This window comes from Nonlabens ulvanivorans, from assembly GCF_000732625.1.
Taxonomy (GTDB): domain Bacteria; phylum Bacteroidota; class Bacteroidia; order Flavobacteriales; family Flavobacteriaceae; genus Nonlabens; species Nonlabens ulvanivorans.
This window is the reverse complement of sequence record NZ_JPJI01000032.1, coordinates 634,386-749,728: the sequence shown is the minus strand read 5'-3', so window position 1 is coordinate 749,728 and position 115,343 is coordinate 634,386. Positions and strand designations below refer to the sequence as shown.

The 115,343-nt window shown below is 35.7% G+C and carries 109 protein-coding genes and 1 pseudogene (2 of these 110 cut by a window edge); 32 read left to right on the top strand and 78 right to left on the bottom strand.

Annotated features, from left to right (window positions below; genetic code table 11):
* From IL45_RS10545 to IL45_RS10535, 3 genes are all read left to right on the top strand, one after another.
* Positions 1 to 1,497 carry the 3' end of a DNA repair ATPase gene (locus tag IL45_RS10545; RefSeq protein WP_036583641.1) on the top strand. 3,378 nt of this gene lie to the left of the window's left edge, so the window shows 1,497 of its 4,875 coding nt (coding positions 3,379-4,875); its start codon lies beyond the left edge, outside the window; it ends in the stop codon at positions 1,495 to 1,497.
* A 208-nt stretch (positions 1,498 to 1,705) separates the two neighbouring features.
* Entirely contained in the window at positions 1,706 to 2,650 is a 945-nt protein-coding gene (locus IL45_RS10540) for a serine hydrolase (RefSeq protein WP_036583638.1), read from the top strand.
* A complete protein-coding gene (locus IL45_RS10535) occupies positions 2,622 to 5,426 on the top strand; it encodes an NTP/NDP exchange transporter (RefSeq protein ID WP_146128642.1) in 2,805 nt (934 codons plus the stop codon). Before IL45_RS10540 ends, IL45_RS10535 begins: the two co-directional genes overlap by 29 nt.
* Here IL45_RS10535 and IL45_RS10530 read toward each other — a convergent pair whose 3' ends face one another.
* The 10 genes from IL45_RS10530 to IL45_RS10485 all read right to left on the bottom strand — a co-directional run bounded on the left by IL45_RS10530 (position 5,427) and on the right by IL45_RS10485 (position 15,120).
* Complete coding sequence (locus tag IL45_RS10530; protein ID WP_036583634.1) at positions 5,427 to 6,725, bottom strand: serine hydrolase; 1,299 nt, start codon at positions 6,723 to 6,725, stop codon at positions 5,427 to 5,429. It abuts the gene before it with no gap.
* Positions 6,725 to 9,637, bottom strand: coding sequence for a PEP/pyruvate-binding domain-containing protein (locus tag IL45_RS10525; RefSeq protein WP_036583632.1), 2,913 nt, complete (start codon positions 9,635 to 9,637; stop codon positions 6,725 to 6,727). The genes IL45_RS10530 and IL45_RS10525 overlap by 1 nt, the downstream gene beginning before the upstream one ends.
* A gap of 81 nt (positions 9,638 to 9,718) precedes the next feature.
* The gene (locus tag IL45_RS10520) at positions 9,719 to 10,324 is read right to left on the bottom strand and encodes a thioredoxin family protein (protein ID WP_036583629.1); all 606 of its coding nucleotides are present in this window, start codon (positions 10,322 to 10,324) and stop codon (positions 9,719 to 9,721) included.
* A gap of 69 nt (positions 10,325 to 10,393) precedes the next feature.
* Entirely contained in the window at positions 10,394 to 10,792 is a 399-nt protein-coding gene (arfB, locus tag IL45_RS10515) for an alternative ribosome rescue aminoacyl-tRNA hydrolase ArfB (protein WP_036583627.1), read from the bottom strand.
* Entirely contained in the window at positions 10,793 to 12,346 is a 1,554-nt protein-coding gene (locus IL45_RS10510; protein ID WP_036583625.1) for a DUF4301 family protein, read from the bottom strand.
* A complete protein-coding gene (locus tag IL45_RS10505) occupies positions 12,343 to 12,900 on the bottom strand; it encodes an AAA family ATPase (protein ID WP_036583623.1) in 558 nt (185 codons plus the stop codon). Before IL45_RS10505 ends, IL45_RS10510 begins: the two co-directional genes overlap by 4 nt.
* Positions 12,855 to 13,493, bottom strand: coding sequence for a nicotinamide riboside transporter PnuC (pnuC, locus tag IL45_RS10500; RefSeq protein ID WP_036583620.1), 639 nt, complete (start codon positions 13,491 to 13,493; stop codon positions 12,855 to 12,857). Before pnuC ends, IL45_RS10505 begins: the two co-directional genes overlap by 46 nt.
* Entirely contained in the window at positions 13,494 to 13,754 is a 261-nt protein-coding gene (locus tag IL45_RS10495) for a hypothetical protein (protein ID WP_036583616.1), read from the bottom strand.
* Positions 13,755 to 13,763: 9 nt separating this feature from the next.
* A complete protein-coding gene (locus IL45_RS10490; RefSeq protein WP_235183341.1) occupies positions 13,764 to 14,450 on the bottom strand; it encodes a geranylgeranylglyceryl/heptaprenylglyceryl phosphate synthase in 687 nt (228 codons plus the stop codon).
* Between the two features lie 34 nt (positions 14,451 to 14,484).
* Complete coding sequence (locus tag IL45_RS10485) at positions 14,485 to 15,120, bottom strand: 4'-phosphopantetheinyl transferase family protein (RefSeq protein ID WP_036583612.1); 636 nt, start codon at positions 15,118 to 15,120, stop codon at positions 14,485 to 14,487.
* 114 nt (positions 15,121 to 15,234) lie between these two features.
* On the opposite strand from IL45_RS10485, the gene ahcY reads away from it, so the two are divergent.
* The 3 genes from ahcY to IL45_RS10470 all read left to right on the top strand — a co-directional run bounded on the left by ahcY (position 15,235) and on the right by IL45_RS10470 (position 17,365).
* Entirely contained in the window at positions 15,235 to 16,551 is a 1,317-nt protein-coding gene (gene ahcY / locus IL45_RS10480) for an adenosylhomocysteinase (RefSeq protein ID WP_036583610.1), read from the top strand.
* 109 nt (positions 16,552 to 16,660) lie between these two features.
* Complete coding sequence (locus tag IL45_RS10475; RefSeq protein WP_036583607.1) at positions 16,661 to 16,876, top strand: hypothetical protein; 216 nt, start codon at positions 16,661 to 16,663, stop codon at positions 16,874 to 16,876.
* 123 nt (positions 16,877 to 16,999) lie between these two features.
* Positions 17,000 to 17,365 carry a hypothetical protein gene (locus IL45_RS10470; RefSeq protein WP_036583605.1) on the top strand — a complete coding sequence of 122 codons (366 nt, stop codon included), beginning with the start codon at positions 17,000 to 17,002 and terminating at the stop codon, positions 17,363 to 17,365.
* A gap of 90 nt (positions 17,366 to 17,455) precedes the next feature.
* Here the strand turns inward: IL45_RS10470 and rpmA are convergent, their stop codons facing one another.
* The 3 genes from rpmA to IL45_RS10455 all read right to left on the bottom strand — a co-directional run bounded on the left by rpmA (position 17,456) and on the right by IL45_RS10455 (position 19,025).
* Positions 17,456 to 17,716, bottom strand: coding sequence for a 50S ribosomal protein L27 (gene rpmA, locus IL45_RS10465; protein WP_036583603.1), 261 nt, complete (start codon positions 17,714 to 17,716; stop codon positions 17,456 to 17,458).
* A gap of 48 nt (positions 17,717 to 17,764) precedes the next feature.
* Positions 17,765 to 18,430 carry a 50S ribosomal protein L21 gene (gene rplU / locus IL45_RS10460; protein ID WP_036583600.1) on the bottom strand — a complete coding sequence of 222 codons (666 nt, stop codon included), beginning with the start codon at positions 18,428 to 18,430 and terminating at the stop codon, positions 17,765 to 17,767.
* A 112-nt stretch (positions 18,431 to 18,542) separates the two neighbouring features.
* A complete protein-coding gene (locus tag IL45_RS10455; RefSeq protein WP_036583597.1) occupies positions 18,543 to 19,025 on the bottom strand; it encodes a DUF4199 family protein in 483 nt (160 codons plus the stop codon).
* A gap of 179 nt (positions 19,026 to 19,204) precedes the next feature.
* Between IL45_RS10455 and IL45_RS10450 the strand changes: the two genes are divergently transcribed.
* Both IL45_RS10450 and IL45_RS10445 read left to right on the top strand, forming a co-directional pair.
* Complete coding sequence (locus IL45_RS10450; protein ID WP_036583595.1) at positions 19,205 to 20,926, top strand: insulinase family protein; 1,722 nt, start codon at positions 19,205 to 19,207, stop codon at positions 20,924 to 20,926.
* Positions 20,874 to 22,997, top strand: a complete 2,124-nt coding sequence (locus IL45_RS10445; RefSeq protein WP_235183340.1) for an insulinase family protein — start codon at positions 20,874 to 20,876, stop codon at positions 22,995 to 22,997. Before IL45_RS10450 ends, IL45_RS10445 begins: the two co-directional genes overlap by 53 nt.
* 67 nt (positions 22,998 to 23,064) lie before the next feature.
* Here IL45_RS10445 and IL45_RS10440 read toward each other — a convergent pair whose 3' ends face one another.
* The 5 genes from IL45_RS10440 to mutY all read right to left on the bottom strand — a co-directional run bounded on the left by IL45_RS10440 (position 23,065) and on the right by mutY (position 27,510).
* A complete protein-coding gene (locus IL45_RS10440) occupies positions 23,065 to 23,976 on the bottom strand; it encodes a DMT family transporter (RefSeq protein ID WP_036583593.1) in 912 nt (303 codons plus the stop codon).
* Between the two features lie 85 nt (positions 23,977 to 24,061).
* Positions 24,062 to 24,628: a gliding motility lipoprotein GldD gene (gldD, locus tag IL45_RS10435; RefSeq protein WP_036583589.1), complete on the bottom strand. Its 567-nt coding sequence runs from the start codon at positions 24,626 to 24,628 to the stop codon at positions 24,062 to 24,064.
* Positions 24,613 to 25,917: a gliding motility-associated protein GldE gene (locus IL45_RS10430; RefSeq protein ID WP_036583586.1), complete on the bottom strand. Its 1,305-nt coding sequence runs from the start codon at positions 25,915 to 25,917 to the stop codon at positions 24,613 to 24,615. The genes gldD and IL45_RS10430 overlap by 16 nt, the downstream gene beginning before the upstream one ends.
* Before the next feature lie 9 nt (positions 25,918 to 25,926).
* Positions 25,927 to 26,418 (bottom strand): single-stranded DNA-binding protein, encoded by a 492-nt coding sequence (locus tag IL45_RS10425; RefSeq protein ID WP_036583584.1) that lies wholly within the window; start codon positions 26,416 to 26,418, stop codon positions 25,927 to 25,929.
* Positions 26,419 to 26,463: 45 nt separating this feature from the next.
* On the bottom strand, positions 26,464 to 27,510 hold the full coding sequence (mutY, locus tag IL45_RS10420) for an A/G-specific adenine glycosylase (protein ID WP_036583582.1): 1,047 nt from the start codon (positions 27,508 to 27,510) through the stop codon (positions 26,464 to 26,466).
* 131 nt (positions 27,511 to 27,641) lie between these two features.
* Here mutY and IL45_RS10415 point away from each other — a divergent pair, with 131 nt between their 5' ends.
* The 3 genes from IL45_RS10415 to IL45_RS10405 all read left to right on the top strand — a co-directional run bounded on the left by IL45_RS10415 (position 27,642) and on the right by IL45_RS10405 (position 30,407).
* Positions 27,642 to 27,932 (top strand): HU family DNA-binding protein, encoded by a 291-nt coding sequence (locus IL45_RS10415; protein WP_036583580.1) that lies wholly within the window; start codon positions 27,642 to 27,644, stop codon positions 27,930 to 27,932.
* 367 nt (positions 27,933 to 28,299) lie between these two features.
* Positions 28,300 to 29,838, top strand: coding sequence for an Rne/Rng family ribonuclease (locus IL45_RS10410; protein ID WP_036583578.1), 1,539 nt, complete (start codon positions 28,300 to 28,302; stop codon positions 29,836 to 29,838).
* Between the two features lie 95 nt (positions 29,839 to 29,933).
* Positions 29,934 to 30,407 carry a regulatory protein RecX gene (locus tag IL45_RS10405; protein WP_036583576.1) on the top strand — a complete coding sequence of 158 codons (474 nt, stop codon included), beginning with the start codon at positions 29,934 to 29,936 and terminating at the stop codon, positions 30,405 to 30,407.
* Here IL45_RS10405 and IL45_RS10400 read toward each other — a convergent pair.
* From IL45_RS10400 to IL45_RS10370, 7 genes are all read right to left on the bottom strand, one after another.
* Positions 30,397 to 31,272, bottom strand: coding sequence for a cupin-like domain-containing protein (locus IL45_RS10400; RefSeq protein ID WP_036583573.1), 876 nt, complete (start codon positions 31,270 to 31,272; stop codon positions 30,397 to 30,399). The two genes, IL45_RS10405 and IL45_RS10400, sit on opposite strands and share 11 nt — an antisense overlap.
* Positions 31,273 to 31,336: 64 nt before the next feature.
* Positions 31,337 to 32,425 (bottom strand): biotin synthase BioB, encoded by a 1,089-nt coding sequence (bioB, locus tag IL45_RS10395; RefSeq protein WP_036583571.1) that lies wholly within the window; start codon positions 32,423 to 32,425, stop codon positions 31,337 to 31,339.
* A 65-nt stretch (positions 32,426 to 32,490) separates the two neighbouring features.
* Entirely contained in the window at positions 32,491 to 33,621 is a 1,131-nt protein-coding gene (locus IL45_RS10390) for a beta-ketoacyl synthase N-terminal-like domain-containing protein (RefSeq protein WP_051788712.1), read from the bottom strand.
* A 57-nt stretch (positions 33,622 to 33,678) separates the two neighbouring features.
* Positions 33,679 to 34,977, bottom strand: coding sequence for an adenosylmethionine--8-amino-7-oxononanoate transaminase (gene bioA, locus IL45_RS10385; RefSeq protein ID WP_036583568.1), 1,299 nt, complete (start codon positions 34,975 to 34,977; stop codon positions 33,679 to 33,681).
* Positions 34,974 to 35,594: a dethiobiotin synthase gene (bioD, locus tag IL45_RS10380; RefSeq protein WP_036583566.1), complete on the bottom strand. Its 621-nt coding sequence runs from the start codon at positions 35,592 to 35,594 to the stop codon at positions 34,974 to 34,976. Before bioD ends, bioA begins: the two co-directional genes overlap by 4 nt.
* Positions 35,587 to 36,000 (bottom strand): hypothetical protein, encoded by a 414-nt coding sequence (locus tag IL45_RS10375; RefSeq protein ID WP_036583564.1) that lies wholly within the window; start codon positions 35,998 to 36,000, stop codon positions 35,587 to 35,589. The genes bioD and IL45_RS10375 overlap by 8 nt, the downstream gene beginning before the upstream one ends.
* On the bottom strand, positions 35,997 to 37,121 hold the full coding sequence (locus tag IL45_RS10370) for an aminotransferase class I/II-fold pyridoxal phosphate-dependent enzyme (protein WP_036583562.1): 1,125 nt from the start codon (positions 37,119 to 37,121) through the stop codon (positions 35,997 to 35,999). Before IL45_RS10370 ends, IL45_RS10375 begins: the two co-directional genes overlap by 4 nt.
* Positions 37,122 to 37,335: 214 nt before the next feature.
* Between IL45_RS10370 and IL45_RS10365 the strand changes: the two genes are divergently transcribed.
* Positions 37,336 to 37,761: an ankyrin repeat domain-containing protein gene (locus IL45_RS10365; RefSeq protein WP_036583560.1), complete on the top strand. Its 426-nt coding sequence runs from the start codon at positions 37,336 to 37,338 to the stop codon at positions 37,759 to 37,761.
* Between the two features lie 86 nt (positions 37,762 to 37,847).
* Here the strand turns inward: IL45_RS10365 and IL45_RS10360 are convergent, their stop codons facing one another.
* From IL45_RS10360 to IL45_RS10340, 5 genes are all read right to left on the bottom strand, one after another.
* Positions 37,848 to 38,123, bottom strand: a complete 276-nt coding sequence (locus IL45_RS10360) for a F0F1 ATP synthase subunit epsilon (protein ID WP_036583558.1) — start codon at positions 38,121 to 38,123, stop codon at positions 37,848 to 37,850.
* 72 nt (positions 38,124 to 38,195) lie between these two features.
* Positions 38,196 to 39,707, bottom strand: coding sequence for a F0F1 ATP synthase subunit beta (gene atpD, locus IL45_RS10355; protein WP_036583555.1), 1,512 nt, complete (start codon positions 39,705 to 39,707; stop codon positions 38,196 to 38,198).
* A gap of 230 nt (positions 39,708 to 39,937) precedes the next feature.
* Entirely contained in the window at positions 39,938 to 41,785 is a 1,848-nt protein-coding gene (gene glmS, locus IL45_RS10350) for a glutamine--fructose-6-phosphate transaminase (isomerizing) (protein WP_036583553.1), read from the bottom strand.
* A 10-nt stretch (positions 41,786 to 41,795) separates the two neighbouring features.
* The gene (locus tag IL45_RS10345) at positions 41,796 to 43,397 is read right to left on the bottom strand and encodes a DUF4270 domain-containing protein (RefSeq protein ID WP_036583551.1); all 1,602 of its coding nucleotides are present in this window, start codon (positions 43,395 to 43,397) and stop codon (positions 41,796 to 41,798) included.
* On the bottom strand, positions 43,375 to 44,202 hold the full coding sequence (locus IL45_RS10340) for a glycogen/starch synthase (RefSeq protein ID WP_036583549.1): 828 nt from the start codon (positions 44,200 to 44,202) through the stop codon (positions 43,375 to 43,377). The genes IL45_RS10345 and IL45_RS10340 overlap by 23 nt, the downstream gene beginning before the upstream one ends.
* Positions 44,203 to 44,310: 108 nt before the next feature.
* Here IL45_RS10340 and panC point away from each other — a divergent pair, with 108 nt between their 5' ends.
* The 7 genes from panC to IL45_RS14825 are packed head-to-tail and all read left to right on the top strand — an operon-like array spanning position 44,311 to position 50,776.
* On the top strand, positions 44,311 to 45,162 hold the full coding sequence (panC, locus tag IL45_RS10335; RefSeq protein ID WP_036583546.1) for a pantoate--beta-alanine ligase: 852 nt from the start codon (positions 44,311 to 44,313) through the stop codon (positions 45,160 to 45,162).
* A gap of 39 nt (positions 45,163 to 45,201) precedes the next feature.
* Positions 45,202 to 45,552 (top strand): aspartate 1-decarboxylase, encoded by a 351-nt coding sequence (gene panD, locus IL45_RS10330; protein ID WP_036583545.1) that lies wholly within the window; start codon positions 45,202 to 45,204, stop codon positions 45,550 to 45,552.
* 6 nt (positions 45,553 to 45,558) lie between these two features.
* Complete coding sequence (locus IL45_RS10325; protein ID WP_036583543.1) at positions 45,559 to 46,542, top strand: lysylphosphatidylglycerol synthase transmembrane domain-containing protein; 984 nt, start codon at positions 45,559 to 45,561, stop codon at positions 46,540 to 46,542.
* A 31-nt stretch (positions 46,543 to 46,573) separates the two neighbouring features.
* Positions 46,574 to 47,740: an alpha/beta hydrolase gene (locus IL45_RS10320; RefSeq protein ID WP_036583541.1), complete on the top strand. Its 1,167-nt coding sequence runs from the start codon at positions 46,574 to 46,576 to the stop codon at positions 47,738 to 47,740.
* The gene (radA, locus tag IL45_RS10315; protein ID WP_036583539.1) at positions 47,741 to 49,108 is read left to right on the top strand and encodes a DNA repair protein RadA; all 1,368 of its coding nucleotides are present in this window, start codon (positions 47,741 to 47,743) and stop codon (positions 49,106 to 49,108) included. It begins immediately after the preceding gene.
* A gap of 14 nt (positions 49,109 to 49,122) precedes the next feature.
* Positions 49,123 to 49,656 (top strand): TlpA family protein disulfide reductase, encoded by a 534-nt coding sequence (locus IL45_RS10310; RefSeq protein WP_036583537.1) that lies wholly within the window; start codon positions 49,123 to 49,125, stop codon positions 49,654 to 49,656.
* Between the two features lies 1 nt (position 49,657).
* The gene (locus tag IL45_RS14825; protein WP_051788711.1) at positions 49,658 to 50,776 is read left to right on the top strand and encodes a M23 family metallopeptidase; all 1,119 of its coding nucleotides are present in this window, start codon (positions 49,658 to 49,660) and stop codon (positions 50,774 to 50,776) included.
* Here IL45_RS14825 and IL45_RS10300 read toward each other — a convergent pair whose 3' ends face one another.
* Positions 50,777 to 52,234 (bottom strand): hypothetical protein, encoded by a 1,458-nt coding sequence (locus IL45_RS10300; RefSeq protein WP_036583535.1) that lies wholly within the window; start codon positions 52,232 to 52,234, stop codon positions 50,777 to 50,779.
* A 150-nt stretch (positions 52,235 to 52,384) separates the two neighbouring features.
* Between IL45_RS10300 and yiaA the strand changes: the two genes are divergently transcribed.
* A complete protein-coding gene (yiaA, locus tag IL45_RS10295) occupies positions 52,385 to 52,846 on the top strand; it encodes an inner membrane protein YiaA (protein WP_036583533.1) in 462 nt (153 codons plus the stop codon).
* 400 nt (positions 52,847 to 53,246) lie between these two features.
* On the opposite strand, the gene IL45_RS10285 is transcribed toward yiaA, so the two are convergent.
* The 3 genes from IL45_RS10285 to IL45_RS10275 form a co-directional block, all read right to left on the bottom strand.
* The gene (locus tag IL45_RS10285; RefSeq protein ID WP_036583528.1) at positions 53,247 to 53,693 is read right to left on the bottom strand and encodes a hypothetical protein; all 447 of its coding nucleotides are present in this window, start codon (positions 53,691 to 53,693) and stop codon (positions 53,247 to 53,249) included.
* A 64-nt stretch (positions 53,694 to 53,757) separates the two neighbouring features.
* Positions 53,758 to 54,519 (bottom strand): exodeoxyribonuclease III, encoded by a 762-nt coding sequence (locus tag IL45_RS10280; protein ID WP_036583526.1) that lies wholly within the window; start codon positions 54,517 to 54,519, stop codon positions 53,758 to 53,760.
* An 85-nt stretch (positions 54,520 to 54,604) separates the two neighbouring features.
* The gene (locus tag IL45_RS10275; protein ID WP_036583523.1) at positions 54,605 to 55,684 is read right to left on the bottom strand and encodes an isoaspartyl peptidase/L-asparaginase family protein; all 1,080 of its coding nucleotides are present in this window, start codon (positions 55,682 to 55,684) and stop codon (positions 54,605 to 54,607) included.
* A 131-nt stretch (positions 55,685 to 55,815) separates the two neighbouring features.
* Between IL45_RS10275 and IL45_RS10270 the strand changes: the two genes are divergently transcribed.
* Positions 55,816 to 56,349 (top strand): 3-hydroxyanthranilate 3,4-dioxygenase, encoded by a 534-nt coding sequence (locus tag IL45_RS10270; protein WP_036583520.1) that lies wholly within the window; start codon positions 55,816 to 55,818, stop codon positions 56,347 to 56,349.
* Between the two features lie 79 nt (positions 56,350 to 56,428).
* On the opposite strand, the gene IL45_RS10265 is transcribed toward IL45_RS10270, so the two are convergent.
* The 4 genes from IL45_RS10265 to pheS form a co-directional block, all read right to left on the bottom strand.
* Positions 56,429 to 57,010 carry a fasciclin domain-containing protein gene (locus tag IL45_RS10265; protein WP_036583518.1) on the bottom strand — a complete coding sequence of 194 codons (582 nt, stop codon included), beginning with the start codon at positions 57,008 to 57,010 and terminating at the stop codon, positions 56,429 to 56,431.
* Between the two features lie 179 nt (positions 57,011 to 57,189).
* Positions 57,190 to 57,588, bottom strand: coding sequence for a hypothetical protein (locus IL45_RS10260; RefSeq protein WP_036583515.1), 399 nt, complete (start codon positions 57,586 to 57,588; stop codon positions 57,190 to 57,192).
* 2 nt (positions 57,589 to 57,590) lie between these two features.
* The gene (locus tag IL45_RS10255; RefSeq protein ID WP_235183339.1) at positions 57,591 to 57,986 is read right to left on the bottom strand and encodes a GTPase; all 396 of its coding nucleotides are present in this window, start codon (positions 57,984 to 57,986) and stop codon (positions 57,591 to 57,593) included.
* A 24-nt stretch (positions 57,987 to 58,010) separates the two neighbouring features.
* A complete protein-coding gene (gene pheS, locus IL45_RS10250) occupies positions 58,011 to 59,030 on the bottom strand; it encodes a phenylalanine--tRNA ligase subunit alpha (RefSeq protein WP_036583511.1) in 1,020 nt (339 codons plus the stop codon).
* Between the two features lie 221 nt (positions 59,031 to 59,251).
* On the opposite strand from pheS, the gene IL45_RS10245 reads away from it, so the two are divergent.
* From IL45_RS10245 to IL45_RS15385, 4 genes and pseudogenes are all read left to right on the top strand, one after another.
* Positions 59,252 to 60,235: an HU domain-containing protein gene (locus IL45_RS10245; protein ID WP_036583509.1), complete on the top strand. Its 984-nt coding sequence runs from the start codon at positions 59,252 to 59,254 to the stop codon at positions 60,233 to 60,235.
* 151 nt (positions 60,236 to 60,386) lie between these two features.
* A complete protein-coding gene (locus IL45_RS10240) occupies positions 60,387 to 60,950 on the top strand; it encodes a GNAT family N-acetyltransferase (RefSeq protein WP_036583507.1) in 564 nt (187 codons plus the stop codon).
* The gene (locus IL45_RS14820) at positions 60,950 to 61,246 is read left to right on the top strand and encodes a GNAT family N-acetyltransferase (RefSeq protein ID WP_146128641.1); all 297 of its coding nucleotides are present in this window, start codon (positions 60,950 to 60,952) and stop codon (positions 61,244 to 61,246) included. The genes IL45_RS10240 and IL45_RS14820 overlap by 1 nt, the downstream gene beginning before the upstream one ends.
* A gap of 8 nt (positions 61,247 to 61,254) precedes the next feature.
* Positions 61,255 to 61,359 (top strand): annotated as a pseudogene (locus tag IL45_RS15385) (hypothetical protein); the annotation flags it as partial.
* Between the two features lie 281 nt (positions 61,360 to 61,640).
* Here the strand turns inward: IL45_RS15385 and IL45_RS10230 are convergent.
* Together IL45_RS10230 and IL45_RS10225 are read right to left on the bottom strand one after the other, a co-directional pair.
* Positions 61,641 to 63,188 carry a hypothetical protein gene (locus IL45_RS10230; RefSeq protein WP_036583505.1) on the bottom strand — a complete coding sequence of 516 codons (1,548 nt, stop codon included), beginning with the start codon at positions 63,186 to 63,188 and terminating at the stop codon, positions 61,641 to 61,643.
* Between the two features lies 1 nt (position 63,189).
* On the bottom strand, positions 63,190 to 63,666 hold the full coding sequence (locus tag IL45_RS10225; RefSeq protein WP_146128640.1) for a hypothetical protein: 477 nt from the start codon (positions 63,664 to 63,666) through the stop codon (positions 63,190 to 63,192).
* A 108-nt stretch (positions 63,667 to 63,774) separates the two neighbouring features.
* On the opposite strand from IL45_RS10225, the gene IL45_RS10220 reads away from it, so the two are divergent.
* Positions 63,775 to 64,284: an acyl-CoA thioesterase gene (locus tag IL45_RS10220; RefSeq protein WP_036585250.1), complete on the top strand. Its 510-nt coding sequence runs from the start codon at positions 63,775 to 63,777 to the stop codon at positions 64,282 to 64,284.
* Positions 64,285 to 64,296: 12 nt separating this feature from the next.
* Here the strand turns inward: IL45_RS10220 and IL45_RS10215 are convergent, their stop codons facing one another.
* The 24 genes from IL45_RS10215 to IL45_RS10100 all read right to left on the bottom strand — a co-directional run bounded on the left by IL45_RS10215 (position 64,297) and on the right by IL45_RS10100 (position 86,173).
* Positions 64,297 to 65,502 (bottom strand): murein hydrolase activator EnvC family protein, encoded by a 1,206-nt coding sequence (locus IL45_RS10215; RefSeq protein WP_036583500.1) that lies wholly within the window; start codon positions 65,500 to 65,502, stop codon positions 64,297 to 64,299.
* Positions 65,502 to 66,257 (bottom strand): DUF4292 domain-containing protein, encoded by a 756-nt coding sequence (locus tag IL45_RS10210; RefSeq protein ID WP_036583498.1) that lies wholly within the window; start codon positions 66,255 to 66,257, stop codon positions 65,502 to 65,504. The genes IL45_RS10215 and IL45_RS10210 overlap by 1 nt, the downstream gene beginning before the upstream one ends.
* Positions 66,258 to 67,637: a tetratricopeptide repeat protein gene (locus IL45_RS10205; protein ID WP_036583495.1), complete on the bottom strand. Its 1,380-nt coding sequence runs from the start codon at positions 67,635 to 67,637 to the stop codon at positions 66,258 to 66,260.
* 19 nt (positions 67,638 to 67,656) lie between these two features.
* Positions 67,657 to 68,673 (bottom strand): sugar phosphate nucleotidyltransferase, encoded by a 1,017-nt coding sequence (locus IL45_RS10200; RefSeq protein ID WP_036583493.1) that lies wholly within the window; start codon positions 68,671 to 68,673, stop codon positions 67,657 to 67,659.
* A 331-nt stretch (positions 68,674 to 69,004) separates the two neighbouring features.
* Entirely contained in the window at positions 69,005 to 69,439 is a 435-nt protein-coding gene (gene dut, locus IL45_RS10195; protein ID WP_036583491.1) for a dUTP diphosphatase, read from the bottom strand.
* Positions 69,439 to 70,893: a lipopolysaccharide biosynthesis protein gene (locus tag IL45_RS10190; RefSeq protein ID WP_036583488.1), complete on the bottom strand. Its 1,455-nt coding sequence runs from the start codon at positions 70,891 to 70,893 to the stop codon at positions 69,439 to 69,441. The genes dut and IL45_RS10190 overlap by 1 nt, the downstream gene beginning before the upstream one ends.
* A gap of 105 nt (positions 70,894 to 70,998) precedes the next feature.
* A complete protein-coding gene (locus IL45_RS10185; RefSeq protein ID WP_036583486.1) occupies positions 70,999 to 71,829 on the bottom strand; it encodes a hypothetical protein in 831 nt (276 codons plus the stop codon).
* A gap of 91 nt (positions 71,830 to 71,920) precedes the next feature.
* Positions 71,921 to 72,415 (bottom strand): hypothetical protein, encoded by a 495-nt coding sequence (locus IL45_RS10180; protein WP_036583484.1) that lies wholly within the window; start codon positions 72,413 to 72,415, stop codon positions 71,921 to 71,923.
* A gap of 60 nt (positions 72,416 to 72,475) precedes the next feature.
* The gene (locus tag IL45_RS10175) at positions 72,476 to 73,024 is read right to left on the bottom strand and encodes a hypothetical protein (RefSeq protein ID WP_036583481.1); all 549 of its coding nucleotides are present in this window, start codon (positions 73,022 to 73,024) and stop codon (positions 72,476 to 72,478) included.
* The gene (locus IL45_RS10170) at positions 73,017 to 73,508 is read right to left on the bottom strand and encodes an RNA polymerase sigma factor (RefSeq protein ID WP_036583479.1); all 492 of its coding nucleotides are present in this window, start codon (positions 73,506 to 73,508) and stop codon (positions 73,017 to 73,019) included. Before IL45_RS10170 ends, IL45_RS10175 begins: the two co-directional genes overlap by 8 nt.
* Complete coding sequence (locus tag IL45_RS10165) at positions 73,508 to 74,353, bottom strand: alpha/beta fold hydrolase (protein ID WP_036583476.1); 846 nt, start codon at positions 74,351 to 74,353, stop codon at positions 73,508 to 73,510. Before IL45_RS10165 ends, IL45_RS10170 begins: the two co-directional genes overlap by 1 nt.
* A gap of 164 nt (positions 74,354 to 74,517) precedes the next feature.
* Positions 74,518 to 75,393 (bottom strand): ATP synthase F1 subunit gamma, encoded by an 876-nt coding sequence (gene atpG / locus IL45_RS10160; RefSeq protein WP_036583475.1) that lies wholly within the window; start codon positions 75,391 to 75,393, stop codon positions 74,518 to 74,520.
* A gap of 71 nt (positions 75,394 to 75,464) precedes the next feature.
* On the bottom strand, positions 75,465 to 77,039 hold the full coding sequence (gene atpA / locus IL45_RS10155) for a F0F1 ATP synthase subunit alpha (protein WP_036583473.1): 1,575 nt from the start codon (positions 77,037 to 77,039) through the stop codon (positions 75,465 to 75,467).
* A 93-nt stretch (positions 77,040 to 77,132) separates the two neighbouring features.
* Positions 77,133 to 77,669 (bottom strand): ATP synthase F1 subunit delta, encoded by a 537-nt coding sequence (gene atpH, locus IL45_RS10150; protein ID WP_036583471.1) that lies wholly within the window; start codon positions 77,667 to 77,669, stop codon positions 77,133 to 77,135.
* A 4-nt stretch (positions 77,670 to 77,673) separates the two neighbouring features.
* Positions 77,674 to 78,171, bottom strand: a complete 498-nt coding sequence (locus tag IL45_RS10145) for a F0F1 ATP synthase subunit B (RefSeq protein WP_036583470.1) — start codon at positions 78,169 to 78,171, stop codon at positions 77,674 to 77,676.
* A gap of 87 nt (positions 78,172 to 78,258) precedes the next feature.
* Entirely contained in the window at positions 78,259 to 78,459 is a 201-nt protein-coding gene (atpE, locus tag IL45_RS10140; RefSeq protein WP_036583467.1) for an ATP synthase F0 subunit C, read from the bottom strand.
* Between the two features lie 32 nt (positions 78,460 to 78,491).
* The gene (atpB, locus tag IL45_RS10135; protein WP_081866588.1) at positions 78,492 to 79,682 is read right to left on the bottom strand and encodes a F0F1 ATP synthase subunit A; all 1,191 of its coding nucleotides are present in this window, start codon (positions 79,680 to 79,682) and stop codon (positions 78,492 to 78,494) included.
* A gap of 124 nt (positions 79,683 to 79,806) precedes the next feature.
* On the bottom strand, positions 79,807 to 80,169 hold the full coding sequence (locus tag IL45_RS10130) for a hypothetical protein (RefSeq protein WP_036583462.1): 363 nt from the start codon (positions 80,167 to 80,169) through the stop codon (positions 79,807 to 79,809).
* 31 nt (positions 80,170 to 80,200) lie between these two features.
* Entirely contained in the window at positions 80,201 to 80,608 is a 408-nt protein-coding gene (locus IL45_RS10125) for a bactofilin family protein (RefSeq protein WP_036583460.1), read from the bottom strand.
* 11 nt (positions 80,609 to 80,619) lie between these two features.
* Complete coding sequence (gene porW, locus IL45_RS10120) at positions 80,620 to 83,235, bottom strand: type IX secretion system periplasmic lipoprotein PorW/SprE (RefSeq protein WP_036583458.1); 2,616 nt, start codon at positions 83,233 to 83,235, stop codon at positions 80,620 to 80,622.
* A gap of 137 nt (positions 83,236 to 83,372) precedes the next feature.
* On the bottom strand, positions 83,373 to 83,609 hold the full coding sequence (locus IL45_RS10115) for a hypothetical protein (RefSeq protein WP_036583455.1): 237 nt from the start codon (positions 83,607 to 83,609) through the stop codon (positions 83,373 to 83,375).
* Positions 83,610 to 83,634: 25 nt separating this feature from the next.
* Positions 83,635 to 83,856: a hypothetical protein gene (locus tag IL45_RS10110; RefSeq protein ID WP_146128639.1), complete on the bottom strand. Its 222-nt coding sequence runs from the start codon at positions 83,854 to 83,856 to the stop codon at positions 83,635 to 83,637.
* An 11-nt stretch (positions 83,857 to 83,867) separates the two neighbouring features.
* Positions 83,868 to 84,614, bottom strand: a complete 747-nt coding sequence (locus tag IL45_RS10105; RefSeq protein WP_036583450.1) for an ABC transporter ATP-binding protein — start codon at positions 84,612 to 84,614, stop codon at positions 83,868 to 83,870.
* Positions 84,615 to 84,688: 74 nt separating this feature from the next.
* Entirely contained in the window at positions 84,689 to 86,173 is a 1,485-nt protein-coding gene (locus IL45_RS10100) for a DUF5687 family protein (RefSeq protein ID WP_036583448.1), read from the bottom strand.
* 93 nt (positions 86,174 to 86,266) lie between these two features.
* Between IL45_RS10100 and IL45_RS10095 the strand changes: the two genes are divergently transcribed.
* Positions 86,267 to 87,310 (top strand): ferredoxin--NADP reductase, encoded by a 1,044-nt coding sequence (locus tag IL45_RS10095; protein WP_036583445.1) that lies wholly within the window; start codon positions 86,267 to 86,269, stop codon positions 87,308 to 87,310.
* Between the two features lie 67 nt (positions 87,311 to 87,377).
* On the opposite strand, the gene IL45_RS10090 is transcribed toward IL45_RS10095, so the two are convergent.
* From IL45_RS10090 to IL45_RS10080, 3 genes are all read right to left on the bottom strand, one after another.
* Positions 87,378 to 88,031 (bottom strand): CoA transferase subunit B, encoded by a 654-nt coding sequence (locus IL45_RS10090; RefSeq protein ID WP_036583442.1) that lies wholly within the window; start codon positions 88,029 to 88,031, stop codon positions 87,378 to 87,380.
* Between the two features lie 103 nt (positions 88,032 to 88,134).
* Positions 88,135 to 88,458 (bottom strand): four helix bundle protein, encoded by a 324-nt coding sequence (locus IL45_RS10085; RefSeq protein WP_106200839.1) that lies wholly within the window; start codon positions 88,456 to 88,458, stop codon positions 88,135 to 88,137.
* 48 nt (positions 88,459 to 88,506) lie between these two features.
* The gene (locus tag IL45_RS10080; RefSeq protein ID WP_036585246.1) at positions 88,507 to 89,208 is read right to left on the bottom strand and encodes a CoA transferase subunit A; all 702 of its coding nucleotides are present in this window, start codon (positions 89,206 to 89,208) and stop codon (positions 88,507 to 88,509) included.
* Positions 89,209 to 89,330: 122 nt separating this feature from the next.
* Here IL45_RS10080 and IL45_RS10075 point away from each other — a divergent pair, with 122 nt between their 5' ends.
* A complete protein-coding gene (locus tag IL45_RS10075) occupies positions 89,331 to 89,978 on the top strand; it encodes a peptidoglycan DD-metalloendopeptidase family protein (protein ID WP_036583438.1) in 648 nt (215 codons plus the stop codon).
* 322 nt (positions 89,979 to 90,300) lie between these two features.
* Positions 90,301 to 91,395 (top strand): DNA-processing protein DprA, encoded by a 1,095-nt coding sequence (dprA, locus tag IL45_RS10070; RefSeq protein WP_036583435.1) that lies wholly within the window; start codon positions 90,301 to 90,303, stop codon positions 91,393 to 91,395.
* A 3-nt stretch (positions 91,396 to 91,398) separates the two neighbouring features.
* On the opposite strand, the gene IL45_RS15270 is transcribed toward dprA, so the two are convergent.
* The 4 genes from IL45_RS15270 to trpS form a co-directional block, all read right to left on the bottom strand.
* Complete coding sequence (locus IL45_RS15270; protein ID WP_036583433.1) at positions 91,399 to 92,001, bottom strand: hypothetical protein; 603 nt, start codon at positions 91,999 to 92,001, stop codon at positions 91,399 to 91,401.
* 147 nt (positions 92,002 to 92,148) lie between these two features.
* Positions 92,149 to 92,664 (bottom strand): hypothetical protein, encoded by a 516-nt coding sequence (locus IL45_RS10060; RefSeq protein ID WP_036583431.1) that lies wholly within the window; start codon positions 92,662 to 92,664, stop codon positions 92,149 to 92,151.
* A 9-nt stretch (positions 92,665 to 92,673) separates the two neighbouring features.
* Entirely contained in the window at positions 92,674 to 94,437 is a 1,764-nt protein-coding gene (locus tag IL45_RS10055; RefSeq protein ID WP_081866587.1) for a M23 family metallopeptidase, read from the bottom strand.
* 284 nt (positions 94,438 to 94,721) lie between these two features.
* Positions 94,722 to 95,690 carry a tryptophan--tRNA ligase gene (gene trpS, locus IL45_RS10050; protein ID WP_036583425.1) on the bottom strand — a complete coding sequence of 323 codons (969 nt, stop codon included), beginning with the start codon at positions 95,688 to 95,690 and terminating at the stop codon, positions 94,722 to 94,724.
* 307 nt (positions 95,691 to 95,997) lie between these two features.
* Here trpS and IL45_RS10045 point away from each other — a divergent pair, with 307 nt between their 5' ends.
* Positions 95,998 to 96,717 carry a lysophospholipid acyltransferase family protein gene (locus IL45_RS10045; protein WP_235183363.1) on the top strand — a complete coding sequence of 240 codons (720 nt, stop codon included), beginning with the start codon at positions 95,998 to 96,000 and terminating at the stop codon, positions 96,715 to 96,717.
* Positions 96,718 to 96,844: 127 nt separating this feature from the next.
* Here IL45_RS10045 and IL45_RS10040 read toward each other — a convergent pair whose 3' ends face one another.
* The 5 genes from IL45_RS10040 to IL45_RS10020 all read right to left on the bottom strand — a co-directional run bounded on the left by IL45_RS10040 (position 96,845) and on the right by IL45_RS10020 (position 105,732).
* Positions 96,845 to 98,464: an outer membrane beta-barrel protein gene (locus tag IL45_RS10040; RefSeq protein WP_036583420.1), complete on the bottom strand. Its 1,620-nt coding sequence runs from the start codon at positions 98,462 to 98,464 to the stop codon at positions 96,845 to 96,847.
* A gap of 5 nt (positions 98,465 to 98,469) precedes the next feature.
* Complete coding sequence (locus tag IL45_RS10035; RefSeq protein ID WP_036583418.1) at positions 98,470 to 99,015, bottom strand: RNA polymerase sigma factor; 546 nt, start codon at positions 99,013 to 99,015, stop codon at positions 98,470 to 98,472.
* A gap of 14 nt (positions 99,016 to 99,029) precedes the next feature.
* The gene (locus IL45_RS10030; protein ID WP_146128637.1) at positions 99,030 to 99,449 is read right to left on the bottom strand and encodes a hypothetical protein; all 420 of its coding nucleotides are present in this window, start codon (positions 99,447 to 99,449) and stop codon (positions 99,030 to 99,032) included.
* Between the two features lie 129 nt (positions 99,450 to 99,578).
* Positions 99,579 to 100,601, bottom strand: coding sequence for a recombinase RecA (gene recA, locus IL45_RS10025; protein ID WP_036583413.1), 1,023 nt, complete (start codon positions 100,599 to 100,601; stop codon positions 99,579 to 99,581).
* A gap of 157 nt (positions 100,602 to 100,758) precedes the next feature.
* Positions 100,759 to 105,732 (bottom strand): fibronectin type III domain-containing protein, encoded by a 4,974-nt coding sequence (locus IL45_RS10020; protein ID WP_160165401.1) that lies wholly within the window; start codon positions 105,730 to 105,732, stop codon positions 100,759 to 100,761.
* Between the two features lie 200 nt (positions 105,733 to 105,932).
* On the opposite strand from IL45_RS10020, the gene trhO reads away from it, so the two are divergent.
* On the top strand, positions 105,933 to 106,964 hold the full coding sequence (trhO, locus tag IL45_RS10015) for an oxygen-dependent tRNA uridine(34) hydroxylase TrhO (protein ID WP_036583405.1): 1,032 nt from the start codon (positions 105,933 to 105,935) through the stop codon (positions 106,962 to 106,964).
* A gap of 89 nt (positions 106,965 to 107,053) precedes the next feature.
* On the opposite strand, the gene IL45_RS10010 is transcribed toward trhO, so the two are convergent.
* Both IL45_RS10010 and rsmI read right to left on the bottom strand, forming a co-directional pair.
* Complete coding sequence (locus IL45_RS10010; RefSeq protein ID WP_081866586.1) at positions 107,054 to 112,183, bottom strand: T9SS-dependent choice-of-anchor J family protein; 5,130 nt, start codon at positions 112,181 to 112,183, stop codon at positions 107,054 to 107,056.
* A gap of 134 nt (positions 112,184 to 112,317) precedes the next feature.
* Complete coding sequence (gene rsmI, locus IL45_RS10005) at positions 112,318 to 112,983, bottom strand: 16S rRNA (cytidine(1402)-2'-O)-methyltransferase (protein ID WP_036583401.1); 666 nt, start codon at positions 112,981 to 112,983, stop codon at positions 112,318 to 112,320.
* 183 nt (positions 112,984 to 113,166) lie between these two features.
* On the opposite strand from rsmI, the gene IL45_RS10000 reads away from it, so the two are divergent.
* Positions 113,167 to 115,343 carry the 5' portion of a T9SS C-terminal target domain-containing protein gene (locus IL45_RS10000; RefSeq protein WP_036583398.1) on the top strand. 1,171 nt of this gene lie beyond the right edge of the window, so only the first 2,177 of its 3,348 coding nucleotides appear in the window; the start codon lies at positions 113,167 to 113,169; its stop codon lies off the right edge, out of view.

Sequence of the window (115,343 nt, the reverse complement as noted above, 5' to 3'; positions counted from 1 at the left end):
TCTTTACTGACATATATAAACGAATGTGTGGCAAACATACTTTATGGAGAGCTGACAGCTAATAAAACAGTTGCCATCTCACCTAGTGAAAACATCAATGGATTAAAAGGATCGCACCAGACGATTGAAGAAGGTGTGTTTGTGTTTAATTATCATGAGTTTGTACATACACTAGAGCACTTTACAACGATAAAAGTACCTGCTTATGAAACCTTTAGAAAAGCAAAGCAAGAGGTAACTGAAGAGTTAAAAGAGTCCTTGCGATTAGAAGAATTTAAACCACGTGTATTGAGTTCTTTTGTCCGTAACAAGTTGATCGATCAAGTATATTTCCCACTAATAGGTGATAATCTTGCCAAACAATTAGGTACGGTAGGTGATACAAAACGTACCGATCGCATGGGATTATTGCTACTCATATCACCACCAGGTTATGGTAAAACAACCTTGATGGAATATGTAGCAAACCGATTAGGCTTGATATTTATGAAAATAAATGGTCCAGCGATAGGTCATGAGATTACATCAGTAGATCCTGAAGCAGCAACTAATGCAGCAACGAGAGAAGAACTTAAAAAGCTGAATCTTGCTTTTGAAATGGGTGATAATGTGATGTTATATCTAGATGATATCCAGCACTGTAATCCTGAGTTTTTACAGAAGTTCATCAGCCTGTCTGATGGAACTCGTAAAATTGAAGGAGTTTATAATGGAAAGCCTAAAACCTACGATCTACGTAGTAAGAAATTTTGCGTGATTATGGCTGGTAATCCATATACGGAAAGTGGAGATAAATTCCAGATTCCAGATATGCTTGCAAACCGTGCTGATATTTATAATCTAGGTGATATTATAGGTGATACGGCTCATTTATTTGAGCTGAGTCTGGTAGAAAATGCACTAACTAGTAATCCCGTATTGCAACAGTTAAGTAACAAGCATTTTGACGATGTGTATGCGCTTATAGATCGTGTTCAAAACGGAGCAAGTGATAACGAGCTTAAAGGAAACCACAGTAATCAAGAAATAGCCGATTATGTTGCTGTACTTGAAAAGGTATTGAAAATACGTGATACCGTTCTTAAAGTGAATCAGACTTACATCGCAAGCGCAGGAATGGAAGACACATACCGTACGGAACCTAGTTTTAAACTACAAGGTTCTTACCGTGATATGAATAAACTGGTCGCTAAGGTTGTTCCTATCATGGATGATAAAGAGTTGCAAACGCTATTATTATCACATTATGAAAGTGAATCACAAACCTTAACTAGTGCTGCTGAAGCTAACTTATTAAAATATAAAGAACTCGTCAATACCATCACTCCAGAAGAGCAACAACGATGGGAAGACATAAAAGAGATTTTTGCTAAGAACAACAAGTTGAACGGACTTGGTGGGCAAAATCAGATGTCTCAAGTCTTGAGTCAAATGATGGATTTTACCGAGAATCTAGAAGGCATTAAAGAGGTGTTGAGGAAAGGATTGTCTAAGTAAAAACAAAAGTTAACCTTCAAAAAAACAGTCTTTTGAAATTCGTTTTCAGCTATAATAATTGACTTAGCGCACTAAAATCTTGATGCAATATTAACAGTAAGTGAAAAACTGTTAAAGTACTGGTTTTAAATTGTTAAAGACAATAAAATATGTAGTTTCGGCGTTGTATTTGTTCATATTATATTGAACTTAAAAAATTAAAATTTATATGTTATTAAAAGTGTCTGCTTTATTATTAGTGATGTTTACTAGTCTAGTTCACGCCACTGACAAACCTTTATTGCTGCTGGAAAATGCAAATCAAGAGGTTAGTGCTTATCAAGACGCTACATTACAATTAAGTTTACAAGAACAATTATACTCAAACAAGCGATGGCAAAGTTTAATTAAAAACAAAAGGCTGTCTGTAAGTCTTGTTGATTTATCAAACGATGGTGTTCGATATGCTAGTGTTAATGGTGATAATATGATGTATGCTGCTAGCATGCCTAAAATTGCTGTTTTATATACTGCTATGGATGCTATTGAGAAAGGTGATTTAGAATATACTGATGAAGTAAAGACAGATATGTGGTTGATGATTTCAAAATCTAATAATGCTGCTTCTACTAGAATGATTGATCGTGTAGGTTTTCAACGTATAGAAGATGTGATGTGCAATCCAGCAAATCCTTTTTATGATCAATATAGTAATGGTGGCCTATGGGTAGGTAAAAGATATGCCGCACAAGGAAGACGTCATCCTGAACCTATTAAAGGCTTAAGCCATGCTGCTACAACGGAAGCTGTCGCAAAACTATATTATCAATTAGCTACTGGCCAGCTAATTAACAATGAACGTAGTAGTGAAATGCTACAATATCTAAAAGACCCAAGTTTACATCACAAGTTTGTAAATACGCTAGATCAAATTGCTCCTGAAGCAGATGTCTATAGAAAAAGTGGCTCTTGGAAAAACTGGCACTGCGATAGTGTAATCGTATGGGATGATGAGCGCAAGAAGCATTATATTCTTGTTGCTATGGTAGAGTCGCCAGATGGAGAAAAAATTATTAGAAGTTTAGTACGACCTGCAGAAGCTGCATTAAACAAAACACCTATCTTGCTTCAAGACATCCAATCAGGTGAAACCATTAAACCAGCTCATATCTAATCTATTTGATATTAAGAAAAAGGAACTCTCCATAGCCTTATGGATGCAGTTATATCTTTTTCTTATTATAGGTGCATTGCTAGTAGTTAAACCTACTATCAATGCACTTTTTTTATCTACAGCTGGTGCAGATTCTCTTTCGATAGCGTTTATACTAACAGCTATCATTGCAGTAGTGATCTCTTTTTCATATCACAAACTATTAGAGCGATTTAATCTTAGATATATTATTAAATCTACGCTGTGGATATTTTCGGCTGCATTCTTTATTATCGGACTGCTCGTGATGTTTGAAGTAACCAACCTTTTTTTAGTTTATGCTTTTTACCTATTTGTAGGAATATATGCCTTATTGGTTACTTCTCAATTTTGGGTTTTGGCAAACGTTATTTTTAATATTAGAGAAGCTAAAAGGTTATTTGGATTTATAGGAGCTGGCGGAATTGCTGGTGGAATTGCTGGTGGATATGTTACTTCCATCCTAGTACCATTTACAGGTAATGGCGCTTTAATCATCTTAGCAAGTTTAATGATTGCTTGCTGCCCATATATCTATCAAAGAATTAAATCCCATAGTTATAAGGGTAAAATGAAATTAGAATTCAAAAAAAGAGAAAGTGTTTCTAAAGAACCTTCTATTAAATTAATATTTAATTCTAGACATTTAACTCATCTAGCAGGTGTCATAGGTATAGGTGTCTTAGTTGCAAAACTTGTAGACTATGAATTTAGCTATCTCGCCAGCCAGCAGATAGCAGACCCGATGGAACTCGCGTCCTTTTTTGGGTTTTGGTTTAGTACTTTTAATATAATCTCTTTGATTTTACAATTATTGATTACAAAGCGATTATTAGAAAACTTTAATATTGAGACCAATTTATTTTTTCTGCCAGCTGCGGTAATTACTTGTGCTCTATTACTTTTTGTAATGCCAGAATTATGGCTTGTAATTATCTTAAAAGGCTTTGATGGTAGCCTTAAACAGTCCTTACATAAAAGTGCATTAGAACTTCTTGCGATACCTATACCTAGTGACATAAAAAATAAAACAAAAACCTTTATAGATGTGGTTGTGGACAGTGTTGCTACCGGACTAGCTGGATTAGTTATAATTTTTGTTGTAAAAGGACTGAATCTTCCCAATCACATTATTACCGCATCGATTGCAATTCTTTCTATTTTCTGGATTTATTTAATTTTTAAAGTTAAAGACAGCTATCTAAGTATCTTTAAACAAAGTATTGTAAAAAGAGAAAAGTTAAGAAAAGAAAAAAATAATGTTGGAACTCTTATCGGTAATATGAAAATCATTTTTGAAAATGGTGGAACTGAGGATATATTATTGATGCTGCAAAAACTACCAGAAATAAGTCATTCCAGTTTAAGAGATCCAGTTCTGCAACTTCTTAATCATGAAAATAATAAGGTCGTTACAGCGGTAATTAATAATTTAGATTATGTAATCAATGAACCAGTCGCACAGGTACAAGATTTTATATATACAGATGACAGTGAATTGATTAATGCAGCAATGAATTATTTATTGAGCCACGAGCATATTTCTTATCAATTCTATGAAAATTATCTAGATGACGAAGATGATATGATAGCAACAGCTGCACTGCTAGCTCTAGCTGCGATTTCTCAAGAAAACCCTTTACTAGCCGAAAAGTATAATCTGAAGTTACGTATAGAACTATTCTCTAGTGAAATAGGTGACCAGAACATGCAAATAGCAGAACTTGCTCGACTTATAGAAACATTGGGATATGCTGCTACGACTAACTACTATTCAATAATTGACAACTATTTGAATCACAATAATAAAACTTTAAGAATTGCAGCGATTAAAGCTACTGGTCATACTAAGGATGTTTATTTCTTAAACACTCTTCTTGAAGGACTCATAGACGATGAATTAAAAAAATCGATTATTTCTTCCATTCAAAAAATGGGTAATAAATCTTTAAAAATCATAAGTCAGATTTATTCTAGAAAAAAAACAGAGAATGATTTCAGAAAAAAATTGCTTCATGTATTATACCATATAAAAACTAAAAAATCACACCGTTTAATTATTCAACTAACCCATCGAAGCGACATTTCTGTTAAGAAAAGAGCTTTTGAACTATTATTTAAATCTAGGATAGATGGAGGAAAATCGATTTTAAAAAAGAAGGAATTGATAAGATTTATAGATAAAGAGTCTGCTAAGTATAAAGAATTAGTAAGATTATATTGGTCATTAAAAATAAGCCAGCGCTCTGATAAAAGAACTAATGGTGTTATCTCTTTACTTGAAAAGAATACAATAGAGCAACTTATCACTAATGTTGATCAGTGCATTTCTGATCAACTAGAAATCATTTTTAACCTGTTATCACAACGTTATAATCCAGAGGATGTCTATGTAGCCTATAAGGGAATGATAAGTAAAGAAACTGTTTCAAGGCTTCATTCTATGGAATATCTTAATGGTATATTGAGTAGGGACTTAAAAAATATGCTCTTTCCACTATTTGAATTAGAATCACATACCTTATCCAGCGAAACTTTTGAATTTCAAGAACGAATACAACTATATGATCGCAGTAAAATGCTAGAAAAACTTCTTCTTATTCAAGAAAAAAAAGTGCATTCATTGAGTATTAAATTACTCGACTTGCAAGGTGAGCATTTAATCACCAGTATATTATCACATCTACCTACATCAAAAGCTTTAGAAATCAAAAATATTTTACTTTCTAAGGATAATGGTAAAACTAAAACTGCTTAATCAAATATCATCTGAATTATCAGTAGTTACTGCTTGTGAATCATGGTTAGTATTATTGATAGATCTGATAGTTTTATCTATAGCACTAGCTAAATACATATGATCACCAGCAGAGTTTTTACTAAGTATATTACTCATTAAACAGACCATATAATTAGTCCCATCTTCATGTTCTACAGTTATAATACTATTCATGTAATTATACCTGTTGCCCATGTATTTACCGCAAGGTGTGGACTTAGATTGATCACAACTATATAAACTACCTGATTTAAAGTATACGGCTGCAGTATCTAGTTGTGGACTGTAGGCGTATCTTATTCTTCGATCGGTCATATAGAGTAGTTTTTTTATTTCTAGACTACTCACCTCATCAATAACACAACCTTGTTCTAATTGTACCATAAATTTCATGAGACCTTTAGGTGTACCTATACTACCACCTTTACTACCTACATATTGATCAGGCCCATTAGTAAAAAAGCTACCTAATCGCCATTCATCATGGGTAATACCTATATTTCTTAATGGTTGATTTACTAAGTTAATAGCGATATCGGTTAATTCAGATTTATCAGCATTATTAAAATAGGCATCTGCCTCTTCTTGAGTTAAACCGAAATATGCGTCTCCAAAAACATGCATCAATAAAGCCTCACGCCAGACGATACTTGCTGCACCATTATTACTAACGCTCAACATATGATCTAACCATTCATAAAGACTAAACTGATCATTAAATACTACAGTACGTTTTACTAGCTTATCATATTCGAGATTTACTACTGGTATAGTATGGTGATCATAGAGACCCCAATTACCAGATTTCACTACTTTATTTTTTAATAATCGTTGCCTCACAGACCAATCCTCAGGACATAAATTGCGTAATTCATTAAAAAAAGCAGTCGCTACAGCTATTTTACCTACACTACCTGGTTGAAAACCTGAATTCTCATTAAGCTGTGCATACTTGGGGTTATTAAGATTACTGATATCCATAACCGCAATACCGTAACCTGAACTATTAGGAAATAGTTTGCGCATTTTAGATTGAAAATCTTTATCTACAACCATTAAAGAATCTACTGATTTTGTGTCCTCACAAAGCCATAAATTCACTTCATCACTTTTTTTAAAAGAGCCAGGTTTTAAATACCGTTCTACCAGAGTACTGTCTATAGTTTTCTCTAATCGTTTAAGACGTTTAATCCCTGTAGATTGATAACCATCAATAGGATAAAACATCGCTAAAACTAATACTGCAGACACTGAAATACTATACCTAAGAATATCCATTATAATGCGATTTGTTTATTAATAAGTAACTCAGTATTATAGTCTGTTTTCTGATCCAATTTCAATAAATAAGAGTTAGTTATAGCATTACTATTCTCCACAAATGGACGTATTTGAAATAGGTATAATTTATTATCCTTAAAGCCTAACTCAATATCCCATGCCCCATTATAGGACCCATCTTTAGAACTAGGCATGGTTTGATGTGCCTTTAAGGCAAACTGCCGTATTTCCTTAAGATTATCTTCAGTAATAATAGGATTATTAAAGTTGACAAATTCCATTTTAGAACCACCTTGAACAGGTAATTTACGCTGCAAGCGTTCTCTTGCCGGTGCAACTAGTTGACTATTTCCTTGTCCATCGACTATAAAAGTTTCTGCACTTTGCCCATCTACCGCTCCACCGGCGCCACGACTCATTGCAATCGTGATACCATCAGCATTTTGATGAACAAAATCTTTAGTAATCAACACACCACTATAATCCACATCTACTGTTGGGATTATTAAAATAGATGGATATACATTTTCTGGATTTTCTAGATATGCCTGTCGCCATTTAAAACTACGGTCTGTATAAGGACTAGCCCACACATCTCTTATTCCTTTTAATATTTTTTCTTCGCTCACCACATTAAAAACGGTCAGGTTTAAACCTGCACCGGTAAATTCCTCGAGATCCTCCATGTTTGTATCACTCCTTAAAAAAACTGGAACTTTACCCATATCGTCCCCTAGAATTCCTTTGAAATCCTTTTTTAACTCTTTTATAAATTCTGCTTTAATAGGCATTCTAGCTATGGCTTCCCTCAGAATCGCAAGTTGATCCAATTGATACTTTTCTACATCTGCTGTAGAGGACCCACTATCTTTTAATTGTCTCGCTTTCGCGAAAGCGGACTCCAGAAAATCCCAATAACTACCATCTGTTTCAGGCATATTTTGAGACATGTGATTTCTAAAAACTCCAAAAGGAATTATAACACCATTTACAACATGATCAGGAAATAACTGCTTCAATTGACCAAGATTAGCAGCTTTAGGACCACATAAAACTCCACTGTCTGCGCTATTAACACTAGCCATATCTACGGGCTCAACGATGTCTAGCTTCAATTTTTCTTCAGAGATGCGGATGGTTTTCTTCTCTTTCTGTTGATTCTTATTGAATAATGATTGCTCTTCGTTATCCATCTCGTTTGCAGGTTTTATAACCACTGCACCACGATCACTTACGGCATAAAACACCTGTTTACCATTATAATCCTTAAGGTCTGAAAGATTATCTGCACTGATGGCACTATTAGGAATTCCCAAGTTGCGCGCTAGTAATTGAACGTGAGAAACTAGATTACCTTCTGATACTGTAGCGATACCAGCGACTGGTTTTAAATCGCTAGGTGGATGGTCAAACACATATATTTTTTTAGGGTCTACAGTCATTCCTTCTGCATTACCTGTTACGACTACTAATTCTCCTTGAGTATATCCTGGATTAAGACCTCTTACAGTACTAATATTACTCAGTACTGGAATGTAAGTTGAACTACCTAACTGTCTTGAGATTAAACCAGAAAACTCACCTATTGAGGAACCTAGAGGTAATAGTAATGAACTGCGTATACGGTCATCATAAAATCCATAAGATAATGGTTCAAAACCGGTATATTCCTCTACAACATCTCCATAAATACTGTTGACCATACCTGTTCCCCAAGCGACCTGATTGCGAGCTACGTTTATGAAATCCATCAACCGGTTTGCTGTCATAGTTGCATCAGTACTTAACAGTAACTGATCCTCAACGGCATCCCATTCCCATTTCTCTACATAACCAGAGCTAGCCAATGCCTCGCTGAGCGCATGTACTTTATCTATATGTTCTCTTATTGTTGCAGGATTCCATTGTGATGACTTCTGAAATATCAATTCTTCTAGTCGTAAACTAAGTTCTAATGCACTGGTACGTCTGGTTCCTCTTCTATCTTCTTGAATATTATAGCGTATATCGCACATCAATCCTGATGCTGCTGTTATGATTATAGAAGGATCTGTCTCTTGGGCATAGGTCATAGAGAACCAATCTGTTTGCATTTTAATATAACTGTCATTATCCCAATCAGAAACCATTTGTGCAAGTTCACTAATGCTTACTGGTTCAAAAAACTCTTTCATGTCAGTTATAAGTTTTTGGAAATCAGCCAGCGTTTGCTCATTCAAGTCAGATTTATTAGCATCATACCACTCTTGAACCTGTTGGATATCTCTAGACTCTGGATTACCATGTATTTTAATCCTGATATCCATAAATTTAGGATACTTGTCTGCTATTACTTTACTAGTGCTTCTGATCTCTTGAGCTAGATTAGTATCTCCATCATGTGGTATATCTCTTAGGCTTTCTCTAATTAAAAAAAAGTCTTGATCTAAAATCTGGTTACTAGAGAGAATAGTATAGTAAAACTTGCGTCCCCATTCTTCCTCGTCTTCGATTTGCCTGGCACCACGATAAAATTTTGATTTTTCTTGAATCCATCCATTATCTACGCTTTCTAAATAACGCTGTAATTGATATTGCTTTATTCTACTGTGGTTGAAAGGAGCATCCCAAAAGTCCCATACATCGTTTGAGGCTAGTATTTCACCTAAATAAAGGTGTCTAGTTTTGGCTAGGTTTATGATATCTGATTTATAACTAGCATGTTGAATTCCACCACCTATGGCATCAGGACATGGATCTTTTGCATCTCTAATTGTTCCGTCTTCGCAAAACCAATTAATCTCTTTATAGGGACCACGATCTAAATCCTTATAAGTATCTATGAGGCTCGTTATTTTTTCATCATCATATTGTTGACCCCATAAAAAAACTGGAAATAACAGTAATAAATAAAAGTATTTAATAAACATGTAGCTGGTTTTACTCAAAGGTAAACAGCTAAGTTGTTAAAATAATGAGAATTTAGATAGGTTTATAATAAAAAGGCAGGACTACAACACTTCTCTTAACATGTTTATCAAGTCGTTCTCAGTATCCTTTCCTTTGTCTTTATTATACCAGTTTTGAAGTTCCTGTTTAAACTCAGGAGAAAGTGCCCCTTTTGCAGCTTTTTCATCTGCAACAAGTTGAGTCGCTTTAGTAGGTCTAGGACCCCAGGTTGTCACCGGTAGGCCAGTATTTTTATCTACAAGAATAAGTTTTGCAATAGCACGACCACCATTTGTTAAAAACTGATCCATTAATAACGGGTTTTCGTCACGCAATACCACCTTAAAATCCACACAAGCAGTTTGCGCTACCTTATTCATCATGGGCATAGTTTGGGCTGCATCACCACACCAGCTTTCGGTGATAATTAAAAAGTAAACATCTTTATCAAAAGAATTTAGAAACTCTTGATTTTCTGGTAAGATTTTTAAAGTCTTATCCAACCGTTTCATACGCTGGTTGTTGAGCTTAGTATACTCTGCGAGCGCTTCAGTTACCTCACTACCACTATTGGTTCCATTAACTGTATGCGCCTCTACAAAGGCTCTATACTGCTCATAAGATATAGACTTATCTGCGGCATCTTTTATTATCTGTTGTAATTCCATAATACAAATGTAAGTCAGCTTACAAGGTCTATAAAATGACAAATGTCACTGGTTATGTGAAATTATTCCCTAATATTTAAAGCGTCTACTTTCTTTCTTTTCACTATGCTTTTTCTTATCGTTTAAACGCTTACGCTTTACGGATTTAGGTGTGGTTCTTTTCTTTCTTAGTTTTTGCACTACTAAAGCTCCATTAAGCAACCCGATAAAACGTTTAAAAACTAATTCTTTGTTACTAGATTGACTTCTAGAATCTTGACAACTCAATTGCAATATACCATCCTTTGTCAATCGGTTTTGTAATTTTAATAAAACACGCTCATGTTCTACATCTGTAAATGCAATGCTTTTACCAGCATCCCATTCTAGCAAGACTTTAGTCGCAACCTTATTAGCGTGTTGCCCACCAGGTCCACTGCTCGCCACAGCTTTGTAATTTACTTCTCTATGTAGCTGACCTAGATCCATCTAATTTTGGTGTGCCGGTTTCAATAAGTCATTAACTGTTTTCACGGGATTGAAAGTAATTAAAGGAACTTCAACAAAAACACTGTTCCAATACGCCATTCCTCCATTCCATAAACCAGGAAGTTCTTGTGCTTTAATATCCATACCTAATCTAGATTTATGTGTTATAAAGCCAGTCTGCTCATCACAAAAATCTAACAGATTAAATTTCTCTCCTTTATAATCACGTACGGCACATACTAAATCTACTGGATTAAAGTGCGTACTTTTATTTACTATGGCTACTTGCTGCGTATTGCTTTTGTCTATTTGTGCACCTTCTATAATCTCTATAGAAAGTTCGCCTTTCTGATTATACACCCAAAAAGGCCCACCACCAGGCTCACCTTCATTTTTTACCATCCCACAAACCCTTAATGGTCGATTAAGACGATTAAATAAATATTCAAGCTGAAACTCTCTAGCATATTTTTTATAATCTGGTGGTAATACAGCACTTAATTGTATCATTAAAAACTCTTCTATCTCAGCTTTAAGAATTTCATCGACTTTATTCTCATCGATAAGTCTTAAATATTTAAAACATTGCTCTTGTAAGGTTAATAAAAGACCAGCTAGTGATTTCTTATAATCGCCTACCTCTTGCTCCAGCGATGACACAGTAACATTATCTATATTCTTTATAAAAATAATGTCAGCATCAAGTTCATTGAGATTCATTAATAAAGCTCCATGCCCAGACGGCCTGAAGAAAAGATCACCAGTTTCAGTAACTATAGGTTGATTATTATAATCTACAGCTATGGTATCTGTAGAGGACTTTTGATGCGAAAACTCAATTTCAAATTCTGTACCTGTTTTAGATTCTACTATTTTTTCAATCCGGTCAAATTCGGCGTTGAAATGATCTTTAAAGTCCTCGGCAATTGTAAAGTGCAGTCTTGCCTGTTTATTTGTTGATGCATAGATACTAGCTTCAAACAAATGCTCTTCAAATGCAGTTGTGTTGTGGTCCTTGTATCTGTGAAATGGTACGAGACCTTTAGGCATGTTCCCATAATTAAGGCCATTTATTTCTAGCATTTGTTTCACAAACAAAATTTTCTTCTCTCGATCTGCTTTTGCATGCCACTCATTATAGGTTGTTCTTAATGAAGCCATTACCTCATCATAAAACGGGAATTTTTCTATAGCAATAAAAAATGTGAATAATTCTTGTGCTCTATTTTTATTAATGAAAGAATTGATAGAATCCTCACACGGATCAAAATCCTTTAAAAACTCGTGTAAAAACTTAAACATTCTAGTTGCTGCACCACTAGCTGGAACAAATTTGAGAATTTGTAAATGATCAAGCCTTTCTTCATACAAACGTTGATATCGAGAGTGATCTGAATTATGAAGTTTTAATATACCATCTGACACCACTGCTGGTCGATCTAACTTTACAACGGGAAATCCTATCTTAAAACGCTCAATTTGCTTTAAGATCGTATCTGTAGTGATATTTTTACTTTCCAGTTGCGCTAGTTGTTGTTTAGTAAACTTGATCATTTAGACTCATTTTCTATCGCCTTTATTGCATTTTCAAATCTTTGAGAATCTAACCCATCCACGATTTTATAAGGCTTATTAAACTTATTGAGTGCCGCTAGAAACAACTCAAACATTTCTTCTCGACGTTCTGGCCGGTCTCGCAAATCATCTGGAGTCCATGGAACGTCTACTTGTAATAGTAAATATAACTCATATGATGATTCTTCCACAGCATTTATAAGTTCTTGCGGCGCCTGATTGAAATATGCCATGCAATACACATAGGTTTCTAACACATCTGTATCACAAAAAAGATAATCCTGAGCTTTATTTACTGCTTTGTTTTCTAGATTTCTTTGACCTATTGCAATAGGTAAGATATCGTCATAACTACAAACTTCTCCAGTATGGTTAAATTTATCCTGCAGATATTCTCTAGCAAATTCTTCTATTAAGACAGTATTGTAATGTTGAGCTAGCTTTCGCGAAAGCGTACTCTTACCAGTGCTTTCTGGTCCATATAAAACTATTCTTTTCCCAGAATAGGCTGCTTGTTGAGGTATTTTTTCCATTCTAAATAACCGTAGTAAGCAATAATAGCGAGAAATAAATAAAGTAGTGCACTGAAACTGTATCCTTTATAAAAATATAACGGTACTGAAATAACGTTACCTACCATTAAAACTAGCCAATGTTCTAGTTTACGACGTGCCATCAACCACATACCAGCAAAAAATATCCCAGTGGTCAACATATCGATGTAGGATACTATACTTTCTAAACGATTCGTTACAAAATATAACACATAAACACCTACAGCAGTAGACAGTAATAATAGAAAGCTATGAATCCATTCTTTATCACTAGTAATAGTTATAGGTGTTTCATGAGTCGCATCTACCTTGCGTGTCCAAATGTACCAGCCATAAACACTCATGATAAAATAGTAAGCATTGATAAGCATATCGCCTAATAAATTCCATTGAAGCAATAAATAGACAAAAATTAAAGTGCTTAAAATACCAAAGGGAAACACCCATATTTTATTCTTAAAAGAGTAAATCACACTGATAATAGAAGCTATTATGGCAACTACCTCTAACAATATATGAGAAACTTTATAGTCCCTATACTGACCAAAAAGGAATTCTATAACCTCGCTCATCTAAAAAAATGGTTCATAATCACTACGATCTGTCTTTACTACTTTCATATAGAATAAAACAGCTTTAGTTTGTTCCATACTTTTCGACATTTCTCGAGTTAAAAACTGCATTAATGGCACAAAATCCCCATAAATTTGAGTCGCCAGCGGATTTTCTAATACCGTAAATTCAGACTCGCGTAGGGTTTTTATGAAATCAATGATGTGCTGTTCATAATCGTCTTGTAATGGCGACATAGTTAATTCAATAGATGCTTTCATGATTAGTTTTTAATTCCAATTAATTTTTTGCTCAATTGCTGTACCGATAACGAGCATATCAGCGCCAGCTAGATAGCTAGATTTTAATTGTTGTAAAGATCGCAAGCCACCGCCAACTATTAAAGGAATCTCCAGCTGATTTTTTACAGATTTTATGATTTCTGGATTTACTGGTGTAATAGCACCACTACCAGCTTCTAAATAAATTAATTGATTACCCATTAACTGGCCAGCAAATGCTGTATGAATTATAGAATCAGCATCATGTTGAGATAATGGCAGAGTTTGAGAAACGCGTTGTACTGCACTTTCATGACCGCCATCGATTAACAAATATCCTGTGGGCACGATTTCCAACTGACTTCTTAATAATTGGGCAGCAGCCTGCCGTTGTTGTCTTATTAAATAATCAGGATTGTCTCCAGAAATTAAATTGAGAAACAACAAGCCATCAGCATTTTCGGTGAGTTGGTGATGTGAACCAGGAAAGATAACAATCGGTATCTTTATAATTTCCTTTGCGGCGAGTATCCATTTATCGAGATCTACATTTATCATCGTGCTACCACCTACAAAAAGTACAAAGTACTCTACACTTAACTCTGTCTGTATTAGAATTCTGAGATTATTAATGTGATCAAAAGTCTCTATTAAATCTTCAATCCTTGTTTTTTCTGGATCTAACAAGAATGCCATAGTACGCTGGCTTTCCTTTATCGTTCTTAAAACATTATGCATTATGAGCAGGAAGTATATATGCCATCATAAAGTTTTCTAATCGTTGGAAATATACATCATACTTAAAATTATCTCCGTTATAGACTATTCTAGATATCGTGTGGTTTAAATCCATTTCAAAGGGCTCTACATAACAATGCGCTTTAAAACCAAGACCTTTTGTCCCATAAAGTTTATACATTGATTCTTTTGCACCCCAAATTACCGTTAATGGTTCTATAGCGTCCTCTAATTCTGTAACAAACTCTTCCTCATAGCCTATAAACTTTGGAGCGATACGCTTAATTTTATCTCGTAACTTCTCAATATCTATCCCTACAAGTTCATTACTTATGATAATTGCCGTGAATTCATAACTATGCGTGATGGATATATTCATACCGTCATCTAGGTGTGGTTTACCATCTACATTGTAATACAGATTTTGATCTGTGTAACCAGCTTCTCTCAAAAGATGTCTTATACTCAAGAAGCCACGCCTGTGCAACTCAGAACTCATAGTAAATAATCTATTAATAGAGTTCTCAGAGAGTTCCAGTCCAGTACGCAACCACGCCTCAGACTCAGTTATCTTCCAGACATATACGGTAGTATTTTCTCTATTTGTTAGGGTTTTGTAAAGAGGCACGAGAATCGATTAGTTTTTTGTAAATTTGCAGCCGCAATTTAAGCAAATAACAGCTTTTAATTTGTTGATTTTTAAACATATCAACGACATAAAGCTAACATATTAAAATTCATTATGAGTACAAACACAATTCCATACGTTCCATACAAAGTAAAAGATATCACTCTTGCTGAGTACGGAAGATTAGAAATAGAGCTTGCAGAAGCTGAAATGCCAGGTCTTATGGCATTACGTGAAGAATATAAAGAATCACAACCACTTAAAGGATCACGTATCGCTGGATGTTTACACATGACTATACAGACTGCTGTACTAATTGAGACTCTAGTTGCATTAGGCGCAGACGTAACATGGTCATCATGTAACATATTCTCAACTCAAGATCATGCTGCTGCTGCAATTGCTGCTGCTGGTATACCAGTATATGCTTGGAAAGGAATGAGTGAAGAAGAATTCAACTGGTGTATTGAACAAACGCTATTCTTTGGTGAAGATAGAAAGCCACTAAACATGATACTAGATGATGGTGGCGATTTAACTAATATGGTATTTGATGAATTCCCAGAACTAGCAGCTGGAATTAATGGTTTATCTGAGGAAACAACCACTGGAGTTCATAGACTATATGAGCGTATGAAGAATGGTACTCTGGTTATGCCTGCTATCAATGTAAATGACTCTGTAACAAAGTCTAAGTTTGATAATAAATACGGTTGTCGCGAGAGTGCTGTAGACGCTGTACGACGTGCAACTGATACGATGCTTGCTGGAAAGCGCGTTGTAGTTTGTGGATATGGTGATGTAGGTAAAGGTACCGCAGCTTCTTTCCGTGGTGCAGGATCTATTGTAACAGTAACTGAAATCGATCCTATTTGTGCATTACAAGCCGTAATGGATGGTTTTGAAGTAAAACAATTAGAGAATGTAGTAGGAAACGCAGATATCGTTATCACAACTACAGGAAATAAAGATATTATACGCGGTGAGCATTTCAAAAGCATGCGTGATAAAGTAATCGTTTGTAACATCGGTCACTTTGATAATGAAATAGACGTTGCTTTCTTAAATGAGAACTACGGTAGTTCTAAGGTAGAAATCAAACCACAAGTTGATAAGTATACGATTGATGGTAAAGATATCATCTTACTAGCTGAAGGTCGTTTGGTAAACTTAGGTTGTGCAACAGGTCACCCTAGTTTTGTAATGAGCAACTCTTTTACAAATCAGACTCTTGCTCAAATCGAATTATGGACTAACGCAGATGCATATAAAAATGAAGTTTATATGTTACCTAAACATCTTGATGAAAAAGTAGCAGCATTACATCTATCAAGAATGGGCGCAGAGCTTACAGTTCTTAAGAAAGATCAGGCAGATTATATAGGAGTAGAGGTTGAAGGACCTTTCAAGCCAGAATATTACAGATATTAATATTTAACCTTTTGCTTGGGTATTAAGTTTTATTTTTTAACTTAACACTTTTTGCAAATGGCGCGGATATTGTAACTACGCTTTTGCGAAAGCGTATTAATAACAATTTATGAAGATTATCGAAGAAGCATTAGCTTTTGAAACTGAAACAATGAGTAATATGTCAACCAGCGATAGAGTCCACGCATCAAGAAGAGCAAAGGATCTAATCTTAGGTTTAAATGATATTTACAAGGAAAACAAAGACGAAGAGATCATGGATCTTATGAAACGTCTCACTGCCAAAAAGCAGAAGATTGAGAAAAGATTGAAAGGTAGACCATAAGGCCTATTAGACAATAAAATAGCAGCCAGTAAAGTATACTCCTTAAAGAGTGTGTTTTTACTGGCTGTTTTCATTAAATACTTTACCATTAATCATATCGTTTATATTTAAACTCTTTTACTTATGAAAAACTTAAGTATCTATTTATCAATATTGCTTATACCAATAGTTATAACTTCATGTTCAACAGATTTTCCGCGTCAGGAGATTGTAACGGCAAATCTGTCGGGCTTTATAGAAGGTGGTAATGCTGGCGGAATATATGGAGATGCTGGACTTAAAATCACTAAAGACTCCATACAAATGACAGACTGGCCTGTATCTAGATTAACCACGAGCCTTAATGCTTTATTAGACACTACTTTGATAGACAAAACTAGTCTTACTGATTTTTACACCATACAAATTGAAAATAAAGGATTACTAAAACAACGTGAATTTATCGACTCATTAGTTGTTGTTTTAAATAAACAAGACTTAATAAAATAGGCGAAGCAACGGTTTTTAAAAACTTATTGAACATAAAAATCCCAAGTCACTTTAAGCAACTTGGGATTTTTTAATGTAAAAAAATAGTTTTTAAGCTTCTGCCTGAACGATAGAAACGTAAGATCTATTATTTCTTTTTTTAGTAAACTTCACTAATCCGTCTACTTTTGCATGTAATGTAAAGTCCTTACCAGCATATACGTTTTCACCTGGATGGTGCTCCATACCGCGCTGACGAATAAGAATGTTACCAGCAATTGCTGCTTGTCCTCCAAAAATCTTAACACCTAAGCGTTTTGAATGAGATTCTCTTCCGTTTTTCGAACTACCTACTCCTTTTTTGTGAGCCATGGTTATAAATTTTAAGGATATTTATAAAAATATCGTGTTCTACTTTAATTAGCTTGGCATAACTCCGCCGTTAGCTTCGTCTTGCCATTTTTTTAATTCATCCCACTTACCATCTGCAGCCATTTGAGCTTGCATAGGCCATGAGTCTGTGATATGATTACCACGTACATCTGCTATGATTTCAGAAATCTTTGCAGCGTCAGTTTTTGCAAGTTCTGCAAAGGTTGTTATACCTGCCTCATTAAGAGTGCTTGCAATCTTAGGTCCAATACCTTCAACTTTCTTAAGATCATCTGCTTTAGAAGTTGCCTTCTTTGCTGCCTTAGGAGCCGCTTCTTTTGCAGGAGCTGCTTTCTTTGCAGGTGCTTTCTTTTCTGCTTTTGGAGCAGATTTCTTACCACCTGTAGCAGAAATGCTAGAGATCTGAATTTCAGTTAATGATTGACGGTGTCCGTTTTTCTTACGGTATCCTTTTCTACGTTTTTTCTTAAAAACGATTACTTTGTCACCTTTAAGGTGTCCCAGAACTTTTGCTTCAGCAAATGCTCCTTCTATAGCTGGGGCGCCGAGAGTGATGTCGTTGTCATTGCCTAAAAGAAGAACTTTATCGATGGAAACTGTTGCTCCTTCGTCTTCTTGTAAACGATGTACAAACAACTTCTGATCTTTCTCGATCTTGAATTGTTGCCCTGCTATCTCTACGATTGCGTACATAATTGTAATTTAACTTTGTTAAAAAATGGACGCAAATATACTGCTATTCTGGTAATTAGCAAACTTTTTTAAAATTCGCTTTCGCGAAAGCGTAAATCTCACCAGTATTTAACTAAGAATTCTGATTTAGAGGCTTTTGAGAATTCCTCATTCCTCTTGTATTCCACGATTGCTTAAAAATAGGTATAATAAGTAAAGAACTCACAATAGCGGTAGAGACGCCTGATAAAAAGATAAATAGTAACAATCCCACTTCATCAGTTCCTGAAGCTAAAGGTATTGAAGCGCTCATCTCTTGAACTAAATCTGGATTAATCTCAAAAAGATAAATCGCCATAAAAACTGTGAATACAACAGAAATTAAAAAACCACTAGCTAGACCAGATAAAAAACCATCCATGTATTTAAAATCATTTGGCTGGGACTTAAAAACGCTCCTTATTATAAAATACAAACCTATCGCCATGATGGGCGCGTTAAGGAAACTTAAATAGACCTTATCTGCAACACCTATAGAGGCGATGAGTAAGAAATATGCAATTAAAAGAAAGATAATACTGAGGGATATTTTGAGTGTGTTTTTTGAAAATAACATGTTATTAAATTTTGATTGATTTTAAATTACGGCTACTCCATAGATATCTCAGCCTATTTGACCTTTCTTTAACTCATAAATAGGTAGTTAACGGCTAATTTTGAGAATTCTATAAGAAACCTGTAACGTTTCATATAGAAAAAACACTAACTAAAAGTAACAATCGTAAAAATCACAAAATGAAAAAAATTGTTTTAAGTCTTGCAGCAGCTTTTATGGCTGTGTCGGGATTTGCACAAGAAGTGGAGTACGTTGAGTATGATCTACCTAACGGATTGCATGTAATCTTGCATCAAGAAAATAGTGCGCCAGTTGTAACAACTGGAGTTATGTATCAAGTAGGTGCAAAAGACGAGGACCCAGGTAGAACAGGATTTGCTCACTTTTTTGAACACCTTTTATTTGAAGGAACAGAGAACATTGAGCGTGGGAAATGGTTTGACATTGTAAGCGCAAATGGTGGAAGCAATAATGCTAACACAACTCAAGATCGTACTTACTACTACGAAACGTTCCCTTCTAACAATTTAGAAATGGGTCTATGGATGGAAAGCGAGCGTATGTTGCATCCTAAAATTGAGCAAATAGGTGTAGATACTCAAAATGAAGTCGTGAAAGAAGAGAAGCGCCAGCGTATTGATAATGCACCATATGGAGCAATTCTTTATAGAACTGGTATTGATAAGCACTTATTTAAAACACACCCATATGGACAAAGTGTTATAGGATCTATGGAGGATCTAAATGCTGCAAAGCTTTCTGAATTTCAAGATTTTAATGATAAATACTATAACCCTAATAATGCTACTCTTGTAGTTGCTGGTGATATCAATATCGATCAAACTAAGAAAATGATTGAGGACTATTTTGGTCCTATTCCTAATAAAGCACCAAGAAATGTCCGTAAGACAATCGTTGAGGCACCTATAACTGAAACTCGTTATGCAACTGAGTATGATGCTAACATTCAGATTCCGGTAAAAATCTTCTCTTACATTACTCCTAAATCTATAGATCGTGATGCATATGTACTTGATTACATCTCTTCTGTTTTAACTGGTGGAGCGAGCTCAAGAATGCAAAAAAGAATGGTTGAAGAAGAGCAAATAGCTTTACAAGTATTAGCATTTGCACAGTCTAACCAAGATTATGGTACTTATACAATGGGAGCTCTTTCTAAAGGTGATGTTTCTTTAGACCAACTTGCAAAAGTGATGGATGAAGAAATCGTAAAACTTCAGACAGAATTAATCTCTGAAAGAGAATATCAAAAACTTCAAAATCAATTCGAAACTAGATTTGTAAGCTCAAACTCCAGAGTAGAAGGAATTGCAGCTTCACTTGCCACTTACAATATGTTAAAAGGCGATACTGGTTTAATCAATAAAGAATTAGACATCTATAGAAGCATCACACGTGAAGACATTAAGAGAGTTGCAAATAAATATTTGAAACCTAATCAAAGACTAGAGTTAGATTATCTAGCTGGTAGCGCACCGACAGAAGAAGAAATGGCTGCCGCAACAGATGAGGTAAAGGTTGTAGACAATAAACTACAAATCAACAAAATCTATTTTGACAACGATAAAGCAGCAATTACTGAAAGTGCTGCAAAAGAGCTAGATCGCATCGTTAATATGATGATGAAGAATTCTACCATGGAAATTCTTGCAGAAACTTACACTGACACAAGAGGTAGCGATAGTTACAACAAAACCTTATCTCAAAAACGTGCAGATGCAGTTAAAGGATACTTAATCTCAAAAGGTGTTACTGCTAATAGAGTAAAAGCTGTAGGACGTGGAGAAGAAAACCCAGTAGTAGATTGTGAAAGCAAAACATGTTCTGATGAAGAATATAAGCAGTCTAGAAGAACTGAATTTACCATTACTAAAAAATAATATAACAATGAAAAAGCAATTTATATTTTTAATGGTATTACTCCTTACAGGAGCAGGTGCCATTGCACAAATAGACCGATCTCAAATGCCTACTTCTGGCCCAACACCAGAAATAAACCTAGGTAAGCCATATACATTTGAACTTAAAAACGGTTTAAAAGTACTTGTAGTAACTGACAAGAAGCTACCTACTTTCAGTATGAGTTTAGACCTAAATAATCCACCAGTGTTTGAAGGTGATAAGGCTGGTGTACAGTCCTTAACCGGAGCTATCATGGGAAAAGGATCTACTGAAACTGCTAAAGAGAAATTTAACGAGCAAGTAGATTTCTTAGGCGCAAGAATTAGTGTGGGAACTGGTGGTGGTTTTGCCGCTAGTTTATCTAAGTATAAGAACGACGTTTTTGGACTTTTTGCAGAGGCTGCTTTTAAACCTAATTTTACTCAAGAAGAATTAGATTTTGAAAAATCTCAATTATTAGAAGGATTAAAATCTGGTGAGAACAGCGCTGCTGCTATAGCCGGTAAGGTACGTAGCGCATTAGTTTATGGAAAAGATCACCCAGCAGGTGAATTTGCAACCGAAGAAACAGTAAACAACGTAACACTTGATGATGTTAAGAATTTCTATGCCGCTTACTTCAAACCTTCAAACGGGTACTTAATAATCACAGGAGATATTGAGAAAAAAGAAGCAAAAAAGCTGGTTAAGAAATACTTTGGTAAATGGAAAAAAGGAATGGCTCCAGAAGCTACATTACCTACTTTAAGCGACGTAGATCAAACTCAAATTAACTTAGTTGACGTACCTAACGCGGTTCAAACAGAACTGGCAATTTACAGCCTTTCAGATTTGAAGATGAGTGATCCAGATTACTATGCGGCTTTAGTAACAAACTATGTTTTCGGTGGTTCTTTTGGCTCTTATTTAAATATGAACTTGCGTGAAAAGAATGGATACACTTATGGAGCACGCTCAAATATAGGTACTGGTAGAAATTACAAAGGTACTTTTACTGCAAGTGCAAAAATCCGTAATGAAGTAACTGATAGCGCCATTGTAGAAACTTTTAAAGAGTTAAATAGAATACGTACTGAGTTTGTAGAAGATGAGATGCTAGCAACTGCCAAGGCTAAATTCTTAGGAAACTTTATTATGTCTTCAGAAGATAAATCTGTAGTTGCAGATCGCTCTATAAGAATTCAGAAAAATGAACTAGACAATGACTTCTACAAGAATTTTATTGCTAATATCAATAAAGTAACTAAAGAAGACATAAAACGTGTTGCAAACAGATTTTTGAGCCCAGATAACATACGTATAGTTGTTGTAGGTAAAGCTGGAGATATTCTTGAACCGCTTGAAAAAATGACTCTTAACGGGCAACCAGTACCTATCAAATTCTATGATAAAAATGCAAATGAAACTGAGCGTCCTTCTACTATTGAAATCCCAGCAGGTCTAACAGCTCAAACAGTATTAGATAACTATATCAAAGCTATAGGTGGTAAAGATGCTGTAATGAAAATTAATGACATCTCTCAATTCTCTGCTTTTACATCTCCTATGGGAGAAGTAATCATGGATACTAAAAGCCAAAAAGGTGATAACTGGGTAATGGTTATGAAAATGGGTGGACGTGAATTAAACAAGCAGGTTTATAAAGATGGAAAAGGTACTATAAGTGGTATGGGACAAACTCAAGAACTTTCTGGAGATATGCTAGAGGTCGTGAAGACGGAAGCAATGTTTTTCCCAGAATTGTACCATGCAGATATGGCCACATTAGATGGTGCAGAAAGACTAGGTGATCACAACGTTTTTGTTATCAAATGGAATGATCTTAAAAAATCTTTTTATGACACAGAAACTGGACTTCTAGTAGGAACTGAAACGACTAGTATGACACCGCAAGGTGAGGCAAAAGTTGTAACTCAATTCTCTGACTTTAAAGAATATGCAGGTGTAAAATTCCCTACATCAATGGTTATTCCTATGATGGGACGTGAACTTACATTTGAATTAAAAGACCTTAAAGTAAATCCAGGATTGAAAGATTCAGATTTCTAGAAAGAGTATTGTTATTACGCTTTCGCGAAAGCGTATAAAACATAAATTTTATTATAAAAACCAGTAACTAATTAGTTGCTGGTTTTTTTTTATCTCTTGTTACCAGTACAACAGCAAATATGATGACCATAGTGGCTAGCACTTGCCAGATACTAAAGGTCTCTCCATCCATCATTCCCCATGTTAAACCTACAACAGGCATAAGGTATGTGACAGAACTCGCAAATACAGGAGAAGTGATCTGAACAAGTTTGTTGAACATAATTTTTGCAGCAACAGTACCAAAAATACACAGTACAATTATGTAGCCTAGACTTTTAAGTACTGGCTCACTAGTAAACTCTAGAGAACCGCCATCTGCACTAAAAAATACGATTATCGCTAGAGGCAGTATAAAGATAAAATTCCCTGTTGCAATAGCGAGCGGCTTTATGTTTTGTAAATATCTTTTAATAATATTCACATTACTTGCATAACAAGTACATGCTATAAAGACTAGCCCAGCAAAAAGATAGTTCTGTTCTGGATTATTTTTCATTCCTGAGAAGACAAGAGCAATCGCACCAGCAAGCCCGATGATAACGCCTAATAATTGGGTGCGAGAAAAAGCAATACCAAATATAACCGCACCCATAATTAAAGTAATTAACGGTACTGTAGAATTGAGAATCGCACTTATAGCACTATCTATTTCTGTCTGTGCATATGCAAAAAGAAACGCTGGAAAAAAAGTACCTAAAAGTCCTGAGATAAAAAGCCATTTCCAATCCTTGCGATCTGTAGCTGCAAATGATTTCCAACCTATAGCTATTAAAATACATCCAGATATAATAGTTCTTCCAGCACCTAGTTGCAATGGTTGTAGTACTAGATTACCGGTTCCGTCATCTCCTAATGCTTTTTTAATAAGTATAAATGAGGTTCCCCATATTAAACTAAGAATGATGAGGTAAACGTACTTGAGCTTAGAATTATCCATGTGATTGCTGAAAGCTCAAAGGTCATTCTTTTTAAGAAACTAAATCAAAGTTATTTCTTAAATGGAATACAATTATGTGTTTATACTATTTCCAATCCATGGACTCCATCATCTTACGCATATCAAGTTTGATATAATCAACGGCTGGATAAATAGAATCATAATTAGGTGTACGGTCAAAATAAAGAGATGCTGTTATAAAGTTTTGAACACTGTCTGTTAAGTAGAATTGAACGTTTGAAGCAGCATTGCCTTCAATGGCATACATCATTCCGTAAACAGATTTATCTGGATTAAGATAAATTTTATCGTCTATAACATCTGCCATACGATTATGGGAGAATGATAGCTTCTGACCATCTATTAATAACTCTCTAATATTATCCTTAACTGGCGCATAGTCCATATATACCGTAGCATCCATAAAAGGATATTCTATTTTCATAGCACAATCGCCTTTAGAAAGTACTCTTGCAAAAGAATTCACCTCAAAAGTAAAAGGGCAATTAGCCTTATCAAGTCTTTGATATTCAGGTGATGGATACTGTAGAGCTAGCTTTGCTTCTGGCTTGGGCTGGAGCGCATCATTACCACAACTAGCAAGAGCAATAATTGTAATTAATATAAAAAGGAATTTTAAGGCTTGGTACATTTGACTTGTTTAATGCGTTTCTTATCCATGGACTCTACTACAAACGTAAACCCTTCAAAGGTTATTTTATCTAATTTGCGAGGAAAGTATCCCGTTTGCTCTAATAAAAATCCAGCAACGGTTTCTGATTCTCCTTTTGAATTATCAAATAGCTCTTGTTGTGACTCTTCTAATTCTGTGATGCGATAAAAATCTTTTAAAGGTGTTTTGCCCTCAAAAACAAAATTCTTATCATCTAATTTTGAATACACTAGGTTCTCATCATCAAACTCATCACTAATATCACCTACAATCTCCTCAATAATATCTTCAAGTGAGATTAAACCACTGGTACCTCCATATTCATCTACTACAATAGCAAGATGCTTTTTTTGCTCTTGAAATTCTTGAAGTAAGTCATCAAGTTTTTTATTCTCTGGCACAAAGTAAACCTCGCGCAAAAGTTTAGTCCATTCAAAATTTTTACGGTCTATGTAAGGTAGTAAGTCTTTTACATAAAGCACACCTGTAATCTGATCTATACTTTCTTTAAAAACAGGTATTCTAGAATAACCATTAGATATAACCTCTGTAATAATATCTTTAAACGGCAGGCTTTCATCGAGCGCAAAAACATCTGTTCTATTGCGCATCACCGTTTTAGTGTCTGTATTACCAAAACTTACAATACCTTGAAGCAATTGCTGCTCTTCATCAGTAGTATCATGATGATCTGTTAGCTCTAATGCCTGTGATAATTGAGATACTGTAATACTTGATTTTTTATTTCCTAATCGTTCATGGATTTGAATGGTCACATAACGCATGGGTAGACTTAAAAAGCTGAATAACTTATCTAGTATATTAAGCGGTATAGCCATAAAATTTGCAAACTGCATAGCATTACGGTTTGCATAAACCTTAGGTAAAATCTCACCAAACAACAATATCAAAAACGTTGCGATAACAACCTCTAGAACAAATCTTAACCACTCTGTATCTATAGAGTCTAACCAACTATCTGCTAGTATACTAAAAATAAGAACTGTCGTAATATTGATTGCATTGTTTGCGATCAGTATGGTTGCAAGCAATTTTTTAGGTCTAGCAAGAAGTTTTGCTACTAATTCACGTCTAGGGAAATCTACATGTTCATCTTCTAAATCTATAGTTTCTAACGAGAATAAAGCAACCTCTGCACCACTGACCATGGCGCTTAAGATTAATAATATTATAAAGACTAAAAAATAAACCAGCTCACTAGAGCCAGAAAGTATTGCAAACAATAAATGCGATGAGTCGGGATCCACTATTTGTAATTAAAATGGTAAATCATCATCGTCATCGCTAGATGCAGGAGCTGGCGCACTTTGATAACTCTGGTTAGCTTGCTGTTGTGGTTGTGCTGGGCGACTAACCTGTTGTGGTTGAACTGGTCTTTGTGATTGTTGTTGAGTAGGTGCTGCGTTCTCACCTTTAGGAGTTAAAAACGTGAATTCTTGAACTTGTATTTCAGTCGTGTAACGTTGTTGTCCATCCTCGCCAGTCCACTGTCTGTTTTTAATGCGACCTTCAATATAGACCTTATCTCCTTTTTTGAGGTATTTTTCACAAACTTCGGCAGCTTTGTTACGTACTACGCAATTGTGCCACTCTGTGTTAGAAACACGCTCACCTGTATTTCTATTAACATACTCTTCATTAGTTGCCAGCGGGAAACGACCTATACAGTTACCACCTTCAAAATACTTCATTTTCACTTCATCACCGGTGTGTCCTATAAGAATCACTTTGTTTACTGTTCCTGCCATTTTATACTTTTTTGATTAATATCAAGCGTGTAAAGATAATTAATCTTAAAGATAAGAATTCCAGAACGAACTCATAAAACGATGCATTAAAATATGTAGTGGTTTTTGAAATGCTTGTTGAATAGTAATCCCATTTTCAATTTCTTGATCTATTTCAACAATCCAGAAATAAGCATGAATCTTGCGATGCGATAGCTTGTGGATAATGGGATCTTGATTATATACGCTTTCGCGAAAGCGGAATCCTGACCACCATTCCTGTTGTTGTAGTTTATCTCTAAATTCTACTGATAATAGAGCTCCATCGCTTTCTATAAAGGGAAACTCAAACAAACCTGCCCAGATACCGGATTGCGGACGCTCTTGAAGCATCGTATTATCCTGAGGTGTTTGTAGTACTATATAATGGTGATGTAAATTTTTTACTTTTGCCTTTTTAATTTTTACAGGCAATTCATCAATACGATTATCACTTAAAGCGATACAATCATCGCTAAATGGACAAGTAGCACAGTCAGGATTTCTAGGCAAACATTGTAATGCACCAAATTCCATAATTGCCTGATTATATACATCTGGCTGATTATGATCTATCAACTGAGACGCTAATTTTTTAAACTCTTTTATACCAGCACTCTCATTAATAGGAGTACTTATACCATATATTCTAGATAAGACCCTATACACATTACCATCTACCACTGGGACGACCTCTTTATATGCAAAACTTGCAATAGCTGCTGCTGTATAATCGCCCACACCTTTTAATTTCAATAGCTCTTTATAAGAATCTGGGAACAAACCACCCATATCAACTACCTGTTGAGCTGCCATATGTAAATTCCTAGCCCGAGAATAATAGCCCAATCCTTGCCATAATTTGAGTACATTTTCTTGTGGAGCAGCGGCTAATTGATAAACCGTAGGATAGGTATTAACAAAATTCTCGTAATATGGTAAGCCTTGATTTACACGAGTTTGCTGTAATATAACCTCACTAAGCCAGATGCGATAAGGGTCTTGAGTAGCGCGCCATGGTAAGTCTCTTTTATGTATTTCATACCATTTTATAAGTAGTTGGTGAAAACTCATTGCATATTTATTTAAGAGAGCGCAAGATATATCTTCTTAAATTTTAATCAATTAGAGAATTGTATTTGTATTATTACCGTATATTTGCGCCCTGTTTAACAAACCCTATTAATTAATTATTCAATTTAAACATGACTAAAGCAGATATCGTATCTAAAATTTCAGATAAGTTGGGAATGGAAAAGACTGATGTACAGGCAGCTGTAGAATCTTTCATGAATGAAGTAAAAGGTTCCTTAGAATCTGGAGAGAATGTATATCTACGTGGTTTCGGAAGCTTTATCGTTAAGACAAGAGCTGAGAAAACTGGACGTAATATTTCCAAGAATACAACGATTAAAATACCAGCTCACAATATACCAGCATTTAAACCTGCTAAAGTATTTGTAGAAGGTGTGAAAACAAGAGTAAAAGTTAAGTAAAAATATAAGAGATATGCCAAGCGGTAAAAAAAGAAAAAGACATAAGGTAGCAACCCACAAACGTAAAAAGCGTCGTCGCGCTAACCGTCACAAGAAGAAAAAGTAGTATTTCACTACTTTTTCTTTTTATATCAAAGTCTGGTACAGTTGTCACCTTTTAAATTGCACACTTTAAGAAAAGTCGTGTTGGTACCTTGTACTATATGAGGAACCACTTTACCTTTTGATATAAACACAACCTTAAGTTCATTGACATAGAGTTATAGGGATATAACTCGTATCGTTATAGGTATGATATCTATAACATTATTTAAAGTATAACTTTTTCTATAATCCTTACGTGATTATAGAACTAACAATTGGAATCATGGATAAAGAAATTATTATCCGTTCCGGTTCTACTAAGGTCGACTATGCACTTACTAAAAATGGTAGGTTAGTCGAGCTACACCAAGATGAAGATGAAAATAAATTTGCGGTAAGCGATATATTTATTGCCAAATCTCGCAAGGTCTTATCTGGTCTTAATGCCTCATTTGTAAATGTAGGTTATGAAAAAGATGGTTTTTTACACTATCATGATCTAGGACCACAATACCTTACCCAATTTAAATTCACGAAGCAAATTCTGAGCGGTAGACGCAAGAATTATGCATTAAAAGATATTAAACTAGAAAAGGAATTAGAAAAATCAGGCAGCATTACAGATGTAGTTGCACCTAACCAACCTATTCTAGTACAAGTAGTTAAAGAACCTATCTCCACAAAAGGACCTAGATTAAGCGCAGAGCTTTCTATCCCTGGTAGATATGTAGTTCTCGTTCCTTTCTCAGATCGTATTTCTATTTCTCAAAAAATAGAAGATCGTGAAGAAAAGAGCCGACTTAAAAGACTTGTTAAAAGTATTAAGCCTGCAGGCTTCGGCGTTATAGTACGTACCGTTGCAAAAGGTAAACTAGTAGCAGAACTGGATCAGGACTTACAGAACCTTATCACAAAATGGGAAAATATGTGTGCTAAATTGCACAAAGCAAATTTCCCTTCTAAAGTAATGACTGAAGTCAGTCGTACTAATTCAATTATGAGAGATGTTTTTAATGACACCTACACGTCTATTGTTGTAGACGATGAAGAAGTATGTTCTGAAATCAAAGATTACCTTAAAACTATCGCTCCTCACAAGGAGTCCATCGTTAAATATCACAATCCTCGCACACCTGTTTTTGAAAAATATGGTATTGAGAGACAAATAAAAACGTCATTTGGCCGTACGGTTTCAATGAGCAAAGGTGCTTACCTTATCATTGAACATACTGAGGCTATGCACGTTATTGATGTTAACTCTGGAAATAGATCTAACAAAGCAAATAGTCAAGAAGACACTGCTCTAGAAACTAATCTTATCGCCGCTAGTGAAATAGCGCGACAATTAAGATTAAGAGACATGGGTGGTATTATAGTTGTTGACTTTATAGACATGCGCCAGGCAGAAAATAGAAAAAAACTCTATGAACACATGCGAGATGAAATGTCTGAAGATCGTGCTAAACACAAAATACTTCCTCCTAGTAAATTTGGATTAATTCAAATCACTAGACAACGTGTAAGGCAAGAAATGAATATCAAGACTCGTGAAGAGAATCCTGATGGCAATGGAAATGAAATTCAAGCTCCCATTCTTGTTATCGATAAGATAAAAGAAGAGTTAGAAAAACATTTAAAAAATGGACACAAAAAAGTGACGCTTAATGCGCATCCTTTTGTTGCGGCATTTATAACTAAAGGCTATCCTTCCATACGTTCTAAATGGTTTATGAATCACAAAAAATGGATTAAAGTATCGCCTAGAGATGCTTACACTTATCTAGAATACAATTTCACAGATAAGGATGGTAAAGTACTCTAAACCTTTTAAAAACGCCTATAGACGCAAGTTTATAGGCGTTTTTTTTATATAACACAGCTACTTAGATACTATTTACATAATACTATCTTTGCAATATGCAACAAGAAACTTTTACCGTTGAACAAGCCACTCGTGCTATAGAACGCTATTGTGTCTATCAAGAACGCTGTCATAAAGAGGTAGAAGATAAATTGCGTAAGATGGGAATGATTCAACTCGCGATAGATGAAATCATACCACATCTGATACAGCATAATTTTTTAAACGAAACTCGTTTCTCTCAAAGCTATGCGAGAGGAAAATTTCGCTATAAACATTGGGGACGTAATAGAATTATACGCGAACTCAAATTGCGCAAAATAGGAGAACGTAATATCAAAATTGCTTTACAAGAAATTACTCCTGAAGAATATGAGGTTTCATTTGATACGCTTTCGCGAAAGCGTTATGAACAACTACATAGTGAAAAAGATAAATATCGCAAACGTAAGAAACTAGCCGACTATCTTTTATACAGAGGTTGGGAAGGAGATTTAGTGTATGATAAGGTAAAAGAGCTTATTTCTTAATATTTAGCTTTTTATGAGTACGTGTTACAGCTTGCTCATTTTTATAATCAATCCAGTCTTGTCCTTTTTTACGACGCATGTAGTTATCATAATACCTCATGAATCCTAAATTATATAATGCCTTCCCTAGATTTTTTAACTTGCGTGGATAGCTGCGCAAACTTATAGAAAAACCTGGCGTTAGATAATGCATAAAATGCCAGTAACCTTCTGGCATATAGAGCATTTCACCATGATTTAATTCACATACATAACCTTGTGCTTGTTTTAAAGCAGGCCACTTTTCAAAATCTGGATCAGTAAAATTTATATCTTCTCGTGCTATTAATGAGTGTGGCACTCGATAAAGAAACTTACTCTGATCTGGTGGAAAAATGATACAGCGCTTTTTACCATGAAAGTGAAAATGCAATATGTTAGTAAAATCAATATCATAGTGCATAAAGACTCTTGAATCTGTACCACCAAAGAACATCATAGGCAAGCCTTTAATTAACCTCATGCCTAGTTTTGGGAACTTAAAATCACCTTGAAGAATAGGAACCTCACTTAATATATTATACAAGAAAATCCTGAAGTTAGTAGGCTTGCTTTTAAGCAGGTCCACATAATCTGCCATTTTCATTTCTGCATGAGCCTGATTAAAACCTTCATCATGCTTTACTGGTCTGTCATCATACAGCGGCACTGTTTTATCTCCTGCAACTTCCTTGATATATTCTAGATTCCATTTTTGATAAGCTGGCCAGTCTTCTGTTAGTTTTTCTATGACAACAGGACGCTGAGGTTTGAGATGATTTTTAACAAAATCTTCTTTACTCATTGTCCTAACTCGAGGTATGTCTTTCAAATTCAATTGCTGCATAGAAGATATAACGTAAAATTAATCTATCCAGTTTATGGAAATAGCACTTAAAATACTGGCAGAACTAGCTTTTTGCTGCTTTTGCAGCGAGTTTTGCCTCTTCATTACGCTCTATTTTATGATCTGGGCGCGTCCATTTAGGCTTTTCACCTAATGCTTTATATTCAGAATATTGAGCTTCCACTGTTTCTGGTTGTGCTTTTTTCACAAAAGGTTTCATAGGTTCTAAACCTAGAAGCTTAAACATTTCCATATCCTCATTTACATCAGGATTAGGCGTCGTTAATAATTTATCACCAGCAAATATGGAGTTAGCACCTGCAAAGAAACACATTGCCTGTCCTTCTCTAGTCATTTGTGTACGTCCAGCGCTTAAACGAACCTGCGTTTGCGGCATTACAATACGAGTAGTAGCTACCATGCGTACCATATCCCATATAGAAACTGGTTGTTGTTCTTCTAGCGGCGTTCCTTCTACAGCGACTAATGCATTGATAGGAGTACTTTCTGGTTGCGGACTTAAGCTTGCTAATGCCACTAACATTCCTGCACGATCTTCAGCACTTTCTCCCATCCCTATAATTCCACCACTACAAACCGTTACGTTAGTTTTACGCACGTTATCGATAGTATCTAGACGATCTTGATAACCTCGTGTAGAGATCACTTCTTTATAATACTCTTCACTACTATCTAAGTTGTGATTATATGCATATAATCCAGCCTCAGCAAGTCTGTGAGCTTGATTTTCTGTAATCATTCCTAGTGTACAACAAACTTCCATGTCTAGTTTGTTAATTGTACGCACCATTTCCAATACTTGGTCAAATTCTGGTCCATCCTTTACATTTCTCCATGCTGCTCCCATACATACACGAGAACTACCACTAGATTTAGCGCGTAAAGCTTGTGCTTTTACCTGTTGAACAGACATCAAGTCATTTCCTTCTACATCAGTATGATAGCGAGCTGCTTGTGGGCAATAACCACAATCTTCAGGACATCCACCCGTTTTTATAGATAATAATGTAGAGACCTGTACCTGGTTAGGGTTATGTGATTCTCTATGAATTGTTGCCGCCTCATATAAAAGGTGCATTAATGGCTTGTTATATATTTCTAAAACTTCTTCTTTAGTCCAGTCGTGTCTCATAATCGTTCTATATACAGCGTAAAAATAGAAAAGTCAATCTTACTTACCTACCCAACGCCTTTTATTTATATATGTTTTTCTAACAATAGGCTCACCGCATTACCGCCAAAACCTGTTGCATTAATCAATATTTTTTGTGGATTCACCTCTTTGCCTCTAGGATTTGTAAAGGTAGATTCTAAGTAAGGAATAGTAAATAAGGTTGATTTATCAAACATTTCAAGCGCCATAGCTATACTTAACGCACTACTAGCACCTAGTGAATGACCTAACTGCCATTTATTATTACACAATGTTGGATAGTCATCTCCAAAAACCTCTTGTATTGCAGCAAACTCAGCCATATCACCCTTTATGGTACCTGGTGAGTGCGTGACAATTGCATCAACTTCTTCTAGAGCTATATCACCCATCGCTCGTTTCATGGACTCTTGTAAACACAGACCATTCATAGAAACTGATGTTGCACTACTCAATTTTTCAATAGCTGCTCCGTAACCTATTATTTTTGCCTGTGTATTTTCAGTAACTTTTCTAGAAAGCAAATAACAAGCAGCAGCTTCTCCCAATACCATAGTATTACCAGTCTTGTCTAAATCTAATGCTTTACAAGGATAAGCACTTTCTTGAGTGGCATAAATACGTAACGCTTTCATTTGCGCTATGGTAAACGGCGTTAAAGGAGCTTCTGATCCACCTACTATAAATTGATCTACCATATCACTTTCTATCCATGCGATAGCATTAAGTACTGCATGTGATGCCGTAGCACAGGTTATAGAATGTGAAAACGCAGTAGCGTCCACTCCTAGGTCTTGTGCTATCCATGTAGATATATTTCCTAATGTGGTTAATGGAGAGGATTGTGTTGTTGCTATTCCGCTTTCGCGAAAGCGTGTATAACTTTCTTCCCAGACACGAGTAGCACCGCGAGAAGAACCTATATTGATTCCTATCTTACCTACAGGAACTTTAAATTCTCTAGCGGCTAAAATGGCCAATAAAACAGATCGATCTAATTGACTATACCATTTAGATTCTGCCTGAAGTTCTTTTATTCTAACATCATGTAAATCGCTAATAGGCGCAACAAGATCATTACCGGAAACTAAAATAGCAGAAGAATCACTACTAAAACCTGCGGAAGATAATGGTGATACCACACCAGATCCGTTAATATAAATTGGGTTTTTCAATCTTATTTTATTCTATTGCAAAAATGCCCATACTTAAGTTTAAAACCGAGTAAAAGGCTATAAAAATTGGGCTTTTTTTGAAGTCATTTCATCCAGGAATACCAGTAGGGCTTTATAAAGTAACTCTAACTCTTGCGGTGATGTTGTAAATGGAGGCACAATGTAAATGGTCTTCCCTAATGGCCTCAAGAAAATTCCATGATTCATAAACCATTGAAAAATCTCATTACGTTTACTTCCATAACGTTCCATTTCTATAGCAAGATCAATTGCTAAAATGACACCACATGAACGTACTGAATCAACTGCGTTATGTGATTGATAAACCTTAATATGTTTTTTATGAGATTGAGTGATTAATTGAATGTTCTCTTGAATAGCATCAGATGTTAAGAGGTCGATAGCGGCGGCGGCAACAGCACATCCCAGAGGATTCCCTGAATAAGTATGCCCATGAAAAAAACCACGCGCTAGCTCATCATCATAAAAGGCATCATAAACCTTTTTTGTACAAGTGGTAATAGCCATAGGCATAATACCGCCAGTTAGTGCTTTAGAAAGGCACATCATGTCTGGCTTGTTAAGCATCGCTTCACTTGCAAAATTGTAGCCTGTTTTACCAAAACCAGTCATCACTTCATCTGCAATTGTTAAAACTCCTTTTTCTTGGAAACATTTTAAGACTTGACAAAGATGTTCTGGCTGGTGCATTTGCATGGCAGCAGCACCTTGTACTAATGGTTCATATATAAAAGAGGCTACTTGATTTTGAGTTGTCAGTTCATCAATTAGGTAGAGAACTTCGCTTAAATTTTCCTCTGTAGGGACTGGTATGCGTTTAACATCTATAAAAAAATCTTCAAATGGTCCATTATAAACAGATAAGCCACTGGCGCTCATAGCTCCAAAAGTATCGCCGTGAAAGCCATTTTCTAAGGCTATTACTACATTACGTTTTTCTCCACGGTTGAAATGATATTGAAAAGCCATCTTTAGAGCAATCTCTACACTAGTAGAACCATTCTCTGAAAAGAATAATTTCTGTTGATTATCCGGTAAGATACCGATCAGTTTCTTAGATAACTGCGCAGCAGGTTCGTGAGTCATTCCTGCAAATACAACATGATGTAATTCATCAACTTGTTTTTTAATTGCTTGAGTTAGCACTGGATTAGTATGACCATAGCTACAAGTATACCAACTTGAAATCGCATCAAAATAGGTCTTACCAGCCATATCAAACAGATAGTTCCCTTGCGCCTTTTTTATCGCAAGAGGACTATTTGCAGTTTTGTGCTGTGTTAATGGATGCCATATATGCTGGGCATCTAGTTTTTGAAGCTCTTCTAATGTCATAATGCTAATAGCTTTTCTCTCATCGTACTGGCAACTGCTGCAACACTATCATTATTTAATGAGTCTATATAAGATAAATGAGCAATAGTAGGAACACCAGTCATTTTTTCAATAATCTCTATAGTTCCTGATAACTCAACCTGATTATAAATTATACCAGCACACGATAGACCACGAGACCTTAAAACTTCAATACTCAATAAGGTATGATTGATACTACCTAAATAACCAGAACTAACTAGAATTACCTTATCCGATGGCTGAATTAAATCTATAATCGTGTGTTTATCATTTAAAGGAACTAACAGTCCGCCAGCGCCTTCAATGACCATATTGTTTTCCGTTTGCGGTCTTTTAATCTCTTCTAATTCTATCGTAATACCATCAATAGCAGCAGCTTCATGCGGACTCATAGGTGTTTCTAAAAAATACCGCTCTTTATGAAACACAGTATCATTATTTGAGATCAATCGCTGCACTTCCATACGGTCCGAATGCTCTATTCCACCGCTTTGTATAGGTTTCCAATAGTCTGCCTCTAACGCTTGAGTAATTGCAGCCGCCACCAGCGTTTTACCTACATCTGTACTTATTCCTGTTATAAAATAACTATTCATTAAGATCAAATTTATGGGAGCAGTTCATACATTTATAATGCTTATCGCTTGAGAAAGGAAAAATGCTTAAGAGCACTGCTTTTAATCGTTCTGCAAAGGTAGTTGCTGTCATCACATCACCTTGTTCTCTTACGGCTCTTTTTTTACATTTAGGACATATTACCAGATGAGTAATACGTTGTGTAATTTCAGGGTTTGATTTTTCAATAAGCCCTATAGCTTTAATATAATCTTCTTTGTATACATCCATTTTTACACCACCTATCGCATTAGTGGCAAACGGATCTGTAGCAATGGTAAACTCATCTCTTAAAAAAACTGAGATATTTTCGCTTTCTAGTTTAGATTTAATGACTGCAGCCTCTGCAGGATAAGCAAATACAGCTATTGTTCTAAATTTGCTCATTTCTTTTTCAGAGATTTTGCAATGGTTTCAAGGACATATTCACAGTCATCAATAGTGTTATAACTATGTAGACATAACCTTAATCGCTCTTGACCTTCTGGTACAGTAGGTGATAAAATGGCTCTTACATCATATCCTTTGTGTTGCAATTGACCAGCCACTTTTCTTACATTCTTGTTACCTGGTATAATACAAACTTGTATGGCGGTCTCGCTTTCGCGAAAGCGTAATCGCAATCCACTTTGCACCACTAGTTTATTGAACTGCTGTATTAAAATTTGTAATTTTTTTATATGTACATGCTGATTCTCGAGATGCTCATAACCAGCATTAATAGTTAAAAGAGCATGTGGCGGTAATGCTGTGGTATAAATGAATGTGCGACAAAAATTAATCAAGTATTGTACTAAATCACTACTACCTAATATGGAAGCACCATGACAACCTAACGCCTTACCATATGTCACAACCCTAGCAAAAACTTGATCTTCTAATCCTAAATACTGTACGAGACCTTCACCATTATGACCTATAACACCTAAAGCGTGTGCCTCATCAACAATAAGATAAGCATTATTCATTTTTTTAGTAAGCTGAGTTAATTCTTCTAGTGGTGCTTGATCACCATCCATTGAAAAAACAGATTCAGTGATCACATAAACCTCTAGTTGTTCACCTTTTCCGAATTTATCTAGTAATATTTTTAAGTGATCAATATCATTATGTCGAAATTTAAGGGAACGTGCCATCGAAAGTTGAATACCATCCCTAATACTGGCATGTACTAACTCATCATATAAAATTAAATCGCCACGCTGCGCAACACTACTTATTAAACCTAGATTTGCGTCATAACCAGAGTTAAAAATGAGTGCATTTTCTGATTTATGAAAATGAGCGATACGATTTTCTAATGTATCAAATGCTTTACTATGTCCAGATAACAATCTAGAACCGGTGGCGCCATGTAGTAAGGTAGACTCCTCAACCATAGGGATTTTTGAAAAACCCAGGTAATCATTAGATGCAAAATCTATAAGATTGTTGTGCGATTTAAGTCTGCGCATATTTCCTGAGAAGTGTCGCATGCCTAGTTTGCGTATGAGTTTATCTGGTAGCATGTGGCAAAAGTAAGGAGTAATCTGTTATCGAATCATAGTTATTATGGAATATGAACCATAGACAGTCCATCTTTTTACTAGACATTACTTAACTGCACTAGTCTAGCTATTCAATGCTATACATTTGAACCTATTGATAATCTTGAGTACAGAGCTAATTGATTTTGTGTCCTTTAAAAAAATCTTATATTAGCATCACATTAATAACAACACGATGAAAAAAGCAATATTTATAGTGGCATTATGTTTAGGAACTCTAGCAAGTGCACAAACATTGAGCATGGATCTTACCAAAGCTCTTAAGAACGACGACACCACAGCCATTAATAGCTTAGTTACAGACAGTAACAAGGATACTTGTTATGAGGTTGGTAAATCCACTTCTTCACTTGCTCAACTAGCCATTCAAATGGACAGTGCAGATGTTTTACAGTTTTTAATTACTCAAAAGAATATCGATATTAACAATACATGTAATAATATGACGCCCTTAATGACCGCTGTTCAAATGGGACGTCCACACTTAGTGTCTATGTTATTAGACGCTGGAGCTGATAAGTCTTTAAAATTAGACGGAAAAACTGCAATGGATTATGCAACTGGAAATAATGCAGCAGCTATACAAAAGCTTTTGAAATAAAAGAGTTTAGTACTTACTGGTGTTAAACTAAAAAAGCCTCGATTCATAAGAATCGAGGCTTTTTTAATATCTTATAAAGTAAAGTATTAGTCAGCTAATACGATTGCTTTATTATCTTTCATTTCTATAACTCCACCAGTGATGTGAAAATTAGTAGTTCCATCTTCTTTGGTAAATAAAGACGCAACCGTCTCTTCTAGTTCTACTTTACCAAAAATCTTTACAGCTCCTTTTACTAATAATGAAACAACAGGTGCGTGATTATCCAGCATTTGGAATTGTCCACTTATACCAGGAACCGATACAGATTCAACAGTACCGCTAAAAAGAGTTTGCTCTGGTGTTACTATTTCTAAAATCATCTTTGTTTACTTTTCAATTACAATAAAACAGTCGCGATAATCCTTTAATTACCGCGACTGCCATTGTTTGATTTATGATACCTCAGCAAGCATTTTTTCTCCTGCCTCAATTGCTTCTTCAATAGTACCTTTAAGGTTAAATGCACTTTCTGGTAAGTGATCTAACTCACCGTCCATAATCATATTAAATCCTTTGATAGTATCTTTAATGTCAACTAACACACCTTTAAGACCAGTAAATTGCTCTGCTACGTGGAATGGCTGAGATAAGAAACGTTGTACACGACGTGCACGGCTTACTGCAAGTTTATCTTCTTCAGATAACTCTTCCATACCTAAGATAGCAATGATATCTTGAAGTTCTTTATAACGCTGTAATAATTCTTTTACGTTTTGTGCGCACTCATAGTGCTCTTTTCCTAAGATGTCTGCAGTAAGAATACGAGATGTAGAGTCTAGTGGATCTACCGCTGGGTAAATACCTAATTCTGCAATTTTACGTGATAATACTGTAGTCGCATCAAGGTGAGCAAATGTTGTTGCTGGTGCTGGATCCGTAAGGTCATCTGCAGGTACGTATACCGCTTGTACAGATGTAATAGATCCTTTCTTTGTTGAAGTAATACGTTCTTGCATCGCTCCCATCTCAGTAGCTAGTGTAGGCTGATATCCTACCGCAGATGGCATACGACCTAGAAGTGCAGATACCTCAGAACCTGCTTGAGTAAAACGGAAAATGTTATCAACGAAGAAAAGTACGTCTTTCCCTTGTCCATCTCCAGCTCCATCACGGAAATACTCAGCAATAGTAAGTCCAGAAAGTGCAACACGTGCACGTGCTCCTGGCGGCTCATTCATCTGACCAAAAACGAATGTCGCTTTTGAATCTTTCATGATTTCCTTATCTACCTTTTGTAAATCCCATCCACCTTCTTCCATAGAGTGCATGAATGCATCTCCATATTTTATAATTCCAGATTCTAACATCTCACGTAGAAGGTCATTCCCTTCACGTGTACGCTCACCAACTCCAGCAAATACTGAAAGTCCACCGTGACCTTTTGCAATGTTATTAATCAATTCTTGAATCAATACTGTTTTACCTACTCCAGCTCCACCGAACAGTCCAATTTTACCACCTTTTGCATAAGGTTCAATAAGATCGATTACTTTAATACCAGTAAAAAGTACTTCTGTAGATGTTGAAAGATCCTCAAATGCTGGCGCTGATCTGTGGATAGATAAACCATCATCTCCTGTTTTAGGAAGGTTACCTAAACCATCAATCGCATCACCGATAACATTAAAAAGACGACCATAAACGTCATCTCCAATAGGCATTTTAATAGGGTTCCCTGTAGATTTAACAGCGGTTCCACGTGAAAGACCATCTGTTGAATCCATAGAAATGGTTCTTACAGTATTCTCACCGATATGAGACTGCACTTCTAAAACTAGAAGGTTACCATTAAGTTCTACTTCAAGAGAATCATAAATTTTAGGAAGTGCCCCTTGTGCACTGTCAAATGTTACGTCAACCACCGGACCGATGATTTGTGAAACGCTACCTGTAATTTGAGACATTATATAATGTTTTTAAACTTAAAAAGATACGGCTTCAAAAAGCCTTTTTTCAGTGGCGCAAAGATACTGCTTTCCTAATTATATAGACATCAGAATTTTCAATTTTTTTATAAGCTCAAAAATCTATTGGATTACAACTAGGATTGTTGAATCACGCTTACGCGAAAGCGTAATAAAAAACCACCTAATCTCTTAGGTGGTTTCTACTTATATCTTTGGTCATCTACCTACTATTCTACCGTAACAGATTTCGCTAGATTACGTGGTTGATCCACGTTTTTATCTAACATTACTGCTATATGATAAGATAATAATTGTAATGGTATAGTGGTTAATAAAGGTGTCATAAACTCTATAGTATCAGGCACCTCTATTACGTGATCTGCAAGATCACGCACATCAACATCTCCTTCTGTAACGATACCTATTATCTTACCGCTACGAGATTTAATTTCCTGAATATTACTGACCACCTTTTCATAATGCCCTTTACGGGTCGCGATTACAACAACTGGCATTTGCTCATCAATCAAAGCAATAGGCCCATGTTTCATCTCTGCAGCTGGATAACCTTCTGCATGAATATAACTGATCTCTTTAAGCTTAAGAGCTCCTTCTAGCGCAACTGGAAAGTTAAATCCACGTCCTAAGTATAAACAATTAGGTGCATCTTTATATATCGCAGCTATTTTCTCGATATGATCGTTAGAACCGAGAGCTTTTTCTACTTTTTCAGGAATTGTATCTAATTCTTGTAGATATCTATGGAAGTCACTAGTCGAAATCTTACCTTTTTTCTTTGCTAACTGTAATGCGATAAGTGTTAGGACCGTAATTTGAGTTGTAAAAGCCTTAGTAGAAGCAACACCTATTTCTGGTCCTGCATGAGTATAAGCTCCTGCATGCGCCTCACGAGAGATGGAACTACCTACCACATTACAAACTCCAAAAACGAAAGCTCCTTTATCTTTAGCCATCTTTATAGCAGCCATTGTATCTGCTGTTTCTCCACTTTGAGAAATAGCAATTAATATATCATCCTTATCAATAACAGGATTCCTATACCTAAACTCTGACGCGTATTCTACTTCTACAGGTATTCTTGCAAGATCTTCAAAGATATATTCTGCCACAAGACCTGCGTGCCATGATGTACCACAAGCTACAATCAATATACGCCTAGCATTTAAAAACTTATCTATATGATCATCAATACCAGCCATCTTAATTAGGCCTTGATCTACTAACATTCTACCTCTGAAGGTATCTCTAATAGCCTGAGGTTGCTCATAAATTTCTTTAAGCATAAAGTGATCGTAACCACCTTTTTCAATCTGCTCAAGATTCATTTGTAATTCCTGTATGTACGGATCTACTAATGAGTCATCATGTATTTTACGGATTTTCATATCCTTGTGAGTACGCACAACAGCCATCTCACCGTCTTCTAAATAAATAGCTTCTTTAGTAAACTCAATAAAAGGAGACGCGTCACTAGCTATGAAGAATTCGTTTTCACCGACTCCTATTGCAAGAGGAGACCCTAAGCGAGCTACTACAATCTCATTAGGCTTATTACGATCAAACACGGCAATTGCATAAGCTCCTATAGTCTGATTTAAAGCTATTTGAACCGCCTTACCTAATTTTACTTTTTCTTTAGTCTTTACATCCTCTATTAGATTTACTAATACCTCTGTATCTGTATCTGATTGAAAAGTAAATCCTCTATTCATCAACTCTGTCTTAAGAGGTTGATAGTTTTCAATTATACCATTGTGTATAATTACAAGGTCACCACTATTAGAAAAATGAGGATGAGAATTAACATCATTAGGCACACCATGTGTAGCCCATCGTGTATGACCTATTGCGATAGTACCATTAGTACTAACCTCTGATTCTAACTTTGCCTCTAGATCAGCAACTTTACCTTTGGTTTTTGAAAACTTAAGATCTGTACCATCATAAATAGCAATCCCAGCACTATCATAACCTCTATATTCAAGTCTTTTAAGACCATTTAAAACAATAGGATAAGCGTCACGATGTCCTATGTAACCTACGATTCCACACATAATTTTCTATTTAATTGATTGTTTCTGAATAGTAAATCTCTAATTTAAGACGCTTATCAGCATCATTTGAAAGATTACCATGCAAAACTGTTCCCTCATGAGATATAGCAGATCCAGTCAGGATTTCTTCTACTACATTAGGATTTTTTACTTGAGCACCAGAAATTGAACTAACATTTTGTGTCACAGCTAGACCAAGACGAACATTCTCTATATCACCACTAATAATACTATTAATGTGTTCTGTCAATCTTATCTTATATTGAATACCTTGAGAAGTATCGTCATCTTCATCAACTCTTTCTAAAACACCTAAATGATTAGTCCTTAAGGATGAATTATCAAGAACATAATCTATAAGCACAGTTTTGTCATCATAATTATAAAGTATAATACGCTCCGGTTCAGTACTACCAGCAACAACCTCTGACTGATCTACATAGAATGTAAGTGAGGCATCATTAATAATCCAATCATCAGCTATTACCTGAGTTAAAGCATCTGCTTCTCCATTCATATCTACATCAGGCCCAAATAAATCAATTAAAACTACTGAACCTTCACCACCTTTTAGATATAATCTCTCTTCACCACTAACGTTATCATTTGCTGATTGTATTGACGAAACGATTGCTGGATCTAACTCGTTGTTTATAAAACCTACTTTATTACCATCAAAATTTAATTCAACGATACTTTCAATTTCTATGGTCGTTGTAGTAGGGTCGTTATCTATATCACTATCATCATCAAATTCTGATCTTATATACAGTTTGATATCAGCATCGTTTAGGTTAAAATGAACCATATGACCATTACCGGTAAATCCAGATAATTTAAAATACAATCCTCTAAAGTAATTTTGAAAATCACTAGCGCTCTGAAGAGCTGGTTGACCTTCCTGATCTATTATTAAAGACCTCCAGTATGCTGAACTAGCTGGTGTTAGATCAATACGCTCCCTTAACCTTGGAGCAGACCTACTGCTAACAACGTCATCTAATGCTAACTCTATTGATTCTTCTTCATTCGGAAAAAAATTGTCATCAGAATAAATCAGAGGTCCTAAATTAGACTCTATGGTAGGCTTAAGATCCGAATAATACACCGCAGGATTGGTAACGTCATCTACATCAAAACTATTTAAGAAATATTTATTTTCATAAATTTCCAATCCATTTTCCATCGTACCATATAATGAATCAATACTATAAGTAGTTACCTCACCTACAACAGTTTCTATTGTAGAATAATATGGTATTTGAAGCACAACACTATCTAATACAATATTATCACCAAAATCTGGATCGGTAAAAGCTAAATTAACCTGACTAACAAAGTCGTAACTAGTTCTTCCATAAACTGGGTCATTATAGACTCCAAAAGGAAAAGATCCAAAATTATTAGTCTGTACAGGGCCTAATAACTCATTAAATGCAACTACATCAAATTCTTGTTTTTTGATTCGATCATTTAACTGATCTGCTCCTAGTATGTCACTCCCGATTGTATTTAACTCGTTATCACACGCAGCTAATCCTAAAATTAAACCTGCAACAATTGAAACGTTCATAGCAACACGTTTCATTTTACTCATCATTTTCTTTTTCATTTAAAATATCGTTAAGATAGAATCCTTCATAAGCATCTGCAAATTCTTCATGAGAATGGAATTCCAAAACAGGCTTATCAACAGAGTCGATATAAGAATCTAACTCCTCGCCTAAATCCTCACTAGCTTTAATAATCCCATCACTAAACCTAACAGCATTCTTCATTATATTAACATATGAAGGCTCCTCAAACTCAGTTACAGCATCATCATCCAATGCATCAAATCTTAGTTTATCTATCATTTCAGTATCTAACGTTCCTTCAAAGGATTGATTATATACCGAGGTAACTATTTTACTATCTTCAAATAATGGATCATTACCATAATAATTCTTTATGTACAATGGCAGTAGTCCGGCTAACCATCCGTGCACGTGAATAATATCTGGCGCCCAATTTAATTTCTTAACTGTTTCAATGACTCCTTTGGCAAAAAAGATAGCACGCTCATCATTATCATCAAACATGTTACCATCCTCATCTGTAAGCGTCGCCTTACGCTTAAAATAATCTTCATTATCTATAAAGTAAACCTGCATTCTTTCCTTAGGAATAGAAGCCACTTTAATGATTAGTGGCATATCTAAATCATTAATGATTAGATTCATTCCACTTAAACGGATTACTTCATGCAATTGGTGTCTGCGCTCGTTAATATTTCCGAAACGAGGTGTAAATATTCTGATCTGACCTCCACGATCATTCACCATTTTAGGACTAAAATAGGACATCGAGGATGCTTCAGTTTCTGGTAAATAAGGGATAACTTCTGAGGATACGTACAGGACTCTTTTTTCCTTCATAAATTGTTTTATTGATGCCTAACTTTTAGCAAGTTGCAAAAATACACAATTTCTTGCACTTTCATGGTTTAACCTTATGTTTGTAGCATTGTCCAAACCTATATCCCTATGGTACTTCAAACCCATAAAGAATTAAGCTCACAGATTGAAAGCCTTAAAAATGAAAGTCTTAGAATCGGATTTGTTCCTACCATGGGAGCTCTTCATGCTGGACATATTTCTTTAATGCAGGAAGCAATGAAATCTAACGACGTTCTCGTTGTGTCTATTTTTGTAAACCCTACCCAGTTTGATAATGCCAGCGATTTAAGTAAGTATCCTAGAACGGTTGATAATGATATCGATCTAATCTATAAACATTTTGATAAATCCAAGGTAATTATATACACTCCTCACGTTGAGGATATATATGGTAATAGCACAGTCGCAAAATCTTATAAATATGATGGATTAGAGCAGGTAATGGAAGGTGCTAATAGACCAGGTCATTTTGATGGAGTAGGAACCATTCTAGAATTCTTATTTCAAAAAGTACAACCAGATCATGCTTATTTTGGCGAGAAAGACTTTCAACAGTTACAAATAGTCAAGAAACTAGTAGAAAAACTCCATTTACCTATTCAAATCATAGGCTGCCCCATAAAAAGAGAAATGAACGGACTAGCAATGAGCTCTCGCAATGAAAGATTAAGTCCTAAAGCCAGGAAAGAAGCAATTTTCATTATACAATCTCTAGAAAAAGCTAAAGAACATTTCAAAAACCACAGTATTAATGATACTGTTGAAATGGTACAAAAGTTGTATACAGAAAATAAAAATCTAGAATTAGAATATTTTACTATCGCAAGTGAAGAAACTCTAGTCCCTGTAAAACGTAAATACCATAAACACACCTATAGAGCTTTTATAGTTGCCCATTTAGAAGGTGTAAGATTAATTGATAATATGCGTTTATCATAATAATGATTTTTAAATAATTACAAATCGTATCTTTGCAACATGTTAATTACAGTAGTAAAATCCAAAATTCACCGAGTTAAAGTAACCGGTGCAGACCTAAATTACATAGGCAGTATCACCATTGATGAAGATCTAATGGATGGTGCAAATATAGTTGAAGGTGAAAAAGTTCAAATTGTTAATAATAATAACGGTAACCGCTTAGAGACCTATGCCATTCCTGGGCCGAGAGGTAGCGGAGAAATCACTCTTAATGGAGCAGCAGCAAGAAAAGTAGCTCCTGGTGATGTGCTTATCCTTATCTGTTATGCTCAAATGACGATGGAAGAAGCTCGTGCTTTTAAACCAACACTACTTTTCCCTAATGAAGAGGATAACACCTTATCATAAATCAGCTTGAAAAAAGCATCTCTCAAAGCATTAAAAATAGTATTACCGCTTGCGCTAGGTATATTTTTAATTTATATCTCTTACACTCAGTTTACTGAAAATCAAATTGAAGAGATAAAATCTTATTTGATTGATGCAAACTATAGCTGGATTGTTCTAGGAGTTTCACTATCCTTTTTGAGTCACCTATCTAGAGCATGGCGATGGAACTATATGCTTAAAGCAATAGGGCATCAACCAGCTTTTCTTACTAATGTGATGGCTATTGGCACAGGATATGCTATGAATTTAATAATACCTCGCAGTGGTGAAGTAGCTCGTGCAGTTGTTGTAAATAGAGTAGATAACGTACCAGTAGATAAAGCTATAGGTACTATAATAGCAGAGCGTGTTCTCGATTTTATTATTCTATTAATCATCACAGCTACCGCTTTATTAGTGTCAGGCACTGTTATCATTGACTTCTTTAAAGAACGTTTAAATACTGCTTTCGCGAAAGCAGAATCTTCAACAATTATTATCTATGGAATAATTGCGCTAATCTTTACCGTCATTGTAGTTGTATTATTTAGATACATAAAACCATTTCAAAAACTAAAAAACTTTATCAGCGGTCTTAAAGATGGTTTTAATACGATATGGACCATGCAGCAAAAATGGCTTTACCTAGCTCATACATTATTTATATGGACCATGTATTTATTAATGTTTTACGTCAGTATTTTTGCCATTCCAGGCACAACCTCTATACCTATTAGCGGAATTTTAAGTGCATTCGTAGCAGGTAGTTTTGCCGTCGCGTTTACAAACGGCGGTTTTGGTGCTTATCCCTATTTTATAGCACAGGTCCTTTTGCTATTTGACGTGGCAGACACCTTAGGAACGTCACTAGGTTGGATCCTGTGGACCTCACAAACAGTACTAGTTCTAGTTTACGGTATAGTATCATTTGTAATGCTTTCTATAAAAAATAGTGTTTCGGCTAAATAATTGTAAATTCCGTTCCAAAAATTTTCTTACAATGAAACATTTTATCGCTTTCATCATATTGTTATTTACCTGCAATACTCTATTCTCACAAGCTTTTTATAGAGCATACCCTAGCGATGTGTTAGGTACGGAACGCAATATTAAGGTGCTTAAACCACGTAACTATGCTGAGAATCCTGAAAAAACATATCCATTAATTGTGGTCCTAGATGGTGATTATCTTTTTGAACCTGTTGCAGGTAATGTAGATTACCTATCCTATTGGGATCAAATACCAGAAAGTTTTGTTTTAGGAATTAACCAGCGTAAAAGTCGTTATGATGAAACCGCAATCAATCGCGAAAGTGGCTTGCCAGAATCACAAAGCGCAGACTTTATGGACTTTATCATGGAGGTTGTTGAAACTATGAAAGAAGAATATCGTATCGCACCATTTACAGTAATTATAGGTAAAGATGTCACTGCAAATCTAGCTACCTATTTTTTAATGCGTAAAAAAGTTGCTTTTGACGCTTACCTCAATATAGATCCAGATTACTCAACTTTAATAACAGATAATCTGGTGAGTAAAATTTCACAATTAGAAAGCTATAATTACTACTATGTTGCCACACCAGAAAAGCTAAGCACAACCGATAATATGTTTACCACACAAGTGGACTCATTACTAGAAAACCGTAAAAACGTGCATTTGCTATATGAGAAGATAGAAGGCGTTGATAAATACGGACTAGGCGCACATGCCATACCACGCGGGCTGAATTATATTTTTGAAGAGTATAAACTTATCGATGAAGACGCCTTAGTAAATAAAGCTGTAGCGGCTGATATGGCTGCAGAAGGTAAAGAAACTAAAAACGCTGCAAATGCTATAGAAACACTAATTGAAAAATACAAATACATTAAGGAAGTCTACGGTATCGACATGAGAGTCAGACTAATAGATATCGTAACTGTAGCAGAACACCTTATAGACAACAAGAAGTACGATGAACTAATAGATGTAGCAGACCTTGCTATGAAAGAATATCCAGAAAAACTTTATGGTCGCTTTATAGAAGGAATAGGTTATGAAGGAATAGGTAGACCAGAGCGCGCCATAAAATCATATAATGCAGCATATGCATTAGAACCTGCTGTAGGAATTACAAAAGATGATGTGCTGGACAAGGTAGAAATGCTTCAGGAAAAAAAATAAATGGCCAAAGTAAAGACAACATGGTTTTGCCAGAATTGTGGCGCTCAACACGCACGCTGGCAAGGACAATGTACCACGTGTAAGGAATGGAACACACTAGTTGAAGAGGTTGTTCAAAAAGAAAAGAAACCTTCTTGGGATGCTACTAGCGGCGATACGCTTTCGCGAAAGCGTACTCCACAACCACAACTTATCACTCAAATAGATGTGACTGAAACGCCACGTTTAGATACAACAAATGCAGAGTTTAATAGAGTATTAGGTGGTGGACTAGTACCTGGCTCTGTAACCTTATTAGGTGGTGAACCTGGAATAGGTAAATCAACTTTATTGCTTCAAGTTTGCCTTAATTTACCTTATAAGACGTTATATGTAAGTGGAGAAGAAAGTGCACAGCAAATAAAAATGAGAGCAGATCGCATCAAACAAGATGCGACCAACTGCTACATTTTAACTGAAACTAAGACTCAAAATATTTTCCGTCAGATTACAGAAATGCAACCTGAGGTACTTATTATAGATTCTATACAAACTCTGCAAACCGAGATTATAGAAAGTACCGCTGGTAGCGTATCTCAAATCAGGGAATGTACTAGCGAGCTTATAAAATTTGCCAAAGAGACCAATACACCAGTGCTTTTGATAGGTCATATTACTAAAGATGGTAACATCGCTGGACCTAAAATACTAGAGCACATGGTAGATACAGTATTGCAATTTGAAGGCGATCGCAATCATACTTATAGAATTTTACGCGCGTTAAAAAACCGCTTTGGAAGCACACATGAAATCGGTATTTATGAAATGTTGGGTCACGGTTTACGTGAAGTTATCAATCCTAGCGAAATCTTAATATCACAACGCGGTACTAGTTTGAGTGGTACTGCAATCGCTGCCACTATGGAAGGTATGCGTCCTTTAATGATAGAAGTTCAAGCATTAGTGAGTACGGCTGTATATGGAACACCTCAACGTAGTGCTACAGGATATAACTTAAAGCGTCTCAACATGATTCTAGCCGTATTAGAAAAAAGAGCTGGCTTTAAACTAGGCCAAAAAGATGTATTCTTAAATATAACGGGTGGTATCACTGTAGACGATCCAGCGATTGATCTTGCTGTAGTGGCCGCTATTCTTTCATCTAACTTTGATATTGAACTTTCTTCACAACATTGTTTCAGTGCAGAGGTAGGTCTAGGTGGAGAAATAAGACCTGTTTCACGCATGGAACAGCGTGTTAATGAAGCCGCAAAACTAGGATTTGAGAAAGTGTTTATTGCACCGGCAAAACAAAAGTTTAAAGAAGTAGGTACCGATGTACAAGCTTTTTCAAAAATTGAAGATTTAATTAAATATTTATTTTCATAATTAATTATAAGTATATGTTTTTAAGAATATTATGTTTAATCACACTAGTCAGTTTTGCATCTTGTAAATCTGCCGATAAGGAAGTTGAAACAGTAAAAACAACCGAGGTTGATAAAACTGACAACGATATTTTACATCTTGAGTCACCTGATGGGACCTATACTAATCTTGCTGCATTACTAGAAGAGCATAAGGGAAAGGTAGTCTATGTGGACTATTGGGCTAGCTGGTGTAAACCATGTCGCGTCATGATGCCAGCATCTGCAAAACTAAAAGAGCGTTATAAAGGTAAAGATGTCGTATTTCTTTACATATCTATTGACACAAAAAGAAATGCCTGGGAAAAAGCAAATCAAGAAGAAGGATTTACTGAGCATAGTTACATTGCTACTAATTATCCTAAAGCAAAGATTTTTCAGCTTAGAAATGTAAGTAGCATCCCTAGATATATGTTATATGATAAGAACGGCCGCATGATAGATGATAACGCTATGCGTCCCGTACAGCCAAATCTTATAACTGCAATAGACGGTTTACTATCTTTATAGTTTGCAGTTCATTAAAAAATACTGGCTTTATGCAAGTATCCTTATTGCTGTAATAGCTGTAATAATTACCTATGCAGTAAAGCCAGCATTGTTTGATTTTATATTAAAACCATCACAACGAACTATTTACGAGCGCAATTTTAACGATAATCCGGAAAAATTAAAACGCTGGAATAATCTTTTATCTATTGCTTCAAAAGATCAAGTAACCATTAATGAGTCTACTGCAGAACGTGTTGTGACCACTTCTCAAAAACCATTTACTGCAGGCTATCTTATCAACCTACAACTAGGTGAAGTATTAATGAGTACAGTCGACTCACAAGATTCATGGATACTTGAAGCTAGAGATCTAGACGGCGATTTACTTCAAGATGCACAATTACAAAATGACAGTCTGATCTTAAACTATAAATCAGATAAAAATATTAAAGTCCGTATCATTCTTCAGGCAAAACTAGAAACAGAATCCACAACAGATTTTAAAATTTATACTTTACCACAATATAATTTTCCAGTAGCAGGAAAAGATAATACTGCTATACAAAGTTTCTGGGGTGCTTCAAGAGGTGGCGGCAGTCGTAGTCATGAAGGAAATGATATTTTTGCATCTAAAGGTCATCCAGTAGTTGCTATTACTTATGGAACAATTTCTAGCATCAGAAATCGTGGATTAGGCGGTAAACAGGTTTGGGTTAAAGATTATGATAATGGTTATTTACATTATTATGCTCACCTAGACGATTGGATAGTAAATGAAGGCGACATGGTCTGGTCTGGCGACACACTAGGATATGTAGGGAATACAGGAAATGCAAAAAACACACCACCACACTTACATTTTGGAATCTATAAAAACGGCAGTGCTGTAGATCCAAAACCATTTATTTGGAAAACCCAAGTTCCAGCAAACGCGATTTCCTTACCTCAACTCATCAATCCACGTGCAAACGGTTTTGCCGCAAATCTACGTACTGAACCATCAAGCTCTAGTGACATTCTTCAAGATTTAAAAACAGCACCTGTAACCATAATAGGTAATACCGGAAACTGGTATCATGTTAGAACCTCAGCCGGTTTAAGCGGCTATATGCATAAAAGTGTGTTAGTAGAACAATAATTATAGATTAGTCAACTCTAGTGTGACTTCATATAGCGGCCTGGATTGCATCTTTGCTTTGAGCCATGCATAGAAACTCATGACAAAAATATCTTCTCTGTCTGCTCCTATCCAGTCAAATGATTTCTCTACCTTGTTATAGAAAGCTTCTGTAGTTACTTGATGTGGTGTGTCATAGTATAAACGTAGTAATTTGAGATAAGAAAGCACTCGCTTTTCCTTCTTCTCTATTAATCTCTTGCGATATCTTTTATTGAAACTACGCATTCTGGATTCTACTAAATCAGGCTGGTTACGTTCTATAAGAATGAGAATTTCTATGATATTGCGTTTTATCACCCAATTGAATCCTGCTCGTTTTTCATAAAAGTCATCGCTATGAGAAAGGCCGCGCATGATTAAACTGCACTTCGCATAATCTTCTTTTTGAAAATACGCCATTATAGAAGTCAATTCGCTCTCTGGAGTTGAGTGATTGATATGACTTAAAGTCTTCATACCATTTACCAACTCACCAGTATAAATCTCTATTAATGCTTTTAGATGATAATAATCATCACCCATCGTTTTCATGTATTTCCCATTCTCTAATTTTAATTGCGATCCCATTAAACTTAAAAACTCTTGTGCTTTGTCAAAGTTTTTGTTTCTGAAATATGTCATACTCATCAACTTTAAAATAGCTATGTGATAATACAAATGACGTGTAGCGAGGTCTTTCTTAGTATTTACAATATGATAGGCCTCTTCCATAAAGTGTGCTGCGCTGTAATAATCACTTTTTATAGTAGCTGTCTCTACCGCGATGGTCATTAAAGTATACAAAGACTTAAACCCAAAAGCGGCATTTAGCTTAATTCCATAGGTTTTTAAATGACGATCTATCACTTCTTCTACATCTTGATCACCAGTCTGTAAATCTTCTTTTATAAACGCATAGGCCGTCATTAAATGCGCCTCTGCAAGCTGGTTTTTCAAGTTACTCTGGTACTCTTCAACCACTAGATCTAACTGGACTGATGGATTCTTATGAACATGTTGTAATAAGGTGTGGTACATTTCATTAAGTAACGCATATAACTCAAGTTTATGGGCCTTTTGAATTGCCTTTTTTAGAATTTTAAAGCCTAATTTATGCAGGCCTTTCTCAAAAAATATTCTTGAAGCTAGTAGATTTTTTAATAGTTGCATCTCTTCATCGCTTTCTGTTTCTAGACCGTGCGACGCAGTAAAATCTATCAGATTGTCACGCAGTCTTTTAGTTAATGCATAGAGTGCATTTTGATTCTCGTCACCATATAATCGGGTTGCCAGATCAGTAGTCACGCCATTTTCTATAAGCTGAAAAAGCTTAATGTTTTTAACGTCAGATCTTCTATTTCTCGCTTTCGCGAAAGCGTAGAAAGCCAACCTTTCTTCATTAGTCATACTATCAATTAGCAAAATAAGCTCTTTCATATCGTAAGAATATATAAATCCAATATACAGTAAATAAAAGTATTATATTATAAATTAATATTCTTAATCATAAGAAACTAAAATATATTGACTCATATCGATTGAACATATATCGCACATTTGTACCATCAAACAATCAAAACAAACAACATGGAAAATCAAACATTTAATCCAGTAAACGTAAAGACTGAAAAGAAAGAAAAAGAGGCATTTAATGGCAAACCTACACCAGCATTTATTGCTGCATCGTGGAGCGCATTGCTTATAGGAATGGTATCCTATTGTATAGGGTTATGGAACGCAGACATGCTTCTTAATGAGAAAGGCTATTATTTTGTCATCTTGCTCTTTGGTCTATTCTCTGTCATATCAGTGCAAAAGGCTGTGAGAGATAAGCAAGAAGGCGTGGCTGTGACAGATATGTATTATGGAATTGCATGGTTTGTAACCATAGCCTCGTTAGTGTTGCTAGTCATAGGACTATGGAATGCAGACTTACTATTGAGTGAGAAAGGTTTTTACGGGATGTCATTTGCGCTTAGTTTATTTGCTGCCATTGCGGTACAAAAAAACACGAGAGATGTAAAATTTATTGATGATAAAGAGAAGTAGAAATTATGGATTGGTTAGTTGAAAAAAGAGGTTATCTGGTCTTGTTGGGACTTTTATCAGTTAGTATAGTATTTATAGGTTTGATTGATATTGCAATATATGGCGTTGTGAAAACTAAAAGTATTATAACCGATTCTATACGGTTGCCAGTTATGATTATTCAGGTTGGCTCTACAATTATAGGCTTCACAATATCACTGTATATTCTTAGTAAAAAAAAGAGTGCAAAAAATGGAAACGTAATTGCCGGATTAATTTTATGCTCTCCTTTATTCCTTTTTTATTTAGTAATGTTAATACTCCTATTAATTGGTAATCTTAACTAACAAAACAGGCTTATGCAATCGCATAAGCCTGTTTTGATGTTTGGGAAACGGCCTTTTGAAAAAGAGGTCGTTTTTTAATACATGTAATTTATGGTCGTTAATGAGGTGTTAGAATTATTAAAATTCAACTGGACTTCATTTCCTGAAACTTGTAAACTGGAAATATCAAAAGTAAAACTCTTCTCAAAAACTGCGGTACACAGCTCTGTATTGGTGAATTCAAGAATTAGATTTCTTTCTGGAGGACTTGAAAAAGAGACCACATCAGAATCTACAAGATCTAGTGTCCATGACGATCCATCACATCCACTACCACTAATTATTATGGTTAAACAATCACCTGAAAGTGATAATCCTGTAATAGATACATTTTCATTAAGGTTACCGTATCTACTGGCATCTATAATCACGTCTGATGCATTAATACAAACCTGCTGATTAGTATTAATATCTTCATCACCTACATCGCATGACAACAAAGTCACACATAAAATTAAAAGTATTGTATTTATTGATTTCATAATATTGCTTTTAAAGTAGATGCTCATTACTTTAAAAGGTTGCGTTTATTACTTACAATCTCTTTTAATCTATTTCGACCACAACAGGACAGTGATCGCTATGCACTGCACTTTGTAGAATTACTGCTCGTTGAATACGGTCACGTAATGGTTCACTAGCCATATGATAATCTAAACGCCATCCTTTATTACGTGCGCGAGAACCACCACGGTAACTCCACCAACTGTACTGATCTGGCTCATCGTTGAACATTCTAAACGTATCTATAAAACCACTAGCAACAAATCGATCCATCCACTCACGTTCTTCTGGTAAGAAACCAGAGGTGTTTTTAAGTCCTTTAGGATTATGAATGTCTATGGCTTTGTGACAGATATTATAATCGCCACAAACAATAAGGTTCGGTCGTTCTTTACGCAGTTCTTTAGAATATTCTAGAAACTCTTCCATGTACTTGAACTTAAAACTTAGTCGATCATCATTTGTACCACTAGGCAAATACATGCTCATGATAGACACATCGCCAAAATCTACTCGTAAATTTCTTCCTTCAAAGTCCATAGACTCTATACCAGTTCCATATTCCACATGATCTGGTTTTGTTTTAGAAATAATAGCCACACCACTATAACCCTTTTTTTGAGCACTATAATAGTATTGATATTCATATCCAGCTTCTTTAAAAGCCTCCGTATCTACTTGATCCTCATTGGCTTTTATTTCTTGCAAGCATAACACGTCTGGATTTGCAGCTTTAAGCCAAGTGATAAAATCTTTTTTCATCGCCGCACGAATTCCGTTGACGTTATAGGATATGATTTTCATAGGTGAGTTTTAATTTTTACGAAGGTAATAATTGAATGGCATTTTGGTTGGGTTAATAGATTCCGCATCAAGTACGGAATCTCACTTATTCCTTATACATTCCTACAATTAACTCATCCTTATCATTCATAGTCGCACGATACATTCCTGCGGTATTGAATTCCATGGATATGTTCCCTAGATGATCTAAGGCTACGATTCCGCCAGTACCGCCTAAATCGACAAGCTTTTTCTGGACCACAGCATCAGTTGCTTCTTTCAATGTCATGCCTTTATATTCCATCATGGCGCTGATGTCATAAGCGACTTGCGCACGTATAAAATACTCACCATGTCCAGTGCTTGAGACACCGCAAGTGGCATTATTTGCATAAGTTCCACTACCTATAATGGGTGAATCACCTATGCGGCCATATTTCTTGTTGGTCATTCCGCCAGTACTAGTTCCGGCAGCGATATTGCCATTTTTATCTAGCGCTACACAACCTACGGTTCCGTATTTAGAATCCTTGATAAATGGATCTTCTAGTACTAACTGAGCTACTTTTTTATCATTTTGCGCATCCTTTTCGGCTTCTCTTTTTAGAACACGTTGCAAGGACTGGTAACGGTTCTCGGTATAGAAATAACTGTTAGGTACAATCTCTATGTTGGGATCTTGTAACGCTTTCGCGAAAGCGTCTCCACCACTACCACTTAGTAACACATGCTCAGAATCTGTCATCACTTTACGGGCTAGCGAAATAGGGTTTTTAACCGTAGTAATACCTGCGACCGCACCAGCATTAAGTGTTTTTCCATCCATAAAACTAGCGTCAAGTGAGTTGATACCATCGTGTGTAAATACCGCTCCTTTTCCAGAGTTGAATAACGGCGAGTCCTCCATGATGCGTATGCTCGCCTCAACAGCATCCATAGCATCGCCTCCATTTTTAAGAATATCATGTCCTGCTTTTACAGCTTCTGTGAGTTTATCGTTATACTGTCTTTCCAGCTCTGGTGTCATGTTCTCTTTTTTAATCGTTCCTGCACCACCATGAATCACTATGGCAAATTCACTAGTTTGTTTTTGGGTTTCAGGAATTACAACTTCTTCAGATTTTGTTGCTGTTTCTTGACAGGCAATTAAAACTATAGCTACTATTAAAAAAAAGATTTTTTTCATGATTTGTAATTTGAGTTACAAGTTACTGAAAAAGCCGTGATGTAGGTAGTTAAGAATTTGTTGAATGTAGTCCGGTACTGATTGTAAAGCCGACCTTAAAACTGTAACTTTATACTTTAAAATAAACTGACATGGCAATTGCAAAACCTTTTAACCTTAACCAGTGGATTGAAGAAAATAGAGACTCTTTAAAACCACCTGTAGGGAATAAGAATTTATATAAAGATGCTGGTGATTATATAGTCATGATCGTTGCTGGACCTAATGCTCGCAAAGATTATCACTACAACGAGACTGAAGAACTTTTCTATCAACTAGAAGGAAACATAGAAGTTCACATACAAGAAGATGGCGAGAAAAAAACCATGAAGTTAGGTCCTGGTGACATGTACTTGCATCCTGGTAAAGTACCGCATTCTCCTGTACGTCACGAGAATTCTATAGGACTAGTTATTGAGCGCAAACGTACTAGTAAAGATGATGTTGATGGATTACTATGGTTTTGTGATAACTGCAATAACAAGCTACATGAGACATACTTTAAACTAGATAACATAGAGAAGGACTTCTTGCCACGCTTTAAAGAGTTTTACACTAGTAAAGAGTTGCGCACTTGCGATAATTGTGGCACTACTATGGAAATGGATGAGCGATTTGTGGGGTAATCTCCAGCGACTATATTTAAAACAACAAAAACCCCAAGCTCGCACTTGGGGTTTTTTATTCTTAAAATGTAGTTAGGGATTACATTTTAGGAAGTAGTACTGCGTCCACTACGTGGATTACTCCATTAGATTGGTTAACGTCTGCTATCGTTACGGTAGCCATTCCACCATTTGCGTCTGTGATTACTACTTTACCATCTTTAATGGTTAAAGTTAGATCAGCTCCAGCTACAGTTGTTACTACTGCTTTACCGTTATTCTTTTTGATTAAAGCGATTACATCTGCAGCGCTAAATTTTCCAGCGATTACATGGTAAGTAAGCACGCCTGTTAATGCTTTTTTATTTTCTGGCTTCAATAACGTATCTACTGTTCCTGCTGGTAAAGCATCAAATGCTGCGTTAGTAGGTGCAAAAACCGTGAAAGGTCCTTCACTAGATAATGTTTCTACAAGGTCTGCCGCTTTAACTGCTGCAACAAGAGTGGTGTGATCTTTTGAGTTTACTGCATTCTCTACGATGTTTTTAGAAGGATACATCTCAGCTCCACCTACCATTACCGTTTTTTCTTTTTTCATCATTCCGTCTTGGGCAACAGAGTTCTGACCGATAAATAGGGCTACAGCTACGAGCGCAAGGCTAAAAAATTTTGACTTTTTCATAGTTTTTTTGTTTTAGTTAATGTGTTATACTGCTTGATATACTGCGTTAGTGTCGATTTGGTTTTTCAACTAACGCGTTTTAACTCAGTATTAACCTAAAACAGCTCATTTTAAGAGAGTTTGGGAAAACCAGTGAAAATTAGGCAACTGGATAAGGTCCAGCTTTTAAACTATGTAATTTAATTCAACAAGATGCCTTTTTGCCCCATTATAGGTACATCTTCAAAATTATCTTCTTTAATAGTATGCGGTGCAGCGGTAAAGGTTTTATCATAAAGTTTATTGTCCTTAAAATAGGTCAATATAATTTCATTTGTAAATGAAAAAACCTCTTCCATGATAAGCTCTACTTTAATGGCGCTTTTTGCAGCCACTACAGGAAACGCTTGCCTAAAGGTAGTCGTCTTGCGCCCATCACTATGCTTACCACGACTCATGACCATTACAGATTCAATAGCTTCTTTACTATTATTAATGAGGTAAATATTCCAATCATTTGAAGAGAAGTCCTCATTCCATTCTTTCATTATGGCAATGTGAACGTCATTTACTTCTGGTATAATGATGTCTTTTTTCATGACTATTTTAATCGTTTTTCAATCGTTACTTTAAGTTGATCTATAGTTTCCTGCTCATTCAAAACTGCTGTACTTATAAATATATCTAATCCAGAGTTTGTACCAAATCCATCATTGTAATCTTGCACAGCATCACTAATACTTAAAACAACTGGGAACTTGTACTTAGGCAACCACTTAGACCAGTATTGTTTTGCAAACTCGTCTTTATGTAGAAATTCTAATTGTAAATTAGGGTTCGTATCAAGCAAGTTTTTGCGGAAGCGTGACCATTTCTCATTTTCTTTAAAAACGCCATAAGTGAGATCGCACAATTTGCAATCATAGGTGTCTGGACTCACTATTTTATGTGCACTATCTAGTAAGGAGTTAATTTTACCAGAGTTTGCGTTGTACACAAAAATAAGTTTAGTAATCACTTTTTAAATGGTACTAGAAAATTGTTTTAAGAAACGCACATCGTTTTCAAAAAACATGCGAATATCACCTATACCGTATAACAACATCGCAATACGTTCCACACCCATTCCAAAGGCAAAACCACTGTATTCCTCTGGATCAATTCCACAGTTAGTAAGTACCGCAGGATCTACCATACCACATCCACCTATCTCTAACCATCCAGTACCTTTGGTAATTCTATAATCGGTCTCGTTTTCAAGACCCCAATAAATGTCAATCTCTGCACTAGGCTCTGTAAACGGGAAATATGATGGTCGCAATCTGATTTTAGACTTACCAAACATCTCTTGAGTAAAATGCAAAAGCGTCTGTTTCATGTCTGCAAAACTCACATCCTTATCAATATAAAGACCTTCTACTTGATGAAAAATACAGTGTGCACGAGCACTTATAGCCTCATTACGGAAAACGCGACCTGGAGATATCGTTCTAATCGGCGGTTTATTATTTTCCATATAACGCACTTGCACGCTAGAGGTGTGCGTTCTCAATAACACATCTGGATTAGTCTGTATAAAGAACGTGTCTTGCATATCACGTGCTGGATGATGTTCTGGTAAGTTTAATGCGGTAAAATTGTGCCAGTCATCTTCAATTTCTGGACCTTCACTCACATTAAAGCCTATACGTGAAAACACCTCTATAATTTGATTCTTAACCAGCGATATAGGATGGCGTGAACCTATCTCCATAGGATAACCTGTGCGCGTTAAGTCACCATAAATACCAGCTTCTTCTTGCTTGGATTCTATAGATTCCTTTAGGGCATTTACCTTATCAGTCGCTTTTTGCTTGAGCTCATTAATCGCCTGGCCAAAATCTTTCTTTTGCTCATTAGGCACTTCTCTAAATGCAGCAAAAAAGTCATTTAACAAACCTTTTTTACCTAGATATTCAATTCTAAAAGCCTCAATAGCTTCTTTAGAATCTGCCTTAAAACTTTTTACTTTCTCAATATGTTCCTTAACTCGGTCCAGCATGGTGTATATTATATGGTTGCAAATTTAGTTATTTTAGTACGGAAACTAACCAGTAGAAACAGCAATATAGCCGTTAACAGATTTGTAATGATTTTAAATAACACGCTTTCGCGAAAGCGTAATTCCTCAAAATTATACACTTAGCCATCAACGATTCATTTTCTTAATAACTAGTTGCCGGTAGCGCTTGATGGTTTTGATTATTTTTTTAGGTTTGTCATATGCAAATCGCTACTTACATATCAGACTTATTATATCGCCACGAGTGTGTGGTGCTGCCAGGTTATGGTGCGTTTATATCGCGCCGTGTACCAGCCCAACATTTTGCGAGCAGTCATACCATCTATCCACCTAAAAAAGGACTGAGCTTTAATGCTCAAATCCAGCAAAACGATGGATTATTAGTAAATTATGTAGCGACTGTAGAATCTATTCCATATCAACAAGCGGTACAAGAAGTGCGCAATTATGTGCGATTTTTAGATCACGAACTAGATACCAATGGAGTAGTAACGATCCATAAAATAGGCCGTTTTACACGTAATGATGAACAATCATTACAGTTTACGCCTATGTATTTAGTGAATTATCTACCAGAGGCTTTTGGGCTTACTGCGCATGAAACCTATGCAGTGGATAGAACACCTGTAGAAACTAAGATTCCAGTTCCTGCAGCGGCAACTATAGAATTACCACCGGTTCAAAAAGAAGAAGTTGAAGAAACTCCAGTAGTTCCTTTACACGTTCCTGCGGCAAGTAAAACACCGTGGTTGCGTTATGCAGCGATAGGAGCAGTATTAATAGGATTGAGCTATGTAGGTTTTAATACTTACACCACTCAAGAAGCTCAGAACGATATTGCAGTTCAAGAAATGGCAGATGAAGAATTTACTCGCGAAATTCAAGAGGCTACCTTTATGATAAGCAATCCGTTGCCTAGTATAGAGCTAGAAGTAGCGCCTGTAGTTAAAAATTATCATATTGTTGCTGGCGCTTTTAGAGATCCTGCAAATGCTGATAAAAAAGTAGCACAACTTAAACGTAATGGCTATGATTCACAACGTATAGGTGTGAACAAGTATGGGTTACATAATGTGGCTTTCTCTAGTCATGCAGATCGTAATGACGCGATTAACGAATTGTATCGTTTAAGAAAGCAAGGCTTTACAGGTGCCTGGTTACTTACTGGTTCTCTTTCTAAATAAGATTTCATTTTATAACGTTTGACTTTAAAAACTTAAATGATTTTAAATAGTGCACAGATTGATACCTCATCACTTTATCCAGCATTAAAGGCTTATCCTTTGAACTAAGATGAAAACAGATTCTTAAGTCTATTTTCATTAACTTCATCTCATGAAGTACATTCCTGTAAATCTAGAAACAGACCGATTGAGATTTCGCTTGATTACAAAAAGCGATTTTGAAGCATGGCTACCCTTTTTCAGTCCTGACTTGAATCGGCATTTTCTTTTTTTAGATGCAGATAAAACAGCACTTGAATTATGTGCATTTTGGTTTGAAAAATGCTTGTTGCGATATGAAGAAAATCGTGGCGGACTTAATGCGCTTATTGATAAAACAACAGGTAAAATGATAGGTCAGTGCGGCATTCTTGTACAACACATAGATGGTGAACCACGTCTAGAAGTAGGTTATTCGATACTGCCAGGTCACCGCAACAAAGGATATGCTACTGAGGCTGCTGTTGCTGCAAAAAATTATGCCTTTGAACACAAAATGGATCTAGATTTTAATAATACAATGGTTTCCATGATTCATGTAGATAATCACGATTCAGAAAAAGTAGCTATAGCAAACGGAATGACATTAGAAAAAACTTTTACTGATTTTGGCGATAATCGATTTCACGTTTATAGTCAATCTAGGGATGAGTGGTTGAAAAAGAATGGCAACTGATGAAATACCACTTACCCAACTTACAAACCGAGCGGTTAACCTTTAGATTACTGCAAGAAAATGACTTTGAGGAATGGTTGCCACTTTTTGCTTTTCCAGAAGTAGGCACTTATCTCTCTATGGATGAGAATTTCAACCAGCAGCAACGCTGTGAAAAATGGTTTGATAAAGCACTCACTCGTTATGAAGAGCAATCCGGTGGCATGAATGTGTTGATTCATAAAGAAACGGGCAAAATGATAGGTCAGGCTGGACTGCTTGTTCAAGATGTTGACAATACAAACAACTCGAAGTAGGCTACTCCATTTTACCCGAATACTGGCAGCAAGGATATACCAGTGAAGCAGCTCAATTTATTAAGAATATAGGATTTGAAAAGGGTTATGATAAGGATTTTGGTAATGCGCTTATCTCAGTTATTCATAAAGATAATATAGGTTCTCAAAAAGTAGCTTTGAATAATCAAATGACCGTTTATGGTTCTTATCCTGCAGAGAAGGATTTTATCATTTATAAGCAGACTCGTGAGGAATGGGAACAAAAAAAGCAGCTATTAATTTTCAAAAACTAAACCTATTAGAGTAATTTAGCGAGGCCTAAGGCAATCTAAGACCGGTTTCAAAAATATTATAAACACAAAATCCTCATCTTAAAGATGAGGATTTTTTAATATCAACTTATTGATTTTACTTAGAATTTCATCTTTACAAACTGCTTGGAATCCCATTCTCCAGTAGCTACGATTACCTCTCCTTTTTCATTTAAATAGGCTTTTTCAAAAGCTAAAGGATTATCATATGCTTTCTCAATTGCTTCATATTCCAAACCATTAGCACCTAATTTAAAAATATATGCTTGAGATTTAATATTTTTTAATACCGCACCTATGCCTTTTTTATCTCTTATCTTTTGACTGGCGCTATCTAAGTAATTAGCTGTGAAATTATTCTTATCAATTTCACTGAAATCTCCACTATTGAATAACACAAATAATTCATTGTTTTTCTCAAATGAAAACACACCAGTGCTAAATCTCGATCCAGCACCTTTTATTTTTTGGATGACCTCATTTTTCATTTTTCTATCTAGGTAATAAAAATTAGATTTATTATTAGTTATTTCACCTATTAACACATCTCCGTGGCCTGCATAACTCAAATTATCATAAATCGCGTCATTCATAAAGTTACCTAGATTAACATTTTCACCAACAAACCTAATTGCACCCGAATCATCAATAGTTACAGTTTTAATCAAATTGATATAAAACTCATCAGTACTTTTAGCTAATTCGTATTCATTTGTCTCAACGACCTTTTTTGAAGAAAAAGAAATCTTATCTACTTGAATAAAAGATTTATCAGAAACTCCTTCTTCAAAAGAAAACTCTTCAGTAACAGAAACAACATATAAATGATCTTTATCAGACACATAATTTGAACTAACAATGGCTCTTGAATCGCTTCCTAAATAAAGAGTTTCTGATGCCTTATCACTATTAGGTGGAAAAAAATAGAATTTTATTTCCCTAGGAAGGTTTTTTTGGACACTTCTATTTTTACGGGATGCCTTACCTTCTTTTTTCTTTACCCAATGTGGAAGAGTTTGCATTATTACAGTTCCATCATCTAAGATTCCAGGAGAAGATATATGAAAATAAAAATCTTCATATAGCATTTGAGGAAGTTCTCCAGTATGAGTTTTTGTTTCTAGAACATTTCCATCTTTATCACCAATAATAAAAGTTCTTTTGTCCTTTCCTGTCTTATTATATTTTCCCTGTCTATTTGTTTTTAGTAAAATGCTTTTATTTGGAGAGTAATCGGTCTTATACGGATTTACTTTTATTTTATAAGTTTTGAATTTAGGCATATCAAACTCATTTTTTGCAGTATTAAAAGAAGCCGTTTCAAAACTTTCACCAGTGTCCACAATTGCTACAAGATTACCATCATCAACTTTAATTGAACTAATTGCATTCTCTTTTCTGCTTGCTTTAATAGCGTCAGCTTTAATGACATTCATGTTCTCATCAAGCTTTGCCATAAATTGAACTCCACCTTCAAAGTTATTCATCAATACTATGGTATTCCCTTGATCATCTTCTGTGCCGTAAGCAATTTGATTGGTGGACTTTTTGACTTCCACAGGTTTACTAACAATCACCTCTGGTGCGATTTGTGAAAATGCCATTATGGAACATAAAGACATGGTTAAAATTGTAATTGTTTTTTTCATTTTAGAAAAATTTAAATGAGATGCCAGCTTCTATACTATCTAGGTTAGCGTCGTTAAAGAAAAGTTTGCGATAGCCTACAAACACGTTTGTTTTATTAAAAGAATATCCTATAGTGGGATTTGCAAATCCTGTTACTGTAAAGAAACCTTCGGGACCATTATAACTTATTCCTCCATTTACTTGAGCATAAACAAACTCCAAAAAGTAGTATTTATAAGAAGCTCCAAAATCTGCAAGCGGTAACTCTGCTCCACCTGCATCTTCAGTTTGTAAAACGATATAATTTAATCCTAGATAACCACCTAAGTAACTATCTTCTGAGAGTTCCCACATAGGATTTATAAAGATTCCAAAATTGTATTGTGATACCTCAGTATCTATTGGGTAGCCTATATGCAGACCTATTGAAGATTCATTTTCTTGCCCGACACAAAAACTACCTAAAAGCAATAAAAATATAATTGTCAGTTTTTTCACTTTAAAAATTTTGCAAAAGCTATGCATAAAGTTTTAAAGAAAAAAATTAATGAAATTTTTAAATTATTTAGAATAGGTACAACCTTACCTTTGCAAAAAATTATTAAAATGGAAGCCAAAACGCCTTCACAATCTTTTACCACTGTTACAGATATGGTCTTGCCTAGTGAGACCAACCCATTGAATAATCTATTTGGTGGTGAGTTACTAGCACGTATGGACCGTGCAGCCAGTATTGCCGCGAGAAGACACTCCAGACGTATCGTTGTAACAGCATCTGTAAATCATGTCGCGTTTAATAGAATGGTGCCATTAGGAAGTGTTGTGACAATAGAGGCTAAGGTTTCAAGAGCATTTACATCATCTATGGAAGTTCATATGAACGTATGGATAGAAGATCGTGAGAGTGGTGAAAAAACCCAAGCAAACGAGGCTATATACACCTTTGTTGCTGTGGATGAAACCGGTCGTCCAGTACAAGTACCTGCTATTTTACCAGAAACCGAGGATGAGAAATCAAAATACGATGCAGCATTGCGTCGCAAGCAATTGAGCCTAGTTCTTGCAGGTAAAATGAAAGCAAAGGACGCTACAGAATTGAAAGCATTGTTTGAGTAGTAAATCAGGTTATTAAAACCTCAATAACCACCCAGCAGGATCAACTGTGTGGCTATCTTCCATAAGTACGAAACGTAGCTCTGTTACACCAGAATTGTCTGTGAAAACAGTTCCTATAATGTCTTCCGTTTTAATTTGATCACCTTTTTGTACGACAACACTTTTTAAGTTACCATAGACAGACGTGTAATTACCATGTCTTATATAAACAGATAAAATACCGTTTGCTGCCTTTTGCACTCTTACCACTTCACCAGTAAAAATTGCTTTTGCTGGTGAGTTAGATGGCGCTTGAAATCGCAATCCATTGGAAGCAATTTTAATTCCGGCAAGTACAGGATGTGGTTGATCACCATATTTTCTTGAGATGATAAACTCATCTACTGGATAGGGCAATTTTCCCTTGTTGGACTTAAAGTTATTTGCGAGTACTTTTGCCTCTGGTGATAAATAAAACTTTCCTTTTACCGCACCGGTTTTACCTTTATTAGACGCTGCGATATCGGCCTCAATAAGCTTTTGAATTTGTCTATTAATTATCGCACGTTCTTTACTGGCTTCTCTTATCTCTTTAGAGTATTTCTTCTCGTCTTGTTTTACAACAGCTAGTAAATTTTCTTGCTCTTGCTTATCTTTTTGTAATGCAATACGTTGTTGTTTATTAATTTTTAAAACCTCTTGCTTTTGCTTTTTTTCTTCTTGCAGGTCTTTATTAATCTGTTCTAGTCGCATGGATTTAGCAGTGATTTCATCTGCCTGCTTTTTACGATAATCTGCATATGATTTTAAGTACTGTACTCTTTTGTAGGCCTGTAAAAAATCTTCAGATGATAGTAAGAACATTAATCTACTTTGCTCATTTTTTGATTTATATGCTTTGACAATCATGCGAGCATATTCTTCTTTTTGAGTTTTGATTTCTTTTTTGAGCTTGGTATTCTCGTCCGTATTTTTCTTAATACTGCGCGTGATTAAATTAGCCTGTTTATTTGTAATGTTTATTAATTCTTGGGTGCTGGCTATTTTTTTGTCGATAGTCTCCACGAGCAATACCATCGTTTTACTTTCTTTCTTAACATTAGAAAGTAACCTTGAGAACTGATTGATTTCGGCCTGTATCCTTGCCTTTTTAGCTTCTAGCTGTGCTTTTTCTGACTGCGCTTTCGCGAAAGCGAAACTCAAAAACAAAATCGTAAATAACAAACTCTTTCTTCCCATTATAGATTCATGGGTTTGCTATTAGACGGAATTGAAAATGGAAATGATAGGTCCTGATTGAACTCTATATTTTTAAATTCTAATATGACTTGAGAAAGACGTTTACCACGTTTTGCATCGACTTTTACCTCTAGCGGAATAATGCGCTTGTCCACTACCTGATAGTCTGGATAAGTAATGACTAGAAAACTGTCATCTGCAGGTTTTCTTATAGATTGCTGGCTTAATTTAAAGTCTGATGGACGTAATTTAAATAGCTTTTCAATAAGCTGTCCTTGTTTAAATTGATACTGATTATCAACGATAGAGAAATCATGAGGCTGTAACGATTCAACTGCCTGGCCTAATAATAAATCCTCCAGCTGTTGATATTCTAGTGGCTCACCTAAAAAGTCACTTATTAATGAAAAATCACCATCAAAGGATCTTCCTTTTAGTTTTTCATAAAACTGTACACGATCTGGAGTAATATAAATTTTTGCTGCTGTAAAGCCTAGGAACTTTGCACTCATCCAGATTTGTTTTCCTTTTTCAATACGTAAATCTACCGTCACATTACGCGATTGCTTCTCGTCTTTATAACTTACAGAAAGTCTGGATTTCATAGTTTTAAAGTCTGTGCGAGCAGCTGTATGAGCCTTTACTACACTTGCCTTTTTTGCCGTGGCACTAGCGTTATTTGCAGCTTTTTGTACACTACCACAACTTGTAATAACTAACGCAAGAAAGATGTATATAATTCGGTATGCTTTCATTTATAACTTTTTAGAAAGTTCTTGAGCTTTGGCTCTCATTTTAGAAGCACGAGCTGTGTCTCCTTTTTTATCATAAGAGATAGCGAGCTGCTGGTACATATCCTGCTCTAATTTAAATTCATCTAGTAAATAGCTTTGTCCCAATTCTATAATTTCAATAGCCTTATCTGGAGCATTTAAACTATTATGAGCCACACCATTTAATAGATAAAATAATGGCTGCGCTGGGAACTTTTCTATGGCAGAAATTGTTATCGCTAGCGTTTTCTTATAATCTTTTACATCAATACTCAACAAAGCTATGCTCTTTATAATATCAATATCATTACCATCTAGCTCAAGACCTTTTTCATAAAAAGCAATAGCTTGTATAGGGTCCTTTTTCTTAAGATAAAAATCACCCATGGCACGATAAGCATTAGGGTCTTCAATATCATCAGATAACCAATCGATCGCTTGGTTTACTGCTTTCTCTAGTTCTACACGACCGTCTGACATACTTATGAAGTCTTGTAGAACCTTCATTTTAGTTTCTCGATCAATCTTATTTGATGTCAATACTTTTTCTAAACTAGCCACGCCTTCTTCTATACGATCGTTTTCAAAGTATATTTTATAAAGGGCTAAATGGGCAGCATCACTATCTGGTAAATTACGCTCAAAATCTTGAGCTACTTCAAAAACAGCATCCTGATCTCCATTGCGACTATGCATGTAAATTAAGTTTATATAGGCTTGTTCATTTTTAGGATTCTTTGCGATTTCTGCCTCTAATGACTCTATATTATTTTCATTACGTACTTCTTGTTGCTGTCTACTTTCGAGACTGCGACGTAGAGCATTCCTGCGTGGATCATCGTTACCTTGTCTAGCATCTATATCATTAAGGGATTTTAAAGCTTTATCATACTGGCCAGTACGGTAATATAAGGTTGGTAAAAACTCAACATAGTTATCATTGATTTTTACTAGTTGTTCCATTACGGGAACTGCTTTATCATATTGCTTTTGCTCATCATATATGTCAAAAAGCATATCGAGCATCCACTCATTGTTACCAGATAGTTCTATTCCTTTTCTAACAGATTGTTCTGCTTTATTAAAATCCTTATTTGCAAAATGATTTTTTGCTAGTTCAAATTGTACTGCTCCAGAAGTAGGTTCATTTTTTGCACAGTTTTCTAACAATACTATGGCACGATCATGATTCCCTTTAGCTTTTTCTGCAAGAGCGTTAAAAAATGCATCTTTAAAACCATTAGAAACGTCACCTAGATCATCTTGATTCACTTCTACTGCTTCTACTTCTTCTTGAGCATATGTAGTCGTGCTCCAGGATAGGGCAGTAGCTATCAAAATAATTGATAAGTGTTTTTTCATTCTGTTTTAAGTTCAATAATTATTCCATTACTGTGTAATCACCGATGCTCACCTTGTTATAGTTTGCATTATACTTTACGTGATTTCCTATCATAGCCTCATCTAAAGTAGCGTTCTTAATTACAGAATGACACTGTATTAATGAATTTTTAATAGTTGAGTTTTCTATAGTAGTTCCTGCTCCTATAGAAACGTGTGGCCCTACTGTAGAGTTTTTAATGACTACTGATGGGTCTATAACGCAAGGTTCTATGATTTTAGCATTTTCTAAGGTAGGATTTGTGTTGATTTCATCACTTCCGTCCTTTTTCATGAACTCGATGATGCGTGTGTTGGTCTCTACAGTAACCACTTTATTACCACAGTCCATCCACTCATCTACGGTTCCTGTTTTAAAAACTTTCCCATTTTGCATCATGCGTTTGATACCATCATTAATTTGGTATTCTCCACCATTGATGATGTTATTTTCTAATACAAACTGTAACTCATTTTTAAGGTCTGCAACTTCTTTAAAGTAATAGATTCCTATTACAGCTTGATCAGACACAAAAGTTTCTGGCTTTTCAACGAGCTCAACAATTTCTTCTTTATCGTTAAGTTTTACCACACCATAAGCTTCTGGTTGATCAACTTGCTTTGTCCATATAACAGCGTCTGCTGCAGGATCTAGTTTAAAATCTGCTCTTATTAACGTGTCTGCATAAGCAACTACTGCAGGTCCTGAAAGTGAGTCTGCCGCACTCATAATAGCGTGTCCAGTCCCTAATGGTTCACCTTGACGGTATATACTAGCTTTTGCTCCTAGACTGGTAGCTAACTCTTCTAAACTTTTTACTACATCATCGCCAAAAAATGCCGGATCGCCCAATATAAAAGCCACTTCAGTAACTGGCTCTTCTAATATGCGAGCAATATCTGTCACTAATCTGTGAACGATAGGTTTATTTGCAATAGGAATTAACGGCTTAGGAACTGTTATTGTATGTGGTCTTAATCTAGAACCACGGCCAGCCATAGGTACAATTATTTTCATGTGTTTTATTTCAAATTCCTTTTACAGAATATAGTTTTCTTTCTTTTAAATATCTCTTTTCATTTTTTCCTTGATGAAAAAACGAAACAAAAAAATCAAGACTTAAGAGCATTTTACTAAAAATTTCATTCGCTACGGCGCAAAAAGAAGGTTAGTTGGATATTATATATTCTTCCAATTAAATAATCAATTCGCTTTCAACCATTTTACATTCCTAAACGATTTTTGCTTAACCCTTCACTCATTTCATTTTTTACGTAAAACTCTCTTAGGTCACTTTAACAACAATAAGAATTATTTAAAATATAATAAATATTGAGTCACTAATAAATTACCTCACGCCAGTACTCCCAAAACCGCCTGCACCGCGATCTGTACTGCTTAATTCTTCTACTTTTTGCCATTGTGCACGCTCATGCTTTGCAATGACAAGTTGTGCAATACGTTCACCGTTTTCAATAGTAAACGCTTCATTTGATAAATTTACAAGAATCACGCCTATTTCACCACGATAATCTGCATCGACTGTTCCTGGTGCGTTTAAAACTGTAATTCCTTTTTTTGCAGCGAGACCACTTCTAGGTCTTACTTGCGCTTCATAACCTATAGGTAGTTCTATAAATAGACCTGTTTTAATAATGGCACGTTCCATAGGTTCCAGAATCACTGCTGTTTCTAGGTTTGCTCTTAAATCCATTCCTGCACTAGCCTCAGTCTCATAATGAGGTAATGCATGTGCCGATTTATTGATGATTTTTATGGTCATTATTTTTTAATCAAATTTTTAATAAATGTTTTCTCTCGTATCCAGATTAATCCGGCTAGAACAGCCGTCATTAGTATTCCCACAAGATAAAGACTCCAACTGCCTATACCCAACTCTTCTCTGAAAAAATAAAAGAATATCAGGGAAAAACTAATCGAAACGATTAAATACAATAAGATATTTTTAAGGTCATATGGTATTGCAAAATGCTTTCTACTAAGAAAATAAGACGTTACCATCATTAATCCATAAGCAGCGCATGTAGTTATTGCGCTGGCTATATAACCCATTTGTGGAATCAATAGAATGTTCAATCCTATAGTTAACGCAGCTCCGAGAACTGAAATATAAGCTCCATATTTAGTTTTATCAGTTACCTTATACCAAACAGATATGGACTGATATATCCCAAAAAATAAATAGGCAATCAATACCATAGGTACGATATCCATCGCATCATAATATTTTTCATTGATTAATAATACTTTAATCAGATCTACTAATACTATATAAGCAAGTAATGCTATCGAGCCCAAGATTACAAACATCTTTGTAATTTGAGCATAGAGCTGTGGTGCCTTTTCATTTTTTGCCTCACTAAAAAAGAAAGGTTCGACTCCTAATTTAAAGGCAGTTGAAAACAAAGTCATCCCTACAGCAAGTCTATAACATGCCGTATAGATTCCTACTTGATCAGTAGCATTATCAATCAACAACCATTCTAATAATATTTTATCAAAGGTTTCATTAATAGCAAATGCTAATCCAGCTATTAAAATAGGAAAGCCATAGCGCAGCATTCTTTTCCATAACAAGACATCAAATTTCCACTTACTGAAGTATGGTTTACAAATCACCAAAAACGTGAGTGCACTTGCCCCAAAAAATGCAATGAAATACAATTCAATCTTATCACCAGGCAACCAATCTCGTAAACCTGGAATATCTTGCAGCCATATCAAGAAAAGCGCACTGCAACCTACCGAAATGATTACGTTAATCATTTTAATTACTGCATACTTTACCGCTTTGCCTTGTGCTCTCATATAAGCAAATGGCACTACTGCTAGAGTATCAAAAGCCAGTACACCTATCACCCATCTCCAGTAATTTGCAGATTTATCAGTCCATGAAGCGATGTGGTCTAAACTTAAGTAAGAAACGATCACAAATAATAACGTAGTACCTAACAAAGTGCCTATAGCCGTTCCTAGAACCTTAGATTTATCATCAGTCTCTGTAAAATATCTAAAAAACGCCGTCTCTGTACCATAAGTCAACAAGACATTAAAGATTATGATCCAAGAGAATATGATGGAAACTTCCCCAAAATCTTCTGGATTAGGTAAGTAATTAGTTAATAATGGCGTCAGTAATACGGTTAATAATCGAGGTAGTACGGTCGCTAGACCATAGACAAATGTGTGCTTAAAAAGACGATTAATTGCGCTCAAAAAAACCTTGTAATTATTACCGCTCAAAGGTAGTTATAATCACAAGGTTCTACAATGCAACGCTTTCGCGAAAGCGTATTTAAAATAATTGCTTATTACTATAATTTACTCATGAACATGACACGCTATATCGTGACTATGGTGATGATTGCAAACGGTTACATGATGTGTAGTGCATTGCACCTGGCTATAGTCTGTATAACCACCTGGCCATGTAATGCTGCCGCCAGTAGTACGGGCAAGCGTGATGTAATCTGGTGAAACATGGTCACAAAGAATGACATGTACTGGTCGTTTAATTTGATGTACTAGAGAAATATCTCTAATACTAGTAGCATCTGCAATGAGAACAAAGTCACTACCAGATTGGTCATGTGCTTGGGCTGCTATGATGGCCTCAACATCATTTTCTGGTCCATCGCCGCCGCCGCCATTATCTACTGCTGTTGCTACAGTATTTAAAAAACTGTCAATATCTAAATGGTTAGGAAAATAAATACCACCTGTACTACCTATTGTTTTACCACTACGTCCTTGCCTCAGTTTATCATCGCCATCATTAAAAAGCACCATGCTATTCATCAATTGTTTGTCTTTATTGACATGGTGCCATCGCACTACCTGACCTACATAACTGTACATGCTGCCTGTCCAGTCTACGACTACATTCATGTTTTGCCACTCTGGATGAGCATTAAAGGCGTCAAAAACGACTGTATTTGTAGAAGTATTCTGTCCACCTATATGATGTGCAGTAGTTGTTGCAGCACTGCGCACATAGTGTGTTTTACCTGCTTTATCTTTTACTTCTATCATCTCGTCACTGGTCTCTGCGTTCATGTAGTTTCTGATTTCTCTAGCAATTTCTGCTCCTTGAGCATTTGCAAGTCCCGAAAATGTCAAAGCGATAATTGTTATTCTCAATAGATTTTTCATAGTTGTAAATTTTATGAGTCAAACTTAAGCGCATAAAAAAGGCGCTCATAGCTATAATGAGCGCCTACTATATTTGATTGAGTGAAATGACCTATTGAGGCATAGAAGGCATATCCAATTGCGAGCGTTCTTGAATATCAAGCAGCTTTACATAGCTTATGGAATCACTATTTATTTCTTTTAAAGCAATAACGGCTTCATTATCTTTCAACTCAAATGGGAATTTCTCAATATTAGGCGCTTCATTTTGCGCCTCTTTTTTAGAATCCAGATCCATGATCAGATCCTGACGATTATTAAAATCTGTGCGAAATCGTGACACCATCATCATGCGGTCATCTGCCGTGTAGTTTACTGTTTTATTAACGCTATTGCGAAAGTAGATCGCAACAATCTCTTTACAGCTAGTAACCTTTGTAGGGAAATATAAAGTGATACCGCTACCAGATCCAGGTGCGCCACCATTCCATGCTTGTGCATATGCTTGTTGAGAGACCGGAAAGTCTGCAGACGTATAGGTTTCTGACATTTTTTGGGCTCCACAAGAGCTAATGGTCAAGGCTAGTAAAATATAGATTGCTTTCATGGGTGTAATTTAAGGATTGTTGTTCAAATGTGGTGCCAATGAGAAATTACTGGAATGGATTTAGCGCTTTAATAGTCTTAGAAAACGTGTTTCTTTAATAATCTGATTTATAATTATAGCCCCTATAACGATTAGAGAAATAATTGCTGAGACAATTAGATAAATATAAAATCCGTTAGAAAACTCATTCTTAAAATAGGGAAATAATAAATACAATCCATAGCAATAAATAGCAAAACATACTGGTGTAAGAATGTAATTGATTTTCATACGCCACTTATAATATCTTTTCAGGTATAGGTTATAAGTTTTGGCATCCATTGAAGCAAGTTTTGAAGCCTTTTGAAGTTTTGAATACATCTCAATGATGATTCTCACTAGCATAGAAGCAACCATTAAAGTAAGTCCCAAGCTAAAGCTATTAAATGAATTTGGTAAGTATAATGTAGCATAAGTGATCAGAATTAAAACGGTAATTCCCATAACAATTAAGCCTATATTCTGTTTACGTCGCTGCTGATTTGCCTTAGCTATAATAGAACTAGGTTCAGGAATCGTATGAGATGATTTATTTTCATTCCATACTTTATTTAATATATCGTTATCCATTTTTTATACATTTTAAAAGTGATTTTCTAATACGACTTAATCTGGTTCTAAGGGTTCCATGTTCTAAACCTGCCGTATTTGCAATGGTAGATTGAGGGATTTCCTCTAACTCCATTAAAATAAGTGTTTTATTTTGAGATGTTAATTGATTGATGCAGTGATACATCTTTTGAATCATGCCTGTACGATCTTCAGATATCTCATTAGAATCTGTTTGATCACTGACTAGTCTTTCTGTTGTAACTTTTCTTTTAGGAGTTCTTAAATCACTGAGACAGGTGTTTACCGCTATTCTATAAATCCAAGTACTGATGGAAGAATCACCCTTAAATGATTTTCTGTGATTCCAGACTTTAATAAATGTCTCTTGATGCCAGTCTTTTGCTAGATCTTCATTTCCGGCCGCATAACCTATACAAAGTCGATACACTTTATCTGAGTGCTTATTGTAAATTTCTTTAAAATCTCTTTCTATATGAATCATTACTCAGCCAGTGCTTTTAAAATTTGACTCTTAAACCAATCAGGTTGATCTAACATAATAAAGTGAGCGGAATCTTTAGATATTATTAAATGATACTCTTTAAGATTTTTATATTGTGTTTCATAGGTGTTTCTGGACATGTCTTCCCCATAAGGTAGTGCAGCTGCAAGTATTGTAACAGGCACATTAATTTTACTAAGATCTTCTCGCATGTCTAATTTAAGATAATCGGTATATCCATAGACATAGGTTTTACGGTCTGCGGCAAGTATCCAGTTTTTGATTTGCGTTTGAGCTTCAGAATTAGTGCTCATTCCCATAGACATTCCTGTTGCCATTTGCTCAAAGTTTTCTTGACTCATCTCTAGTTGTTGTTTATTAAAAGGACTGTCATAAGATAAATTATCTGGATTAAAATCTGGAAACATAAGAGCACCAGCTGCAGGCAACGCATCTACTAGTATTAATTGACTAATTTTAGAATTTTCTCTGCTAGCAAGCCAGGTAGCGATAGTACCACCTAAACTATGACCTATTACGATGACATCTTCTAACTTATTATCAATAATATAGTTTTCTAGAGATTCATTTACTTTAGGTAACCATGGAAACTCTATAGGTTCCATTGAATCAAATCCGGCTAATGTCACCACGTGACATTGATACTTATTTTTTAATTGACCTACCGTTGGATTCCAAATCTCACCGGGAACCGTAAAACCAGGAAGAAATAATATAGGCTGTCCAGATCCAGATACTTCTACCTTAAAGGGTTTTTGATCATCACAAGCCAATACAACGATAGAAAGACAAAGTGCAACAAATAGGGAAATAATTTTTTTCATGATTTAGAATTTAAAGTTTCCCTTTAGATGCAGAAGTCAAAAAATGTTACATCTTAAAATAAAAAAACTTTACCACATGAAAAAAGCCTTTCATTTCTGAAAGGCTTTTAGATATTATAAAATGAGATGCTGAAATAAATTCAGCATGACAGCTTTGAATTTTTTTAATTATTCAACGCTTCTGCTCCACCTACGATTTCAAGGATCTCGTTAGTAATGGCAGCCTGACGTGCTTTATTATAAGTTAACTTCAACTGATCTCTAAGTTCTGTTGCGTTATCTGTTGCTTTATGCATTGCAGTCATACGTGCACCGTGCTCACTAGCCCAAGAATCACGCACTCCTTTGTACAATTGCATTTTTAAAGACTTAGGTATTAACTCTTCAATGATTTCTTCTTTAGAAGGCTCAAAAATGTAATCTAGCTCTTTTTGAGTTTCAATAGCTGCTTCATCCTTTGCTACTGGTTTAAGCGGCAAGAAATCTTCAGTCATTATAATTTGAGTAGCAGCATTTTTAAAACTGTTATATACTAAAACAATTTTATCAAATTCACCTGTTACAAAAAGCTCCATCAACTCTTCAGCAATTAGAGCAACATTATCAAAGGATATGTCATCAAAAAGATCACTCTTGTTTGAGATAATATTATCGGTCTTCTTTGCAAAATCGTTTGCCTTCTTACCTATAGTCATGTAAGAAACAGCGATACCTTTCAAATCTTCTTGATTCAAACGAATCAATTCTTTAATAATATTAGAGTTAAAAGCACCTGCAAGACCACGATTAGAAGTAATAGCGACAACTAAGGCTTTTTTTACTTCACGTTGCTCTGCAAATTTACTTCCAGCTTCACCTTCTAAGGTAGAGCTTAGACTCTGTAAAATCTCAGTAAGCTTATCAGAATAAGGACGCATTGCTGTAATAGCATCTTGTGCTTTTTTAAGCTTTGCTGCACTCACCATCTTCATAGCAGATGTAATCTGCATGGTAGAAGATACTGATGATATTCTGTTTCTTATTTCTTTAAGATTCGCCATAATTTGTTAGAAGTTAGAGGTTAGAAGTCAGAGATAAGAAACTATGCTTCTCATCTCTGATCTCTAAGTTCTTAGTATCTACTAGAAAGATCTTTTGCTACTGCTGTAAGTGTATCAATCACTTCATCAGTAAGTTTTCCAGCTTTAAGAGTATCTAGAGTTCCTCTATGCTTTGCATTAAGTAATTCTATAAAGTCTCTTTCAAATTCTTTTACTTTTTCAACAGGAACGTTTTTCAACAAGTTCTTAGAACCTGCATAGATAATTGCAATCTGATCTTCAACAGTGTAAGGATCATTTTCTGCTTGCTTTAATATCTCAACGTTTCTCTTTCCTTTTTCAATAACACCAAGTGTAGTTGCATCAAGGTCAGAACCGAACTTTGCAAATGCTTCAAGTTCACGGAAAGCTGCCTGGTCTAATTTTAAAGTACCAGATACTTTTTTCATAGACTTAATCTGTGCAGATCCACCAACACGTGATACTGAAATACCAACGTTAATAGCAGGACGTACACCAGAGTTGAATAAATCACCATCTAGGAAAATCTGTCCATCTGTAATCGAAATTACGTTAGTAGGAATATAAGCCGATACATCACCAGCTTGTGTTTCAATAATAGGAAGTGCAGTAAGAGATCCACCACCTTTAACGATAGGTTTCAAACTATCTGGCAGGTCGTTCATGTTTTTTGCAATTTCATCATCTGCAATAACCTTTGCTGCACGCTCCAACAATCTTGAGTGAAGGAAGAATACATCTCCAGGATACGCCTCACGTCCTGGTGGACGACGTAAAAGTAGAGAGATCTCACGGTAAGCAACAGCTTGCTTAGATAAATCATCATAAATAATAAGTGCAGGACGACCAGTATCACGGAAGTACTCACCTATCGATGCTCCAGCAAATGGTGCATAAACCTGCATTGCTGCTGGGTCAGATGCATTTGCTGCAACAATTGTAGTATAAGCAAGAGCACCTTTTTCTTCAAGTACTTTTGCAATGTTTGCAACTGTAGACGCTTTTTGTCCGATAGCTACATATATACAATATACTGGCTCACCAGCATCGTAAAATTCTTTTTGGTTAAGAATCGTGTCAATACAAACAGTAGTTTTACCAGTTTGACGGTCACCGATTACAAGTTCACGTTGTCCACGACCTACAGGAATCATCGCGTCGATAGACTTAATACCTGTCTGTAATGGCTCAGTTACTGGTTGACGGAAAACAACTCCAGGAGCTTTGCGCTCTAGAGGCATTTCATATAAGTCACCTTCAATAGCACCTTTACCATCGATAGGTTCACCTAATGTATTTACTACACGACCTACAATACCTTCACCTACTTTAAGAGATGCGATACGTTGTGTACGTTTCACAGTGTCACCTTCAGCGATACCTGTTGATGGGCCTAAAAGTACCACACCTACATTATCTTCTTCTAGGTTAAGAACGATACCTTCAATCCCAGATGTAAACGCAACTAGTTCACCATATTGGGCGTTAGAAAGACCGTAAACACGTGCGATACCATCACCTACTGTAAGTACGGTTCCCACTTCATCAAGTGATGCAGTTGCATCAAAACCTGATAATTGTTGCTTAAGTATTGCAGATACTTCTGCTGGATTTACTTCTGCCATGTTCTTGTTTTTATTCTTATCAAATAGGTCGTAATGACCATTTATTCTTAATTAAATACGCTTTCGCGAAAGCGGAATTTTAAAACACATTTACTATCTAGTAGCAAATGTTCTTTTTAATTGTCCTAATTTGTTTGCTACACTAGCATTGATTTCTTGATCACCTACTCTAAGAATAAATCCTCCTAGTATAGATTCATCAACCTTCTTCTCTAATGTAATGTCTTTACCAGCAAGCGCTTTTGCTTTTGCTAGCACTTTTTGTTCTAAATCAGCAGTGATTTCAACAGCAGTTGTTACTGTAGCAATCTCACGCTTATTCATTTCTTCAAAAAGTAAAATATACTTTGTAGCGACATCCATTAATATATCTGCACGCTTATTATCTACTAATAGATCAAAAGATCCCATTGTGATTGCACCTGCATCTTTAAAAACCTGACGTAATGCGCCACGTTTCTGTTCTGATTTGATTAACGGACTGCTCATGAAGTCACGTAATTCTTTATTACCGTTAAGAGTAACTAGAATAGTCTTCATTTCTTCATTTACAGCGACAGCTTCACTCTTATCTATTGCTAGACTAAGAATAGCATTTGCGTATCGGGATGCAGCTCTAGATAATTTCATGTTCTTAGATATTTGCTTCGGCTAGTAATTGCTCGATAAGTGCATGTTGTGCATCTTTCTGAGAAAGTTCTTTACGTGTCACTTTTTCTGCTATGTCTACAGATAGATCAGCTACTTGAGATTTGATATCTGCAAGTGCTGCTTTCTTCTCTGCTTCAATTGCTTCTTGAGCTTGAGCTATAATTTTATCTGCTTTTTCTTGAGCTTGACCTGCAGCATCTGCAATCATCTTCTCTTTAATCTCACGTGCATCTTTAAGCATCTCGTCTCTTTGAGCACGAGCCTCTTGTGCGGCAGCTTGATTAGAAGCTTCAAGATTAGCCATTTCTATTTTTGCATTTTCTGCAGCAGCTAGTGCTTCAGCAATTCCTTCTTCTCTTTCAGAAAGAGCGTTAAGAATAGGTTTCCATGCAAATTTTCTCATCAATACAATTAAGATGATAAGGATAAGTGCTTGCATGAAAAACAAGCCTGGCGAAAAATCATTAATTAAATCTAACATAATAAAATGTTGTTGTGTTTAAAATTTAATAGTTAAACAGTTCTTACAACCAACCGTTGCAAGAACTGTTTGTTTTTTGAACTCTTATTAGTTTTTACCTAATAAAAGAGCTCCAAATGCAAGTCCTTCAAGAAGTGCACCGATAATAATCATCGCAGTTTGGATCTTTCCAGCTGCTTCTGGTTGACGAGCAATAGCTTCCATTGCTTTTCCACCAATTTGACCAAGACCGATACCACCACCGATAACGATAAGACCTGCACCAATTAAATTATAAGCTGTTTCCATGATAATGGGTATTAAAAATTAAACAAAAAAAATTAAATAAAACGTTCTCTTACCTCGTCGATGTCGTCCTCTTCAGTGCCAGCATGCTCGTGATGATCATGCTCTGCAACTGCCATCCCTATAAATAGGGCAGATAACATTGTAAAGATAAATGCCTGTAAAAAGGCTACTAATAATTCTATAACTGATAAGAACAAGGTAAGGAATATAGAAAGTCCTGTCGAACCTACTATACCGAACTGTGCTTTAAGCGTAATCATTAAGGCAATAAGACCCATGACTACAACGTGACCAGCTGTAATGTTTGCAAATAAACGTACAAGAAGTGAGAATGGCTTTGTAAGCAGACCTATTAACTCAATAGGTATTAAAGCTATTTTCATTAATACTGGAACGCCTGGCATCCAGAAAATGTGCATCCAGTAATCTTTATTACCACTAAATTGTACAATAATAAATGTAAATAAAGCAAGACATACGGTAACCGCTATTTGTCCCGTGATGTTAAACCCAAATGGTGTTAACCCTAAAAGGTTACTGATCCAGATTAAGAAAAACACGGTTAATAAATACCCCATGAATTTTCTATACTTAGTCTCACCTATATTAGGACGCGCAATCTCATCTCTTACATATAATACTAACGGCTCTAATACACGACCGAATCCAGTAGGGATCTTTTTAGTCTTGTACTGCTTTGCTAATGCACCAAAAACTAGTAGCATTAACAGACCTATTAATAGAAGTCCAAAAACAGACTTTGTAATAGACATATCAAATACTCTATGAGCATTAGTAGGGTGATGATCTGCGTCAAAATTAATTGCAGTAGCACCACTATCTAACTCATATATCTTACTGTGCAGTTTTGTAAATGTGGCGTCGCCAGCTTTTACTAATACTTTTCCATCATCATCGTGATGAAACCTTGAAGACATAAAGAATTTTAAACCTTCACTAGACCAAACAATAACAGGTAAAGAAAAACCAACATGTTTTCTTACTCCAGCATCATCTGAATATGAGAATAAATGGAAGTCATGTGAATCTTTTAAGTGATGATCGATATAAGAATCGATTTCTTCTTTTGTATTCACTTTACCGCCATCTGATTCTATTTCATCATCAAAGGCATAATCACCATTATGTTCTTGAGCTTGTGCTGTCGCAAAAGCTGTAAAGATCAAAGCAAAAAAAGCTATTTTAAAGTACGCTCTATACATGTAAATCACCTTAAAAAGTTAGGTCTCTTAATTCGGGTGCAAATGTATGACAAAAAAACGTGTAAAAAGCGAGCTTTTAAAAGTTAATTTTTTACTGCTTTTTAAAGTTTTTTAAAGCTGCCAATTAATTCTGATTAAGCCACTTAATAACTATTGCCGCTTCTAAAAACAAAAAGATAAAATAAGGAATTAAAAAGCCTAATACCTCAACTTTTGATAAGCTAGGTCCAGTTATCAATTCTGGAAACATAATTAGGACAATTCCAAACTTTATAAAAACTAGTGCTAAGAAAGCAAATCCTAGCTTATCTGGTACTAATCCGAAGACGTATTTTAATGCGCTAACTGTAATAAAAGCTGCAACACCAAGAAAACTATAAGTTTTCCATAACGGAATAGTCGGATGATCTACTATTAAATAATGTATTCCAAAAATGGAAAGTGACAATAATAACAGCAACAAAAAGGTCTTGAGGTAAAAATTCATTTATAATGAGATGTGTGACTATTATATAAGTCTATGCTGTTTTACCTTTTTTATTACTGTCGCTCAAGTTTTTTACTCCAGTATTCATAGAACAGGTTGCATTAAAGGTTGCGCCTGGTTCTACAGCTAATTTAGAAATTACTACTTCACCGTCAATTACAGCACTAGATTTTAAAGTTAATAGACCAGTAACTGAAAGTTTTCCTTTAAAATTTCCTTCTATATCTGCATTTCCACATTCTAGAGATCCATTAATTGATCCATCTTTACCGATAACGACTTTCGCAGGTGTTTGTAAAGTTCCATTGATGGTACCATCAATTCTAAAACCACCTTGACTAGTTATATCTCCTTCTATCACCGTACCGTGACTTATTCTATTTTGCGATTTTCCTGCTTCCATTTGTCCTTTTTTTGAACCTTTCTTATCGTTAAACATATTTAATGTGTTTAAAGCATTTCTTTTTCATAATCATCCAGGCTTTTATACACCTGTATGATTTTATAATTTTCTGTTGCAATAGGTATTGCTGTGTCGCTGATATTAAAACCATTGCTAGGATTAGCCATAAAGTCTCCTAATCCACGACTACCTAGTTTTGAAGTTAATCCATGAACAACAATTAAATTTTCTTGTGGATTATACACATCTACAGACACTGTAAATCCATATTTCTCTTGTTCAATGGCCTTTTCTAATTGATCTTTAAGTTGTTCTAACTTTTGATAATTAGTTTTCTCAATGCGATATATTAATTTAAAATCAGAAAGACCTTGCTCTGGCATAAAAGCCTCAGCTATTTTAAGTTTTTCTGCCTCTAATACTAACTTCTGTGCACTTTTCCCAACTTCAGTATTAGGAAAGTTAAGAGCGACAAAATCGATTCCTCGTTTGTACTCTTTGAAACCATACAATCTTCCTGCGGCAAAAGCTTTCAATAATTCTAATCTAGGTACAATAGGATCACCGTTAAATAAGGTAACATATCTTTCTACATTAGTGACCACGATTTCATAATTGCCTTTCTCGTATTCTTTGTATAGTCTTTTATATACAGCACTAGGACTAGCATTATCTTCTATTTTCGCGTCTGGATTCAATAAAATCTGTGCATATCTAGTATCTGGGAATTCATTAATAATACGGCTTTTGTATGTATCCGCTTTCGCGAAAGCGCCACTCTCATTATATATAAGGTATAAATTGTATAATCCTGGAAGCAACAGTTTTTCAGCAGGCTCAAAAGCAATTAGATTTTCTAAACGACTTATTGCTAAATCATTGCGCTTAAATTTCTCCTTATATATAACACCTAGCTGGTAATATGCAAAGTTACGAGCGCTTGCAATACTATCTAGCACACTCATCCCTTCTGGTAATTGATCGATATAAAACTCTGGAGTAAACTCTGGCCTAACCTCTTCTTCTACGAGTGCTTCATCTTCTTCTATAACAATCTCGCCACCACCATCATCTTTTTTATTCTTGCGTCTCCAGTTATTTTCTAATTTACGTTTCCCCCATTTTCTACGGAAATCTTGCTTTCCACGGGCAACGGTTTGTGGATTATAGAAGTAAAATGTAGGAGTACCTGAAAGTGTAGGTGTTGAAGGTGCACCGCCTATAGGGCCAAAAGCCGGTCCTGCGTTACCTCTCTTAGTCGTCTTATTATTTTGTATGGTTTGAAATGCATTTTGATTTTGAGCTTCTTTTAATGCTTCAACTTCAGCAAGTTTTGCTAGTCGCTCTTCCTCTGCTTTTAATTTTGCAATGTACTCGTTATAATAAGCGATTTGTTGATCAGTAGACATGTCCAACACATTAAAAATACTGTCTGCGCTGCGACGCCTTTCTTCATAAAGAATAACATCTTCTAGATTATCTCTTTTCTTTTTTACCAATCGATGCTCTGGGCTGCGCTCAACATAACTAACCATGGCACTGTCATAATATTTACCTGCTGCAGCATATTTATTCTGGTTGAAACTTATTTTACCTAATGCACTATAATTATTACCTCGCAAGTATTGATCTGTTCCACCTTTTGCCCTTAGTGATAGATTATAATAGGTTACCGCATCGTTGAGTGAATCTCTATTCTCAAAGTATATCGCCTTGCGAGAATAAATATGGTCTAACCACGGGCGATTCTCACGATTTTCTTCTAGGTCATTTAAAGTTTCTAACAATAATACTTCACTATCAGTACTATTATCAAAGAGTTTTATTTTTTCAATAAATGAATGCACATAATAGCGACGTGGCACCTTGCGATGCATTTCTATGATTTGATCAAACTTTACAAAGGCACTGTCTCGCTGTCCTGCCTTTGCAAAAAGCTGTCCTGCTATAAATTTATAGCGAGCGATGGTTTCTTTATTCTTAGTGAGATTTGCTGCACGATTCATGTAAATCAATGCGCTATCTATTTGTTCTAAGTTTAAAAAGGCTTGAGAAAGTGTCGCATTTGCATTTGCTAGATCTTCATTTTCTATAATCTCGCTTTCTTCTTTAAGTAATTTAGTAAGGTTAATGATGGCAGTTTCGTTATTCTCTAAGCGCATATTAGTGCGCTCACGCCATATTTTTGCCTGATTAAGTTGATCACTTTCTGGCATGAATTGCAAGATGTAATTAAATGCCTCTAAAGCTGGGACAAATCTCTGGTCGTAGTACCTAGCTTTACCTAGCAATAAGTAAGCATCATCAACTTGCGGATTGAACTCTTCTTCATTAACAAAAATCGAGTGTTTCTGAACTGCTTTTACAGCTTTCTCTTCGGCTCTTTCAAAATTAGGATTTGCCGGTTTCTGTCCTGGAAGAAATACCTCTTGCTTTAATTGCATACGTTCTACCGGTAAGATATCCCAATAGTCCTCGTTATATGTTGCTTCTAGTTCATCTAATCCAGCTTGCAAGGCGAGATCACCATTATAAAGTACGTTATACTCAGTTCCAACCGCGTGTAGATTGCGACTTACAAATGAGTTTTTTTTACGACTACAACTAGTGACTATGACTAGTAGAAGCAAAAACGTTAAAATGTTAATAAGTGTGGTTCTCAAAAGCTCCTTTTTTATCTAGCTATCATAACTGCTTAAACAGCATAGATATTGTGAAAGGTCGTAAAAATAAGGATTTTTTATCCCTTAACTAAGAAAATGATCAAATGGAAGTTATCAACCGATGGACAAAGACATTTTTAATCTTTAAACCAGTAGATTTTTTTTGAGAACAGACTCTTTAATCCATATTGTCTACCAGATTGAGTTTCCACGACATGTGGTTTAGGAGACAGAATAATTGAAGCTATTATAGGAGTTAATTTGCGCATGGCACTGTCAGGTTCAAACATATATCCAGATAAAACCCATATACCTAGGAATAACGCTAGAAAAACTACTCCATAAACCAGATACATTTTAATTTTGGCACTCATGACTTCAATTTTAATGCAAAGATAACTACAACTTGATAATCTTATTTGAAAACACTATTCTTAAACCATATTGCTTACCAGATTGATGCTCTTCTACATGAGGCTTTGGTGCAAGTAACCAACCACATGCCACTGGGATTACTGTAATCCAGAAAGTTGGATCCACTACATACTGTGATATGATATATCGTGCTATAAAGAAAATAGCTATAAAAATTACTACATGAATCACGTACATTTTTATCATAGCATTCATCATTATTCTTCTTCTTCAGTTAACACAGTAGCAACTGGCGCATGAATTTCTGATATACCGATAAAATAGTCTTCTAATTCTTTAAAAGTAGCACTGCTTTTCTCAATATCTTTTACGACTCTTCCTTTCTCTAGTAACACCACTCTTTGTGCAACCTCTGTAACATGTATTAAATCATGACTAGATACTAAAACCGTTACTTCTGGATCATTTGCAAGATCTTTAATAATCTTCTTTAACCTGATTTGTGTAGATGGATCTAGGTTTGCAAATGGCTCATCTAATATCACAACTTGTGGTTTTCCTATTAAAGCTGCGACGATACCTACTTTTTTCTGGTTACCTTTTGATAGGTCACGCAAGTATTTTTTTTGACCTACAGCTTCACCGTTAAAGAAATCACTGTAGCTAGCGATGAGCGCATCGATATCTGCTTTGTTCTGTCCACGCAACTCACCGATGAAATAAAAATACTCTTCTGGAGTAAGGTAACCTATCAAAAAACTCTCATCTATAAAAGCACTAGTAAATGGTTTCCAGTCCTCACTTTGGTCGATTCTCACATCATTAGAAACGATATGACCACTAGATGGTTGAATTAAATCTAGTAATAATGAAAACAAGGTCGTTTTACCAGCACCGTTATTTCCAACTAGACCTATAGCCTGTCCCTTAGGAATTTCAAGGCTTTCGATGTCTAGAACTTTAGTACCGTTATATTGTTTTGAAAGGTTATTTATAGTAATCATAATAGTTGTGTTCTTTATTGTTGTGGTAATGACGCTTTCGCGAAAGCGTATTATATCTAATTAATGCTCTTCTCTTAGTTTTTCTGAGAATAAGCGGCTATCGTGTCGTACTTCTCGTTTTTATAAATGTCTTCTATCATATCAAAAATCTTATTTCTGAAAAGCAATCCTAACACTCCAGTCGCTGCAATAGCTATAAATCCAGCTGACTCATTTATGGTTAACGCAAATGCGTAGTAAATCACCACTGGCAGTACTAGTTTAGGAATTAACAATAAAAGTGTTTTTGCATTAAACGCCTTAGAATCACCAAAGGCTTTTTTAGTTGTCATTAAATCTATAGGTGTCTTCACAAATGCGCCACCCCATAAAACTACTGAACTATTAAAGCCAATGTTATAAACAGCACCTGCGAGCATCCCAAACCACCAGTCTAGACCAAAGTATAAGTAAAACGTACACAGTAACGTGCTTACCACAGTCGCTGCGACCATAAGCCACCATTTGCTAAGCAAAAACTCTCTGTAGGGAATATTTTGCGACATCATTAATTTATAATAACTACTATCCCAGCTAGGCACTAATCCACCAAAGCTGAATAAAAATCCACCGGTACAAAAAAGTCCTGCAAAGACCTTCATACCATTAATACTAGAATATAGATCATTCATGAAAAACAACCCATAAAGGACAAAGAAGAAGCCCATGATAAAGGTCATTTTTGCACGCTTGTTTCTTTTTATAAGTTTAATGTCGTTCTTTAAATAAGTAGATAGTTTACCGAAGCGATCTAAGAAACTTAAATCCTCTGTGGTGGCTTCTTTTGCAACGGCCTTTAACCCTTCATCTAGGTATAATTGTTTGATAAAATAGTGATATGCATAATATGAAGTCACTATGAATAATAATAGTGGAATTATAAATGCCCAAGCGTTTTCATAAAAGAACATAAACATAGGGCCTGTATATGCCGTGATGTCAAAAAGACCATAATATTGGGACAATCCTAAACCTGCTATCACCGCTAGTACTGGATAAAATACTTTATCCATATTATTCATAAATACATTAAGAAAATTAGCGGCTAGAGTGATAAATAACATCGCTAGATGCCAGCCTATAACTCCTATAACACTATAACCTTGCGCAATTAAAACAACGCTGAAAGGAATAAAAAAGAATGCTGGTAAAAAATTAAAAAAGGAAATAACAGTTTTACCTAGTGCATAATTGACAATCTTTCCTTTTTTAAACGGCAAATACAATAAGGGTTTTATGTTTGCAACAGGCATTTTTTGAAGCATGTATCGATAACCTATGTCTGCAAAAACCCAGTATATTAAAAAGCCGTTCACGACTTGAAAAGGATTATCTGCAACGATTTTACCTTTTTCAATAAATTCTTCAATGATAAAATAGCTTCCTACACCTAGGGCTCCAAAAGCAACTATAAAATATAACGCCCCAAAGGCCATTAAAATCTTGATGGCTAGATTCTGTTTGAACGCTGCACTTCTAAAGAAGCTTTTCCATTCTAGATTGATAAATTTTTTGATCATGGTTAGTGAATTTGAAGTATTAGTTACAAAAGTTGTAAAAATGTTACAGGTCAATTTTCCTTTCTTATTTTTGCAGCCGTTAAAAGTAGCCCCATGGAATTTCATAAACTCACTATACAACAAGTTACTAAGGTCACACCACAGGCCGTAGAAATTAGATTTGACATACCACAAGAACTAGTTTCAGATTTTAATTATCAATCTGGTCAGTATTTAACCTTAAAAGCAACTATAGATGGTAAAGAAGTACGACGTGCTTATTCACTTTCTAGTGCACCACACGAGAATCACTGGAGTGTCGTTGTTAAAGCCGTAGAAAATGGAGTCTTCTCTAACTATGCCATGACATTGCGTGCTGGAGATCAACTAGATGTTGCTGCACCAGAAGGGCTTTTTGTTCACGAAAAATCTACAAATGCACAAACCTACCTAGGTGTCGCTGCTGGTAGTGGTATCACACCTATTATCTCTATTATAAAAACGGTACTGGAAACAGAACCGGATAGTAAGTTTGCTCTTATTTATGGGAATCAAAGTATTTCTCAAACTATTTATTTTGAACAAATTAATGATCTTCAAGATCAATATGGCGATCGTTTTATCGTACGTTATAGTTTCTCTAGAGAAGAACGTGATGGCGAACTTTTTGGTCGCGTCACAAAAGGAAATTTAAACTTTTTCTTGAAGCAGGATTGTACAGATTATGCTTTTGCAAAAGCTTATTTATGTGGCCCAGAAGACATGATCAGCATGACGACCGATAATCTTGTAGAAAAAGAGATTATAGCTAAAGAAAACATACACTTTGAGCTTTTTTCTACTAAAGAGAATAAAATAGAAATCACAGAAGACTCACATTTAACTGAGGTTACCGTAATCCTAGATGATGAAGAGCACACGTTCACAATGAAGCGTAGTGATAACATGCTAGATGTCATGCTTAAAAATGATATCGATGCTCCATACAGCTGTCAGGGCGGAATTTGTAGTTCTTGTATTTGTCAAATAGAAGAAGGCAGCGCTCAAATGGCCAAAAATGCCATCCTTACCGATACTGAAATCGCCGAAGGACTTTCGCTAGCATGTCAAGCTTACCCGACGAGTGCTAAGGTGAAAGTTAATTTTGATGAGGTGTAGATTTAAAATAGAATATAAAAAAGGGCAAACTCACGTTTGCCCTTTTTTTATTTTTTGAAATAATCAATTATATCACCATCTCAGGAACTTCTCCTTCCACAATTAAGTTTCCTTCAGTAGCAGCTTTAATATCTTCAACACTTACACCAGGTGCTCGTTCTAGGAGCACAAATCCTTTATCAGTCACATCCATCACAGCCATGTTAGTGACTACTTTAGTAATACAATTGACTCCTGTAAGTGGAAGCGAACATCTCTTTAATAATTTAGAAGCTCCAGCACGATTGGTATGCATCATGGCAACGATGATGTTTTCAGCGCTTGCTACTAAGTCCATGGCACCGCCCATTCCTTTTACCATTTTACCTGGTATTTTCCAGTTGGCTATATCACCGTTTTCGGCAACTTCCATGGCTCCTAGGATAGTTAGATCTACATGCTGTCCACGTATCATTCCAAAACTCATAGAACTATCAAAAAAGCTTGCTCCTGGTAATGTGGTAATGGTTTGTTTACCTGCATTAATTACATCGGCATCTTCTTCACCTTCAAAAGGAAAAGGTCCCATTCCTAATACTCCATTCTCTGATTGAAATTCTACGTCTATTCCTTTCGGGACATAGTTTGCGACTAGAGTAGGGATTCCTATTCCTAGGTTTACGTAATATCCGTCTTTTACTTCTTTTGCGATTCTTTGTGCAATTTGTTCTTTAGTCAACATAATGTAAATGTGCTAATTTGTTAATATGATGATGTGTTAATTTTATATAAACACAAAAATGGTATTATTAATTATCTGATTTACATCCTACTTTTAGTAGTGGCTATAATTCTAGATATAGTTTTTCAATTGTTTCTAACTGTTCCAGCAAATCGGGTTTAGGCGATATTAAGCTGTCTGATTTCGTGCATAGATATATCCAATATCTCGTTTCAGAAGCTTCTTTTGCTGCGATTTTTAATTTATGTACAAAGTCCTTTCTACTTTCGGCATTTTGTGATTCGTTAATGTTTGCTCCTATGCTTGTTCCACTTCTAAATAACTGACTAGATATTTCAAAATGCTTTTCTTTTTTCAAATTTGCCGTGAATGAAATAATTTCTAATGCAAACTCTGTCGATTTTTCTAAAATTACATTTTTCTGCATACCATTATTATTACTCATCAGCACATTGTCACATCAGCACATTAAAAATTAATCACGCTGTCTAACGGTTCTCTGTTCAATTCTCTTTTCGTACTTTGCTCCTTGGAAAATACGTTTTACAAAGATTCCTGGAATGTGGATTTGGTTAGGATCTAGAGTTCCTGCAGGAACTAGTTCTTCAACCTCAGCAACCGTGATTGTTGCCGCACCAGCCATAACCGGATTAAAATTGCGAGCGGTTCCTTTAAAAATAAGATTACCAGCCTCATCACCTTTCCATGCTTTTACAAAAGCAAAATCTGCTTGAAATGCATGTTCTAGAATATGTGGTTTACCGTTAAAATCTCTTACTTCTTTTCCTTCGGCTACTTCAGTACCGTAACCAGCTGGTGTAAAGAACGCAGGAATTCCAGCTTGTGCGGCTCTACATCGCTCTGCCAGTGTTCCTTGTGGTATCAGATCTACTTCAAGTTCACCACTCAGCATTTGCCTTTCAAACTCGTCATTCTCTCCTACATAAGAGGATATCATTTTTTTGATTTGTTTCCCTTGTAATAGTAAACCTAATCCAAAATCATCTACTCCAGCATTATTAGATATACACGTTAAATCAGTAATACCTGTTTTTACCAGTTGTGCAATACTGTTTTCTGGGATTCCTGATAGGCCAAAACCGCCTACCATAAAGGTCATACCACTCTTAACGCCTTCCAGTGCTTCTTCTACACTACTTACCGTTCTATTAATCATGTAACTTTTATTTGCCTTAAAAATACAGTAATAATTCATTGTTATCAATAGCAAAACCTACTCAAAATAAGCGGTCGTGTTTTCTGATCATTTCCATAAATTGCAGTAAAATTCTGTGCAGCATGATTATTAAAAGACATCTTATTGATCCATCGGTAGGTAGCAAAGGTTATTTCCACATTAATTTATCTGTTGAGAATTCATTTTGGGATAAAAATGATGTGAGTGATATCGCAGTATTTGAAAAATACCTAGCAGAAAAACGAGATGAACATCAATCTTATGTTGCCCATGGTGGTTATCTAGAACAACGCGCCTTATATCGCAAAAACGCACGTTTTCAATCTGGAATTACTCGTGATGTTCACATGGGAATCGATTTATGGGCACCAGCCGGCAGTAGTGTTCATGCAGTAATGGATGGTGTGGTTCACTCTTTTGCACATAATGATGATGCTGGCAATTACGGTCCTACCATAATTTTAGAACATGACTGGAATGGCCAGAAAATCTACAGCCTATATGGACACTTATCCATTAGTGATATGGCAGGTTGGGAAGTTGGAGTCCGCTTTCGCGAAAGCGAGAAAATAGCAACTCTGGGAACTCCACAAGAAAATGGTGGTTACTCACCACATCTACACTTTCAGGTAATGACAAATATGAGAGATTATCGTGGCGATTTCCCTGGTGTTGCAGCACAAGAAGAGTTAGCGAGTTATGAAAATATGATTCTAGATCCTAATCCGTTTATTTTTACTTCTATTTAGATTTAGGTTATTACATGTCTTTTTCATTTTTTCCTTGATGAAAAAACGAAACAAAAAAATCAAGACTTAAGAGCATTTTACTAAAAATTTCTATCGCTACAGCGCAAAAAGAAGGTCAGTTGCTTTTAATAATCTAAGAGATATTATCATCTTTTATATATTCAGTCCAATCCGTTTCTAAACGATTTTTGCTTGACCTTACGCTCAATTCATTTTTAACGTAAAACTCTCTTAGGTCGTTTTTCTAAGGCATCATATAGACTTTATAGAATTGGTATTTAAATAAACTAACATTAAATTAATCCTTTTATATATTTAAAGCATGGAAGAACAAGAACTGCTCTCAATTCTCGCGCTTAAAAAAGCACCTCTTATAGGTGATATCATGGCCAAAAAGTTGATCAGAACCTTTGGTAGTGCGACGGCGGTTTTTGAACAATCGATGCGAGAAATAGCCGCAATAGAAGGAATAGGTGATAAAAAAGCACAGTTTATAAAGGCTACAGATTTATTTACCAAGGCAGATAAAGAACTGAAATACGTCCATAAAGAAGGGATCACCACCAGAATATACTATGAAGACAATTATCCTGAACGCCTACAATACTGTGTGGATGGACCGATTGTTTATTTTGAAAAAGGAAATATAGACTGGAAAAATCCCTATACCTTGAGTATAGTAGGAACGCGTCAGATCACCTCAACTGGTGCGGCTTTTCTAGAAAAATTTATAGAAGAAATTGCACCACTTAAACCATTAATCATAAGCGGTTATGCTTATGGTGTTGATATTCTTGCACATCAACTGGCGATTAAATATGGTTTACAAACTGTGGCAGTAGTCGCCCATGGACTGAATCAAACTTACCCGAGAAACCACGAAGCTTATAATGAGCAAATGATAGCAAACGGTGGTTTTGTAACGGACTTTTGGCACACAGCTACCTTTGACAGAAAAAATTTTCTGGGTCGTAATCGCATTATCGCTGGATTGAGTGAGGCAACGGTTGTTATAGAAAGTGCTGCAAAAGGTGGCTCACTGGTTACCGCAGATCTCGCTGCTGGTTATAATCGTGAAGTTTTTGCTGTGCCAGGTCGTGTGAATGATAAGTATTCTATAGGTTGTAATGAGCTCATCAAACAGTCCAAAGCTCATTTACTCACTAAAGCGGCTGATATCCCATACATTCTAGGCTGGAAAGAACGCAATACCGGTGTACAAAAACAGCTTTTTGTAGAACTCAATGAGGACGAAAAATTGATTTACCGTTACTTAAAAGAAAACGAAAAGGAACTCCTAGACATCATAGCTATAAACATCAATAAGCCGGTTCATCAAGTAGCATCATTACTGATGAGCATGGAATTAAAAGGTGTGGTAAAACCACTGCCTGGGAAGATGTTTATGTTGGTGTGATATTTAAACTTTATTGAGAATAAGCATTGCTCCGTTGGGCAAATAATCAGCTGTAGAAGTACAAGGAGAATTGTCAGGTGGATCACTCGTAATTCCTTGTGGTGAACCTTGCGTTATGATTACTTGTAATTCTGTTTTAGGAGCGCCCAAAATATCATGATTTTGTTGAGGAACAGCAGTTTTTATATATATATTTCGGGTGTTTTCGCATGCATCTTGAAGAGATAGTTCAAAAAAGCCATCAGCTCCATAAGAAATCCCTCGAAACTCAGATAATCCTGACTGAGCAGAGCTTACTACAACATTGCCTGAAGAATCTGTTATATCATATTTGACATTAACATAGTCTGCTTCAATTTCACTATAGGGATTATAAACCCTAGTTTTATAAATTCTAAACACTATTGTCCTTCCGTTATAAACACCTGTCCAATTTCCTATAAAGGAGTCTACTGTATTATTCAAATCATAAATTTTAGTTACATCTTCTGGTACATCTAACTCATTATCTATATAATAAGCCGCTTGCTCTAAAGACAGAATATCTTGAGCATTTGACAATATTGAGACAAAAAGGAATGCTATTGTTATTTTAATTTTTATCATGACATTTATTAAAAGGGAATGAAAAAATACTACTAAATATAATTAACATTAACAAACCAGTCCATTTAGTTGCTTCTTTATTAATGAGTATGGAATTAAAAGGTGTGATTAAATCATTGCCTGGGAAATTGTTTATGCTGGCATGATTTAGTTATAATATTCGTACTCAATTAATGAAACTTCGTTATTAATTTCACGAAAACTAATTCTAATAACTTCTGAACCCAACTTGTATACTATTCTTTTAGTGCCATCACTATAAGTTAATATACTTGGATTTCCTAGCAAGGATATATTATCACCGACTTTTATATAAATACCATTAATGAAAAGACTTTTGGAATTATCAAATAATTTAATATTTGTTAATTGATAATCTTGAATGTTATTAGGAGTAAGAAATTGTTCTCCATCTTGAAATAATAAATAAATTGAATTAGATTCATACTCTTTCCAATGCCCTGGATCTTCTCCTGAATTAATGTTAAATGAAACAGGAATTAGCGATTGAATGGTCGTAGTGTTCCCTTTTGAATTTATTATGTCAGTTAGCAAAACATTATCAAACCTTATAGTGTTATAAACTGATTCAGGTAAATCATTGGTTTGACAACTTACTGAAGTTGTGTAAATAGAAATTAATATTAGAACTAAATTTTTCATGTTTAAGTATTAATCACAACCAGAAGTAGTTACCTCTCCTGTCGTGTTGTTAAAAATTGTTTTGAAATAATTTATTGGGTCGACAGCACTATAACTTGATGTGCCATTTTGTTTTAATTTGACTTTAATATGAACATGAGACTCCGTAGTTCCTTCATCTATTCCATTTTGTAAATTACCTGAATTACTTTGATATCCAATAATATCTCCAGCTTTCACATCTCCAGTAACCCTTGTGTTTTCAGCTAAGTGGAAGTACATTGTTTTGATCTTGTCGTCACCATAGTCTGAAGTTATAATAACATAATAACCAGCGCCCGAAGTTTGTGTTGCTAAACTTGCAGTACCATCGAACATCGCGTACACGGCATTTCCTTGTGCATTTGCAATATCCATTCCTCCATGTTTTTGTGTATTACAAGAAGGGACTCCTCTAGTTTTACCATACATGCCACCTTTTTTACCGCAAACTGTTAATTGTTCCTGTATTTCTGGGTTTAACACAGGATCTCCATGGTCACAATCACTACAAGGTTTAGTTGAATCGTAGTCTTTATTGGTTGGACTATTTCCTTTAGGACAATCCAAATATTCAATTGGGTAATAAAAAGCCAATGCTGTTGTACCATCATCTTTAACATAACTACGTTCCTCTTTTTCACCGGTAACATTAACTTCACTATCACTATCTATCTTACCGGTATCACAATTGGTCTCATCAATAATTTCTCCATTTTCATTTCTAAAGTTATCTTGACTTGAGGTTGTGTTGTCACCAATTGTCGCAGTACTATTTGTAAAAGCACTCTCGTGAAGATATCCAGTTTTATACTCACAGTCTTCAGGAATGCACTCACATTTTTCTGGATCTAACTTCTCATTATTCGGACACACCAAATCGCAATCGTCATCATCAACAGGATCCAGCACATCACCATCATTAGGAGTCACACCTACGGTAATATCTGGTTCTTCATCGACATTATTATCGTCATCATCATCTGAATTATCATCGGGTGGTGGAGGCACATCTCCTACAGGACCACCGCCGCCATTTCCAGGATTGCCTGGATCGATAGTTTCACAAGGCTGTTGCTCTACATATTGCGTTGTAAAATAGCCCTCATAATATAATCTTGATGCAGATCCTTTTCCTCCGTAATATTTACAACCATCAGCACCACCATTTCCAGGACCATCATCTACATCATGTTCACCAGACTGACATCTGTTATCCACATAACCACCAGGAATCCATACAGATTGATAACTACCGCCACCACATTTTAAATTCACTTGATTTAAAATGTCTGTTCCATAAACAGGTTCTATAAGTACGTTAGTAGTATCTATTACAGAATTAATGTATGGATAGGTAACCATATATTGATGTTGAATACTGTCTTTTAATATGACTAACATATAATTCTTTAGCTCATTAGATCTAGTTGTGCTGTCTTGGGTTACTTTAAAAATATAATTTTTAAAATCGACTCCTTCTAATACTTGAATATGTGTAGTATCTAAAATCGTTCCATTTGAGCTATTACTTGATTTAGCAATGCTTAAGGCTCTGTCTGATATAAAGTTAAACAAATCATGATTTTCTCGTTTTATTTGAGAAAGACTTGTTCGAGAGCCAGTCATCTTTTGCTTAATGGTAATGTTATCTATAGTATATAGATCATCATCCTTCTCACAAGAAGTAACAGCAATCAATGAAAACAAAAGCAAACCAATAATGGTAAAAATTGAAGAATTCTTCCTGAACATACATAATAAATTTAATAGTAATCAAGGATTTGATACCATTTAACTGTTCTACTATATATTAATCATGGGGAACTTAAATCTAGTTCAAATTATGTAAGAAAAAAAAACTAGTTAACATTATTTTAACTTTTATACCATATAATAAATGCTCTTTTCCTGTTTAAAATTAGTCGAATTACAAGAACAATATCGCCAAATGTTATCGCTTTGTAAAGAGAAATTCCTGAAAAGTAAATTGCCTCACTTTGCCTATAATGACAGTATTTAATCAGTTGGTTTGTTTATTAATATCCTAACTTCTCCCTAACACGTTTCAATGTAGCATTTGCGATTAAGGTAGCTTTTGCAGCACCAGCTTCTAAAGCAGCATCAATCTCTTGCTTATTCTCCATAAAGTGATTGTAGCGTTCTCTAATAGGTCCAAATTTTTCTAAAATAGCCTCAAATAGAGCTTGCTTTGCATGACCATAACCATAGTTACCTGCGGCATAGTTTGCTCTCATTGCTGCAACTTTATCTTCTGTAGCGATTATTTTATACAGTGCAAATACATTACAGGTCTCAGTATCCTTAGGTTCTTCAAGTGGCGTACTGTCTGTTTCTATAGACATAACTTGTTTGCGCAGCTTCTTATCTGCTAGGAATATATTGATATAGTTTCCTTTAGACTTACTCATTTTATCACCATCTGTACCAGGTACGAGCATCGTGCTTTCTTGAATTTTACCTTCAGGTTCTATGAGAGTTTCTCCCATTGCGTTATTGAATTTACCAGCTACTTCTCTAGTAATCTCAATATGTTGCAATTGGTCTTTCCCTACAGGTACTACCTGTGCATCATATAATAAAATGTCTGCCGCCATAAGCATAGGATAGGTAAATAATCCTGCGTTTACATCCTGTAAGCGGTCTGCTTTATCCTTAAAACTATGTGCTAGTGTTAATCGCTGATAAGGAAAGAAACAGTTTAAATACCAGTTCAACTCAGTTACCTGCGGTACATCACTTTGTCTATAAAAAGTAGTCTCATTTATGTCTAGACCACAAGCTAACCATGCTGCAGCTGTAGAATAAGTGTTTTCTCTTAAAGTCTCGCCATCTTTAATTTGAGTAAGTGAATGCAAGTCTGCTATAAAAAGAAAAGCATCATTTTCTTTTTGTGCAGACATTTCTACAGCTGGTAATATGGCTCCTAATAAGTTTCCTAAATGTGGAGTTCCTGTAGATTGTACACCGGTAAGTATTCTAGTCATGGTAAATGTATTAAAATGCAAAGGTAAATTACTCTCACTATTATGCACAAAGTATTAAGTACAAACTATTGTTTAAATAGAGCCTTTTCAAGCATTAATAATAGAAGTGATTTAAAGTTCAAGACAGTATCCGGATAAGCCTAATAGACTGTTTTATGATTTAGACACCATAAATGGAACCTGTTAAGAGATATTATCTCTAATTTGAAAGGCTCTTTATAACACTCTAGATTAAACGGTAGGAATCGATTGTTACCTCATAATTTCTTCTATTTTTGGTGGCTTGAAATGGTTGCGCTACATATTGATGCCTTTATACCGTGTATGGTTCTATATACTGATGGGAGTTCCTATCATTATACTATTTCCTATACTGGTTGTTTTTACTATTTCAGAAAAAACCTATCATATCTTTTTTGCTATCGCTCGATTTTGGGCAGCTATAATTATTTACGGTATGGGTTTCTGGCCCATTATTAAACGTGAAGAGCCTATGCAAAAAGGACAGAGTTATATGCTGGTAGCAAATCACACCAGCATGACAGATATTATGATCATGTTACTGGTTTCTAAAAATCCATTTGTTTTTGTAGGTAAAGCTGAACTGGCCAAGATTCCTATTTTCGGTTTTTTTTATAAGCGCACTTGTATCCTAGTAGATCGCAATAATCCCAGAAGTCGTAAAGCCGTTTTTGATAGAGCACGCGCTAGACTTTCTACTGGTGTCGGTATTTGTATTTTTCCAGAAGGTGGCGTACCTGATGATATGAGTATTACATTAGACTCGTTTAAAGACGGCGCTTTCAGACTTGCTATCGAGCATGAGATTCCCGTATTACCAGTTACTTTATTTGATAATAAGCAGCGTTTTCCTTTCCATTTCTTCTATGGCGGACCGGGAAAAATGCGCGCTCTTACTCATAAAGCTATTGATACTGCTGGTATGAACTTAAAGGAAGATAAAATACGCTTTCGCGAAAGCGTGAGAACAATCATCTTATCATCTCTAGAAAATGATCTTAAATAGAAAACCGCTCCATGGCACTGGAACGGTTCTCATCATCATTGCAAAATAATTGAGTTTAACTTAACCAACCTCAATATTCTTCTTTTTCAACTTAACTATTTGCGACCTGCAATGTCCGGTCTATGGTTTAAAATCTGTAAGTGATACCACTATAGATACCTACATTAAATGGTTTAAAGTCTGCTGTGTTTTCTTTTAATGCATTGAGCTGATATTTAAACATAGGCTCAACAGTGATACCTAGCTGATCTGTAAATAGGTAATCTATCCCTAACCCAAAGTTTGCACTGTGATTAAAAGAGTTAAAATTATCATCTTCACCTAATTCTAATTTTGAAGTATTATTAGTAACGGCGATACTATTATCTGTAAGGAATAAGGCACTTAATCCACCCATGACGTTAACGCTCAACTTGCGGTCTAACAACTTATACTTTAACTCTAGTGGCACTTCTAGATAGCCTAATCGTTGAGATATTTCTCCTTGAAAACCTGTAAAGGTATTGTCTGATAAAAATTCTTGAGAAAAAGAACTACCTAAATCTGCTGTTGAGACAGCACCTGGATTAGATACGGCATTTCTATCATAAGAGTTTACAGACAGTAATTGCACATCACCTGGTTGCACGGTAACACCATAGACAATATCGTTAGTCGTGTAGCTTAAATTAACTTTATGCACACCTGTGCGCACAGATAAACGTGGTGATAGATTGTAGCCTACACTCACACCATAACTGAGGTTTAATCCTGCTGCTTTATTATTATCTGCAAATTCTTGATCAATGGATGATCCACCCATCGTACTAGAGTAAATAGGTGCAATAACACTAGAAGCATTCCACTTCTTAAATGGAATTGCGTCTGCGTCTTCCTCATTTTCATCTTCTTCTTGCTGGGCGACAGCATCTTCTAAAGATTTACCTGTTAAGGTAGAGTCTTGAGGTATGGTAGTCGCTGCTATATCTGTATTTGATGGCAACGCTGTCTTAACCTGACCATCTTTATTCTCAGATTGTGCAGTGTTACTTGCGGGATTCTGACTAGGTGTGTTTGAATTAGTAGAATTGATTGCTATGTAAGGCCTTTTAGTAGATTGATTGATTGCAAATCTGGTTTCATCAGCATTTTTAATTGCTTTATTCTTAACTCGGTTTGTATTATCACTGGATGGTTGATTACCAGATATGGTTGTGTATGATGTCTTTTGATTAACTGAGCTGCTATTATTAATAGTAGCTTTTTGAGATGCATCTTTACCTATGCTTGCTTTATCACTATTTGAAGCAGTTGTGCCCGAATGAGCAACATTAGTTTTATCAGCTTCATTAAGTAATTTATCATCACTAGTTACTAAATCAGTATTTGATACTGTGTTTGAACTTGGATTATCTAAAACAAGATTATCATCAGCGTTGTTTTTATGAAATAAATTGTCCTTGTTAACCGCACCATCTAGCGTCTCTTCATCTGAAGAGTTGCTATTTACGTCATTAATTTCTGTAACAATTTGCTGGTCTACCTCTGTATTTTTTTTGAAGCTGGAATAACCATTATATGCTAGTGTAGTTAATAGAGCTATTCCGGCAGCAATCCCTATCCATTTAATCCATAGAGGAAATACCACGACTGGTTTTTTACCATCGAGTTGTTTCTCAATATTATCCCAAGCAGCCATAGGCGGCGCTGCTTCAAAATCTTTGAAGCGTTCTTGAAATAAACGATCTATGTTCTTTTTATCACTCATTCTATTCAGCTGGCGTTGCAATTGTTATTAATACGCCATTTATTAATCATTTCTTTTAAATGTTGTCTAGCTCTTGCGAGGTTAGACTTTGATGTTCCTTCTGTTATTTCCATCATGCTGGCTATTTCTTTATGAGAATAACCATCAAGCACGTACATTGAAAAAACCATTCTATATCTATCTGGTAATTGTTGTACCATATTCAATAGACTATTAAGGTCTATATCTTCTATTTCTTCAACCTCATCTTGCACATCTTTAATCTGATCTTCATTAACTAGATTAAAAACTTTTTTTTTACGATACCGTTGTAATGCGGTATTTACAGCAATCCTTCTACACCATCCTTCAAAAGATCCATCATCTTTAAATTGATCTATCTTATTAAAAATGACAATAAAAGTATCCTGTAATACATCTTGTGCTTCTTCATAATTAGGTGCATACTTCAAACAGCTCGCAAAAAGGTTTCCAGAAAATCTATCATAGATTTCTTTCTGTGCCTTGCGATTATGCTTCTTGCATTCATTAATAAGTTCTTTTAGAACCACATGATACTGTTAAATTATTCCAATACAAAAACTGTATATTCTAAATAAGTTTCTTCATTATTAGGTCCTAGACCATTAAAAAATCTAAAAACATAACTACCATTACTAGCAGCTGTAAATCTTAAAGTTTGCTCTTCGACAATTACAGAATCACCGGTAGTACAATTACCAGAGTCTAATTGAGCTAATACGGTTGAGATATTGCGCACATTAAGATCTGCTGTTACATTAAAACCATCAAACACATGACAGTCAGTTGGTTTAGTATAAAAAACCGGTATGTCATAGGTCTCCCCAAAATCAAATGTTGAAGGCATTTGTACACTATCAACCGCTACTACACTATAAGAAACCTTTAGACCGTCATCCGAGATCTCGCAGCTACTTAAAGTAAGTAGACTCAAAATAGTGATTATTATAAAAAAATATTTCATGTTCATCTTCTTTATTCTATTGCATAGATGCATTAACTATTGAAAGGTTGCGTTAAGCTCATAAAAAAATCGCTTACTTTTTCCTTTACAGGTCAAAAGTAAGCGATAGATTATAATAGTTATAAATGTCTAACTGTTAACCAGCCTTATAGCTTCCATTATTTTAGCCTGCAATTCATCGGCTAGATCTGGATTATCTTTAAGGATATTTTTAACAGAATCTCTTCCTTGTCCTAACTTAGTGTCTTCATAAGAGAACCACGATCCTGCTTTATTGATAATTTCATACTCAACACCTAGATCAATAATTTCACCTAATATAGAAACACCTTCACCATACATGATATCAAACTCTGCAGTACGGAATGGTGGTGCTACTTTGTTTTTTACCACTTTTACTCGTGTTTTATTCCCTAAGACGCTACCTGAAGTATCCTTAATTTGAGTAGATCTTCTAATATCTAATCTAACCGAAGCATAAAATTTCAATGCATTACCACCGGTAGTCGTCTCTGGATTACCGAACATGACACCAATCTTTTCTCTTAATTGGTTAATGAACATTACGGTACAGTTAGTTTTGGAAATAGTACCTGTCATTTTACGTAATGCTTGTGACATTAAACGTGCATGAAGTCCCATTTTACTATCTCCCATTTCACCTTCTATCTCACTTTTTGGAGTAAGAGCGGCAACAGAATCAATTACAATAATATCTATTGCTCCAGATCTTATAAGGTTTTCAGCAATTTCTAATGCTTGCTCACCATGGTCTGGTTGCGAAATAATCAGATTATCAATATCAACTCCTAACTTCTCTGCATAGAATCGATCAAAAGCGTGCTCTGCATCAATAAAAGCTGCAATACCACCTGCTTTCTGTGCCTCGGCAATGGCGTGTAATGTAAGTGTTGTTTTACCAGAAGATTCTGGTCCATAAATTTCTACTACTCTACCTCTAGGGTAACCGCCTACTCCTAGCGCAGCGTTTAATGCAAGTGATCCTGTAGGTATGCTTTCTACCTCAACAACTTGCTTATCGCCCATTTTCATAACGGCACCTTTACCGTATGCTTTATCTAATTTATCTAGTGTTAGCTTTAATGCTTTTAATTTTGCTTCCTTCTCTTTATCTTCTTTCTTATCTGCCATTTTAATTCTATTTGCTGTAAAAATACAACCCATTATTTATTAGAACAATGAAAGTTGATTTGGGTTATTAACTTTATGATAATTCTGCTTTCGCGAAAGCGTGAAAAATAAAAAAGGAGCTCTTAAAGAGCTCCTTTATAAATAAAGTAAATAACAATTATTCCTTTATGAAGCGAAGTGTTGTCGTTGCGTCTCCACTAGAAATATTGATTATATATACACCATTACTAAGATCTGATAAGTTGCTTAATTCAATAACACCGTTGGATAGGTTATTGTAATCATTAGACATCACTTGTTGTCCTAGTGTATTAAATACTTGCACTTGTGCTTTTTCTACCGATGCGTTGCCAATGTTAATGGTAACCGTATCACCTTTAACAGGATTAGGATAAATGGATAGGTTAGATCCAAAAGCAACATCTTCATTACTTAACGTTACTACTTGGAAAACTAATTCAAAACGCAGTGCATCTAGGCTTTGAGCATTATTCATATCTACTGTAAAGTCTACAGCGGTAGACGTTCCCTGAACTAACTCTGTCATGGCACCCGTAAAATTATCTTTAAGATATGCTGTAAGACCTGGTAATACATCAACAGTTGCATTAATAGTATATGCTGTAGTTAAATAGTTAGTGATATTTAATTCTAAGCATTCATTTACAGAAGGAAGTGTTCTTCTTTCTACAGTAAGTAACTCACCTGTTGATTTTCCAATCGCCATATTAACATTGAGTCCATTAAGTTTAATTGCATCATTTGAATCTACATTAACATTATGAGCAGCATTAAAGTCTAGATAAAGACCATCACTTTCAGTTTGACCATTATTAAAACGGCTTGTTTGATAAATTTTAAGCCTTAACGCTTGTTGTAGTGGTGCAACATTAAATACGCCACCATTTGTAGTACCGTCAACTTTGTTGGACTCTGCAATTGCAACAGATGCAGATCCACCATTATCAACAAAAAACACAGCTTGTCCAGCGTCTAAAACATTAGTCGCAACTCCTGCAGATCCTACCGTACCAGATGCACTAGCATAAGGAATTGCAGAGTAACCACCGAATTCTCCTAATGCTGGATCCCAATAATACATATCTGCACCTACTCCTGTAGCTACAATATTTTCTGTAGATAGTTTAGACTGATATGGATTTGCAAAAGCAAAGAACTCACCTGATGCAATACCTGGTGTTACAGTCATTGAACCTGTCATTAATGAACCTGAAGCTCTTAATGTAGTTTCTGTATGCGCTGGCGAAGTTGCTGCAGCAAGATCAGTCATTCTATCACCTCTTACAAATAAACGGTAATAATCACCTGCATTTAATATTTCAGTTTTTGTATTTGTAACGGTAGTCCATGATTGATTTGATGCATCCCATTTAAACATACTAGCATTTCCTGTAGTAGTTTCATCATGTCCGGTTGTTGCGTTAACAGTTCCAGCAGTTCCGGCTGTACCAGTTACCTGTACTCCAAAACCTGTTGCATTAACACCAGCTTCTTGCCAGCTATCATAAACACTAGGTCCTGAAACTGTAGATCCTATAAATCTGAACGCCCTATTACCAGCAGGAATATATCGTTCAACATTAACGTCTCCTTGAATAGAATTAGACGCAGCTAAATCAGCTCTAGCCGTTCCCATAGCATTAGATACTAAAGTAATATTTCCACTCGAATCTAATTGAGCACCTGAGTTAACAATTAGTTCTTGGCTTATAGACTGAGGTCCCATTACTGATGAAGAACCAGTTTGTGCCGTTAAATTAGTCATGGTTCCTGTTCCTGTAATATTTACTGAACCATTTAACGATACACTACTAGTTCCTAGGATAGAGCCATTATTAATTACAGCTCCTGATACTGTAATATCACCATTACTAGCCTCTATCGCAGCACCTGATTCAATAGTTAAATCTCCTACTGCAATTGCCGTTGTTAAAGAAGGCATTGTACCAGGTTGGATAATCATATTATCACTAGAAGTTATATTACCTTCTGGTGTATTGTTCCAAGATGTTCCATTCCAAATGTAGTCAACAGGAGATTTTTCCATCATTAAATTATCTATTCCTAGATCATAGGAGCTAAAACCTGCTGTTGTAGTTCCAACAACAATAAAATATACAGAATTTGAAGAATTATATGCTGTAGGCACATCATAAATGTAGTTATACCAACCTGTTGACGGTACAACTGGCGCCTCATCAACATCTGATTTCATTGAGCTAATTAAAGTAGCTCCAGTAAGTGATTTACTGCTATTGAAATAGATGTCATAATTATCATTTATATGCGCACTTCCATGCCTATGTAACCAGACGTTAATTCTAAAATTTCCTGACTCACTTGATAAATCATATGGTTCAGAGTAAAACTCTGCCACAGAGGAAGTATAATTTTTTTCCATAAAACCTAATCCATCATATGAACTAGATATATCTCCACTACCACCTGATGCATCTCTAACCCATCCTGTAGTGCCAGTAGTAACCTGAGAGTCTAGACAATTATTATTAGCCTCAAAATCTTCAAACGCAGGAAAACTAGAAATTGCAATACATGCTGTAGTAAAACTATATGGACCAACCCATTCACTAAAATCTCCACCACCGCAATTTGCCCTTACGTAATAGTCATAAGCAGTATTTGCTGTTAATCCATTTAAATTGTAAGGGTTTGTAGCTGGAGTAATAATATTACCAGCTCCTTGAGTAAAGCCATCAACACCGTATTCAACTTCCCATGATGCTTCACCACTACCACCGCTAGTCCAAGAAAGGTCTACAGATGTTGCCGTAATATTTGCAGCAGATAATGCGGTAGGAATTAAACAAGATGCTGGAGTAGAAAAGCTAAAAGGTCCTGCCCATGTACTTTCATTACCAACTCCACAGTGGGCTCTAACATAAAAGTCATAATCTGTACTTTCTGTTAAGCTACTTGCATTGTAAGGATTATTTGAGGTGTTATCTACTATTGTACTTGCTACTCCACCTTGTGTAAAGCCTGTAATCCCATACTCAACATCCCACATCGTTTCAGCGCTTCCACTAACAGTCCAAGCTAAGTCAGCAGATGTTGCCGTAATATTTGTTACTGCTAAATTGGTAGGCTCTTGACAAGAAGGTATTGTTCGTACTTGAAAATTATCAATGTGAAAGTCTTTATCACCAGATGCCGTAGCTCCTTCATCAGAATAAATTGCAAACTGAACATTGGATCCTGTGATCGCAGATAAGTCAGCATTAAAAGTTTCACCACCAGCAGCCGGTGTATTTCCATTTGCTGCATTCCATTGTACAATAGTATTCCAAGTAACTCCATCTAATGTATAAAGAAGTCTCACATCATCATCAGAATCAAAAACACCTTGTGTAGTGTCATCATAGTCAGTGAAAGCCACGTCAAGATTAATTTCGTATCCACCAGCGCTTAAATCAAACTGTGGTGATAATAACCACTCTATATCGCCTGTTAGATAAATATTTACGTTCACTCCACCAAGACCTGATCCTAAATGTGCAAACTCTTCTTCAGCCCATAGACTAGAGCCTAAAGAACTTGGACCATTTACAGGATCACCGTCAACAGCTTCTACCCAACAACTTGGAATGTAAGAAGAAAAATCTTCTAAATAATCTGGGATTTCAGCAGCACAAAGAGTTGTAAAACTAAATGGACCTACCCATTCACTATAATCACTTGCTCCACAAAATGCTCTTACATAGTAATCATAATCAGTATTAGACATTAAACCTGTTGTATTTACTGGGTTAGTTGCCGGAGTTATAGTCGTACCAGATCCTTGAGTAAATCCATCTGCTCCATATTCTACTTCCCAAGATGATTCTCCACTACCACCGCTCGCCCAAGAGAGGTCAGCAGATGAAGACATAATGTTTGATGCTGTTAAACCTGTAGGAGGCACACATGATGGTAGTGCATTAAAACTAAAATCATCTAAATAATAAGAATCATAAGTACCAGTCTGACCATGTCTTACTGCAAAGAATGAGTCTGTGCTAGTTGGGATATTTATTTCTATATCTTCAAAGGATGAAGATGTTAAAGTAGTAGTAGCTACAACCGTGAAGGTGGAAGCATTATTGGGATCAGTAATTGTACCTAATTCTAGCTCTTGTCCATTAGCTCCTTTAGCACTAAACTGTACTTGCACTCCGTCAGTAGTCAACTCAGCTATTTCAGGAGAAATAAGCATATAATCTCCAGAAGAATCCAATCCATTGTAAAAACGATAAGACTTCGCTCCGGACTGAACATTTGTTGCAGAATTATCATAAACATAAACGTAACCAGATCCCGAATCTATAAAACTCCAACAATTAGGAGCATTTGTATTAGAAGAACTTCCAGTAGTTGAACTATCAAAATTTTCACTGAAAGGAATATTGAATAAAGCACAACTAGTTGTAAAACTAAAAGGTCCTGCCCAAGAACTTTCTTCAGTCGGTGAACACTTCGCTTTTACATAGAAGTCATAGGAAGTATTTGCTGATAATCCAGATACACTATAAGGATTATTTGTAGTATCATTTATTAATGTTCCACTTCCTAATGTGAAACCTGTAGAACCGTATTCAACATCCCATAGCACTTCAATACCTCCTGCTGTCCAGCTTAAGTCAGCACTTGAATCCGTTATCATTAATGATGTAAGTGCTGTAGGAAGTGGACATGTAGGCGGAACAAAACCTATCTGTAAGGAAGCATTTATAGTAACACTATCTCCTGCGGCATAGTTGTCATCATCAAAAGATGTAATACTTATATCTGTTACCGTATTCAAATTAATGGATGCCCCATTGAAGGTTGCAATATCTAAATCGGTTACATTACAATTACCTGTTGTAGTTTCAGTACCACCAGCATGTGTTACACTTATGATATAGGAATACCAACTATTACAATTACTCGAAGTATTTGTTGTAGTCAATGACAAACTAGTTAAAGGTTGTCCTTGAGCACAGGTAAAAGTGCTAAAACTCACGACTACAGGATCATTATCATCCCCAGAGGCCGTATTTGTATCTGTACACAGCTGTGCCTGTACTCCAATAGACATAAAAAGTAAAGCTAATAGTAATTTTATTTTCATTTTGGTTGATTTATAATTTATCAAGCTATTAAGGTATATCATTTTTGTAGTTCCACACCTACAAGCCTTAATTTTTTGTTAAAGCACCTAAATTATCGTCTATCTACCTGATTTTTAATGATTCATAATCAAAATTGAGTCAAGTTCTATTTTTATTTAAAATATTACCTTTGCCGCTCAACACTAAAAATGTTTATAGCATGCAACTGTATAACAAATTAAGTGCTGAAGAAAGAAGAGAACTTATACGTGCCGCTGGAAAAGAGCGGTTAACGATATCTTTCTATCAGTACCACCAGATCGGTAATCCACAACTCTTTAGAGATCACTTATTTTTACACTGGCATCCTATGGATGTGCTGGGAAGAATATATGTTGCTCATGAAGGGATTAATGCACAACTCTCAGTTCCGGGAGACCGCTTTGAAGAGTTCAAGTCTTTTGTAGATAGTATAGATTTTCTAGAAAATGTACGTCTTAATATTGCTAGAGAGCAGGATAATGAAAGTTTTCTAAAACTTAAAGTTAAGGTGCGTAACAAGATTGTAGCAGATGGCTTAAACGACGAAACCTTTGATGTTACCAATAAAGGAATTCACGTAGATGCAACAGCGTTTAATGAATTAATAGCTGATCCAGACACAGTACTGGTAGATATGCGCAACCATTATGAGTCTGAAATAGGTCATTTTAAAAATGCTTGGACGCCAGATGTGGACACTTTTAGAGATAGTCTAGATTATATTGAGGATAAACTTAAAGACCACAAAGAAGATAAAAAACTAGTGATGTATTGTACTGGTGGAATACGTTGTGAAAAGGCTAGTGCTTACTACAAGCATAAAGGCTTTAAGGACGTCTACCAACTAGAAGGTGGAATTATAGAATATCATAGGCAGGTCACTGAGCAAGGTCTTGAGAACAAGTTTAAAGGCAAGAACTTTGTATTTGACCACAGACTGGCTGAAAAAATCAGTGATGAAGTCATTGCAAATTGCCATCAATGTGGCACTCCATTTGACCTGCACACCAACTGTGCAAATGAAGCCTGTCACCTTTTATTTATTCAATGTAATTCTTGCAAAGACAAAATGGAAAATTGCTGTAGCGATGAATGCAAAGAAATCATTCAACTACCTATCGAAGAACAAAAGAAATTACGTGCCGGAAAATATAATAGTAATAAGATTTTCAAAAAAGGTAGATCAGAAAAACTAGTATTTAAAAAGTAATAATTATTTTAAAATTCCGCTTTCGCGAAAGCGTATAAAACAAAAAAGGAGCTCAAATTGAGCTCCTTTTTAATTGAATAGAATTAAGTCTATTGTTTAATAAAACGTTTCACAGCGGTAGAATCACCGTTAGAAATATTTAAAAGATATACTCCTGAAGTAAGTGAACTTAAGTTGTCCATTACTATAGTGTTATTTGATACATTGTCAAATTCTCTAGTCATTACTTGCTGACCTAATGTATTAAAGATCGCAATAGAAACTTTACTAGCCGGCACGTTACCTAGGTTGATAGTCATCATATCTCCCGATACAGGATTAGGATATAAGGACACTGAATTTTCTAACGCAATATCTTCATTTCCTGCAGTTGCATCTACAACAAATCTACTTACGTGGAAATCATAATCTTCAGTATCATCTGCCGCACCATCGCTAGCTAAAAATGCAAACTGTACCGTACCAGAATAAGCAGCTAAGTCATAGAAATAACTATCTCCTGTTACAGCTGGTTGATTTCCAACATTCCACGCATCAAGTGATGTCCATGTTAATCCACTATCAACAGTAATTAATAAATCTACTGAATCATCAGATCCCATTACACCGGTATCTGCAGCTGTAGAAGTTCCGCTGAAAGCATAATCGGTAACAGCAACTTCAACAGTTAAAACCTTAGTAGTTAAACTAGTTAAATCATAAGTTTCAGAAATTAACCACTCACGATCACCTAGTCTATAAAGGTTCATTACGTTACTAGGAACTACTGTTCCTACACCATTAGTATATGCACGACCATCTTTCCAGTTAGAAGCTCCTACACCAGTAGGTCCAGTTGCTATTTCACCATCGCCAGCTTCACTCCAGCATGCATTAGGCACATTATTAGTAAAGTCAGTTACTGCTGGGAACATAGTTACTGCACCACAATCTGTTGTAAAGTTTATAGGCGTTGTACTCCACGCACTTTCATCACCAACGGCACAAACTTCTCTAACATGAACAAAGTATTCTGTTTGAGCTGTAAGACCATTAATAGTATAAGTAACATTAGGCATCGCTCCTGCTACGTCTGTCCAAGCTCCCGAAACTGCTGGTGCAGTACCTGCAACGGTTGTTAACGAGTACTCATAGTTACCGGCACTTGTAGCGTTACCACTATCAAAGTTTATTGTCGCGGCAACATCTGTATTATTTACTAAAGTAAGGTTAGAAGTATCCGGACATGAAGGTGGAGTTCTCACCTGGAAGTTATCAATGTGGAAATCATAATCAATTCCTGCATCATCAACTGCACCGTCTGTAGCATATATTGCAAACCTTACAGTCGCACTTGTAATACCTGTTAAGGCGTCATTATAAGTCTCACCAGCAGTTGCTGGTTGATTACTAACATCCCATGTCTGTAATGCGGTCCATGTAGTACCATCAGTAGTATAAACAAGAACAACTTGATCATCAGATCCCATTACACCAGCTGCTGAACTATTATAGTCAGTTACCGCAACATCTAAATTTAATTCATATCCACCTGCAGACAGGTCATACAATGGAGATATAACCCAATCAGAGGCTACATTACGATATAAGTTGATATTTACAGCACCACCACCACTTGTAGCGTTATGTGCAAATTCTTCAGAACTCCAATCTCCTGAACCAAATCCTGTAGGACCTGTAGTTAAATCACCATCAGATGCTTCTTCCCAACAGTTAGGAACAAAAGTATCAAAGGTTTCTAACGCATCTGGTACAATTACAGCACAATCTGTAGTTGCTGTAATAGGTCCCACAAAAGTTGTACTACAGTCAGATCTCACATACACGTCATAAGCTGTCTCTGCAGTAAGCGCCATGATAACAAATGGGTTTGATGTTGCATTAGAAGTTCCTACAGCAGGTGCAGGATCTCCTGATGGTACCGCTATAATTTCCCAAGCAGTCGCTGGTGGAATACTATTTTCTGTCCAGCTTACTGTTATAGAATCTGCTGTTACAGAATCAACTGTTACACTAGACACATCGTTACATGTTGGTAATTCATCAAAACTAACATCATCAATTGAAACATCTCCTTCATAGGTATTACCTGTCATGGTAGACTTAGAAGTTGTAAACGCTACAATAACTGTTTGTCCGGCATAACTAGACAAATCAATAATAGCTTGTTCCCATGGATCTGCAGATGCTGTTTGTTGTTGACCAGTAATTGTCAATTCTGTTGTAAAAGTTGCTCCATTATCTGTAGAAACTGCTACTGTTAAATCAGTAATAAATGCTCCATACATATGATAATAGAAAGTAACTGATGGTGCAGTAAGCGCTGATAAATCTACAGCTCTTGAAAGCACAGTAGCAACATCTCCATTAGACCCATTACTTGCTTCAACAAACATAAATGTAGTACCACTAAACGCTCCTGAAGGACCAGTGTTAGAAGAACCTGTTCCTCCTGCATTATCTATAGCCCAATCATAAGCACCAGAGCTTATTTCATTCCAACATTGATCATTTACAAAACCAGATGTTGCAGCTGAAAAGTTTTCAAAGTCTACAAAATAAGGTGCAGCTATCGCAGCACAAGGAGTTTGTATACTAAGAGGACCTGATTGAGTTGATAAACCATCACCTGTAGCACTACAATCCTGCGTTACATAAAAATCATAGTTAGTCTCACCTGTTAAACCAGTTATGGTTGCCGTATCTGCTCCACCAGCAACTGTTGTTCCAGTCATAGTAGGATCAAAACCAACAGGACCATAAGTGATGCTAGAAACGGTAGATCCGTTGTTATTAGTCCAGCCAATAGTTGCCATAGTATCTGTAGCAGATAATAATGTGATATCTAAAGGTGCTTGACATGCTGGGATCATTTCCCAAACTATATTGTCTAAATACAAATTATCAAAAGTAGAAGCAAACACATGTTTAAAGGCGATATAGGTATCAGTACCTGCATATGTATCAAAATTCTGAATATACTCAGTATGCGTGGTTGTAGGTGAAAATGTCCCCAATGCAGTAAATGTCGTAGGATCATTAGGATCAGTCATTGTACCAACTTCAACAGTAGAAGTAGCCACCGTGATATCTGCAAAGAATTTTACTCTGTGCGTACCTGCATTAAGGTTACTTAACACTGGTGAAATTAATAAAACATCAGCAGGAATTGTAGTACCGTTTGCACTACCGCTATATAACTGGACACCGTTAGGTGCAGAGTTGTCTGCAGAAGTTGAAGTTCTTACATAAGGATCTGTTCCCGTAGCTATATCAGTCGCAAAGAATGACCAACAAGAAGGTAAATCTGGTGTAGACACACTATCAAAATCTTCATTAAAATCAGTTATTGGTGCACAAGCAGTAGTAAAAGCAAGTGCGGCAGACCATGGACTAGTATCAGTTCCTGTACAGATTTCTCTTATATATACATCATAATCTGTACTAGGCATTAATCCTGTAATTTGTCCAGCTTGCGCTACAGGTAAAGTCGTACCTGTTACACCAGTTAAAGTACCAGTAGGAGCTACCATCGCGCCTGGTCCTGTAGGATAAGAATTTGCAGTATCCAGTAAGTATTCAAAATTACCAGCTGTACCAGAATTATTACTATCCCATGTTATATCTGCTGTTGTTTGAGTTGCAGATACTAACTGTAAATTATTAGAATCTAAACAGCTAGGTATTGTTCTCACTTGAAAATTATCGATATGGAAATCATAATCCTCTGTATCATCAACTGTTCCTTCACTAGCATAAATACCAAATTGAACGGTACTACCTGTAATGGTAGAAATGTCTGCATTAAATGTTTCACCAGCAGTTGCAGGTTGATTTGCAGCTGTCCAAGTTTGAATTGCTGTCCATGTAGAACCATCTAAAGTATAAGCTAGCACAACCTCATCATCAGATCCCATTACGTCAGCAGCAGTGCTGTTATAACTAGTAAGAGCGACATCAAGATTTACTTCATAGCCACCAGCCGATAAGTCAAATAATGGACTTAAAACCCAGTCAGAAGTGTTTGCATTAAAAAGATTAACATTTACAGCACCACCACCAGAAGTTGCTGCATGAGCAAATTCTTCAGATCCCCAATCTCCAGAACCAAATGTCGTAGGTCCAGTCGTTAAGTCCCCATTAGATGCTTCTTCCCAACAATTAGGCACAAAACTGTCAAAAGTTTCTAAATAATCTGGAACAAAAGCAGCACATAATGTTTCAACACTTAACGGACCTTCTGTAACAGATAATCCATTTGTAGCTGAAGTACAATCTTGTGTTACATAAAAATCATAGTCTGTATTAGGCATCAATCCAGTGATACTTGCGCTGTTAGCACCAGCAGCAACCACTGTACCTGATCCTATTGTAAAGCCATCAACTCCATATTCTACAGAAGAAACAGTAGAAGAACTAGTATTTACCCAACTTAAGTCTAATGTTGTAGCAGTAATATTAGAAGCTGCAAAAGATGTAGGTAATGGACATAACGCAGTAGTAGTAAATGAACCAGTAGCAGCAACTGAGCTTCCGTTTCCAGCAGCAGAACAGTCTTGGGTTAAAATGTATTCATAATCTGTTTCTGGAGATAAACCTGGTATATTAACCGTGGTTGCTCCACCAGGAATATTTATGATTGTACCTGTACCAGCCGTCAATGGGTCTAGTCCATATTCTAATACCGTATCTGTAGATGTAGAGTTATTAGTCCATGAAACATCAGCTGATGTTGCTCCTTCAACCTCGCTTAAACCGCTAGGCGCCGGACATGGTATTGTAAACAAATCAAAGGCAACGTCTGCACTAGAGCCATTGAAATCATAGATCTGAATTACAAGGTTATCACCTAAAGCCCATCCAGACTGCAAAGCATTAGTTACGAACGTATTTGAACAACTAATCTGAGTTCCCGAAACAGCATCATAAATAGCAATTCCAGGACTTCCAGGATTTAAAGATGTAAATGTCAAAGTAAGCTCTGTAGCTGTCCATGTAAAGAATTGGTCATTACCAGAGGCTGAACAACCTACGTTATCCTGTCCACTATCCGTTGTACCATCTGTAGTAAATGGCAACGTGAACTGCGGAGAAGTTGCTCCTTGAACAGGAATTGTTATAGGTATGGCACCAGCAAAGGTGTCATTGGGCGGTTGCGCTTGTGTCATTATACATGTTAAAGACATTAACATGGATAATAAGAGTAATTTCAATTTCATATAAGGTTATTTAAATTAATTAGAGAATGCTTAATCAACGCGTAAAATAGAGTTTTAATTAAATGTAAATAAAACGTTAAAGAAATTTTAGATAAATGACATATTACAACGATTAAAAACAATGTGGCTTAACATTAATCAATCATTAAGGCCATAACAAATTCACCTTTAGGCTTTTTAAGTTCAAAGTGTGATATGGCGTCATCTACCGTACCACGATAATGCTCTTCAAACATTTTTGTGATTTCTCTTGAAATTGACACTCGAGAATTCCCTCCATAATGTGTTTTAAAATCTGCTAGAGTTTTTAAAAGCTTGTGCGGTGACTCGTAAAAAACTATAGTGCGTCGTTCTTCTTTAAGAAACTCTAACCGTTTCTGTCGTCCCTTTTTCACTGGTAAAAACCCTTCAAAAACAAATTTATCACATGGTAAGCCGCTCACCACTAAGGCTGGCACAAAGGCTGTTGCACCAGGTAATGCCTCTACATCTAGATTATTTTCTAGCATTTTGCGAGTGATTAGAAAACCTGGATCACTAATGCCAGGTGAACCTGCATCAGTTATTAATGCCATTTTCTCTCCATTTTTTATACGGCCTACTACATGGTCTACAATTTTATGCTCGTTATGCATATGATAAGAAAGCATAGGCGTTTTAATTTCATAGTGTTGTAACAACTTACCACTGGTCCTAGTATCCTCGGCTAGGATAAGATCTACTTCTTTCAGTATTTCAACAGCACGATAAGTCATATCTGCTAGGTTTCCTATAGGTGTAGGTACTAAATAAAGTTTCATAGTGTTTTTTTATGCTTTGAATAACCAATAATTATGAGAATTACGCTTTCGCGAAAGCGTATTTATACACACTTCTCAAAACCCTAGTTTTACAGGAGTAAAATTAAGTATAATGATTTATTAAACCATCACGCAACCATTGGTAAGAAAAGTCATCTTATATTTATAACCAGACCAATCTTTATGAATTATCTACTAACTATAGTCATTTTTATTTTTAGCTTGACCACAGTTTATGGTCAAACTACGGACCTCTCAACCACTGTTGAAGCTCAAGATCTTACAGGAAGTTCAATATCGCAAGCACATTTTTATGAACGTTATACCTATTTAGTCACCATTAGTAATACAGGTGCACCTGTGTCTAATGCTGATTTTAATCTATCACTTAGTTCAGTAAATAATATAGAAAGTGCTGTTGCTCAAAATAATCTAGGTGGTGCTGTATCTCCAGCGGCAATCAATATTTTAGGAAGTTCGATTGATGGTATTTTACCTAATATGCCCAATTCTTCTAGTATTGAGATATTAGTAACAGTAAGAGCCTCGCCTATATTTTTAGGCGGTGCAACGGCTACTGTTGTAGTAAGTCCGCCGGCAGGTACGACGGACACAAATCCGTCTACTAATACATCAGTTATAAGCATTATTATGACTGAAAGACCTATCGATTTTCAAATTACACAAAGTCAAATTACTCCTGTAAGCAATGGAGCTTTAGCAAGTTGGGGAGACTCTGTTACCTATGAGATGACCATTCTCAACAATTCTGGTATTGAATATCCGCTACAAAATTTTTTAATTGCCGCTCAAAATATTAATGGAGCTGGTAGTGCTATTATCACTTTAGAGAATCTAACTTGTGTAAGTAGTAATGGAATGAATTGCCCAACACTATCTGGAATTAATCCTACATCTAGTGTCAATCTTACAAATCAATTTGAATTTTATAACCATGGACAGCAAATTGTTTTTCCTGCAGGTGCATCATTTACTTTAAGTATTACTTACAAAATTGAAGAAGGTGATTGTAGTCGATTAACGCCTAATCAACTTTTAGAAATCGGGAATCGAGTTAATATTCAATCCTATGTAAATAATACTGGTTTCAGTACAAATAATCTGATAGCAACTGATGCTTTATTAAACACCGCGTGTCCTTGTACTGACTTAACATCTCAGGTAACTAAAGTTAGCCCAATAGCAGGTACACTTAGTGCTTGGACTGATATTGTCACCTTTGACTTTACCTTTACTAATAATGGACCTCTTGATATCACGGGTGGCGCTTATCTTATCAATACGAGCACTTTAAATACCGGAATTGAAATTTTAAGTACTAACTGCCTCAGTACCACAGGTGCCATTAATTGCTCGGACATCAATATAGTAACCACACCAGACTTTAGATGGCTGACAGATGATTTTATTTTTCCAGCTAATTCAAGCATTACTGTTAGGACAACGGTAAGATTCATACCACCGGAGTGTACAACAGGTGGTGTTGCTCCTGTTTGTAGCGTGCGTGGAATAGTGTTTGAAAATGACAATGCATTGATCGATTGCGATTTATCAAATGATTTTGACGGTGATAGTATTCTTGGTCTACCTATAACTCCTTGTGTAGACATCCCTAATAATCCAATTATTCAAATTGTTGAAAATCAAACTAATCCGGCACCTGGTGCTGGCCCATATCCTTATGGTAATGTTACTTATGAAATAATAATGAGCAATGTAGATACCATTGCACACCATATTAAATTTAAAGACACTCAATTTTCTCAAGGAACCGGTATTTTACAATCTATTATATGTACAAGTACGACTGGTGGAGCAGTATGTCCATCAAATCTAAATGAAAATATAGGTGTTGCTAACTCTCAAGGAGATACCTTCTGGGAGATATTAGATACAGATGGTTTTATCATGCCAGCAAATAGTACCGTGACCTATGAAAAAATAATAGACTGGACTCCTATTTGCTCTGTACTATCCACAAATGTCCAAGATAACTTAGAAATGTCTGCTCTGGACTCCAGTCTTTCTGTTATCGCAACTGCCAGTGCAGGAGTCGCCACTCCTATGGTTCCATGTGTTGATCTAGTAGTACAAACGTATCCTTCCATAACATCTGCGCCTATTAACTCGCCACTAGAATGGATTGTTGACATCACTAATTCTAACATCAGTACTGATGCTAACAATATTGACTTTACAGATCTACTACATCCCGATTTTATTATTACAGGCACGCCTACCTGCTCACTTATCACCGGTACTGCAACTTGTATTTCTACTTTTAACGTTACTGGAAACCTTATAGAAGGCGTGATTCCTTATATGGAGTCCGGATCTAC

Excerpts from the sequence above, each read along its gene's own strand:
- IL45_RS10185 (WP_036583486.1), bottom strand. The coding sequence starts at position 71,829 with ATGAAAAATCTATTGAGAATAACAATTATCGCTTTGACATTTTCGGGA.
- IL45_RS10495 (WP_036583616.1), bottom strand. The coding sequence starts at position 13,754 with ATGAAAGCATCTATTGAATTAACTATGTCGCCATTACAAGACGATTAT.
- dut (WP_036583491.1), bottom strand. The coding sequence starts at position 69,439 with ATGACCATAAAAATCATCAATAAATCGGCACATGCATTACCTCATTAT.
- bioD (WP_036583566.1), bottom strand. The coding sequence starts at position 35,594 with ATGAATAGTTATTTTATAACAGGAATAAGTACAGATGTAGGTAAAACG.
- IL45_RS10125 (WP_036583460.1), bottom strand. The coding sequence starts at position 80,608 with ATGTTTAACGATAAGAAAGGTTCAAAAAAAGGACAAATGGAAGCAGGA.
- IL45_RS10280 (WP_036583526.1), bottom strand. The coding sequence starts at position 54,519 with ATGAAAATCATATCCTATAACGTCAACGGAATTCGTGCGGCGATGAAA.
- IL45_RS10365 (WP_036583560.1), top strand. The coding sequence starts at position 37,336 with ATGAAAAAAGCAATATTTATAGTGGCATTATGTTTAGGAACTCTAGCA.
- atpE (WP_036583467.1), bottom strand. The coding sequence starts at position 78,459 with ATGGAAACAGCTTATAATTTAATTGGTGCAGGTCTTATCGTTATCGGT.
- glmS (WP_036583553.1), bottom strand. The coding sequence starts at position 41,785 with ATGTGTGGAATCGTAGGTTACATAGGACATCGTGACGCTTATCCTATT.
- IL45_RS10270 (WP_036583520.1), top strand. The coding sequence starts at position 55,816 with ATGGCAATTGCAAAACCTTTTAACCTTAACCAGTGGATTGAAGAAAAT.
- IL45_RS10055 (WP_081866587.1), bottom strand. The coding sequence starts at position 94,437 with ATGTTCAGGAAGAATTCTTCAATTTTTACCATTATTGGTTTGCTTTTG.
- IL45_RS10370 (WP_036583562.1), bottom strand. The coding sequence starts at position 37,121 with ATGCTACCAGATAAACTCATACGCAAACTAGGCATGCGACACTTCTCA.
- atpD (WP_036583555.1), bottom strand. The coding sequence starts at position 39,707 with ATGTCTCAAATTACAGGTAGCGTTTCACAAATCATCGGTCCGGTGGTT.
- gldD (WP_036583589.1), bottom strand. The coding sequence starts at position 24,628 with ATGTACCAAGCCTTAAAATTCCTTTTTATATTAATTACAATTATTGCT.
- IL45_RS10440 (WP_036583593.1), bottom strand. The coding sequence starts at position 23,976 with ATGGATAATTCTAAGCTCAAGTACGTTTACCTCATCATTCTTAGTTTA.
- IL45_RS10455 (WP_036583597.1), bottom strand. The coding sequence starts at position 19,025 with ATGTTATTTTCAAAAAACACACTCAAAATATCCCTCAGTATTATCTTT.
- IL45_RS10220 (WP_036585250.1), top strand. The coding sequence starts at position 63,775 with ATGGAAGCCAAAACGCCTTCACAATCTTTTACCACTGTTACAGATATG.
- IL45_RS10080 (WP_036585246.1), bottom strand. The coding sequence starts at position 89,208 with ATGATTAATAGAACGGTAAGTAGTGTAGAAGAAGCACTGGAAGGCGTT.
- IL45_RS10540 (WP_036583638.1), top strand. The coding sequence starts at position 1,706 with ATGTTATTAAAAGTGTCTGCTTTATTATTAGTGATGTTTACTAGTCTA.
- IL45_RS10240 (WP_036583507.1), top strand. The coding sequence starts at position 60,387 with ATGAAGTACATTCCTGTAAATCTAGAAACAGACCGATTGAGATTTCGC.
- IL45_RS10285 (WP_036583528.1), bottom strand. The coding sequence starts at position 53,693 with ATGAAATCAATAAATACAATACTTTTAATTTTATGTGTGACTTTGTTG.
- panD (WP_036583545.1), top strand. The coding sequence starts at position 45,202 with ATGTTAATTACAGTAGTAAAATCCAAAATTCACCGAGTTAAAGTAACC.
- IL45_RS15270 (WP_036583433.1), bottom strand. The coding sequence starts at position 92,001 with ATGATAAAAATTAAAATAACAATAGCATTCCTTTTTGTCTCAATATTG.
- IL45_RS10130 (WP_036583462.1), bottom strand. The coding sequence starts at position 80,169 with ATGAATTTTTACCTCAAGACCTTTTTGTTGCTGTTATTATTGTCACTT.
- pheS (WP_036583511.1), bottom strand. The coding sequence starts at position 59,030 with ATGCTGGACCGAGTTAAGGAACATATTGAGAAAGTAAAAAGTTTTAAG.
- IL45_RS10200 (WP_036583493.1), bottom strand. The coding sequence starts at position 68,673 with ATGAAAATAATTGTACCTATGGCTGGCCGTGGTTCTAGATTAAGACCA.
- arfB (WP_036583627.1), bottom strand. The coding sequence starts at position 10,792 with ATGGATCTAGGTCAGCTACATAGAGAAGTAAATTACAAAGCTGTGGCG.
- IL45_RS10215 (WP_036583500.1), bottom strand. The coding sequence starts at position 65,502 with ATGGGAAGAAAGAGTTTGTTATTTACGATTTTGTTTTTGAGTTTCGCT.
- IL45_RS10360 (WP_036583558.1), bottom strand. The coding sequence starts at position 38,123 with ATGATTTTAGAAATAGTAACACCAGAGCAAACTCTTTTTAGCGGTACT.
- IL45_RS10085 (WP_106200839.1), bottom strand. The coding sequence starts at position 88,458 with ATGCAGAAAAATGTAATTTTAGAAAAATCGACAGAGTTTGCATTAGAA.
- IL45_RS10090 (WP_036583442.1), bottom strand. The coding sequence starts at position 88,031 with ATGTTGACTAAAGAACAAATTGCACAAAGAATCGCAAAAGAAGTAAAA.
- IL45_RS10060 (WP_036583431.1), bottom strand. The coding sequence starts at position 92,664 with ATGAAAAATTTAGTTCTAATATTAATTTCTATTTACACAACTTCAGTA.
- IL45_RS10100 (WP_036583448.1), bottom strand. The coding sequence starts at position 86,173 with ATGATCAAAAAATTTATCAATCTAGAATGGAAAAGCTTCTTTAGAAGT.
- radA (WP_036583539.1), top strand. The coding sequence starts at position 47,741 with ATGGCCAAAGTAAAGACAACATGGTTTTGCCAGAATTGTGGCGCTCAA.
- IL45_RS10180 (WP_036583484.1), bottom strand. The coding sequence starts at position 72,415 with ATGAAAGCAATCTATATTTTACTAGCCTTGACCATTAGCTCTTGTGGA.
- IL45_RS10260 (WP_036583515.1), bottom strand. The coding sequence starts at position 57,588 with ATGAAAAAAGACATCATTATACCAGAAGTAAATGACGTTCACATTGCC.
- IL45_RS10275 (WP_036583523.1), bottom strand. The coding sequence starts at position 55,684 with ATGAAAAAAATCTTTTTTTTAATAGTAGCTATAGTTTTAATTGCCTGT.
- IL45_RS10490 (WP_235183341.1), bottom strand. The coding sequence starts at position 14,450 with ATGGCATTCTTGTTAGATCCAGAAAAAACAAGGATTGAAGATTTAATA.
- mutY (WP_036583582.1), bottom strand. The coding sequence starts at position 27,510 with ATGAGTTTTCACCAACTACTTATAAAATGGTATGAAATACATAAAAGA.
- IL45_RS10475 (WP_036583607.1), top strand. The coding sequence starts at position 16,661 with ATGAAGATTATCGAAGAAGCATTAGCTTTTGAAACTGAAACAATGAGT.
- atpH (WP_036583471.1), bottom strand. The coding sequence starts at position 77,669 with ATGAAATTATCTAGAGCTGCATCCCGATACGCAAATGCTATTCTTAGT.
- rplU (WP_036583600.1), bottom strand. The coding sequence starts at position 18,430 with ATGTACGCAATCGTAGAGATAGCAGGGCAACAATTCAAGATCGAGAAA.
- IL45_RS10310 (WP_036583537.1), top strand. The coding sequence starts at position 49,123 with ATGTTTTTAAGAATATTATGTTTAATCACACTAGTCAGTTTTGCATCT.
- IL45_RS10525 (WP_036583632.1), bottom strand. The coding sequence starts at position 9,637 with ATGTTTATTAAATACTTTTATTTATTACTGTTATTTCCAGTTTTTTTA.
- IL45_RS10010 (WP_081866586.1), bottom strand. The coding sequence starts at position 112,183 with ATGAAATTGAAATTACTCTTATTATCCATGTTAATGTCTTTAACATGT.
- panC (WP_036583546.1), top strand. The coding sequence starts at position 44,311 with ATGGTACTTCAAACCCATAAAGAATTAAGCTCACAGATTGAAAGCCTT.
- IL45_RS10400 (WP_036583573.1), bottom strand. The coding sequence starts at position 31,272 with ATGCAGCAATTGAATTTGAAAGACATACCTCGAGTTAGGACAATGAGT.
- IL45_RS10530 (WP_036583634.1), bottom strand. The coding sequence starts at position 6,725 with ATGGATATTCTTAGGTATAGTATTTCAGTGTCTGCAGTATTAGTTTTA.
- IL45_RS10095 (WP_036583445.1), top strand. The coding sequence starts at position 86,267 with ATGGAATTTCATAAACTCACTATACAACAAGTTACTAAGGTCACACCA.
- pnuC (WP_036583620.1), bottom strand. The coding sequence starts at position 13,493 with ATGAGCGAGGTTATAGAATTCCTTTTTGGTCAGTATAGGGACTATAAA.
- IL45_RS10320 (WP_036583541.1), top strand. The coding sequence starts at position 46,574 with ATGAAACATTTTATCGCTTTCATCATATTGTTATTTACCTGCAATACT.
- ahcY (WP_036583610.1), top strand. The coding sequence starts at position 15,235 with ATGAGTACAAACACAATTCCATACGTTCCATACAAAGTAAAAGATATC.
- IL45_RS10340 (WP_036583549.1), bottom strand. The coding sequence starts at position 44,202 with ATGAAGGAAAAAAGAGTCCTGTACGTATCCTCAGAAGTTATCCCTTAT.
- bioB (WP_036583571.1), bottom strand. The coding sequence starts at position 32,425 with ATGAGACACGACTGGACTAAAGAAGAAGTTTTAGAAATATATAACAAG.
- IL45_RS10030 (WP_146128637.1), bottom strand. The coding sequence starts at position 99,449 with ATGAAATATTTTTTTATAATAATCACTATTTTGAGTCTACTTACTTTA.
- dprA (WP_036583435.1), top strand. The coding sequence starts at position 90,301 with ATGGAAGAACAAGAACTGCTCTCAATTCTCGCGCTTAAAAAAGCACCT.
- atpA (WP_036583473.1), bottom strand. The coding sequence starts at position 77,039 with ATGGCAGAAGTAAATCCAGCAGAAGTATCTGCAATACTTAAGCAACAA.
- IL45_RS10300 (WP_036583535.1), bottom strand. The coding sequence starts at position 52,234 with ATGAAAGAGCTTATTTTGCTAATTGATAGTATGACTAATGAAGAAAGG.
- IL45_RS10115 (WP_036583455.1), bottom strand. The coding sequence starts at position 83,609 with ATGAGTGCCAAAATTAAAATGTATCTGGTTTATGGAGTAGTTTTTCTA.
- IL45_RS10045 (WP_235183363.1), top strand. The coding sequence starts at position 95,998 with ATGCCTTTATACCGTGTATGGTTCTATATACTGATGGGAGTTCCTATC.
- IL45_RS10265 (WP_036583518.1), bottom strand. The coding sequence starts at position 57,010 with ATGAAAAAGTCAAAATTTTTTAGCCTTGCGCTCGTAGCTGTAGCCCTA.
- IL45_RS10510 (WP_036583625.1), bottom strand. The coding sequence starts at position 12,346 with ATGATCAAGTTTACTAAACAACAACTAGCGCAACTGGAAAGTAAAAAT.
- bioA (WP_036583568.1), bottom strand. The coding sequence starts at position 34,977 with ATGACATTAGAAGAGCTTCAAAAACTAGATGCCCAGCATATATGGCAT.
- IL45_RS10205 (WP_036583495.1), bottom strand. The coding sequence starts at position 67,637 with ATGAAAAAACACTTATCAATTATTTTGATAGCTACTGCCCTATCCTGG.
- atpG (WP_036583475.1), bottom strand. The coding sequence starts at position 75,393 with ATGGCGAATCTTAAAGAAATAAGAAACAGAATATCATCAGTATCTTCT.
- IL45_RS10470 (WP_036583605.1), top strand. The coding sequence starts at position 17,000 with ATGAAAAACTTAAGTATCTATTTATCAATATTGCTTATACCAATAGTT.
- IL45_RS10520 (WP_036583629.1), bottom strand. The coding sequence starts at position 10,324 with ATGGAATTACAACAGATAATAAAAGATGCCGCAGATAAGTCTATATCT.
- IL45_RS10170 (WP_036583479.1), bottom strand. The coding sequence starts at position 73,508 with ATGATTCATATAGAAAGAGATTTTAAAGAAATTTACAATAAGCACTCA.
- IL45_RS10230 (WP_036583505.1), bottom strand. The coding sequence starts at position 63,188 with ATGAAAAAAACAATTACAATTTTAACCATGTCTTTATGTTCCATAATG.
- IL45_RS10040 (WP_036583420.1), bottom strand. The coding sequence starts at position 98,464 with ATGAGTGATAAAAAGAACATAGATCGTTTATTTCAAGAACGCTTCAAA.
- IL45_RS10075 (WP_036583438.1), top strand. The coding sequence starts at position 89,331 with ATGATTATTAAAAGACATCTTATTGATCCATCGGTAGGTAGCAAAGGT.
- yiaA (WP_036583533.1), top strand. The coding sequence starts at position 52,385 with ATGGAAAATCAAACATTTAATCCAGTAAACGTAAAGACTGAAAAGAAA.
- IL45_RS10410 (WP_036583578.1), top strand. The coding sequence starts at position 28,300 with ATGGATAAAGAAATTATTATCCGTTCCGGTTCTACTAAGGTCGACTAT.
- IL45_RS10505 (WP_036583623.1), bottom strand. The coding sequence starts at position 12,900 with ATGGAAAAAATACCTCAACAAGCAGCCTATTCTGGGAAAAGAATAGTT.
- recA (WP_036583413.1), bottom strand. The coding sequence starts at position 100,601 with ATGGCAGATAAGAAAGAAGATAAAGAGAAGGAAGCAAAATTAAAAGCA.
- IL45_RS10020 (WP_160165401.1), bottom strand. The coding sequence starts at position 105,732 with ATGAAAATAAAATTACTATTAGCTTTACTTTTTATGTCTATTGGAGTA.
- atpB (WP_081866588.1), bottom strand. The coding sequence starts at position 79,682 with ATGTATAGAGCGTACTTTAAAATAGCTTTTTTTGCTTTGATCTTTACA.
- IL45_RS10405 (WP_036583576.1), top strand. The coding sequence starts at position 29,934 with ATGCAACAAGAAACTTTTACCGTTGAACAAGCCACTCGTGCTATAGAA.
- IL45_RS10450 (WP_036583595.1), top strand. The coding sequence starts at position 19,205 with ATGAAAAAAATTGTTTTAAGTCTTGCAGCAGCTTTTATGGCTGTGTCG.
- IL45_RS10165 (WP_036583476.1), bottom strand. The coding sequence starts at position 74,353 with ATGAAAAAAATTATTTCCCTATTTGTTGCACTTTGTCTTTCTATCGTT.
- IL45_RS10345 (WP_036583551.1), bottom strand. The coding sequence starts at position 43,397 with ATGAAAAAGAAAATGATGAGTAAAATGAAACGTGTTGCTATGAACGTT.
- IL45_RS10110 (WP_146128639.1), bottom strand. The coding sequence starts at position 83,856 with ATGATAAAAATGTACGTGATTCATGTAGTAATTTTTATAGCTATTTTC.
- IL45_RS10245 (WP_036583509.1), top strand. The coding sequence starts at position 59,252 with ATGCAAATCGCTACTTACATATCAGACTTATTATATCGCCACGAGTGT.
- IL45_RS10175 (WP_036583481.1), bottom strand. The coding sequence starts at position 73,024 with ATGGATAACGATATATTAAATAAAGTATGGAATGAAAATAAATCATCT.
- rpmA (WP_036583603.1), bottom strand. The coding sequence starts at position 17,716 with ATGGCTCACAAAAAAGGAGTAGGTAGTTCGAAAAACGGAAGAGAATCT.
- IL45_RS10210 (WP_036583498.1), bottom strand. The coding sequence starts at position 66,257 with ATGAAAGCATACCGAATTATATACATCTTTCTTGCGTTAGTTATTACA.
- IL45_RS10425 (WP_036583584.1), bottom strand. The coding sequence starts at position 26,418 with ATGGCAGGAACAGTAAACAAAGTGATTCTTATAGGACACACCGGTGAT.
- IL45_RS14820 (WP_146128641.1), top strand. The coding sequence starts at position 60,950 with ATGAAATACCACTTACCCAACTTACAAACCGAGCGGTTAACCTTTAGA.
- IL45_RS10375 (WP_036583564.1), bottom strand. The coding sequence starts at position 36,000 with ATGAGCAAATTTAGAACAATAGCTGTATTTGCTTATCCTGCAGAGGCT.
- IL45_RS10415 (WP_036583580.1), top strand. The coding sequence starts at position 27,642 with ATGACTAAAGCAGATATCGTATCTAAAATTTCAGATAAGTTGGGAATG.
- IL45_RS10445 (WP_235183340.1), top strand. The coding sequence starts at position 20,874 with ATGAAGAATATAAGCAGTCTAGAAGAACTGAATTTACCATTACTAAAA.
- trpS (WP_036583425.1), bottom strand. The coding sequence starts at position 95,690 with ATGACTAGAATACTTACCGGTGTACAATCTACAGGAACTCCACATTTA.
- rsmI (WP_036583401.1), bottom strand. The coding sequence starts at position 112,983 with ATGAAACTTTATTTAGTACCTACACCTATAGGAAACCTAGCAGATATG.
- IL45_RS10105 (WP_036583450.1), bottom strand. The coding sequence starts at position 84,614 with ATGATTACTATAAATAACCTTTCAAAACAATATAACGGTACTAAAGTT.
- trhO (WP_036583405.1), top strand. The coding sequence starts at position 105,933 with ATGCAACTGTATAACAAATTAAGTGCTGAAGAAAGAAGAGAACTTATA.
- IL45_RS10145 (WP_036583470.1), bottom strand. The coding sequence starts at position 78,171 with ATGTTAGATTTAATTAATGATTTTTCGCCAGGCTTGTTTTTCATGCAA.